Source organism: Nocardioides sp. NPDC058538 (assembly GCF_042719275.1).
Lineage (GTDB): Bacteria > Actinomycetota > Actinomycetes > Propionibacteriales > Nocardioidaceae > Nocardioides.
Genome location: NZ_JBHXNY010000005.1, coordinates 1 through 112,782 on the forward strand (window position 1 = coordinate 1; position 112,782 = coordinate 112,782).

Here is a 112,782-nt window from a genome sequence, read left to right on the forward strand (position 1 = left end):
GGGGGCCCGGGTCCCGGGGGCTCGGAGTTGCGTCGCCCCCCCCCCCCCCCCCCCGCGGGGGGGGCCCCCCCTCGGCGGGGTTCAGCTGACCAACCCACCTCATCAGCATCGCCTCAGGCGCGGGTGGGAGACTGCTGCTGTGCGTGTCATCGTCGTCGGAGCAGGGATCGCCGGACTGACCGCGGCCCGCGATCTGTGGCTGAAGGGCCACCGGGTCACGGTGCTGGAGGCCTCCGACCGGGTCGGCGGAAAGATCCGCGGGGAATCCGTGGCCGGACAGACGGTCGACGTAGGCGCCGAGGCGATGCTCAACCGCAGGCCGGAGGGTGTGTCCCTGGCCCGGGAGATCGGCCTCGACGTAGTCCACCCGACGGATGCAAAGTCGTCGATCTGGTCCCGCGGCGCGCTGCGGCCGATCCCGCGGTCGATCATGGGCGTACCTCTCGACCTGGCCGCGCTGGAATCGTCGGGTCTTCTCTCGGAGGAGACTCTGGAGGTCGTACGCCGCGAACCCACGCTCCCACCTGCGAAGACGGACGATGACATCTCGGTCGGTGACTTCATCGCGTCCCGTTTCGGAGACGAGACGGCAGACCTGCTGGCGGACCCGTTGCTCGCGGGTGTCTACGCCGGCCACGCCCGCGCGATCTCGGTGAAGGCCGCTGCGCCGCAGCTGTTCATGCTGGCCGAGAAGGGCTCGCTGCTGGAGGCCGCCGCGGCGCTCCCGAGCTCGACGGTCCCGGTCTTCGCCGGGATCGACGGTGGGATGTCCCGGTTGCCCGCGACCCTCGCCGAGGGCCTCGACATCCGGCTCGACACCCAGGTCGACACCGTCACCCGGACCCCGCAGGGCTTCTTGGTCGAGCACAGCCTGATCGAGACCGGCGGAGAGGTCGAGGCCGCCGACGCCGTGGTGGTCGCGACACCCGCTCCGGTCGCCGCGAGGCTGCTCCGCTCGACCGCCCCGGCGGTCGCGCGCGAGCTGTCCGCGATCGAGACCGCGAGCGTCGCGGTGGTGACCTTCGCCTTCCCCGACCTGCCGACGGAGCTGGCCGGCAGGTCCGGCTTCCTCGTCCCGCCCGTCGAGGACTGCGCGATCAAGGCCTCCACCTTCTCCTTCGCCAAGTGGGCCTGGGTGGGGGAGCGCGGCAACTACCTGCGCACTTCCATCGGGCGCCACGGCGAGCCGCCCTCGGACGACGACGACCGTCTGGTCGCCGACTCCCTGGCTGCCCTGGCCGAGATCGCCGGGATCACCGCGACGCCGACCGACGTGCACGTCCAGCGCTGGGCCGACGCGCTCCCGCAGTATCCCGTCGGCCACCTCGACCGGGTCGCCCGGATCCGGCAAGGTCTCCGCGGCGTCCCCGGGCTCGCGCTCGCCGGTGCCTCCTACGACGGGGTCGGGATCCCGGCCACGATCGCCTCGGCGCACCGCGCCGCCGCGGACATCGGCTGAAACCTCAGGCCGGCACCCACCGCAGCGTCGAGACACAGACGTCGAGAGCAAGCTTCCATGCCAAGAACTTCTCGTCGGTCGCCGTCATGTCCAGCGGCCGGGCGATCGTCGCGGTCAACTGAAGCCCACGACGCCGCTTCGAGCCGGGGACGGGGGTCATGTAGACGATCGTCGTCACGACCACGGGCTCGTCGCCCTGGGCGGTCTTGGTCGACTCGCGCTCGTACCTGATGAACCGCTTGTCGCCGAACAGCGGCTTGGCGCCATGGTCCCGGATGATCGCGGCGACGTGGGTGTCGAGGGTCCCGCCGCTGCCGGCGTGGAACATCGTCGCGACGATCGCGCCGGGAATGATGGCGAGGCTGTCGGTCTCGGCGGTGGCGGCGAAGTAGGCCTTGACCTGCTGCTGCTTCATGAGCGCGTACGCCTGATCGAGCTGCGTACGCATGGAGGCATGCAGCTCGGGCCGGTTGATGCTCATGAAGCGCTTCTTCAGTGCCGCGTCCATCGCGGCCCGGTCTGCCTCGCCCGGGGAGTGTCTCTCCCAGCCGGGGAGGAGCTTCAGCTCGAACTCCGGCTCCTTGGTGCCGCCGAGCAGCTCGCGTAGCGAGGACTGCGGGGCGGATGCTGTCTCAGACAAGGGATGAGTCCTCCCATACGTCGAACGGGTCGCTCAGCATGCCGGGGACCGGCTCTGCCGAGAACGGGGTGCCATCGGGGCGCACGACCTCGAGCTCGGCGAGGAAGAGCGGCATGTCCGCGATGGTGAGACCGAAGATCTCGGGTGCGCCCGCCTCGACCACGACCATCACGCTGATCTCCTGCGTCGAGAAGACGAAGATGCCGGTGAGGAACTCGACGGTCTCACCGTCGACCTCTCCGGTCCTGGACGCGAGACATCTCAGTCCGGGACCGAGTCCGGCCCCGGCGTACTCATCGACGTCGAAGCCCTGCTGCCGCCACTCCTCGGGCGAGGTCGGCTCGCCGCCCCCGAGCACGACCCGCACCCGGCTGAGGACGGGCGCGGGCAGCGGCCAGTGGAGCATCGAGGCCAGCGTCCCGGGGTGGAGGTCGCCGGCGAGGTGGTGGGTGAGCAGCGCACGCGCGTCGGGGTCGACCTCGTCGGTCCAGTCGCCGTCCCAGGTGTCGCGGAGCGCGGCGAGCACGTCCTCGACCCAGGTCTCCGCACCCGCGGCGTCGAGCTCGCCCGCGTTCGGGACCCAGATCCAACGCTCTGATGGCTGGGCGATCTCAGCTTGCCATGTCTCCGGCATCATGCCTCCGAGGGTTGTCTGCTCTGCTGGTCATGGGTGCGGCGCTCGTCCAGCCCCTGGCTCGTCGAGGTGGTGCCGTACCACTCGCCTGCCCACTTCCCCAGGCCGCTGAGCCCGTCGAAGCCGGCCCCGATCTTCTGGCCCCAGGTCCCTGTGCGTATCCCCCCGTAGATGGCCATCCCGGTGGCGATGTCGGAGCCGCTCATGATGCCCACGGGAATGTCCTTGGGGGGCTTGAACGGGTTGGCCATCCAAGCGGCCCTGGTCCGGGGGACCTCCCTGAAGCCGGTGGAGATGGAGAGCGCGGTCTTGAACTTGGCGCCGAACGTGACGTTCACGGGAGGTGGGTTCAGCGGTGCCGCTCGTTTCAGAGCGAAGTTTCCGTAGCCTCGTCCGGCCGCGCCGGCGGTTTTCCCGCCGGAGGCGGCACCCTTCCCCATCGCTGTCCAAGCCTTCCCGATCTGGCCGAGCTTTCCGAAGGGGAGCACCGCGAGAACCGCTAGGAGCACGTCTGTCACCTCGCACTTGCCGGCTGAGGCCTGGACGATCTTGCCGATCAGCACCAAGGCGCCGAGGGCGAATCCGATGACGGCGACGATCCCACCGAGGAAGAGCCCGGCGATCATGAAGACCATCGCGATGGCCTCGAGGATGTTGATCAGGAAGCCGAAGATCTCCCAGAAGCCGTCCTTGATGCTGCCGGCCATCTCGTTGCCGATGCCGTTGACCGCGAGGTCGTAGGCGTCTTCCCAGGTGTCGTACTGGGCATCCCAGCTCTCGGCGTCGTCGTGCCACTCGTTGTAAGCGGTCTCCTTGGCCTGGCCTTCCTCGTCGTCGGCCTCGCGGTCTCCCGGGAGCGCCTCGTAGGCGGCCCACTTGTCGGTGCACGAGTCGACCAACGGTCCCATCTTGGCCTGGAGCTCCCCGAGGCTCGTGCCGTACGCAGCGATCAGCGGTCCCACGGGCGTGTAGAGCTCACTGGCCTCCCGCAACGTCTCGTAGGAGGACCCGATCTTGTCCTGGAGCTCAGCGACGGCCTTGCCCTGCATCTGGCCGTCGGCCAGCTCACCGGTGGCGACCTGCTCGAGGACGGTGGCCGCCTCGGACATCTGCACGCCGAGCTCTTCGATCTTGTTCCCGCGAGCGACGATCACCGCCGAGTCGCCGGTCAGAGGTTGGATCTCCCGACCCTTGGGTGACTGATCCATGACTCACTCCATCCGTCTATTTCTGCTGGAACAGCAGAGCCGTCTCGCTGTCCCAGTTCTGGAACCCCTCGACGACGCCCTTGATGTGGTCTCGCACGTCGGAGAGCTCGTCCTTGAGGTCCTTGCGCTTCATGTCCCAGCGCTGTTCGAAGTCGTCGGCCTGGCCGCGCAGCTCGCCGCGGCGGAACGGGTTCCCGATGGCGCCTTCGAGCGCATCGGAGTTGCCGACGGCGTGGTCGAACTCGTCGATGATCGAATCCAGCTTCTTGACCGTCTGATCAAGGGTCTCGATCTTGACGGAGACGTCTGCCATGTCACCACGCCTTTCCGGTGTGCACAGGGCTCGCCGAGGAAACGCGAAAGCGCTCTCAGCCGCAGGAGAACTGGGGGATCGAGGTGGCGCACAACCCGAGACAACCTGGCGATGGACACCCGAGTGGAACGCTACAACACGGCTGGGCGCGGAGGGTTAACAAACTCCCAATCGATAGTTGAAAACTGTTGATGATCTCACCGCAGGAACGCGACGATCCCGGCAAGAGCCTCAGGTGCGGCCGGTGCGACTCCGGGGAGCGACATGAACCCGTGGAACGCGGTGTCGTAGTCGACGAGCGAGACCGGCGTCCCGGCGGCACGGAGCGCCTCCGCGTATCGCGTGCCGTGGTCGCGGATCGGGTCGTGCAGCGCCGTGATGATGTGCGCGGGCGGCAGGTCGGCGTGCGAGGGCGCGCGCAGGGGAGAGGCCTGCCAGGACTCATCGCCATAGCGCTCGCCCATGTAGAGGTGGCCGAACGTGCTCATCTGCGTCGAGGTGAGCACCGGCCCGTTGGCGTTGGCGGCCTCGGAGGGGAACTTCTCGTACATCTCCACCGCCGGGTAGATCAGCACCTGGGCCCGCACCGAGGGCCCGCCCGCGTCACGGGCCATCAAGGACACCACCGCGGCCAGGTTGCCGCCGGCGCTGTCGCCCATCACCGCGATCCGCGACGGGTCCCCACCCAGGTCGGCGGCATTCTTCGCGACCCATTCCAAGGCGGACCACGCGTCCTCGACGGCAGCCGGGAACGGATGCTCCGGCGCCAGCCGGTAGGACGGCGCGACCACGATCGACCCGGTCCCCACGGCCACGTGCGAGGAGACCCACGCGCTCTGCTCCGGCGTCCCGAGACACCAGCCGCCGCCGTGGTAGTTGATGACGACCGGCGCGGCCTCCCCGACACCAGGAGGCGTGTAGATCGCGAAACGGTGCCCGTCGACGTACGTCTCCTTGACCTCGACCTCCGCGGGACGGCCGAAGAGGAACGAGGTGACCGGCCCGGTGCGCAGCCCCTCGCGCTGGGCGCGCAGTGCGATCATCTCCTCGGCGTTCAGCGGGGTCTTGACCAGGCGCTCCTGGAGGAAGGCGAAGATGCGGGTACGCAGCGGCAGCATGCCCAACACCCTAGAGGCCGGACGTTGGAGCCCGGAGGGGATCGGCGAACGGCCGTAGCGCAAAATGGGGGCATGACCGACCCGCAGGCCGACATCAAGTCCAACGCAGCCAAGATCAACGAGCTCAACGACACCATCCGCTACACGATGTGGTCGGTCTTCTCCCTCGAGGAGACCCTCGGCGACGCCGACCGCAAGGCCGAGGCGGTCGAGGTCGAGGAGCTCTTCGCCGCCTTCGCCGGCGAGGACATCGTGGTGCGCGGCACCTACGACGTGGCCGGCCTGCGCGCCGACGCCGACGTGATGTTCTGGCTGCACGCGGAGTCCTCCGACAAGCTCCAGTCGGCCTACCACCGCCTGCGCCGCACCGCCTTCGGCGGCCGGCTCGTGCCGGTCTGGTCGCAGATGGCGCTGCACCGCCCCGCCGAGTTCAACCGGAGCCACCTGCCCGCGTTCCTCGCCGACGAGCGCACCCACGACTACGTCGCGGTCTACCCGTTCATCCGCTCCTACGAGTGGTATCTCCTCGACGACAAGGAGCGCCGCCGACTGCTCGCCGAGCACGGCCAGATGGCTCGCGACTACCCCGACGTGCGGGCCAACACGGTCCCGTCCTTCGCCCTCGGCGACTACGAGTGGATGCTGGCCTTCGAGGCCGACGACCTCTCCCGCATCGTCGACCTGATGCGCCACCTCCGCGGCTCCGAGACCCGCCGTCACGTACGCGAGGAGGTGCCCTTCTACACCGGCGCCCGCGTCGAGATCGGCGACCTCCTGGAGCGCCTTCCCTGACGCATCCCTGACCGGCCGGAACGGTCTCGGAAATTCGCTGTCCGGCCGCGTACGTCTCCACTAACCTTTCCCGTCGCGGTGGCCGTGCTCGGGTTCGTGTGCCGATCCCGTCACGTCTGCTGAGACATCCACGTGACCTTGGGAGGGCAGAGACGTGGGGATGACCATCCCTGGGGAGTTGGACTTCGTTCTCGACCTGCTCGGCTATGAATGGCCGAACGTCGACGAAGATGCGGTCCGCGACGCCGCGCAGCTGCTGCGCGGACTGGAGTCGGACCTGCGTAGCACGCTCGACGAGCTGGAGATCCGGGTCAACGAGCTCGGTGACGGTGCCATGGCACAGTCGGTGAATGCGCTGATCAGGGCATGGACAGAGAACCGTACGGCCAACATGGACGGGTTGCTCGACGCGCTGCCTGAGGTCGCGAACGGGATCGATCTGCTCGCCGATGCGATCGTCGGCCTGAAGGTCAAGGTGATCGCGGAGCTGACGATCACCGCGGCACAGATCGCGGCGGCAGCGGCGACCGCGGTGGTCACCGGTGGCCTCAGCGTGCTCGGCAACGCAGCGATCATCGCCGCTCGGAAGAAGGCGCTCGACATCGCCACCGACATCGCGATGGACGAGGTGATCGGCCAGGTCGCGAGCATGGTGATCGAGCCGCTGACCGGCACGATCACCGAGCTCGCCACGTCGATCGCAGAGGCGCCGATCGTGACCGACGGAGAGGCGACCGCGTCGACCAAGCTCAGCTACGACCTGATGGAGCAGATCGCCACGGCGCTCAGTGACTGCGGCGCCGATCAGTACGACCTGTGCGCGACCTTCGCCGCCGACGTGTCCGCCCTTCCCCTCTTCGCCTCTTAGGAGACAGCTATGGCCAAGCAGATCGGCGACGTCGCCAAGGAGGCCTTCGATAAGGCGGGCGAGGTCCTCACCGAGGTCGGGGACTCGCTCAAGAAGAACGCCGACGACGTCGCCGAGGACATCCGGAAGCAGGCGGAGGCTCGGCGCCAGCTGGACGGCAGGTTGGGCCCCGGCGAATGGAAGCCCGTCAATCGGAACCACAAGTTTCTCCAGCAGAAGCTCGGCGCCGAGTTCGAGCGCCAGGTGACCGGCAAGGACGACGGGCTGGAGTTCTCTCTGCGTGGATCGATGGACAACGAGGTCAAGTTCGACGGAATTCTCGACGGGAAGCTGATCGAGACCAAGCACGGTTATGGGTCGATGATCGACTCGTGGGGATATCCCAACGGTGCCAAGGAGAAGGATTGGCTGGATCAAGCCCTGCGCCAGGTGGACGCGGCGGGCGACACGCCAGTTGAGTGGGTCTTCTCGAACAAAGAGGCAATGGAAGCGGCGCGGACCCTTTTTGAAGACTTCGATCTGCCTATTTCGGTCAGGCACCAGGACTTCGTCAATCCGCCCAGTGAATGGGACGGTTGGAATGCGCCGAAGAGCAATGGATGAGTCTCATTTCGCCACGTTGGCGAGCGGGCGGCGGTCGAGGGTGACGGCCGATACGAAGAGGGAGCGGTGATACGGTCATGAGCGTGGATGAAGAGCTGATCGCGCGAGGTTTCTGGGGCCCGCGCCAGGAGACCCCTGAGCAGGTTGCCGGGGAGCTGGGTGCATTCCTTGCCGGCCTGGATGAGGTCTTCGGAGAGAAGATCTCGTGGTCCTCACCCGCGATGCCGGGAATGCCGCTGGGAGAGCCGGATAACGCCCTGAAGGCGATCTCCGACGCGTTTCGTGAGAATACGGACGCTCCGAATCTCGGAATCAGCCAGGCTTATCGGGGGCGCGGAAATGGAATCATGGTGGCTATCACCTTGATAGTCGGCGGATATACCGAGTCTGCAAAGGTGCGAAACAGCATCGTGGTGAAGTGGCGTGGCGCCGATGTCGCGAAATTCGCCGGCCCGGTTCTTCGTCAGCTCGTCTCTGCCTGGGACCCGGATTGGGCGGCGGTCACCTCGAGATCGCTCAACGAGGCTCTCGCCGACGTGCAGCCGGCCGGAAAGCCGGGGCCGAAGCTCGGATATCTGAACTACCTCTCCGCGGGAAGGGCGCAGGCCCTTCCTGGCGGCATGGACAAGCACCTCGAGAAGCTCGACAACGGTGGCGTCGTCATCGGGTCGGGTGAGGGCGATGGCTTCCTGTCCGTTGCGAAGGTCACCGAGTTCGCCAAGGTCCTCCGGCTCAGCGCGGCCTTCTCCCCGACGCCGACGGATCGCAGCAAGCTCTGATCCGGCTCAGCGGCCTCGCAGCCGCGCCAGCGCGCTCATCCCGTGGTAGATCACGACCGCGGCGATGGTGCCCAGCGCGATGCCGGTGAAGGTGAGATCGCCGAAGGTGAGGGTGAGGTTGCCGATGCCGATGACCAGGGCGACGGCGGCGGTGAACTGGTTGACCGGGTCGGCGAAGTCGACCCGGTTGTCCAGCCAGATCCGGATGCCGATCAGTCCGATCAGTCCGTAGAGCGCGACGGTGATCCCGCCGAGCACGCCGGCAGGGACGGTGTTCAGGAGCGCCCCGAACTTCGGAGACAGCGACAGCAGGATCGCCACCACGCCGGCGACCCAGTAGGCGGCGGTCGAGAAGACCCGGGTCGCGGTCATGACGCCGATGTTCTCGCCGTACGTCGTGGTCGCCGAGCCGCCGAAGCCCCCGGCGATGGTGGTGGCGAGGCCGTCGGCGAACAGGGCCCGGCCGGTCTCGCGGTTGATGGTGTCGTCGCCGGCGAGATGGGCGACGCTGCGTACGTGGCCGACGTTCTCGGCGACGAGGACGAGCACGACCGGCAGGAACATGGGCACCACCGACCAGGACACGGTCGGGGTGGAGAAGTCGGGGAGCCCGAACCAGGCGGCCTCCTGGAACGCGGAGGTGTCGATCTGGCCCATGACCAGCGCGGCGAGGTAGCCGACGACGACGCCGACCAGGATGGAGAGCCTGGCGATCAGGCCGCGGAAGGCGACAGCGACGACGAGCACGGTCGCCAGCGTGATCGCGGCGACCAGCACAGCACCGTTGTCGGGGTTGGCAGGGTCGCCACCGACCACGTTGTTGGTCGCGGCCGAGGCGAGGTTGAGGCCGATCAGCGCCACGATCGCACCGGTCACCACCGGCGGCATCAGCGCCTCGATCCACCCGGTGCCGGTGACCATCACGATCACGCCGACCAGCGCGAGCAGCGCACCGGTGACCAGGATGCCGAAGAGCGCAGCGCCCATCCCACCGCCGCCCATCGCGGCACCGATCGGCGCGATGAAGGCGAACGAGGAACCGAGGTAGCTGGGCAGCCGGTTGCGCGTGATGAGCAGGAACAGCAGCGTGCCGAGGCCGGAGAAGAACAGCGTCGTGGTCGGCGGGAACCCGGTCAGCAACGGCACCAGGAACGTGGCGCCGAACATCGCGACCACGTGCTGGCCGCCGAAGCCGATCGTCCGGGGCCAGCTCAACCGCTCCCCGGGCTTGACGATCGCCCCTTCGCGTACGTTCTTGCCGTCATCGTGCAGATTCCAGCCGAGTCGCATCTCGCACCCTCTTCAGCTCTCGTACGGCGCGGTTCGCCGCCTGCCGAACGATAGGGCCGATTCGCGCGAGGACGGAAGCCGGACGCTCCGTAGGGTTGGACACATGACGATCCGCATCGGAGTCCAGATCCAGCCCCAGCACGCCGACTACGCCCAGATCCGCGATGCCGCCCGCCGCGCGGAGGAGATCGGCGTCGACATCCTCTTCAACTGGGACCACTTCTACCCGCTCTACGGCGAGCCCGACGGCAAGCACTTCGAGGCCTGGACCATGCTCGCGGCCTGGGCCGAGCAGACCACCCGCGCCGAGATCGGCTGCCTGGTGACCTGCAACTCCTACCGCAACCCCGAGCTGCTCGCCGACATGGCCCGCACCGTCGACCACATCTCGGATGGCCGGCTGGTCTTCGGGATCGGTTCGGGCTGGTTCGAGAGGGACTACACCGAGTACGGCTACGACTTCGGCACCGCCGGCTCGCGCCTCGACGCGCTCGGCGAGGCGCTGCCGCGCATCGAGAAGCGCTGGTCCGAGCTCAACCCCGCACCCGTCCGAAAGATCCCGGTCATGATCGGTGGCGGCGGGGAGAAGAAGACCCTGAAGTACGTCGCGAAGCACGCCGACATCTGGCACTCCTTCTCCGACGTCGAGACCCTGGAGCGCAAGCGCGGCGTGCTCGCGGGCCATTGCGAGGCGATCGGCCGCGACGTGAACGAGATCGAGATCTCGACCGCGGCGGACAGCGCGGAGGCCGCCAAGCCGCTCTACGACGCCGGTGCCCGGCTGTTCACCTACGGCGTCGGCGGTCCCGACTACGACCTCAAGCCGCTCGAGGACCTCGTCGCCTGGCGGGACTCGGTCGGCGGGTGACTGTTCACCGAGTTACCTCGGTCTGCATTCAGCCCGCGACGACCGTCCCCGTTGTCGCCTGCAGGTCCGCGTACGCCTTCGAGAGCTGCTGCGTCATCGGCCCGCGCTCGATCGGCCGGCCGTCGAGGGAGACCACCGGGGTGAGCCCGCCCATGGTGCCGGTGACGAAGGCCTCGTCGGCGGTGTGGGCGTCGGTGAGCGAGAAGTCGCCGACGTCCACAGCCAGGCCCAGGTCGGCAGCGAGATCGAGCACTGTTGCCCGGGTGATCCCCTCGGGGCACGCCCGGGTCGTCGAGGTTCGCAGCACGCCGTCGCGTACGTGGAAGAAGTGGGTGGCGTTGGTCTCGGCGATGAAGCCGGCGTCGTCCAGCATCAGGGCATCGTCGGCGCCCGCGTTGTTGGCCTCGACCTTGGCCAGGATCGAGGGGATCAGGTTGTTGTGGTGGATCTTCGGGTCGAGCATGTCGGCGCGCGGGCGGCGCTGGGCCGCGGTGATCAGCGTGATCCCCGAGTCGTCGTAGACCGGCGACTTGAACTCGGCCAGCACGATCAGGGTCGGACCCGACTGGTTGAGTCGCGGGTCCATACCGGAGGTGACCTTCACCCCGCGCGAGAGCGTGAGCCGGATGTGGACGTCGTCGCGCATCTCGTTAGCGGCCAGGCACTCCCGGATCGCCTGAGTCATGAACTCGTCGGACGGGATGTCCGAGAAGGCCAGAGCTCGCGCCGAGCGTCGCAGCCGAAGAAGGTGCTCGGAGAGCTTGAAGATGCGTCCCCGGGTGAGCCGCAGGCCCTCCCAGACGCCGTCGCCGCCCTGGGCGAGCGAGTCGAACGGCGAGATCCGCGCCTCCAGGCGGTGGCTGAGCTCACCGTTGATCCAGACCTGGAGGTGGTCGTTGCGGGGGTCATAGGTCTGCAGCATCAGTCACCCTTCTTGATATCGGGGGCCATGACATAGGGGGCGAGGCGATCGTAGTAGGGCAGGCAGCGCTCCAGCAGCGGCGCCAGGCGCGCGGGCAGCGGGTCGGCGGCGCCGGGGGAGGAGGCGGCGAACCCGGTCGAGGCCCACACCCCTGAATACCAGTGCGGAGCCCACACCCCGTCGGAGTCGCGCCGGCCGGCCGGCCACGACAGCATCGCCTCGTCGAACTCGATCCCGAGCGCCTCGCACAGCGCAGTCAGGGAAGCCCGCGGCGAGGCCAGGATCGAGGCAGCGTCGATCACCGGCCCGCCGAACTCCTCGAAGAGCGCCACCTGCTGGGGCAGCCCGAGGTCCTCCAGCGTCGGCTCCTCGCGGACCTTGGCGTACGAGGTCAGCACCCGCTCCGGGTCCCGGACCAGGAACGCGTGCGAGAGTCCGGCGAAGGCGCCGTGGTCCATCTCCGGGAGCAGGTGATGGGTCATGTGCTTCTGGTACTGCACCGCCGAGTCGACCGGTCCGGACGTGATCGCCGTGGCCACGACCCGCCAGTCGTTCGGCTGGGTGGCGAGCACGTCGTCCCGGCCCGGATGATCGAGACCCGTGGCCGAGAGGTAGGCGGCGTACAGCGGCTCGTCGAGGACCGTGCAGTCCGGCCGGTTCTCGAACGAGCGCATCAACGCCGTGGAGAGATTTCTCGGCCCTGACCACATCGCGATCCGCATGGCGGCAGGCTACTGGTCTGCAGGCTCCAGCGAGATCGAGATCGAGTTGATGCAGAACCGGTCGCCGGTCGGGGTGCCGTAGCCGTCGGGGAAGACGTGGCCGAGGTGGGAGCCGCAGTTGGCGCAGCGGACCTCCACCCGGTCCATCCCGTGCGTCTTGTCCTCGATGTATTCGATCGTCTCGCTGATCGGCTGGTAGAACGACGGCCAGCCGCAGCCGGAGTGGAACTTGGTGTCGGACTCGAACAGCTTGGCCTTGCAGGCCTTGCACGAGTAGACGCCCTTGGTCTCGGTGTCGGTGTATTCACCCGTGAACGCCCGCTCGGTGCCCGCCTGGCGCAGCACCGCGTACTCCTCCGGCGACAGCTCTGCTCGCCACTCCTCGTCGGACTTCTCCACGTTGTAACCCATGGTTGAAATGGTACGTCTGGGGTGGGAGCGCCCCGCCATTGTCAGAGTCATTGCCAATGTCGAGTCGTCTACTATACTTAAGCCCACGACGCTTCTGGAGGAGGCCACCTTGACCGCCCTTGCCAAACAGCCCCTGCTGGACGCCATCCGCACCTACGCCGAGGACGACCTGCTCGCGCGGGTGCAGGTGCCCGAGACCGGCCGCGAGTTCCACCTGCTCCACCGCGACGACGAGGTCGAGATCTGGCTGATCGCCTGGTCGCCGGGCGCCAGCACCGGCTTCCACGACCACGGCACCGCGACCACCGCCTTCACCGTGCTCACCGGCAGCCTGGTCGAGCACAACTGGCTCGGTGGTCTGCAGATCGCCGATGTCGGCCCCGGCGACGCCCGGGCGCACGACGCCGGCCACGTCCATGACGTACGCAACGTCGGCTCGCGCCCGGCGATCAGCCTGCACGCGTACGCACCGAGGCTGGACGCGATGCACCACTACCACTTTCGCGGCGACCGGATCAGTCTGATCGGCGCCGAGCCCGGCCGCTCCTGAGGGCTGAGCCGCTGACCCTCAGAAGCCGGTGATGCAGTAGGGCAGCGGGCCACCGTCGGCCATCGCCGCCCAGGTCTCGATCGCCTCGGGCGAGCCGGTGATCCGGCCGGCGGCCGCCAGGGTGCGTACGTCGACGCCGCCGAGATACAGGGCGCCGAGGGTGTCCGCGGCGAGCTCCACGGTCGGGGCGGCGTCGGTCGGAGTGACCTCCGCGACGCCATCCCTCACCGCGACCCGCCAGGCCCCGGCAGCGTGTCCGAGCGGGTCGTCGACGCCGAGGACGACCTCACCGGTGGCGTACCAGGGTCGTGCCTGAAGCGCGGTCGGCACATCGAGGACGCGCATCCACAGCATGTCGTCGATCTCGGCGCTCTTGACCGCGAACGGCTCGGCGAGCGCCCAGTAGAGCGGGTCCTGCAGCGGCGCCCGGTGCCAGGCGACCCGCTCGACGAGGTCGATGTCGGCGAGGAACCGCCACAGCCGCAGGTAGGCCGCCGGGGTCAGCGCCACCAGGTCGACGACCCGCGCCATCCGCAGCCCGGAGTCGTTGCGCTCGTCGGCGGTCTTGTAGATGGCGTAGCCGTCGGGCGTGCCGGAGGCGTCCAGATGGAGCACGGCGCGCTGCTTCGACTCGCCCTTCGAATCGCCGCCGAAGTCGTAGGCGCTGGAGAGCCAGGGCTCGTAGAACTGCGGCCGGGTGACCGATCCACGGGTGCGCTCCTGGAAGGTGCCGTAGATCTCGGCGACCGTCTTCCAGGCGTCGGCCGGCTCGACCAGGGTCACCGACCCGTCATCGGAGGGCACCTCGGGGCGGTAGCGGAACTTCGCGGTCACGTCGACCTCGACCTGGCGCAGATGGGTGGCCGTGCCGAACCCGAAGCGGCCGTAGATCGAGCCCTCGGAGACGGTCAGCGCGGCCAGCGGCACGCCCGCGGCGACCGCGTCGGCCAGTGAGACCGTCATCAGCTTGCGCAGCAGGCCCTGGCGCCGGTGGGTCGGGGAGACGGTCACGTCGCTGATCAGCAGCGTCGGCAGGCTGGCGCCGCCGCCCACGTTGACCGGCGACGTCCAGGAGGAGAACGTCGCGACCGGGATCGTGGCCGAGGAGAACTCCGAGCCCTCGTTCCAGGCGCCCAGCAGCGTCACCGAGTCGGAGCGGACGTGGTCGCGCCAGACCTGGACACCGTCGTCGTTGCCTCGGGACTGGTGGAAGCCACGCCGCGTACCTTCGTACCATCCCTTCAACAGGGCCTCGTCCCCGTCGAGGGGGTCGAGGCTGCGGAAGACGAGGCCGGGGTGCTCGAGCGCGCTCATGGTAAGAACGTACGCCGCCGAGCACCCCGATCTCGACTGGTTATTCCTCCGCCGGGCCGGTGGCCGGCACCGGCCCAGCCATCGGTCCAGCCACCTGCCTCCGGCGTCGGGACAGGAGCCAGACGGGCGCGAGTAGGAGCAGGATGACCGGCGTCCACGGGATGATGGCGCCGAGAGCGACCGCGAGGACACGGGCAGAGTCGCCCAGGGCGTCCCAGCCGGCGCTCAGCCCGGCCAGGAACCCGGGGTCGTCGTCGGAGGAGCCGCCGGGACCGGCACGGTCGATGTTGACCGTGATGGTCGACAGCGAGGTCTGGTTCTCGAGGGCCGCCTGCTGGGCGAGCAGCGAGTTGAGGTCGGCCTCGCGTCGGGCGAGCTCGGACTCGATCGCGATGACGTCACCGATCGCCTCGGCATGGGAGAGGAGCGTACGGATCCGCTCGATGCTCGTCCGGGCGTTCTTCACCCGCACCTCGGTGTCGACGACCTCGGTGGTGACGTCGGTGGTCGTGGTGTTGGAGTCGACCAGGGTGGCGGTGTCCTCGAGGTCGGCCATCGCGTCGTCGAACGACTTCGACGGGATCCGCAGGACCATCCGGGCATAGCTGGGGCCGTCGTCGTCGCTGTCGCTGGTCTCCTGCTCGGTGACCTGGCCGGCGTACCTGTCGGAGATCTGCTGCACCTGCGTTCGGGTCTTTCCGACGTCCTTCGCGTCGAGCGCGACCGAGCCGGTGGAGATGATCGACGCCTTCGTGACGGCCTGCTTCGGGGCCGCCGCGTCTGCGTCTTCCGCGGCCATCTCCGGAGCTGCCGCCTTCCCGGCTGATTGATCGGCCAGCGACTCGACCGAGCCGGAGTCGGCGGAGGATCCTCCCGATCCGTCCGACCCGCCGCAGGCGCCGAGGGCGAAGATGCTGACGATGCTGATCACAAGGGCCGCACCCGAGATAGGCCTGACCTTTGCTGTTTTCATGCCCCTAGTACGCCCGGGGGCATGAAAACGGTGCGGGAGACGGCTGGTTTCTTCAGGCCATCTTTCGGACATCTCCTTCGGGTCATCTCCGGATCAGCTCGTCGCCGCAGCCGCCACGAGATCGAGAGTCTGGGCCACGATGCCTGCCCGCATGCCGGGCAGCGGTTCACCGCTGGCGTCCCCGTCGAGGATCGGTACGTGGATGTGACCCTGCTTGGTGTCGGCCCGGAGCGCGTCGCGGAGGGCGGTGGTGCGGTAGGCCGACTCGTTGGACAGGTAGTCACCACCGCCACCGGCGACCGCCGTGGAGCCCGGCGTCGGGTCCTCCCGGGTGACCGGTGCGGTCGATCCGGCCGGGATCTCGGTGATGATCCGGTTGATGTTCACCGGGAAGGTGCCGGGCACGGCCGTCTTCATCGCCTCGACCGGCAGCGTGGTCCGGGTCCACTGCGGCTGCGGGTCGGCATGCGGTACGTCCTCGGGAATCGGGATCGTCTCGTTGACGCTGACGCGGTCGTTGTCGGGGAAGGTGCCGCGATGGGCGCCGTTCCAGACCTCCAGGTCGAAACGGCCCGCGCGGCCCTGGCTGATGGTGACGGCGGTGTCCACGTCGCGCTTGCCGGGGACCAGGTGTGGCAGGAACGCGCGCTCGACGGTGCCCTGCGCGAACGGCTCCCACAGCACCGGGAACACCACGGTCTGGATCTCGACGGGACCCTTCGCCGTATGGACGACGCGCCCGTCCATCGCCAGCGCCGTCGCCCCGGAAGGGTTCGACTGGCGGATGTTGCGATCGAGGGTGAACGGGTCGAAGCCGGAGGCCAGCACCTGCCGTGACCGGCCGGACTCGCCGCGGGCGAAGGTGGTCGACTCGATCCCGCGCGAGCTCCGGTCGAAGGCTGCCAGCACCTTCGCCCGGGCGTCCTCGGACCAGGTCCGGTACGCAGGAGCGACTCGCGCGATCTCCAGCTCGCCCGCGAGTCGGGCCCAGTAGAGCGGCCGGTCGTCACTACGCGGCAGGTCGCCACCGGCGTCGCCGCGGCCCTGCACCCGGTCGACCGCGCGCTGCCACAGCGCCCGGCCCATGAGCCGAGCCGCAGCGGTGGCGGCCCGGCTGCTGCCCGCGCCGCAGACGACCGCTCTCACCGCACCGGCGACGTCGTCGAACCCGGAGCGGGCCAGGATGTCGGTCACCGCCGGGTCGCTGAGTCGGGTGTGCTCCACCCGGGTGTCCGGCGCGGCGGCGGTCCCACACCCCCGTTGGGCGCTTGCTGTCGCGGGGGCGCCGAGGAGCCCGAGCGTGAGGGCGGCGGCCAGGGCCGCGGCGGCACCGGTCAGTGCCGTGGTTCGAGTCGACATGTGGGGGTCCTCCGAGATCGTGGCGGTCGCCGTACGTTGGAGCGGATCATGCCGGTCTCGGGACGTACTGGCCAGTGGTTGCGGGAGGTTGTCCGGGCGATTTCGCTGGGAGAGGGGCCTGGGCCGGGCTAGGTTGGCGCCATGGCGAAGACACCGGCGGCACACGTGCAGGCAGGCGAGCGCGAGGTGCGGATCTCCAGCCCCGACCGGGTGATCTACGAGGCGACCGACCGCACCCCCGAGGTCACCAAGCTGATGGTCGCGGAGTTCTTCGCGACCGTCGGCGACCCGCTGATGCGGGCGCTGCGGGATCGCCCGACCGCTCTCGAGCGCTGGCCCGACGGCTGGCGCGAGGGCATGAAGCTGGCCACCGGGCCCACCACTGGGCCCAATTCTGGGGGAGAGGGTGACGGCTTCTACCAGAAGCGCACGCCCAAGGGTGCCCCCGACTATCTCGAGGAGGTCGAGATCACCTTCCCGAGCGGGCGTAAGGCGCGAGAGATCTGCCCCACCGAGCCGGCGATCCCCGTCTGGTGCGCCCAGATGGGCACGCTGACGTTCCACCCCTGGCCCGTCCGCAGCGCAGATGTCGACCACCCCGACGAGCTGCGCATCGACCTCGACCCCCAGCCGGGCACCGACTTCGCCGACGTGGTGCGGGTCGCCGACGTCGCCCGGGAGACTCTCGAGGAGCTCGGCCTGCGCGGTTTCGCGAAGACCAGCGGCAACCGTGGCGTACACATCTACGTACGCATCCGGCCGGAGTGGACCTTCGAGGATCTGCGTCACGCCGCGATCGGGTTCGGCCGTGAGCTGGAGCGTCGTGACGGGGGAGTGACCACCGCGTGGTGGAAGGAGGAGCGCGGGGAGCGCATCTTCGTCGACTTCAACCAGAACAACCGAGATCGGACCATCGCAAGCGCCTACTCGCTGCGCCCCAAGCCCGGTGCCCCGGTCTCCACGCCGCTCACCTGGGACGAGCTGGCCGACCTCAAGGACCCGCGCGAGCTCAACCTCTTCACCGTCCCCGACCTCCTCGCCGACGGCGACCGCTGGGCTCAGATCGACGACGAGGCGTACGACCTCACGCCTCTGCTCGAGCTCTGGGAGAAGCTGCCCGGAGGCGAGCTCAACTTCCCGCCGGACTACCCGAAGATGCCGGGGGAGCCGCCACGGGTGCAGCCGAGCAAGAAGGTCGCGTCCCACTGGGACGAGGAAGGCAATCGGATCGGCGACAAATAGCAGAAGTGCCCACTCAGCGCGGATCCCCCGATCGCACGAGCAGGCACTTCCTTGTCGCTGGATCCCCCCGGAACAGCGAACCCCAAGATACTAGAGGAATGTGGTCCACAACTGCCAGGTGAAGCCGGTAACAGAGCGGTAACCTTCGGTGTGTCGCGGGTCACTTCTGTTGATTCGGCTGTCATGGGGACGAAACGACTCACATGCCGCTGATTCCCTCGCCTTCGCCGGCCTGCTCGTCGAAGTTCTCGTGCTCGATCAGGTGCAGGACAGGCACGTGAAGGTGGCGTCGGGCCTGGTGGGTCCAGTCGACGTGGAAGAACTCGGCGACCACGTGCGGGCGGGTCATGATGATCGCCTCCCGGCCGTCGACGGCCGCGACCTTGGCGCGCAGCGCCTTGACCGGGTCCTGGACGAGCTCGCCGTGGGCGGACGCGCCTGAGGTCTTCAGGACCTTCAGGGTCTGCTCGAGCGCCTTCTCGGCCTCGTCCTTGGCCTCTTCGCGCACCGCGTCGAGGTCGATCTCGTTCATCATCATCGCCGAGCCGAGATATTCGGCCGCGCTGAGCGTGCCCATCGCTGACTCGATCCGTGCGGCGGCATCCTCCAAGGGCAGCAGCACATGGTAGACCGGGTCCTCGACTCCCTCGTGGAGGGAGTGGACCCGGGTCGCGTCGTCGAGGGTGATTGCCTGCTCGACAAGGAGAACGACGTCGTAGCTCATGGCTCCGACCCTAGCCGGATTTAACGGTGCTGTTGAGCAGGACCCCCGAGCACTTCGGACAGCTCGTACGCCACGGGTTCCTCGAGTTGCTCATAGCCGCACGATTCCGGGTCACGGTCGGGGCGCCAGCGCTTGAACTGGGCGGTGTGCCGGAACCGGCGTCCCTCCATGTGGTCGTAGCCCACTTCGAGCACCCGCTCCGGGCGCAGCGGGGTGAAGGAGAGGTCCTTCCCCTGCGACCAGCGGCTCTGGGTGCCGGGGGCCCGGTCGGGATTGGCCGTGAGCCACTCGCTCCAGCGGCCCCACGGGTGGTCCTCGATCGGGACGACGAGCTCCTGCAGTTCCTGCCACAGCTCGGCGCGTCGCGCGGCCGTGAAGGACGCCGAGACCCCGATGTGCTGCAGCTCCGGCCGGCCGGCCTCCCCGGGGGCGTACAGACCCAGCAGCAGGCTCCCGAGCAGCGGGTTCTCCGGTGTGGAGGTCTTGTGCTCGCGGTAGCCGGCGACGACCACATCAGCCGTACGCGAGTGCTTGATCTTCAGCATGGTCCGCTTGTCGGGGACGTAGGGGGCGTCCAGCGGCTTGGCCATCACCCCGTCCAATCCGGCGCCCTCGAACCGGGTGAACCAGTCCTGGGCGACTTCGGGGTCGGTCGTCGTCGTGCACAGATGGACGTTGTCCGAGGCCACGTCGGCGAAGACGTCCTCCAGTGCCGTCCGCCGCTCTGTCAGCGGTTCGTCGAGGAACGACCTCTCGCCCAGCGCGAGCAGATCGAAGGCCGCATACGCAGCGGGCGTCTCCTCCGCCAACAGGGTGATCCGCGACGCCGCCGGGTGGATCCGCTGCTGCAGCACCTCGAACTCCAGTCGGTCCCCGATCGCCACGAAGATCTCCCCGTCGAGCACGATCTTCTCCGGCAGCGCCTTCCGCAGCGCTTCGACCACCTCGGGGAAGTAGCGAGTCAGCGGCTTGGTGTTCCGCGACGCCAGCTCCACCTCGTCCCCGTCCTTGAACACGATGCACCGGAACCCGTCCCACTTGGGCTCTATCTGGACGTTCTCGAGCGTTGAGAGTTTCGACGCCGGTGCTGGTTTGGCGAGCATCGGAAGGAGGGGCGGCATCACCGGAAGGTCCACGTGGACACGATAGGTCAACCAGAGCCCAACAACCCCCGCAATTGCGTCTGGCTGGATCCGGCCCGACTACGCGCTCGTACGTCAGCGGAGTTGATCCGAGAGCCGAACGTCGGACTCGGGTCGCCAATGGCTGACCTGCATCTGGCCAGGGGCCGGCTCCCGCTCACCTGTTCCACGTCAGGGTGTGAGGATCCCAGGTCGCGCGGGGCATCGAACGAGTCAGAGCCGGGTCGATGAACGGAGCGACGAGCGCGGCGGCGTCGTCGGCGGTGAACTTCTCAGCGATGGGTACGCCCTTCGCGGTGTCTGGGTATGTGCGGTGCCAGTCGCGCGGGATGTGGAAGCGGTCGAAGGGATCGATGTTGCTGAGTGCTCGTTTGGCTTCGATCGAAGTGCTGAGGTCGGCGAGGTCGACGGTCTGGGTGTGTGCCAGGACGACGAGGTCGACGAGGTCTTTGACGCGGCTGCTGGCCTTGAGGCCGGGGTAGTTGGTGGCCATGGTTGCGCAGACCTTGTCGGCCCTTGAGCATCCACTCGGACTCCTCGCCCTGGGCGAAGACTCGGGAGAGGAACCGGTCGAAACGAGCCTGTCGGATCTGGGCGTCGACCTTGGCGGCGCTGACGCCGGGGCCGGCGGTCTTGGCGGTCTTCTTGGCGGCGTCCTTGATGGCGAGCTCCAGGGCTCTCCAGTCGCCGTAGGTCTCCGGTTCAGGCATGGTGCCAGCCTTCTGGTTCCGCGCCGGCGAGCTCGAAGAGATCCTTGACCAGAGACTGGCCGGTGGACCCTTGTCGAGCGGCGGCACGGTCTAGGTACGTCGCGAGTCTGTCAGGTGCGGTGAGTCGGTCGGTGCGTACGGCGTCTTGGACGGCGTCGGCGACAAGGGAGGTGTCGGTTCCGATCTCGACGAGGTCGGCGATGGTCCGCTCCACGCTCAGCGTCGGCAGACCGTGAACCGGGATCACCTCGTCTCGGGTCAGGGAACGGATGCGAAGACGTACGTCCGCGAGTCGAGTGCCCTTGCGTGCCGGCACGATGAAGTCGAAGCTGTCAGGCAGGAAATCACCGATCCCATGCACGAGAGCCGCGGTCGTGCCTGCAGCCACGGCCGCGGCAACACCGTCCGGAGTCCGAGGCGTCGTCGCGCCACCCAGTGCGAGCCAGGTCGCGTAGAGCGCCTCGTGATCCTGTCGAGGTGCTCCCGAGATCCGGTACACGCCTTGCGCGACCCTCTCGAGCGCGCCGGCCGAAGCCATCCGCGAGAGCTGCTTGCGGGACACCCCGGCGCTCTCGGCTTGGCTGGTCGTCAGAAGTCCCCAACGGCGCTCGGCGATGGCGCCGAGCTGAGCAAGCGTCGAGTCAGCCATGACAACGATTGTACCCATTACAGGGAACAAATGTTGTCAATCTGTCCTCAAGTGGCCACTCGTCGTCTTCTCGCCGCCCTGGGGTTGGGTGATCTATGCCAAGCGCAAGCGGTCCCACTTCGGCTCGAACGCATAGCCGCCGTCGGTCGGTACGCCCTTCGCGGGCTTCGGCAGGATCGGCGGCATCACAGGAAGGTCCACGTCGCTCAGCCTAAGGGCGCCGGGCGAAATTCGGGTCAGGTCGTCACGGCGGCGTAGCGCTGCAGGAACAGCGCCTCGGTCAGTGCCATGGACGAGATCTCGCGCGGATCCACGCTCTCGTTCGGCGCGTGGATCAGCGCCTGCGGCTCCTCCACACCCATCAGGATGATCTCGGCGTCGGGGTAGGTGTCGGTGAACACGTTGCACAACGGGATCGAGCCGCCCTGCCCGAGGCTCGCCATCGGCTTCTCGTACGCCTCGAGCATCGCCTTGCCCATCGCCTGGTAGGCCGGTCCGTCGGTGGTGGCCCGGAACGGCGAGCCGGTGGCTTCCACCTCGATGGCGACGTGAACACCCCAGGGCGCGGTCCGGTGGAGGTGCGCTTCGAGCGCCTTCTGTGCCACGTCCGGCGTGAGCCCGGGTGGGATGCGGAGGTTCAGCCGGGCCGCGGCCTTCGGCACGATCGCCGCCGCCGAGCCGACCACAGGTGGGCAGTCGATGCCGAGCACCGTGACCGCCGGCCGGGCCCACAACATGTCCGAGACCGAGCCGTCGCCGAGCAGCTGGACTCCGTCAAGCAGCCCGGCGTCGCTGCGGAACTGCTCGGGCGGGTACGGCTGGCCCTCCCAGCGTCGGGTGTTGTCGAGCCCCTCGACGGTGGTGTTGCCGGCTGCATCCCGCATGCTGGCCAGCATCGCGATCAGGGCGGCGAGGGCGTCCGGAGCCGCACCGCCGAACATGCCGGAGTGCACCTCCGAGGTCAGCGCCTCGACCGATACGACCACGTTGACCATGCCACGCAGGCTGACGGTTGCCGCCGGCTGGCCGACGGCCGCGTTTCCGGTGTCGCAGACCAGGATCGTGTCGGCGCGGAGCAGGTCCGCGTTGTCGACCACGAACGCCTCCAGCCCCCCGGTGCCCTGCTCCTCGGACCCTTCCACGACCAGCTTGAGGTTCACCGGTACGTCCTGTCCCAGGGCCCGGAGCGCCAGGAGGTGCATGAGGATGTTGCCCTTGCAGTCCGCCGTCCCGCGGCCGTACCAGCGCCCGTCCTTCTCGACCAGCTCGAACGGCGGTGTCTGCCAGGCGGCGTCGTCGAGGGGTGGTTGCACGTCGTAGTGGGCGTACAGCAGCACCGTAAGCGCATCCGGTCGTGTGCACTGCCGAGAGCCCACGACGGCGTTGCTGCCGTCTGCGGTCTCCGCCAGCCGGGCATCGTCGAATCCGAGAGCTGCGAAGTGGTCGAGCACCCATTGCGCGGCACGGTGGCACTCCTCGGGCGGGAACTGGCGCGGGTCGGCGACCGACTTGATGGCGACCAGCTCGGCCAGCTCCGCCCGCGCCTGGGGCATGAGCTCGGTGATGCGGCTCCTCAGATCCATGTCCTACTCACCCGCCACGTCATCGGTCTCGAGGCCGTCGACGAACTCGTTGAAGTCGTCCAGCTCGTCGGGGCAGTAGATCTCGATGATCAGCTTCTGGCCCTGGAAGACCCGGCTGTCGGCGACCACCGGGCGCGCCCCGGGGCCGGTCGCCCCGTTCGAGAGCTGCGACAGCAGGACGGCGCGACTCAGCGCGTCGTTCGGGTCCTCGCAGGTCGCCCCACCGTCATCTCCGAGGACCCGCACGATCTGGTCCCGGTCCGGGGTGCGAGCGCCCGCGTCCTCGAGGGCCGCGATCAGCTCGTCGGCCTTCTCCTCGGCGTTGCGGGTCTCCCGGGCGGAGCTGAAGGCGATCAGCCCCGCGACGACGAGGACGCCGAGGACGACCAGGGCGGTGATGTAGATCCAGCTGCGTTCGCGCGTGCTCTGCGTTTCCGTCGGGGTGCTCATGACGGGGTCACCTCCTGCGGCTCAGGCTGCTTCCACGACGGCTTGCGGAACCGGTAGAACAGGAACGGCACGAGGAGCCCGAGTCCGAGTGCGCCGCCGCCGACGATGGCGAAGTAGAGACCCGAGTTTCCGGCCGAGAACTGCGATGGCGGGATGAAGCCGACGAGCAGGGCCGCAAGAGAGGCCGCGAAGCCGATGCCGCACATCCCGACCAGCATCGGTGCGCGATAGCCGCGCGGATGATCCGGGTGTTTACGGCGCAGCTGGATCGCGGCCACGAACATCAGCAGGTACATGATCAGGTAGACCTGGGTGGTGATCACGGAGAAGACCCAGTACGCGCTGGACACGTCCGGGATCAGTGCGTAGGCCAGGCCGATCACGGTGGTGATCAGCCCCTGGACGACCAGGATGTTCTGCTGGACACCGTTCTTGTTGAGCTTCTGCAGGAAGGGCGGGAGATAGCCCTCTTGGCGCGAGATCAGCAGCAGGCCCTTCGAGGGCCCAGCCAGCCAGGTCAGCATGCCGCCGAGGGAGGCGGTGACCAGCATGATGCCCACGATCGGGGTCAGCCACTGCCAGCCGAAGTTCGCGAAGACCGCGTCGAAGGCCTGCATCACGCCGGCGGTGAGGGACAGCTCCTCCGCAGGCACGATCCAGCTGATCGCCAGGGCCGGGAGGATGAAGATCGCAAGGACCAGGCCCATGGCCAGGAACATCGACTTCGGGAACTCCTTGCCCGGGTTCTTCAGCGAGGACACGTGAACCGCGTTCATCTCCATGCCCGAGTAGGAGAGGAAGTTGTTGACGATGAGCACGAGGCTCGAGAGCCCGGCCCACACCGGGAAGATGTTCTCGGAGGTCATCGGGGCTGCGGACTCGTTGCCCTGCCCGAGGAAGACCATGCCGAGAAGGATCAGCACGACGCCGGGGATCAGGGTTCCGATGATCAGGCCGCCGCTGGCGAGACCCGCGACTCCCTTGGTGCCACGTGAGGAGATCCAGACACCGGACCAGTACACGACGATGATCACGCACGCGGTCCACACGCCACTGCTGGCCAGCTCCGGATTGAACACGTACGCGAGGGTGCTCGCCACGAACCCCAGCAGACTCGGGTAGTAGAAGATCGTCATGGCGAACTGGCACCACACCGCCAGGAAGCCCATCGGCTTGGAGATCCCCTCCGAGACCCACTTGTAGATGCCGCCTTCCCACCCCGAAGCGAGCTCCGCGGAGACCAGTGAGGTCGGCAGCAGGAACACGATGGCCGGGAGCAGGTACAAGAACACACAGGCCAGGCCGTAGACCGCCATCGTCGGCGCCGCACGCAGGCTGGCGACCGAGCTCGTGGTCATCATCGCCAGCGCCACCCACGAGATCCAGGCGGTGGGCGGAATCTTCGCCCGCGTCGCCAGGTCCGCTGCTGCGTCCCCTGCGCTCATGGTGACCACCGCAGCGGGGCGGGGATCCTGCGAGATCTGGACATCCTCATCACTCCTTGCGAAAAGCGACGGCAGCTGATGGCTCAGATTAGAAATGACGCTCGCGCGGCTGGATCATCCTCAACGGATGATTCGTGCCTGGGTCCCTGTGGTTATGGTCCGTACCAGGAGGACACGATGACCACGACGCAGTCACCAGTGCCGATCACGACCGAGGACTATGCGGCCCGGATGGCCCGTGCCGTCGCCGACGCGACTGAGGTGGGGCTGGACGGGCTCCTCGTGACGCCCGGTCCTGACCTGGTATGGCTCACCGGCTACCGGCCCACGGCCATCACCGAGAGGTTGACGGTGCTCGTGCTCGCTCCCGGCCAGCAGCCGACGCTGCTGGTGCCGACCCTGGAGCGGCCGGACGCCGAGAGTGCCGTGGGCGCACCGGGCCTCTCGATCGTCGACTGGGTGGACGGCGAGGATCCGTTCGCGCGCGCCAGCACCTTGATCCCCGCCCACGCGACGATGGGAATCGCCGACTCCGCCTGGGCGATGCACCTGCTCGGACTGCAGGACGCGCTGCCCGAGTCCTCCTACCGGTCGCTGACGCAGGCCCTCCCCATGCTGCGAGCGGTGAAGGATGCCAAGGAGCTCGCCCGGCTGGCTGCGGCTGGGGCCGCCGCGGACGCGGTCTACGAGCAGATCCTCGGAGTCCGGTTCGCCGGCCGGAAGGAGACGGAGGTGGCCGCCGACCTGGCCCGCCTGCTTCGGGAGTTCGGGCACGAGCAGGTCGACTTCACGGTGGTCGGCTCGGGCCCCAACGGCGCCAACCCTCACCACGAGGCCGGCGCCCGCACCATCGAGGTCGGCGATGCGATCGTCCTCGACTTCGGTGGCCTGATGTACGGCTACGGCTCGGACACCAGCCGCACGGTCTGCGTGGGCGAACCTTCCGCTCTTGTCCGCGAGGTCCACGAGGTCGTCCGTGCGGCGCAGCAGGCAGGAGTAGAAGCGGTCCGCCCAGGCGTTTCCTGCCAGGAGATCGACCGCGCCGCTCGAGAGGTGATCACGGACGCGGGGTACGGCGAGCGGTTCATCCACCGCACCGGGCACGGCATCGGCACCACGACGCACGAACCGCCGTACATGATCGAGGGCGAGGAGCAGTCGCTGGTGCCTGGGATGTGCTTCTCCGTCGAGCCCGGGATCTACCTCCCAGGGGAGTTCGGGGTCCGCATCGAGGACATCGTCACGGTCACCGTCGAGGGCGGCAGGCGTCTGAACAACACCGAGCGCGACCTGAAGGTCGTCAGCTGAGGCCTGATGTCACTGGGACATATCGCACTACTCGGTGGGCAGGAGCGCGGTAGACAGCATCACCCGTTGCTTCCCGGCGGCCTCGCCGGCGTACGGGGCGATGAGCTCGTTGAACCCTTGCTGGATCCGGGCGAGGTCCTCCTCGTCGACGTACAGCGCACCGGTGCCGAACCCGAGGTGGCTGCGGGTGACCTCGCCGAGGGCGAGTGAACCCTCGAACGTACGGAGCAGCTCGCCGATGAACGCGAGGAAGCCGGCTCGGATCTGCTCGTCGGAGAGCGTCGCCAGCTCGGCCTGCTCGACGTGAGCCATCCGCTCGCCCAGCGTGTAGGTGCGCTCGGTCGTGCCCCGCACCCGCCGCTCCGACGCCACGGCGAGGAGGCCGGCCTCGACGAGGGTGGCGACATGTCGGTACAGCGTTGCCTGGGGGACATCGGTCAACAGCTCCCGGAGCTGGGCGGTGGTCAGGTCGCGACCACCCACTGCCTGCAGAACCCGCAGTCGTACGGGGTGCGCGACGACCTCGGAGATATTGCCTTGCGACGGCATGTGACTCCCATTATTATCATTCTTAGAATGTTCCTGATCTGATCATATTCTAGGAGATGAGATGACCACTCTCAACGTCCAAGACGGCCTGCTGACGCTCACCTTTCCCGGCTGGGAGCGGCTGATGGCGGGCCGCGGGGGCTACTCCGTCGCCATCGGCGCCGTCGACTCGGTGGAGGTGCTGCCGGACTGGAGCTCTGAGGTCTTGGGTTGGCGTACCGGCCTGGTGATCTCCGGTCTACGCAAGCTGGGCACCTTTCGACACCCAGATGGCACCCGCAGGCTGGTCTCGATGACGCGTGGGCTGCCTCTGCTGCGGATCCGGTTGCGCGACCGGGAGGTCGGTGCTGGCTTCGACGAGCTGCTGGTCAGCGCTCCGCAGGCCGCCGAGCTGGCGTCGGAGCTCGACGCTCTGGCTCGGCCATGAGTGGTGCCGCGGCCGTGGGCGTAGAAGCGGTGGGGAGTGGGGTGCTGTCCGGCCCGACTCTGAAGGCCGAGGGTCTGGCCAAGTCCTTCGGGCCGGTGCCGGCGCTGACCCGGGTCGATCTGCTCGCCCGACCGGGACGGGTGACCGGCTTCATCGGGCCGAACGGCGCGGGCAAGAGCACGACCCTGCGCATCCTCACCGGACTTGTCCGTGCCGATCAGGGGACGGCGACGATCGATGAGGTGCCCTACACCGCGTTGAGCTGTCCGCCCCGAGTGCTGGGTGTCGTCGGCGACCTGGCCGGCGCCCATCCGGGGATGACCGCTCGGGGGCACCTGCAGACTCAGGCCGCCCTGATCGGTGTGCCCGGCGACCGGGTCGAGCAAGTGCTCGAGGAGACCGGCCTGCGCTCCGCGTCGCGTCGACGAGTCCGCGGCTTCTCGACCGGAATGCGCCAGCGGCTGGCGTTGGCGACGGCCCTGTTGGGGAAGCCATCCGGGCTGATCCTCGATGAGCCGACCAACGGGCTGGATCCCTCGGGCATCGTCTGGCTGCGACGTCTGGTGCGAGCCTTCGCCGATGCCGGCGGGACGGTGCTGGTTTCCAGTCATGTGCTCACCGAGCTGCAGCAGGTCATCGACGATCTGGTGCTCATCGAGGGTGGCCGCACGCTCTGGTCCGGTTCCTTGAGCGACTTCACCGGTGACCACGCCTCACTCGAGGAGGCCTACCTGAGCATGATCGAGGAGGAGATGGCATGCGACAGCTGAAGAACGCGATCCGAGGTGAGGTCGTGCGGCTGACCAGGACGCGGCTGCCCCTGTGGACGATGGTGGCTGCGGTGGCGTGCGGTGGCCTGCTCATAGGTCTTGTGGCCCTGACCGGGCCGGAGAACGCCACTCCGCCGATGCCTGGGTTGGACACTGCCGCAGGCGTGTCCGGAGTCTTGAGTCTCCTTGGCGTCGCCCTCTTCGTGCCTGCGCTGATCGGCACTGTGGCGATCACGGGCGAATACCGGCATCGGACCGTAGCCACCACCTTCCTCGCGGTGCCGAATCGCGGTCGGGTGCTGGTGGCCAAGCTGATCGCCTACGGGGGTCTTGGTCTGGCGTACGGAGTGGTCCTGACGCTGTCCGCGGTCGCCGGGATCCATGCAGGGACCTCCGCGCACGGGATCGAGCCGGGGCTCGGGCTCGACGCCATTCTCGGCACCACGGCGAGGTACGGCGCGGCCGCAGTCATCTACATGCTGCTGGGCGTCGGCATCGGAGCCGTCGCGCGGCACCAGCTTCTCGCGATCGGGATCACGCTGGGCTACTTCTACTTCATGGAGAACCTGATGATGATTCTCCCTGGAGTCAACATCGCCTATCCCTTCCTTCCCGGTGGAGCCACCGCCGCGCTCACCGGGTCGACCGCGCTGTTGGAGATGATCGCCGCCGAGGCGGGCGTGAGCGGCCCCGTCGTCCAGGCACCGTTGACAGGCGCGCTGGTGCTCCTCGGCTACGCCCTGGCCTCCTCGGCGCTGGCCGCTGCCGTATCCCTGCGTCGCGACGTCACCTGAGCCTGTTCGAGGTGCGGACGCTCGCCGTCAGGGCTCAGGCGTGGCCGCCCTGGACTTCCTTGGCGGCGGCCTTGATGTCATCCGCCTCGACCTTCTCGAGGGTGGACTCGACGATGGTCTCCGCCCGCTCGAGGGCCTTGCGGATCTTGATCTCGCCGGGGTCGGAAACCAGGGCGAGCAGGCCGGAGTGTCCTGGTGTGATCGCATTCTCGAGCTTCTGCTCGAGCTCGTGGTTGTGGTGGCGCTGCCGTAGCTTTCCGACGAGGGCTCCGGCCCCGCCGGCCACAGCGGCGCTGCCGAGGATCGAGGGCGGGAAGATCACGCCGAGCGCGACGCCGCCGACGACGCCCCACTTGAGTCCTGACTTCGTGCTGTGGTCGGTCGCCTTCTGGATCTCCAGCTTGCCCTCGGCCGAGCGCCTGACCACGATGACGCCCTCGATCTCGACGCTGCGGCCGTTCTCGGCCGACTTGAGGGCCTCGTACGCATCCCACGCCATGTCCGTGTCACTGAAGTCCGCGATGATGAGGGTGTAGGCGCCGTCGGACACGGAGGCCGCGTTCACCTCGACGTCGGGGTTGGTGGTCTCGTCTGCCATGACATCCGCTCCTTGGTGGTTGAGGTTCCACTCTCGAACGGTCATGGCACGGCGGCATCACCCGTAGCGGGTGGGGTGGGCGTGCAGCTAGGACGAGCCGATGATCACTGGCCTTGACGCGACCGGCGCCAGAACCCCCACGCCCACGTGAGGAGCAGGGCTCCCAGGATCGACCCGATCAACCCGGTCGGGTGGAGATCGAGGCCGTTGCCGGTCGCGAGGCTGAGTCCCAGGCCGCCGATGAAGGAGCCCAGGAGGCCGGTCACCGCCGCGGTGGTCCAGTCGATCTCCTTCATCGAACGACCGAGAATGAGCTGGGCCACGCCGCCTGCCACGATGCCGAACAGGATGATCGCGATGATGAGCATATTGGCAACCTACCGCATCCAACCGCTCTCATTCCGACGTTGAACAACACTTCTCGGTCATGGCGCCCTGGTCCGGACGGCGATGGGTAGCACGGCTTCGAGCAGGCCTCGACCAGGTCGACTTCACCTGCGAGATCAAGCTCCTCTTCGTCTCGTACGTCATCGACGACGGCAACTCGTCAGCGGGCGGGGCGCGGGGTCGGGCCACAGTTGGTCGAGCCGCCGGGGCCGCTGGGCGGAGGCGTGTCGAGACCAACGCGGTCTCTTCATGCTGGGGAAGGCTCGGTTGGCGACTGTTTTTCGGGTCAGGGTTCGCCGCCGACCCGGTCTTTGAGTGTTTCTCGACCGCGTCACCGGCCGCGACGCCGCCGGGGTGAAGCCCCGATCCGCAACATCGACCACGTCGAACGCCACGCCGACGGCGGCCAAACCAGCGCCGAGAACCTGCAGGGTCTGTGCGAGCGGTGCAACCAGGCCAAGGAAGCCCTCGGCTGGCGAGCCCGGCCTGGACCCGACGGCAGCATCATCACCACCACCCCCACGGGGCACGTCTACACCAGCCCACCACCGGATACCTGGGCTCAGCACCCCCCGCCACTGTCGCGAGCAGAGCTCATCCTGCGCAACGTACTCCTCGACCACGATGTCGCGGTATGACCCTGCCCGACCTCTGCCGGCGGGAGCCTGCCTGACTGCGAATCAGGGCCAGCGACGTGGGTTCGCCTCCCAAGGTCAGTCGGTGGGCGGTCGCTGCCACGTCCGGACGGCGATCGGTAGTCCTATCCCTCCGGGCCGTCGGTGTCGTAGATGGTTCGGATCCGCTCGTTCATGGCCGCTTCGAGGTGGTGGATCATCGCGGCTTCCGCGGCCGCGGGGTCACCGGAGCGGATCGCCTCGACCACGGCCGCGTGTTCGGTGAGCGTCTCGTGGCCGGTGGATCGCTCGAAGTGGAGCCGGAAGATGTGGAGATGGCCATGTGTGCGTTCCAGGGCGCGGCGTGCTTGTGGGCTGCCGGAGAGTTCGGCGACCAGGCTGTGGAACCGCTGGTCGTGCTCGGTGAGCCGGCGGTAGTCGTCGTAGCTGGTGCCGGCTGGCGCCGACGCTGACCCGAGCTCCTCGGCCAGCAGCGCGCGTCCGACGTCATCGATGCGTTCGGCGGCACGTGCGGCGGCCCACGGCTCGATGAGGCGTCGGAACGCGAAGAGATCGTCGAACTCCTCGCGGGTCAGCAGCGGTGCGGCGCGGTAGCCCTTGAGCGCTTCCTTGGTCGCCAGTCCTTCCGACTCCAGGCGGGTCAGTGCTTCGCGCACGGGCGTGGGGGAGACCCCGAGATCACGAGCCAGGCCATCGATCGACATCCGTTCTCCGGCCGCCACGACCTGGTCCATGACCAGCGCCTTGACCGCCTCGTAGACATCGTCCACCAGCGCCCGCCGCGGCTGCAGCCGATAGGACTCGGGTGTTCTGCCCGACTGCCGTCGGCCGAGCCGGTCCGGCGGCCCGGGAGTGCTGGTCATGGGTTTGTGTACCACGTCGTCTCCTGCGGCGCGAACCGCGGCTGAGTTCGAGAAGTTGAGAGAGAGGGGTTGATCTTTTCTGGTGATGTGCGCCACTGTGATAGCCATCACCTCAAATCCTATAGGATCTATGAAAATCGGAGAAGCGATGACCACTCAACGGCCCGCCCCACGGTCCGCGTTGCAGCAAGACCTTGCGCTCCCGCCCCCACCCGAGGGCCTCATGGGCCGTCGACCTTCCCCCGCCACCGTCTTGAAGTTCTTCGGTCCCGGGGCAGTCATCGCCTCGCTGACGATCGGCAGCGGCGAGTCGATCCTCGCCTCCCGCGAGGGTGCTGTCTTCGGGTACGCCGTGCTGTGGGCGCTGATCGCGGCGGTGATCGCCAAGGGAGCGATCGTCTACCAGTCCAACCGCTACATCGTGCTGACGGGCGAGCACCCGATGACCCGGTTCGCCCGGGTATTTCCCGGGCCTCGCGGCTGGTTCGCGGCCCTGCTCGCAGTGGTCTGCTTCCTCTCTTTCCCGGGCTGGTCCAGCGGCGTCTCGCGGGCGCTGGGCGACTACCTCTCCCAGCTCGGGGCAGGTCCCGCGCTGCCGTTGGCCTTCGCGGTGCTGGTGACCGCCGCCTTCGTCTCGTTCCTGGGCGGCTACGCACTGATGGAGCGGATCCAAGTGGTCATCGCCGGTGGCATGACGCTCCTGGTGGTGGTCGCGGTCTTCGTCGCTCAGCCCGACTGGCTCGGTGTGCTCGGCGGCTTCGTCCCCGGCGGACTGGAGTACCAAGGATTCGTTGCCTCGGCCTACCCCGAGATCGCTGAACGCTCGGTGTACATCGAGCTCGCCGTCTTCCTCGGCGGCATCGGCGGCGGCATGTACGACTACATCGGCTACACGGGCATGATGCGCGAGAAGCGCTGGGGCATGCTCGGCCACCGCGACATCGATGCCATCTCCGACTACTACGCAGCCTGCGAGCCGCGCTCGGTCGTCCCCCTGTCGACCAGCACCGAGAACCGCGAGCGTGCCCGAGCCTGGAGCCGAGCCCCGATGATCGACCTCTGCGCGGCGTTCATCGCTCTCTCCATCATCGGCGTCGCCTTCATCATCAACGGCGCGACCATTCTCGCCGCCGACGAGGTCGTGCCCGACGGCAACGACGTACTGAGCTACCAGAGCGCCTTCTTCGGAACCGTCGCGCCGATCTTCGAGTACTTCTATGTGATCGCGATCGTGATGGTCCTCTTCGGCACGGTCTACGCCATGTGGGAGGCCTACACCTGGACCGCGTACGAAAGCCTGGGCGCCCTCAGCGAGAAGGTCCGCGAGGCCGGTCAGCGCTCAATGCGGCCTTGGGTCTACGGCTGGACCTTGGTGGGAGCGAGCGCGATGCTCCTCACCGGCGCAAACTTCGTCTCCCTCATCACCCCGGCCTCGATCGTGGGCGGCATCATCGCCTCCGGCATCTACGGTTTCGGGCTGCTGTACGTCGACCGACGCATCATGCCGGCCGAGTTCCGGATGAGCGGCCTGCTGACCACGCTCGTCACGCTCGGCTCGGTGTTCCTTGCGGTCGCAGGCACCATCGCGCTGGCCGACTTCGCGGGTCTCCTCGAATCACGACCGTGACGACCGGCATGTCCGTGGAGAGGACCGACCAGTTGCCGGCGGTAGCCCCCCGTCCGCGGCCTCGAGTCCGGCACGGCATCCTGGCCGCTGGGCTCGCAATCGTCGCGCTCCTGCGCGCCGGTCAAGGCGACTGGTGGTGGACGCTCGTGTTCGCCGGTGGCGCCGCGACCGAGGTCGCCGCCTGGTTCTTGGAGCGCCGTCGAGCGCCGTCGGCGGTGCCCGTGTCCGTGTCCGGCCCGACCACGCCGCCCGATGCGGCGGTGCTGCTGAAGTCGCTCGAGGCGCATCGGCGGGCCAGCCGTACCTGGACGGCACTGACCGTCCTCGCGCTTGCCGTCGCCGGCTCCTTGCTGGCAGGAGCCCCGGCGCTCGCCACGGTCGTAGCCCTCCTCGGCGTCGCTGCCTTGGCGCTGCGCCGCCGCAGCCTGCGCACCTGCGCACAGATAGAGCGGCTGCTGGACGCAGCCGAGGACGGAGAACCGTGACGACCGCGACAACGACGGGTGAGCCCTGGCTCACCGACCTGGTCCTGCTGCCTGAGCCGGGCGACAACGTCGGCGTGGCGCTGCGGACACTCGCGTCGGGCACCCCGGTGCGGCTTCCCGACGGGCGAGTCCAGCGGTTGCCCCACACGGTCCTCGAGGGGCACCGGCTGGTCGTCGAGCCGGTCAGGAGCGGTGCACCGCTGCTGTCGTGGGGCACCCCTTTCGCCATCGCCGAGCAGGACCTGCTGACCGGGGACTATGTCTGCACCGCGAGCACCCTCGCGGCGCTGCGGCAGCGTGACGTGCAGGGACTCCCGACCGAGCCGACCGCACGCAACGTCGCGATGGACCCCTTCGTGCTCGACCCCGCCGAGCTGCGGTTCGGTGCGCAGGCCGTCAGTGACGACCGGCGTACGTTCCAGGGCTACCGGCGCGCCTCCGGGGGCTGGGGCACCCGCAACCACGTCGTGGTCGTCGCGGTGACCTCGCGCGGTTCATCGTTCGTCACCGAGCTCGCGCGCCGCTTCGAGGGTGAGCGCAGCGACACCTTCGACGGGGTCGTACCGGTCGCCCACACCGAGGCTGGTGAGGACGTCACCCCCAACAACGTGTCGATGGTGCTCTCGGTGTTGGCCGGCTTCCTCGTCCACCCCAACGTCGGGGCCGTGCTGCTGGTCGACGAGCCGGGGTCGGTCATCGACGCCGAGCGGGTCCGCGCCCAGGCCCACGAGCTCGGTCTCGGCGACCCGGTGGTGCCCTGGCAACGGTTGACACGTGAGGGCGCCTTCGCCGCCGACCTGGACCGGGCCACCGACGTTCTCCGGGGCTGGATCCCCCAGATCTCCGAGGTCCGTCGCGAGCCCGCTCCACTCTCCGAGCTGAGCGTGGCTCTGCAGTGCGGTGGCTCCGACGCCTTCTCCGGGATCTCGGCGAACCCCCTCGCCGGCGCGCTCGGCCGAGAAGTCGTGGCCCGGGGCGGCACTGCGGTGCTGGCGGAGACCGATGAGCTCATCGGTGCCGAGGGCTTCGTGCTGGAGAACGTGCGCGACGAGGAGACCGCACGGCGATTTCTGCGCAAGGTCGAGTCCTTCAAGGAACGGGTCGGGTGGCACGGCCAGACCGCCGAGGGCAACCCGTCAGGTGGCAACGTCTACCGCGGCCTCTACAACATCGTGCTCAAGTCGATCGGCGCCGCGCGTAAGCGCGACCGCGCGATGCGGCTGGACCACGTCGTCGACTACGGCGAGCCGATCCCGGGCACCGGCTTCGTCTTCATGGACAGCCCGGGCAACGACCTCGAGTCGGTGGCGGGGCAGGTTGCCAGTGGCTGCAATCTGGTCCTCTTCACCACCGGAAACGGCTCCATCACCAACTTCCCTTTCGTGCCGACGCTCAAGCTGGTGACCACCTCCGCGCGGTACGAGCTGCTCTCCTCCGAGATGGACATCGACGCCGGTCGCTACCTCACCGGCACCCCGATGGAGGAGCTCACCTCCGAGTACCTCGACCTCCTCGTCGAGGTTGCCTCCGGAAGGCCCTCAGCGGGCGAGCGAGCCGGCCACAGCCAGGTCTCGATCTGGCGCGAGTGGCGTCAGACGGGTCCCCGCGAGGGCGTCGCGGTGCCGCCCGACGGCCGACTCTCGCGTGAGCTCGAGGACTTCCCGGCGGATGACCGCGACGCCCTTCTCGAGGGGCTGCCACTGCCGGCCGTCGCACCTTCGGCGGCAGCACCGGACCTGTCGTACGCCGCGCACGGCACCGAGACCGGCGGGGTGCCGGAGCAGGTGGCGCTACTGCTCCCGACGAGCCTGTGCTCGGGACAGATCGCCGTCCGGCTCGCCCGGCAGGCCGAAGACGAGGGCTGGTTCGGCAACACCGTCGACCGGGTTGTCGCACTGCCTCACACCGAGGGATGCGGCGTGACCAGCGGCGCGGCGGAGGAGACCTTCGTGCGCACGATGCTCGGCCACCTCACGCATTCGCACGTACGGCTCGGGCTCCTGCTCGAGCACGGCTGCGAGAAGACCCACAACGACTACTTCCGTCACCGCCTGCTGAGCGCGGGTGCCGACCCCGACAGCTTCGGCTGGGCGAGCATCCAGCGCGACGGGGGCTTGGAGGCGGTGGGGGAGCGGGTGCGTACCTGGGCCCGTTCTGCCGCTGCCCACCTCGACCCGCCCGACGCGGTCTGTGCCGACCTCGGCGGCCTGAGCCTCGGCCTCGAGGCATTCGGTGACCTCACGCCGGTCGCCCGGGAGCTGCTGGCCACCGTCGGCGGGTGGGTGGTCGCTGCGGGCGGGTCGGTGTTGCTCGGAGACCGTGGCAGCCTGGTTCGCGACCCAGAGTTCCGTCGCCTCGTGTTCGGCAGCGACGCGCAGGTCGCCCCGACGCTCGCACACGGACAGCGGGCGGCAGTGCCGGGCTGGCACGTGATGCGGATGCCAGGCTCGGACTGGCTCGAGGTGGCTACCGGTCTGGCCTCAGGTGGGGCGCAGCTGCTGCTGGCCCACGCCGTCGGTGGCAGCCTCACCGCTCCGCGGCTGGTGCCGCTGGTCCAGGTCACGACCGACCCGGCGACCGGCGAGACCTTCGGCCCTGACCTCGACAACGTGCTGACCGGACCGGCCAGCGCTGCGGCGTACGACGTGGTGGTGCTGTTGCGCCAGGTCGCGTCCCGCGAGCGCGTCCCCGCCGCTGCGGCCCGCGGCGACGTCGGTTTCCAGGTCACCCGTGGGCTCCTGGGCACCTCGATGTAGTCCCTATCCGCACCGATCCGCGCACCACCACCACGACGAGAGGAACGACCTCCACCATGCACCTGCTCCGCTACGCGACGGCCGCTGGCGCGAACCGCGTCGGCGTCCGTGACGACGACGGCGTGCTTCGCCCGCTCACCGACCACGCCACCATGGCAGACCTTCTCACCCTGACCCGCGACCAGCTTCGCGAAGCCGTGACCCGGCCCGGTGGGCTGGGTGAGCCCGAGGACCCCGACACGGTGGCGCTGCTGCCCCCGCTGGACGGGCGCGGCGAGGTGTGGTGCGCCGGCGTCACCTACGAGCGCTCCCGCGGTGCGCGTGCGGAGGAGAGCGTCGAAGCCTCCGTCTACGATCGTGTGTACGCCGCGGAGCGCCCCGAACTGTTCCCCAAGTCGCCCGCGTGGCGGGTCGTGACCGACGACGAGCCGATCGGAATTCGAGAGGATTCCGGCCACGACGTGCCCGAACCGGAGCTGGCCCTGGTGGTCAACCGCCACGGCGAGATCGTCGGGCTGGGCATCTGTGACGACGTATCCTCCCGATCGATCGAGGGCGAGAACCCGATCTACATCCCGCAGGCGAAGATCTTCTCCGGCGGGTGTGCGGTCGCGGCCGCCGTGCGGCCGGCCTGGGAGGTCTCCGATCTCCACGACCTGACGATCACGATCGACGTCAGCCGGGACGGAACCACCGTGTTCGGTGGTTCCACGTCGACCTCGCACCTGGCCCGTCGGCTCGAGGACCTGGTGTCCTACCTCTGCCGTGCCCACGACTTCCCCGACGGGGTGGTGCTCGCCACCGGGACCGGCATCGTCCCCGAGCTCGACTTCGCCCTGCTCGCCGGAGACGTCGTCACCATTGACATCGAGCACGTCGGCCAGCTCCGCAACACCGTCCGCGTCGGCCGGGAGGCCTTCGAGTGCCTCGCGGAGACCCCCCAGACCCGACCCACCCTTGGTTTCCTCCAGGAGGCACGATGACGACCACTGCCCCCACCCAGGACCTCGACGACGTCCTCGCTGCAGCGGAGGCTGCCGCGGCGGCGATGGCCGCCAGCCCCCCCCGCCCAACGTGCGAGCTGGTTGCGTGCCGCGGCGGACGCCCTTGACGCCGCCCTCGACGACCTGGTCCCGGTTGCGATGGAGGAGTCCCATCTGCCGCGACCGCGCCTCACCGGTGAGGTGGGACGCACCAGCGGCCAGCTGCGGATGTTCGCGGCCGCCGTCGAGCGCGGCGGCGTCTCGGGTCTCGTGCTCGACGGTGCTGAACCCGACGCATCCCCTGTCCCGCGTCCCGACCTGCGCCGGATGTTGGTGCCGGTCGGTCCGGTCCTCGTATTCGCGGCCAGCAACTTCCCCTTCGCGTTCAGCGTCGGGGGCGGCGACACCGCCTCGGCGCTCGCGGCCGGCTGCCCGATGGTCGTCAAGGCCCATCCCGGCCATCCGCAGACCTCCCGCGACACCGCCCGGGTGCTGCGCGACGGACTCGTCGGTGCCGGCGCACCCGAGGGCGTCCTCGGACTCGTCGAGGGCGTCGACGACGGGGTCACCGCACTGCAGGACCGACGGATCCGGGCAGCCAGCTTCACCGGCTCGGTCGCCGGTGGCACCGCCCTCCACGAGATCGCAGCCTCCCGCCCGGACCCGATTCCCTTCCACGGTGAGCTCGGCAGCATCAACCCAGCGGTGGTGACCAGCGCTGCCGCGGCGGTCCGCGGGGCAGACCTGGTCACGGGCTTCATCAACTCCTTCACCCTGGGTGTCGGCCAGTTCTGCACCAAGCCGGGGCTGCTGTTCCTGCCGGTCGGCCACGGGCTCGAGGATGCGCTCGCAGAGGCGACCGGTGCCGGCACCGGACCGATGCTCCACGACGGCATCCGGGGCGCCTTCGACTCCGGCGTCGAGCGGCTTCGCAAGGTCGCCGGCGTCGACGTGCTCGCCGAAGGGGACGGGGATGCTGTCGATCCGCGGCCCACGTTGCTTCGCACCGACGTCGCGACCTTCCTCGCCGAGGCGAGCATCCTCGCCGAGGAGTGCTTCGGTCCCGTCTCCGTCGTCGTGGAGTACGACGGCACGAGCGAGCTGCTCGAGGCCCTCGACCGCATCGAGGGGTCGCTGACCTCCACCTTGCACGCAGAAGACGACGAGGTCGAGCGGCTCGGCGAGGTGGTGACCTCCTTGGCCGCCCGATCCGGCCGGCTGGTGTGGAACGGCTGGCCCACGGGTGTCGCGGTCTCATGGGCGATGCAGCACGGGGGTCCGTTCCCGAGCACCGTCGGCCCCGCGCACACCAGCGTCGGCGTGACCGCAGCGCGCCGCTTCCAGCGGCCGGTCTGCTATCAGGACACCCCGCAGGCCGCGCTGCCCCCGGAGCTGCGCGACGGCAACCCGCTCGGTCTCGAGCGCCGCGTCGACGGCGTGGTGACCACCTCATGACCGAGATGTTCGACGCCGATGGCAACAAACCGAAGGCTGCTGCGGTCGGGCCGCCGCCGAAGGGTCGACGCAGCCACGAGCACTGGTTCGGCGAGGAGGGGCGGCAGGGGTTCTTGCACCGCTCGTGGATGCGGAACCAGGGGTTCACCGACGAGGTCTTCGACGGACGACCGGTCATCGGCATCTGCAACACCTGGTCGGAGCTGACTCCCTGCAACGCGCACCTGCGCGAGCTCGCCGAGGCGGTCAAGCGGGGCGTTTGGCAGGCCGGTGGCTTTCCGCTCGAGTTCCCCGTGATGTCGCTGGGCGAGACCATGTTGCGTCCCACCGCGATGCTGTTCCGCAATCTGATGAGCATGGACGTCGAGGAGTCCCTGCGCGGCAACCCGGTCGATGGCACAGTGCTTCTCACCGGCTGCGACAAGACCACGCCAGCGGCGGTGATGGGCGCGGCCAGCGTAGATCTGCCGGCGCTCGTGGTCACCGGTGGTCCGATGCTCAACGGCAAGTTCCGCGGTTGCGACATCGGGTCCGGCACGGCGGTGTGGCAGTTCACGCAGGACGTCAACGCCGGCCGGATGTCGCCCGCTGACTACCTCGAGGCCGAGAAGGGGATGTCACGCTCGCGCGGTCATTGCATGACCATGGGTACCGCCTCCACGATGGCCAGCATCACCGAGGCGCTCGGCCTCCAGCTGACAGGGTCGGCGGCCGTCCCCGCCGTCGACTCCCGCCGCTTCGCGATCGCCCAGAGGGCCGGGCAACGCATCGTCGAGATGGTCCACGAGGACCTGCGGCCCAGCCACATCCTCACCCCCGAGGCCTTCGCCAACGCCGCTCGCGTCAACGCCGCGATCGGCGGCTCGACCAACGCCGTGATCCACCTGCTGGCCATCGCCGGGCGGGTCGGCGTCGACGTCACGCTCGACGATCTCGACCGGTGGGGTCGCGACGTGCCGTGGCTCGTCGACCTGCAGCCATCGGGCCGTTACCTGATGGAGGACTTCTTCTATGCCGGCGGAGTGCCCGCGGTGATGAACCTGATCAGTGAGCTGCTCGACAAGGACGCCATCACCGTCACCGGACGCACCATGGGGGAGAACATCGCCGGCGCGCGCGTCACTGAGAACACCGACGTGATCAGGCCCTTCGCGAACCCGATGGGCTTCGGCGCCGGTACAGCCGTGCTACGCGGCAACCTCGCTCCCGACGGGGCCGTGATCAAGCAGTCGGCCGCCACCGAGCGATTGCTGCGCCACCGCGGCCGGGCGCTGGTCTTCGCCAGCATCGAGGAGTACGACGCGGCCGTGACCGATCCCGACCTCGATGTCGACGCCGACACCGTGCTGGTGCTGCAGAACTCCGGTCCGCGTGGTTACCCGGGGATGCCGGAGGTCGGCAACCTGACGATCCCGCAGAAGCTGGCCGAGCAGGGCGTCGACGACATGGTCCGGATCTCCGACGCCCGGATGAGCGGTACGGCGTACGGCACGGTGGTGCTGCACGTCGCTCCCGAGGCAGCCGTCGGAGGCCCGCTGGCGCTGGTGCGCAGCGGCGACTGGATCGCCCTCGATGTGCCGGGCCGCTCGCTGGAGCTCGAGGTGGACGAGACCGAGCTCTCCCGGCGGAGGGCTGAGTGGGAGGCGGCGACCACCGGCGATCAGGCGCGTGTCCGCCGCGCCGAGCGTGGTTGGGCCCAGCTCTACGTCGACCACGTCACCCAGGCCGATCGCGGCTGCGACCTCGACTTCCTGGTCGGCGGTAGCGGCCACGACGTCGCGCGGCAGAGTCACTGAGCCGGCGCAGCGAGGAGTCGACATGAGTGACCATCCGGCCCACGGGGCGTTCGCGGCGGTGATCGGGCTGCGGCCGAACGTAGCCCTGCCCGACGTCGTGCCCGTTCAGCGACGAGTGCCCGTGCAGACGCAGGTCGATGACGTCCCGGCCGCCGTCCGGGAGGCCCTCGAGCCGCTGCGCTCCCGGATCAAGCCGCGAATGGGCGTGGCCGTGACTGCGGGCAGCCGCGGTATCCACGACATCGCCGACGTCATCACCGCCGCGGTGGCCTGGTTACGGGAGGCAGGGGCGGAGCCGTTCGTGGTCACGGCGATGGGTTCCCACGGCGGCGCCACCGCCGAAGGGCAGCGGGAGGTGCTGGTCGACCTCGGCATCGAGGAGGCTCGAGTCGGTGCCCCCGTGCTCACCGGCGTGGAGACCGTCGAGATCGGCCGACTGCCCGACGGCAGCCCCGTCCACCACGACGCCGTCGCGGCCGGGGCCGACGGCGTGCTCCTGATCAACCGGATCAAGCCGCACACCGACTTCCGGGGCCGCGCCGAGAGCGGGCTGGCGAAGATCGCGGCCATCGGTCTCGGCAACCATCGCGGTGCCACGTCCCTCCACGCCGGCGGGGTGGCCCAGCTGGGAGACGCGATCCTCGACGCCTTCGAGGTGATCCGCGGCCACGGTCATCTGCTCGGTGGCCTCGGCATCGTGGAGAACTCCGCCGAGCGCACCGCCGAGATCGTGCTCGTGCCGCCGGAGGAGATCGGTGGTGACGGTGAGAAGCGGCTGCTCGAGCGGGCGGCTGCGCTGCTGGGGCGACTGCCCTTCACCGAGCTCGACGTCCTCGTCGTCGACGAGACCGGCAAGGACAAGTCCGGCACCGGCATGGACACCAACGTGCTCGGTCGCACCTGGGTACCGCGCGTGCCGGAGCTCGACTCGCCGCAGATCACCGTGGTCACGGTCCACTCCCTCACGTCCGCATCTCACGGCAACGCTGCCGGCCTCGGCCTCGCCGACATCGTTCCGCTGCGGTTGCTCGAGCAGGTCGACGTGCGGGCGACGTACGTCAACTCGATCACGTCCGGCACCGGAGGGCTGCGCCGCTCCCGGTTTCCCATGACGCTCGCCGACGACGACGCCGTGCTGCGCGCGGCCGTCGCCATGTGCGGACGTCGCGATCCGGCCGAGGTCCGGCTCGCCCGGATCAGCGACACGCTGACCCCGGGCCGGCTGCTGGTGTCGCCCGCCCTGCTCGACGAGGTCGCCGCCGCCGACGACCTCGAGGTCGTCGGACCCGCTCAGCCCTTGGTCGACGACACGCTCTGCCTCACCCAGTTCCCACCCCAGGAGGATCCACAACCGTGACTGACCAGAAGCATCCCAGCGACCTGTCCCACGCCCACGGCGCGGTGTCGGGCCTCGGTTACCCCGCACTGAGGCCGGACCTGCCGGTGTCCCATGCTCGGTTCCCCGAGGGAGCGGCGTACCGCATCGAGATCCCCAGCTGCGAGGGGCCTGCCGTGATGCGCGCCGTCGTCGCCGAGTCTGCCGAGCTGGGGGTGAAGGTCGACCGGGTGTCCCAAGGCAGCGGAGTCATGATGCTGACTGACGACGAGATCACCGAGATGGTCGACCTCGGTGAAGAGGAGGACATCGAGGTCTGCCTGTTCCTCGGCCCCCGCGGCGCCTGGGGCACCGGCGGCCAGGCCAAGGTGTCTGCTGCGGTCGGCGGGACCGCGCGCGGCGGGGCGGAGGTGACGGCCTGCGTCGCGGATGCGCAGCGCGCCGTACGTCTCGGGGTTCGAAGCTTGCTGGTCGGCGACCTCGGCGTTCTGGCCCTGCTGGGCAGGATGAAGCGGGCAGGTGCCCTGCCCGAGGATCTGGTGCTCAAGACCTCGGTCCTGATGCCACTGACCAACGCCCCCACGGCTGTCGTCTATGAGCAGATGGGTGCCAACAGCCTCAACGTCTCGACCGATCTCGAACTCGCCACCCTGGCCGAGATCCGCGCGGCGGTGACGTCACCGATCGACGTCTACGTCGAGGTGCCCGACGACCAAGGTGGCAGCGTCCGCTTCTACGAGGTGCCCGACCTCGTGCGCCACTGCGCTCCGGTCTTCGTCAAGCTCGGGGTACGCAACGCCCCCAACATCTACCCCACCGGCCGGCACCACGAGGCGACCGCGATCGCGCTCGGCCGTGAACGGGTACACCGCGCCGCGCTCGTGCTGCGTCTGATGGAAGCCGAGGGACTGCGATGACCGCCATGTCCGGTCTCGACCACACCGTGCTCGACGAGCTCACCCGGGCGCTCACCGAGGCACCGGTCACCGACCCCGACATCCTCGACGGCCACCGTCACGACATGGCGTCGTTCTGCCCGGCCGGCGTCCCAGCCGCGCTGGTGCGGCCACGGACTGCTGCCGAGGTCTCCGCGGTGCTCCGCATCGCCTCGGCACACCGGATCCCGGTCGTGCCGCAAGGCGCGCGCACCGGTCTGTCCGGTGCCGCCAACGCCGTCGATGGGGCACTCCTGCTCTCGCTGGCCCGGATGGACGCCGTGCTCGAGGTCGACGTGATCGACCAGGTCGCCGTGGCGCAGCCCGGCGTCACCAACGCTGCCCTGTCGCGCGCCGTCGCGGAGGCCGGACTCTTCTACCCGCCGGATCCGTCGTCATGGGAGTCCTCGACCATCGGTGGCAACGTCGCCACCAACGCCGGTGGCCTGTGCTGCGTCAAGTACGGCGTCACCGGTGACTTCGTGCGCGGGCTCGAGGTGGTTCTCGCCGATGGGGAGGTCATCCGCACCGGTCGGCGCACGGTCAAGGGCGTTGCCGGATACGACCTCACCAGACTGCTCGTGGGATCCGAAGGCACCCTGGGGGTCATCACCGAGGTCACGCTCGGTCTGCGTCCCGCCCCCGAGCCGGTGCTCACCGCCGCCGCTACCTTCCCGGCTGCCGCCGGCGCGCTGGCAGCAGCCGCGGAGGTGATGGCCGCCGGCCTGCGACCCTCGTTGCTGGAACTGATCGACCAGGTCACACTCCGGGCGATCCAGGACCTGCGCGACTTCGGGTTCGAGCCCGACCTCGGCGCCATGCTGGTGGCGCAGTCCGACCGCGGCGGCGGGGCGGCCGATGACGTCGCCCGGATCGCCGAGATCTGCCGAAACCATGGTGCCCGCGACGTGGCAGTTGCCGAGAACGCCGAGGAGGGCGAGCTGCTGCTGGCTGCCCGGCGCTCCGTGAACGCGGCTCTCGAGCGGCTCGGCGCCACTTTGATCGACGACATCGCCGTCCCGCGCTCTCGACTCGGCGACCTGCTCGAGGGACTGCACGAGATCGCGTCCGAGCACGAGGTCCTCATCGCCTGCCCCGGCCACGTCGGCGACGGGAACATGCACCCCACCGTCGTCTTCGACCGCGCTGACCCCGACGCCGTCCGCCGAGCCGAGCTCGCGTTCGGCCAGGTGATGCAGTTGGGCCTGACGCTCGGCGGCACCATCACCGGCGAACACGGCGTAGGTCGGCTCAAGTCTGCTTGGCTGCGCGAGGAGGTCGGCAAGCGCAGCTGGGACCTACAGCGCCAGCTGCGGGCTGTCTTCGACCCCGCCGGCATTCTCAACCCCGGCGCGGTGACGGGATAGCCGGATGGTCATCCGGCGGTCTCCAGTGCAACGTGCTCCTCGACCACGATCCGGCCGCCTGAACCACCGGTCCGGGTTTCGACCGGCATGCAGCGTCAGTGCGCGGAGCAACGGCGCTGCCGTCTACAGTTGTCCCGTGCGTTTCGACGTACGTTCCCCGGTTGGTCTGCCGGCAGGGCCCGCCTGACTTTGAATCAGGACTAGCGACGTAGGTTCGACTCCTACCCGGGGAGCAGAAAGCCCGTCCTGACCTGCACATTGGCAGATCAGGACGGGCTTCATCCTTCCGGACGGCACACGAGAATGGCACACGTCGAGCCAGAATCGGTTCCGATCTCGGCTGCTCTGCGTCCTCGCAGGTGCGCGGCGACCCTGACCTGGCGCAGCGCCTCGAGGTCCCTTGAGGCGCGATAGGTTCCAATCATGGATATGAATGCCTATAGGCAAGCCGCGTTGCGCACCCGCTAAGGTCACCGACTGGTGACTCAATTGCACAGTTACATCGATGCATGGCGGCTCCACGACGTCGACGCGGTGCTGACCACGCTGACCGATGACTGCGTGGTGATCGAGTCCTATGGCCCGGTCTACCGGGGCCGGCCCCGCGTGGAGCAGTGGATGAACGCGTGGTTTGCAGCTGGCGGTCGCGTCGACGCCTGGGACATCACGACGCATGCCGCCGCCGGTGAGTTCCTGATGGCCGAATGGAGCTTCGAGTGCACCTGGCGGGGCCAGGCCGGCCGATTCGAGGGCTGCTCCATCGCGAGGCTCGACGGCGATCGCATCGCCTACCTCCGCGAGTACGCCACCAGTGGCCCGCTCTATGCCTGGACCGGTACCTGGCGCGATCAGCAATGAGCCGCTCTTGACCAGGCGATGATGTCGAACTGACGTCGCTAGGGAGCATCTCGAGTGTGAGTGCGGCTCATGCAGCGTGGCGGCGGAGGAAGGTGCGGAGGATGTCGTTGAACGCCCGCGGAGCCTCGAGGTTGCTGACGTGGCCGCAGCCGGGGATGACGGCGAGGGTGGCGCCCCGGATCTGGCGCTCGAACTCGTGGGCAACGGACAGGGGTGAGCGTGCGTCGAGGGCGCCCCAGATGAGCTGGGTGGGGACCTGGATCGTGCCGAGCACGCCGGTCAGATCGGCTTGGGCCATCGCGGTCAGGGCGTTCAGCATGCTGTGGCGGCGTACGTCGGCTCCCATCGCCTCCATCAGGGGGACGAACTTCGGCGGCGGAGGGCCGGCGAAGAGGCCTGGGAGGGTCGGGTCGAAGCTGCCCTCCGGCTGGTCCAGCAGGCCTGCGAGGCGGGCGTCGGCCTCGTCGGGTCCGAGGGAGCCGCGCCAGCCGGCGTAGCCGTCGGCGAGAACCAGGCTTCGAGCCACCGCAGGGTGGCGACGGTAGAGCTCGAGGATGACGGTGACTCCCCAGGAGAGCCCGACGAGGGAGCACGGAGAGATGTCCAGGGCGCGGATCAGCCCGGCAAGGTGGTCTGCGTAGTCGCTCAGCGCGAAACCTGCGGGCACGTCGCCGGAGCCGCCGGCGCCGGGTTCGTCCCACGCGATGACGGTGAACTCGTCCGAGAGGGCGTCGAGCTGTGGTGTCCAGGCGCGGCCGTCCTCGGCGCCGCCGTGGACGAAGACGACCGCGGGACCGTTCCCGGCGCGCCGGTAGGCGATGCGCAACCCGTCGATCTCGACGACATCCATGAACCGACCGTAGCGCGCTCGACGACGTCGTCGGCGGGACCTGAAACCCGGGTTCAGGTAGGGGAACCCCCGATGCTCTCGCCCCGCCGAGGTTCGTAGCGTCGAGAGTATGACAACTCTCGCGAGCCAGAAGGGACCGGTGGCGCCCGCGGCGCGGGCCGCAAGCCCTGCCGTCGTTGCCATCGCCGTGCTGATGGCATTGGGCTGTCTGGCGTTCGCCGGGGTGAACGTGGTCTTCGAGGCCACCGATCGTTTCGCCGAGGGCCGCTATGCCGAGTACGCCACTGGGCTCTCGGTCATGAACTGGACCGTCACGGGCCTGAAGGCGCTGGGTGCCGCGGTGGCTCTGCTGTCGGTGGCAGCACTCCCGGTCCGGTTCGTGACGCCATGGGCGATGTCGGTGCTTCTCTGGGGTGCCTTTGCGACGCTCGCGCTCGACGCGGTCGGCAGCACGGTGGAGGCCGGCGCGATCCTGCTGGGAACGAGCGGCGACCCGGCTGACCTCGGCCTACGGTCGGTCGCCTACCTCCTGGGATCGGTCGTGTCGGCCGCGGGATTCGGGGTGCTCGCCGTCTCCTACCTGCGGCGGTACGCCGTCTCCAAGGTCACCGTCCTCCTGGGCGTGCTCGGTGGCCCGGTCCTCCTCGGACTGCTGTTCCTCGGCCTTCCGGGACTGCTTGTCGTGCTCGGTGTCATGCCGCCCGCGTGACCCGCCGCTCCGCCATTGATGGCCACGCGCCGTTCATCTTCGTGTAAGGTCGCCGGGCTTCCTGTGCACACCCGCGTGTCGCGTTGGTGATTGCGGGGATGTGCAAGGTGGTATGGATACTGGCCTCACATCGAGGCCGTGGGGGAGCAGGGTGTAAAGTCGCCCAAACTAATCGACAAACACTTGGAGGAAGCGTGGGCATGGGACCGATCATCGGTTACGTACCTGGCGTGTTCGATCTCTTCCACATCGGTCACCTCAACATGCTGCGCCAAGCGCGAGAGCGCTGCGACACGTTGATCGCGGGTGTGGTCTCCGACGAGGTCTGCGAGACGACCAAGGGGATCATCCCGACCGTCCCGCTCGTCGAGAGGCTCGAGATCGTCGAGGCGATCGGGATCGTGGACGCTGTCTACGCCGAGCGCACCACCGACAAGGTCGACTCCTGGCGCGAGGTCGGGTTCACCCACCTCTTCAAGGGCGATGACTGGAAGGGCACCGAGAAGGGCGACGCGCTCGAGAAGAAGATGGCGTCGGTCGCTGTCGAGGTCGTCTACTTCCCCTACACGCTCCAGACCAGCAGCACCGCTCTGCGGAAGGCCATCGCGCGAGAGGATGCCCAGGTCTCGTGACCGGCAGTGCCCCCACTCCTGGCGGACAGTTCGAGATCTCCGACGAAGGGATCCTCGTCCGGGACTCCTCGACGCCGGTCCTGATCCTCTCCGTCGACGGCCAGTACGTCTGGTCCCTGACGCCCGAGCGCGACGGCCACCCGGTCGACGGAGGCACCATGGTGCCGTGGCCAACCGTGCTCACCCGGTTCCTGGACGGCGCTGCGACGATCACCATCGCCGACTACGAGGGCGAGGTGCTCTTCGAGGACAAGGTCGTGCTCGGCTCCGGTGAGGGCAACATCTCGATCGTCGACGGCAGCGGCAACCCGCTCAGCGTCGACAAGGTCGGCCACCTGACCCGCTCGTTCGAGGCCACCGACGAAAGCATCCGCGAAGAGATCCTCGACGGCACCCAGCGTGTCCTCGCCGACCTCCGTGACGTGGTCGGCGTCGAGGCGTACCTCAACTACGGCGCGCTCCTGGGCGCGATCCGCGAGGGCCGGATGCTCGGCCACGACTCCGACACCGACGTCTGCTACCTCTCCGAGCACACCGTCCCTGCCGAGATCATCTCCGAGTCGTACGCCATCGAGCGCACCATGCGCGAGCGCGGCTGGAGCGTCCTGCGGATGTCCGGCGGTGACATCAAGGTGCTGCACCAGGTCTCGGACGGCCGCAAGGTGCACATCGACATCTTCGTGGCGTTCTACGTGCCCGACAAGGACGGCGAGCCGGTCTTCTACCAGCTCGGCAACCGCTCCGGACGGCTGCGCCGCGAGGCGATCGTGCCGGTCTCGACGATCAACCTGCACGGCTATGACTTCCCGGCTCCCGCCGAGCCCGAGGAGATGCTGGCCTTCATCTACGGCCCGAAGTGGCGCACCCCGGACCCGTCGTTCAAGTACGCCGACCCGCCGGCCGGCGTACGTCGTCTGGACGGCTGGCTGCGCGGATTCCGCACCGACATGGGGTTCTGGACCGAGTTCCACAACACCCACGGCAAGGAGCTCGAGAGCAAGCAGTCGGCCTTCGGTGCGTGGGTCCTCAAGCAGCTGCCCGAGGACGCGAAGGTGGTCGACATCGGCGCCGGCGCGATCGGGCGTGACGGTCGCTTCTTCGCCCGCAAGGGACATCAGGTGCACTCGGTGGACTTCTCCCGTGCCGCGGTGGCCGCCGTACGCCGCAGGGCCGAGCGCCACAAGCTCCCGCTGGTCTCCGAGCAGCTCATCCTCGGCGAGCTGCGTTCGACGCTGACGCTGGGTGCGCGGCTGGCCCGCGACCCGCACCATCTCTACGCCCGAGACCTGGTCGGCTGCCTCGACGGCGCGGCCCGGAGCCAGCTCTGGACGCTGGCGAAGATGGCGCTTCGTCCCGGTGGCGGCAAGCTCTACCTCGAGTTCGCGGTCACCGGTGAGAACCTTCCCGAGCCGCAGCCCGAAGGCCTCGTACGCCGCGTAGACGCCGCCCTCGTCCAGGCCGAGATCGAGGCGGCCGGCGGTGTGGTCGAGCACCTCGGGATCAACGAAGGTCAGGACATGCTCGGCAACCCGCTGCCGGGCGTCGCGCGGCTGCGCGCCTCCTGGCCGTCTCCCAAAAATCTGACGCAGCACCGTGCAGAAGGAAACTGACATGTCCGACGAAATCGGCATCAAGAACATCGCCCGCGGCGCCCGCGACGCGGCCCGTACGCGTGCCTCGCTGGTGCGCCGCATCGAGGCGCTCGAGGCCGAGGTGCAGGAGCAGCGCCAGCTCAACCGGCGCGTCGCCGAGCTGACCGACGTGGTCGCCGAGCTGCTGATCCCGCTGCAGGACGCCGACAAGGAGAAGGCGGAGCAGGTCCTCGCCGCCTACCGGGCACGGATCTGATCCCTTCTGGTCTGACACCTTCCGGGTTCAGCCCAGCGCGTCGAGCGCCTGTCTGAGGTCGTCGAGCCGATGTCCGAGGCGGCGGCGGGCATCGCCGCCGAGGCTGATGTCACCGCCGGTGTCGAGCTCGGCCACGGCCTCCTCGACCGCCGCGAGCCGGGACCGGAGATCGGCGACCACGTCGACGTCGACCCGGCCGGGCTGGGCGGCTCGCTCGTCCAGGGACCGGCGCAGCAGGTCGGCCTGGGTGCTGAGCTTGCGGCTGGCGTGCCAGAGGTCGACGAAGACCTGCACCTTCGCCCGCAGCAGCCACGGGTCGAACGGCTTGGCGAGGAAGTCGGCGGCACCGGTCGCATATCCGCGATAGGCGAGGTGGGTGTCGAAGTCGTTCGCGGTCAGGAAGATGATCGGGACGTCCTTGGTCCGTTCGCGCGACTTGATCCGGGTGGCGGTCTCGAAGCCGTCCATCCCCGGCATCTGCGCGTCGAGCAGGATCAGTGCGAAGTCGTCGTGGAGCAGGGCGCGTAAGGCGTCCTCCCCGGATCCCGCGCGGACGAGGCGCTGGTTGAGCGAGCCGAGGATCGCCTCGAGCGCGACCAGGTTGGCGGCCCGGTCGTCGACCAACAGGATCTTCGCCGTCCCCGGCTGATGGCGATCACTCATGCCGCCGCCTCCGTAGCGAAAGGCAGAGCGTACGGAAGCGGCGGCCTGAGGCCTGCTGTCGCTCGCTGGACCTCGCTCATGACAGCCACAGCCGGAACAGCGAGAGCAGGTCGGCGACGTCGACCGGTTTGGTGATGTACTCCGAGGCGCCCGCGGCGAGGCTGTCCTCGCGGTCACCGGTCATCGCCTTCGCGGTCAGCGCGATCATCGGCAGGCTCTTGAACTGCGGGATGTCGCGGATCAGGCGCATCGCGGTCAGACCGTCCATGCCCGGCATCATGATGTCCATCAGCACCAGGTCGACGCCCGGCTCCCGCTGGAGCGCCTCGATCCCGGCCTCCCCGGACTCGGCGTAGATGACGTCGATGCCGTGCTGCTCGAGCGCGCTGGTGAGCGCGAAGACGTTGCGCACGTCGTCGTCGACGATCAGGATCCTCCGACCGACGAACTGGCCGTTCGGATCGGCCGGCTCGGGGACGTACGTTCCGGGGTGCTGCACCCCGGGGCGGCCCAGCAGCACGCTCACGTCGTCGATCGTCTCCTCGGTGGTTGCCGGCGTCTTGAGGGTCATCGCCTGGGTGTACCTGTCCAACCGGCTCTGCTGGGCCTTGGTCACCTCGCCGACCCTACTCAGCACGACGGGGATGTTCTTGGTGCGCTTGTGGGTGCGCATCCAGCGGAGCACGTCGAAGCCGCCGTCCGCCAGCGGAAGGTCCAGGACGACACAGTCCACGTCGCGGTCGGCCAGGACCGTCTGTGCCTCCTCGGGCGAGGTGCCGACGACGGTCTCGACCTCGTCGACCGAGCCGAACAGGGCCTCTACGACGGCACTCGTGCCGGGACCGGACTCGTCGCTGTCGCTGCTGAGGACCAGCAGGAGCTGGTCGGCTCCGGTGGCGGTCACATCCTCGTCCGAGGCCGGCGTCGGAGGCTGGGTGTCGATCGTCCCGGAGCTGATCCTGGGGACGTACAGGGTGAACGAGCTGCCGTGTCCGGGGTCGCTCTTGACCTGGATCTCGCCGCCGATGAGGTGGGCGACCTCGCGGCTGATCGACAGGCCGAGGCCGGTGCCGCCGAACTTGCGGCTGATCGTGCCGTCGGCCTGCTGGAACGCCTCGAAGATGACCTTCAGCTTCTCCGGCGGGATGCCGATGCCGGTGTCGACCACCGAGAACGCCAGCACCGCGTCGGCCTGCTGCAGGCTGGCTGTCGAGAAGCGCTCGCCGGAGGCGTTGCGGATCAGCAGCCGGACGCCGCCGCCGTCGGTGAACTTCACCGCGTTGGAGAGCAGGTTGCGCAGCACCTGCTGCAGACGGTGCTGGTCCGAGCGCAGCACGCGGGGTACGTCAGGGTCGACGCTGACGATGAAGTCGAGGTCCTTCTCGGCGGTCAGCGGCCGGAAGGTCGCCTCGACGTACTCGACGACCGAGGTGACCGCGACGTCGGTGACGTGGACGTCCATCTTCCCCGCCTCGACCTTGGACAGGTCGAGGATGTCGTTGATCAGCTGGAGGAGATCGGTGCCGGCACCGTGGATGGTGCGGGAGTACTCCACCTGGCGGGAGTTGAGGTTGCCGTCGACGTTGTCGGAGAGCAGCCGGGCCAGGATGAGCAGCGAGTTGAGCGGCGTACGCAGCTCGTGCGACATGTTGGCCAAGAACTCGGACTTGTAGCGGGACGAGAGGGCGAGCTGCTCGGCGCGCTCCTCCAGGCCACGCCGGGCGTCCTCGATCTCGAGGTTCTTGATCTCGATCGACTGGTTCTGGTCGGCGAGCTGGCGCGCCTTCTCCTCGAGGGCGGCGTTGGACTGCTGCAGCTCCACCTGCTGACGCTCGCCCTCGTCCTGCTTGTCCTGCAGCTCGGAGGCGAGCCGCTGAGACTCGACCAGCAGCTCCTCGGTGCGCGAGCTGGCCATGATCGCGTTGAGCGAGACTCCGATCGACTCGGCGAGCTGCTCGAGGAACTGCATGTGGACGGCGCTGAACGGCCGGAACGAGGCGAGCTCGACGACGCCGATCACCTTCTCCTCGAAGACCACCGGGAGCACCACGATCGATGTCGGGGCGGCCGACCCGTGTCCGGAGGAGATCCGCAGGAACTCGGCCGGCACGTCGCGCACGATGATCGGCTGACGGTCGTACGCCGCCTGCCCGATCAGGCCCTCGCCGACGGCGAAGACGTCAGGGACGTCGGGGCCAGGCTGGTAGCCGTAGGAGGCGATCCGGCGCAGGAACTTGGGGCCGCCGTGCTCGGAGGTCTGGTCGGTGAGGAAGATCGAGCCCTGCTGGGCGCCGACCAGGGGGGTGAGCTCGGAGACGATCAGCCGGGCGACCTCGAGGAGGTCCCGGCCGCCCTGCATGTGGCCGGTGAACCGGGCCAGGTTGGTCTTGAGCCAGTCCTGGTCCTCATTGGCCCTGGTGGTCTCCCGCAGCGAGTCGATCATCTCGTTGAGGTTGTCCTTCAGGTCGGCGACCTCACCCGCGGCCCCGACGGTGATCTGCCGGCTCAGGTCGCCCTGGGTCACGGCGGCGGAGACCTCGGCGATCGCGCGGAGCTGTGTGGTCAGCGTCGACGCGAGCTGGTTGACGTTCTCGGTGAGCCCGCGCCAGGTGCCGGAGACGTCGGCGACCTCGGCCTGGCCGCCGAGCTTGCCCTCGGTGCCGACCTCGCGGGCCACACGGGTGACCTCGTCGGCGAACGACCCGAGCTGGTCGACCATGGTGTTGATGGTCGACTTGAGCTCGAGGATCTCGCCGCGGGCGTCGACGGTGATCTTCTGGGTCAGGTCGCCACGGGCCACCGCGGTGGTGACCTGGGCGATGTTGCGGACCTGGGAGGTCAGGTTGGAGGCCATCGAGTTGACGGAATCGGTGAGGTCCTTCCAGGTGCCGGCCACGCCGCGTACGTGGGCCTGACCGCCCAGCGATCCCTCGGTGCCGACCTCGCGGGCGACACGGGTGACCTCGTCGGCGAAGGTACGCAGCGTGTCGACCATCGCGTTGAGGGTGCCGGCCAGGGCGGCGACCTCGCCGCGGGCCTCGATGGAGATCTTCTGCGAGAGGTCGCCCTGCGAGACCGCTTTGGAGACCTGGGCGATGCTGCGGACCTGGTTGGTCAGGTTGGAGGCCATCGAGTTCACCGAGACGGTCAGGTCGCGCCAGGTGCCGGCGACACCCGGCACCTGAGCCTGGCCACCGAGCGCGCCCTCGGTGCCGACCTCGCGGGCCACACGGGTGACCTCGTCGGCGAACGACCCGAGCTGGTCGACCATGGTGTTGATGGTCGACTTGAGCTCGAGGATCTCGCCGCGGGCGTCGACGGTGATCTTCTGGGTCAGGTCGCCACGGGCCACCGCGGTGGTGACCTGGGCGATGTTGCGGACCTGGGAGGTCAGGTTGGAGGCCATCGAGTTGACGGAGTCGGTGAGGTCCTTCCAGGTGCCTGAGACGTCGTGCACGTCGGCCTGGCCGCCGAGCTTGCCCTCGGTGCCTACCTCGCGGGCGACGCGGGTGACCTCGGCCGCGAAGGAGGAGAGCTGGTCGACCATGGTGTTGATGGTCGACTTGAGCTCGAGGATCTCGCCGCGGGCGTCGACGGTGATCTGCCGGCTCAGGTCGCCACGGGCCACCGCTGTCGTCACCTGGGCGATGTTTCGCACCTGGGCGGTCAGCGTGCCGGCCATGAAGTTCACCGAGTCGGTCAGGTCGCGCCAGGTGCCGGAGACGCCGGGCACCGCTGCCTGGCCGCCGAGCTGACCCTCGCCACCGACCTCGCGGGCGACGCGGGTCACCTCGTCGGCGAAGGCGGACAGCTGGTCGACCATGGTGTTGACGGTGGTCTTGAGCTCGGCGAGCTCGCCGCGTACGTCGACTGTGATCTTCTGGGACAGGTCGCCGCCGGCGACGGCGGTGGTGACCTGGGCGATGTTGCGGACCTGGTTGGTCAGGTTGGTCGCCATCGAGTTCACCGAGTCGGTGAGGTCCTTCCAGCGGCCGCCGACGCCCGGCACCTCGGCCTGGCCGCCCAGCATGCCCTCGGTGCCGACCTCGCGGGCCACACGCGTCACCTCGTCGGCGAACGCCGAGAGCTGGTCGACCATGGTGTTGACGGTGGTCTTGAGCTCGGCGAGCTCGCCGCGTACGTCGACTGTGATCTTCTGGGACAGGTCCCCGCCGGCCACCGCGGTGGTGACCTGGGCGATGTCGCGGACCTGGTTGGTCAGGTTGGACGCCATCGAGTTCACCGAGTCGGTGAGGTCCTTCCACCGGCCGGCGACGCCCGGCACCTCGGCCTGGCCGCCGAGGATGCCCTCGGTGCCGACCTCGCGGGCGACACGGGTGACCTCGTCGGCGAAGGTCTGCAGGGTGGCGGTCATCGAGTTGAGCGTCTCGGCGAGCTCGGCGACCTCACCGCGCGCGGTGACCGTGATCTGCTGCGACAGATCGCCGCGGGCGACGGCCTTGGCGACCGAGGAGATCCCACGCACCTGGGAGGTCAGGTTGGAGGCCATCGTGTTGACCGAGTCGGTCAGGTCGCGCCAGGTGCCGGAGACGCCACGGACGTCGGCCTGGCCGCCGAGGCGGCCCTCGGTGCCGACCTCGCGGGCGACACGGGTGACCTCGGCGGCGAACGAGGACAGCTGGCCGACCATCCGGTCGACGGTGTCCTTGAGCTGCGCCATCTCGCCGGAGACCTCGATGGTGACCGTGCGGGACAGGTCGCCGTTGGCGACAGCGGTGGTGACCTCGGCGATGTCGCGGACCTGGGCGGTCAGCCGCGAGGACATCGTGTTGACCGCGTCGACGAGGTCGCGCCAGGTCCCGGAGGCGTTCCGCACCCGGGCGCGGCCACCGAGCTTGCCCTCGGTGCCGACCTCGCGGGTGACCCTGGCGATCTCCTCGGTGATCGTGGCGAGCTGGGCGACCAGGCCGTTCACGCTCTTGGCGACCAGCAGCGGGTCGCCCTTGAGGGCGCGGCTGCCGTGGCGTACGTCCATCGTCTGGGTGAGGTCGCCCGCGGAGACGGCGGCTACGACCCGCGCGACATCGGCGGTGGGGCGGGCCAGGTCGGCGACCAGCTTGTTGGCGTCCTCGACGGCACCGGCCCAGGCGCCGCCGCCGATGCTCGGCCGGAGCCGTTCGTCGTGGTGGCCGTCGCGGCCGGCCTCGCGGCGCACGCGCGCGATCTCGCCGGTCAGGTGGTTCAGCCGTTCGGCGATCTCGTTGTGGATGGAGGCGAGGTCACCCAGGGGCCCGTCGACAGGCTCGAGTCGGCCGGTGAAGATGCCGTCTCGCATCGCGGTCATCGCGTCCTTGAGCTGGCGCAGCGCGACCGGATCGACCGACACCTGCTCGGGGAGCGTGGTGCCAGGCGGAGTGACCGGCGATGAGGGCATCTCGCCTCCTCTTGCGCTGAATTGCGCTTCTGCTGAAGTGTCGCACTCATCGGCTGGTCACGGCTGGCAAAAGGGTCGTTCCCCATCGATTCTGGTCATTCCTTGACCTACCTGTGGATACCTTGCCTGGATCAGTCCCTTTCCGAGCCCAAACGGGTGCAGAATCGGCGTTGGCCATGAGCACTGGAGTCAAGACGCTCTCGCGCACCTTTGAACCGGCACCCACGTCGGTCTCCGAAGCGCGCCGTTTCGCGCGGACGGTGCTGGCCGACTGGGGCCTCGAGGACCTCCTCGACGACGCCGTCCTGCTGACCAGCGAGCTGGTCACCAACGCGGTGACCCACGCCGGCACGCCCATGACCGTGGCGGTCGTACGCGAGGAGGACCGGCTCCGCATCGATGTGGTCGACCAGCACCCGACCCGAGTACTCCCGGTCGGGGCGAACGCCCGGCCCGGCGTCGGCGAGCACGGCCGCGGGCTGCTCATCACCTCGGCGCTGGCGACTGCCTGGGGGGTGGAGTACCGCCGCGACCACAAGCGGGTGTGGGCCGCGTTCGCGCTGGTGGAGACGACCCTCGACGCGGAAGCGCCCAACGGGGGAGTCCCGGAGGGCCGGGACGTACGCCGCCAGGAGAGCGTGGCCAAGACCGGGCAGGATCCGCTGGGGCTGAGTGGGCTCGCCCTCAACCAGCTCGCGCTCGGGGACATCCTCGACCTCGTCGTGGACCAGACCCGGGAGCGATTCGACGCTGACGCTGCGTACCTCTTGCTCGAGGACGAGATGGAGGACCGGTTCGTGGTGGCCGCGACCAGCGGAGCGGCGAAGCCGATCAAGGGGCGGAGCGTGGGCCGTGGCGAGGCCGGTGCGCCGAGCCTCAGGGCGTCGTTCCGTCCGCTGGCGATCGGCGACCTGCGGGCCACGCCCATCGAGCTGCTCAAGGGGCTCGGGCTGCGCTCGCTGGTGACCGCGCCGGTTGCCTTCGAGGGCCGGGTGATCGGCACCTTGACGGTCGCGAAGAAACAGCCGGGCAGCTTCGCCACCGAGGACGGCGTCGAGCTGCACCGGGTCGCTGACTGGGCGGCGCCGAGCGTCGACCGGGCATCCACGCGGGCTGCCGACAGTGAGCGCCGCGCCTGGCTGACGTTCCAGAGCGAGGCCAGCGTGATGCTGGCTTCGTCGCTGGACCTGGAGACGACGACCGCGATGACCGGGCAGATCGTGGTGCCGCGGCTGGCGACGTGGTGCGGCATCTACCTCAACGACGTCCGCGGGCATCCGCGGCTCCAGTTCGCCTGGCATGCCGACGAGTACCAGCTCGACGCGGTGCGGGACGCGTTGGAGGAGGCGGAGCCGGACGGTCCCGAGGCTCCGGCCGAGCCCGACGTCGAGGGCGAGGTTGCGATCCTTCCGCTGGAGGCACGCAACCGGATCATCGGCTGGCTCACCCTCGGTCGGCCGCCCGGTGAGCCGCTGCGTCGCGAGCGCCTGATGGTGGCGGAGGCGGTGTCCCGTAGGGCGGCCCTGGCCATCGACAACGCCCGCGCTCACACCGAGCTCCAGGAGATCGGCCGGTCCCTCCAGCGCAGCCTGCTGCCGGCGGTGCTGCCGGACATCCCGGGCGTCGACATCGGGGTGGGCTACGAGCCGACAGGGGAGTTCAACGACGCCGGCGGCGACTTCTACGACATCTTCGCGCTCGGCGCCGGGCGCTGGGGCTTCATGGTGGGCGACGTGTGCGGCGTCGGGCCGGAGGCGGCCGCGGTCGCCGGGATGTCGCGGCACACGGTGCGGGCACTGATGCGGGCCGGCATCCCGATCGCGCCGACCCTGGAGCGGCTCAACTCCGCGATCAGCGACGAGGGCCTGCGGGGCCGGTTCATCACGCTCGTGTGCGGCACGCTCGAGGTCACGGCCGCCTCCCGCTTCCGGGTCCGGCTCGTCTGTGCGGGCCACCCGCCGCCGTTCCTGGTCACCCGTGCCCGGCCCGGCGTCGCCGCCCGTCGGGTCGGCCGGTCGCAGGCGCTCCTCGGGGTGCTGGACGCGGTCGACTACATCGAGGACGAAGTGACGGTGGAGCGGGGTGACCGGCTCGTCGTCGTCACCGACGGTGTCCTCGAGCGGCGCGCCGGAGACACGATGTTCGAGGAGGCCGGGGTCGAGGCCGTGCTCGCCACGGGCATCGACACGGGAGCGCAGGTCGTCGCCGACCGGCTGCTGAGGGCGGTCGCCGACTTCTCCGCCGTGCCGCCCTCCGACGACATGGCCGTCCTCGTCCTCGATCTGGGCAATGGTGTCACCTAGGGGGCACTGAACTCCTCGTGACCGAGCACCGCGAGCAGCCGGATCTTCTCCTCCGCCTCGCTGCCGGGCACCGGCGTCAGCACCAGCAGCGCCTGGCCCTGGTCCTGGGTGGACAGCACCTGGCAGTCGACCTCGATGCGGCCGACCTGCGGATGCAGCAGCGTCTTGTGGTCCTCGTACCGGTGGGTGACCTCGTGCCGCTCCCACAGCTCGCGGAACTCCTCGGACCTGGCGAGCAGGAGGCGTACGAGCTCGCCGGCGCGTCCGCGCTCGCCGAGTGCCCCGTAGGCCATCCGCAGGCTCGCCACCAGGCCACGGCCGTGTCTTTCGTGGAAGTCCGGCGGGTAGACGCTCCGCGTCGAGTGATCGGTGAACCAGCGGTAGGCCTCGAAGCGGTCCCAGCCGGTCAGCGCCGGCCGGTCCCCGAAGATCGTGGTCGCCAGCCGGTTGGCGACCAGCGTCTCGCCGAGCGCGGACATGATCATCGCCGGAGTGTCCTCGAGCCGGTCCAGCACGCGCAGCAGCGCCGGGGCGACGTGGCCGTCATCGAACGTACGCCGCGGGGCGTTGTGTCCGGCCAGCCGGTAGAGGTGGTCGCGCTCGTCGACGGTCAGGCGCAGCGCCCGGGCGAGCGCGGAGAGCATCTGCTCGGAGGGCTGGGGGCCACGCTGCTGCTCGAGGCGTACGTAGTAGTCGGTCGACATCCCGGTCAGCGCGGCGACCTCCTCGCGGCGCAGGCCGGGCGTGCGCCGGCGCGGTCCGGTGACCAGGCCGACGTCCTGCGGGCGGAGCGCCTCGCGGCGGCGTCGGAGGAAGTCGGCGAGGGAGGCACGGTCCATGGCATCCATGATGCGGGTTGGGCTCGTACGCAACCAGGGACCGCCGATCCCACGATCACCAGGTCTCTCCCGCAGCCGGATCCGCCGCCGCAAGGTGGAGGCATGAACATCACCGGAAACACCATCTTCATCCCCGGAGCGACCTCCGGGATCGGCCTCGCCCTCGCCCTGCGACTGAAGGAGCGCGGCAACACCGTCATCATCGGCGGCCGGCGTACGTCGCTGCTCTCCGAGCTGGCCCAGGCGCACGGCTTCGAGACCGTCCGCATCGACACCGCCGACGCCGTCTCGATCGCGGAGGCGACCGCCGACGTGGTCAGCCGTTTCCCGGATCTGAACGTCCTCGTCGCGATGGCCGGGATCATGCGCCCCGAGGACTGGACCACGCGGGGCTTCCTCGCGGATGCCGAGGAGACTGTGGTGACCAACCTGCTCGGTCCGATCCGGCTCATCGACGCGCTGGTGCCGCAGCTGCGCGAGCGTCCCGGCGCCACGATCCTCACCGTCTCCTCGGGGCTGGCCCACACCCCGCTGCGGTTCACGCCCACCTACAACGCGACCAAGGCGGCGATCCACCAGCTCTCCGAGTCGGTCCGGATGCAGCTGGCGCCGATCGGGATCCAGGTCACCGAGCTCGTCCCGCCGGCGGTCCGGACGGCCTTGATGCCGGGCCACGAGAGCTCCGAGCACGCCATGCCGCTCGAGGCGTACGTCGACGAGGTGATGGCGCTTCTGGAGGCATCTCCCGAGGCACATGAGGTGCTCGTGGAGCAGGTGAAGCTGCTGCGCTACGCCGAGGTGCGCGGCGACTACGACCAGATCGTCGGGGTCCTCAACGCGGCCGAGGAACGGGTCCGCTGACCCCGGATCTTCGCTCGATCCGGGGGTCCTAGACTGAGCCAACATGAGCGAGCTCACCGTGATCGTGCTGGCCGCCGGCGGCGGCACCCGGATGAAGTCCAAGACTCCCAAGATGCTCCACCAGATCGCGGGCCGGAGTCTCGTGGGCCATGTCCTGGCCGCGGTCTCGGAGGCCGGGGCGTCCCGAGTCGTCGCGGTCGTGGGGCACCAGCGGGAGCTGGTCGAGCCCCACATCGCCGAGATCCTGCCCGAGGCCGTGGTCGCGGTCCAGACCGAGCAGCTCGGCACGGCGCACGCCGTGCGGGTGGCGGTCGAGGCCGGCGCGGTCTCCGACGGGACGGTTCTGGTGACGTACGGCGACACGCCCCTGCTGCGTGGTGAGTCCCTGCGCGCGCTGGTGGCCGACCACGAGGCCGCCGGCCGGGCCGCGACGATCTTGAGCGGGATCGTCCCGGAGCCCTTCGGCTACGGCCGGATCCTGCGCGCCAGTGGTGGGCCCAGTGCCGGGGTCATCGGGATCGTCGAGGAGAAGGACGCGTCCGACGAGGAGCGGGCGATCACCGAGATCAACTCGGGGATCATCGCCTTCGACGGCGGTTTCCTGGCCGAGGTGCTGCCGCGGATCGGTAACGACAACGCCAAGAAGGAGTTCTACCTCACCGACGCGATCGCGCTGGCGGTCTCGGACGGCCTGGGGGTGGACGCGTTCGTCCTCGACGACGTGAGCGAGGCCGAGGGTGCCAACGACCGGGCCCAGCTCGCCGCGCTCGGGAAGATCCTCAACGACAGGATCGTGACCCGGTGGATGAAGGACGGGGTCACGGTGATGGACCCGGCCACGACCTGGATCGACGCCGACGTCGAGCTCGCGCCCGACGTCACCATCCTGCCCGGCACCCAGCTCATCGGTGCCACCCGGATCGACGAGGACGCGGTGGTCGGTCCCGACTGCACGCTGAAGGACACCGAGGTCGGCCACGGCGCCCGGGTGGTGCGTACGCAGGCAGAGCTCGCCGTCATCGGACCCGGTGCCAACGTCGGGCCGTTCTCCTACCTGCGCCCGGGCACGGTGCTCGGCGACGAGGGCAAGATCGGCGGCTTCGTCGAGGTCAAGAACTCGACCATCGGACCCGGCGCCAAGGTGCCGCACCTGTCCTACGTCGGCGACGCGTCGATCGGCGAGGGCACCAACATCGGGGCCGGCACGATCTTCGCCAACTACGACGGCGTCAACAAGCACAAGACCCGGATCGGACGCCACGTGAAGTCGGGCTCAGGTGTGACCTTCGTCGCCCCGGTGGTCGTCGGAGACGGTGCGACGACCGGTGGTGAGGCCCTCATCCGGGAGGACGTCCCGCCCGGTGCGCTGGCAGTCTCCGCAGGTCAGCAGCGGATCATCGAGGGGTGGGCGCTGGCGAAGAGGGCAGGCACGGCGCAGGCGGCCGCGGCAGAGGAGGCACTCGAGTCGGGCGTACCCATCCTCGGTGAACCCCCGGCGACAGGCGAGTGACCCCCGGGGTTGGGTCCGGCAGCGAACTTGATGGAGAATCCAAGTGCAGTGACCCCGGGGGTAGGAGCCAGCAGATGACCAAGCGCACCACCGAGAAGCAGATGATGCTCTTCAGCGGCCGGGCTCACCCGGTCCTCGCCGAGGAGGTCGCCGATCTTCTGGGAACGAAGCTGACGCCCACCGCGGCCTACGACTTCGCCAACTCCGAGATCTACGTACGCTACGAGGAGTCGGTGCGCGGCTCGGACGCGTTCGTCATCCAGTCGCACACGGCGCCGATCAACCAGTGGCTCATGGAGCACCTGATCATGGTCGACGCGCTGAAGCGCGCCTCGGCCAAGCGGATCACTGTCGTGATGCCGTTCTGGGGTTACTCCCGCCAGGACAAGAAGCACCGCGGTCGCGAGCCGATCTCGGCTCGTCTGGTCGCCGACATGTTCAAGACCGCTGGTGCTGACCGGATCATCTCCGTCGATCTCCACGCCGACCAGCTCCAGGGCTACTTCGACGGTCCCGTCGACCACCTGATGGCGCTGCCGCTGCTGACCGACTACATCAAGGACAAGTACGGCAACCAGCCGCTCGCCGTCGTCTCTCCCGACGCCGGCCGGATCAAGGTCGCCGAGCGCTGGGCCGCGCGGCTCGGTGGGGCGCCCCTGGCGTTCATCCACAAGACCCGCGACATCAACCGGCCCAACGAGACCGTCGCCAACCGCGTCGTGGGTGAGGTCAAGGACCGCATCTGCATCCTCACCGACGACATGATCGACACCGGTGGCACGATCGTGAAGGCTGCTGACGCGCTCATGGCCGAGGGCGCCGCCGGCGTGATCATCTGCGCCACCCACGCGATCCTCTCCGACCCCGCCGTTGACCGGCTGAAGAACTCCACCGCCACCGAGGTCGTCATCACCAACACCCTCCCGGTGCCGGAGGAGAAGCAGTTCGACAAGCTCACCACGCTCTCCATCGCCCCCATGCTCGCCCGCGCGATCCGCGAGGTCTTCGAGGACGGCTCGGTGACCTCGATGTTCGACGGCCACGCCTGAGCCTGCTTCGTCGTGGCGGGCGACTTCGAGCTGACGACCGACGAGCTCCGGGTCGTCGCCCGCTATGTCGCGGAGACCGCTGCCGAGGTCCTGCCCCTGTTCGAGGCGGCCTGCCCCGACGACCCTCGACCGAGGCTGGCGCTGGATGCGGCCTGGGAGTTCGTCGGTGGTGCCAGACGTACGAAGCTGCAGCGGGTCACCTCCCTGGACGCTCATCGAGCGGCGGCCGAGGCCCCGACCGAGGCAGCCCGGCTGGCCGCCCGAAGCGCCGGTGACGCCGCCTCCGCCGCCTACCTCCATCCCCTCGCCTCCGCGGATCAGGTCGGGCACATCCTGCGTGCTGCGGCGAGTGTCGCGCGGATCGCGGAGATCGAGGCCCCGGGCGATCCCGGGGCTGCCCTGGTCTCCGTGGATCGGGCTGTCGCGCGGGCGGTTCCTGAGCTGATCGGGGTGCTCGTGCGGTATCCCGAGGTGCCGGTCGGAAGGAGTCGCGTCGCGGATCTCATGAGGATGCTCGACGCGCGCCTGCGCGGCGAGCTCAAGGGGCGGTGAATCGAGCCGCGATCTCGCCCGAGAGCGCGGCGTCGATCCGGGCCCTGAGCTCGTGGTGCATCTCGGGAAGATCCTCCACCCGGAACCAGCAGACGTCCATGGACTCGTCATCAGCCACGTACGCCTCACCGGAGACCCACGTGCAGCTGAACGTATGGTCCATGTAGACGGCCTGGTCGCCGTTGGGATAGGCCATCGGCGTCGTCGCCCCCACGGAGGCGAGCCGGTCGACCGAGATGTCCACCCCGGTCTCCTCCTTCGCCTCGCGCACCGCCGCTGTCGCCGGCTGCTCGCCCGGGTCGACGATTCCTGTGATCGGTGTCCACATCCGGTTGTCGGATCGCTGTACCAGGAGGATCTCGTCGCCTCTGCGCACCACTGCCGTCACACCGGGGAGCCAGAGCATGTCCGTCCCGATCTTGCGGCGGAGGTCGAGGATGAAGTCTGGGGTCGGCATGTGGTCACGGTATCCGGGGCCGGTTTGCGTGGGACTGTGGGCCGCCGACCCGTTTTCGAGGGTCTTCTCGACGAGCCCCGGAGTCAAGGCGATGTATCGAGCTTGTCGAGATGACGGCCTTCGGCCGCCGGCTTCGCCGGCCGCTATCGCGGTCCTTGACACCGGCGCCCGTCGAGAAAGATTTGGCTGGCTATCGGGGCGGTGGCCCGGGTGTGGCGCAGCGGATTCTTTCCTGGGGAGGGTGGGGCTTGTGGGGGTGGAGGGGTGGCCCTTCGGGCCACTTACCATCCACAGAAGCGATCCCGTTCGCTCACCGCGAAAGTGGCTCTTGACCTGCACCTATGGGTGGTTAGGTATCCGGTTGAGGCGTAGAATCATACCCATCACGACACACCTCTGAAGGGAGGGATCACGATGAGTGTCGAGCACGACGTCAACCACTGGGGCACCAACCCTAGTGATCCGGTCGACGCCGAACTCGCCGCCATCGAATCCTCCCTCGACAAGCTGCTGACCAGTGACCCGGCCTATTGGCGCACCGGTCAGAAGAAGGACCGCCTGGCCCGGCTGGAGAAGATCCACGCCAAACAAGCCGCCTTGAAGCTGCGGGTCCTCGCGTCCGCTGGTGACATCGCCGAGGAGATCGGCGCCAAGGACGCCTCCGGGTGGCTGCGGACCGAGCTGTTGGTCGACAAGGCGGTGGCTCGCTCCCAGATCAAACTCGCGGCCGGGGTGGCCAAGTACGACCTGGTCGCCGAAGGCCTGGCCGAGGGTGTGGTGTCCCAAGACAAGGCCCGGGTGATCACGAAGGCGCTCGATGCCATCGAGGCCGACCCGGCCGCCAGCACCGAAGACCTTGTGCTCGCGGAGAAGCTCTTGGTCGACTACGCCACCCGGTTGACGGCGAACGAGGTGCGGATCGTCGGCAAACGCATCCTGGCCGAGATCGACCCCGCCCGGTTCGAGGCCGCAGAAGCCCAAGCCCTGCAGCGGGAGGAAGAGCGCGCCCAACGGCGCACGTTCTTCTCCTCGCGTGCCAACGGCGACGGGACCGTGGATATCCACGCCCGGGTCTCGCGCGCGGTTGGGATGCGGTTGCGCACGATGTTGGACTCGCTGGCCCAGCCCCGGAAGTGGTCGGCGGAGGACAAGGGCCGCAAAGCGCCCTACGACCGACTCCTTGGTCAGGCGTTCGCCCGGGTGGTCGAGACCTACGACGTGGACCTCCTCCCCAGGCACGGTGGCCATGCCACCACGGTGTTCATCACCATGAGCCTCGACCAGCTCCGCGCCGACCTCGGCACCGCCGCCCTCGGCTACGACGGCGACCAGATCACCGCAGCCGAAGCCCGCCGGCTGGCCTGCAACGCCGACCTCGTCCCCGCCGTCCTCGGCACCAACTCCGAGGTATTGGACCTCGGCCGCACCGCCCGCCTGGCCCACCCGATCCAACACCGAGCATTGCGGCTCCGAGATCAAGGCTGCCAGGCGGAGGACTGCGACGCGCCCGCCGCCTGGACCGAGGCCCATCACCTCAAACCGTGGTCCGAAGGCGGCAAGACCGACATGGCCAACATGGTCCTGTTGTGTCCGAGTGACCATCGCCGCATCCACGACGCCAACAGCACCTACGAGCGGCTCCCGGACGGGCAGATCCGGTTCACCCGAAGAACCTGAACCGGCCACGGCCCCCAACCACCCCGCATTTCGCCGCTACTGTCTGCGGCTGCGGCAACCGATCGGTGCGCGCTTCCCCCACCCTGGTAGGACTGACGCTCGTCGAGCCGCGACCGGAGCCGAATCGTGCAGTCTTTGCGTCGAGCTGGTCTCTGCGTCGAGGCGATCGCCGCCCCCGAGCCGATCGCTAGCCCGTGCCGATGGCTGGACGAAGGTTCCCCGTGGATGCCGATGCTGCCCGCGCCACGGCTGGTTCCGCACACGCCAGTCCGTGGGGAGTCAACATCTCGGCAGGCCACCGTGCCCGCTGCCTCGTTGCGGCGCCGTCCCCGCCGAGGCGGCCAACGCGCCACACGCCCCGAGCGACGCGCGCTTGTGAAGCCCGCCGCCCTCACAAGGTGTCATCGTCTAGTAAAAGCCCCGAGACCCGGCCATCCCTAAGGGACATCGACACCAATTCCCAAGCCCGTACCCAACCCAGGGAATCCGCGCCAAACCCCGCCGCCGACCCGATAGCCAGCCATATTCTCGGGGTCGACCGGTGCCAAGGATCGCCGCAGGCGACCGGCGAAGCCGGCGGCCGCAGGCCGTCCTTGACTCCGGCCGAGACCGAGAACATCCTCCGTAACGGGTCGGCGGCCACCAACCAATGACGCAACGCCAACTCCGAGACGTACCTAGAAGTCGCTCAAGATCCCCGCGTCCCAACGCCCGATCAGCTCTGCCACGTGCTGCGGCTGCCGCGGAAGCCCGCGGCCACCAGCCCTCAGCTGACCGTCCGCCCCGTCAGAACATCCTGGTTCTGGGCAAGCCATGCATCCATCTCGTCCTCCCGCACAGCGGCCCACAACTCTCGCCCCTTGCGCCGGTCGAGATGGACGACACTCTGCTTCCCCTCGCGCCCCAGCCCGGCGACAGGAGCCGTGAAGAAGGTCAGGTCCGAGGAAGGCATCCGGGCGAGATCGAGGGCCAACCCACGAAGGTCTCCGCCGGAGAAGCCGGAGTCGACGGTGAGGTGGCGGGTGATGATGTCGAGGAGGTCGTAGGCCTTCTTGGGGTTCTTCGGGTCGACGCTCTGTCTCAGGCCACGGAGGATGGAGCGGAGCACGTACTGCTGGCGCTTCACCCGGTCCAGGTCGCCGCCGGGGAGGCCGTAGCGCTGGCGTACGTAGAGGAGGGCCTCTTCACCGCTGAGCAGGTGGGTGCCCTTGGTCCAGGTGCGGTGGCGTGCGGAGTCGTGGACGGTCTCAGGGATGTAGACCTCGACGCCGCCGAGGAGGTCGCCGATCTCCTCGAAGCCGGCCCAGTCGACCCAGGCGACGTGATCGATGCGTACGCCGGTGAGCTTCTCGACCGTCTGCACGCTGAGCCTCGGTCCACCCTGGGAGAAGGCGGCGTTGACCTTGGCCTTGCCGTGGCCGGGGACCCGTACCCAGGAGTCCCGTGGGATCGAGACGACCGAGGCGGAGCGGCGGTCGGCGCTGAGGTGGAGCAGCATCATCGTGTCGGCCCGCTGCTCACCCGGCGTCCACGACGCCGTGGCCTCGCTGCCGGTGGTGGCCTTGCCGCCGGTGCGCCCGTCGGTGCCGAGGAGCAGGATGTTCAGGGCGCCCGCAGCGTCGCCGGCCGCCTCAGGACGCTCCTCGAGCCCGGCGAAGACATCGACGGTCCGGACCTGACGGTCGAGCCGGTGGGCGAGGTACCAGCCGGTGCCGGTCACGACGCCGACGAGCACGACGAACGCGATTCCGACGCCGAGCCAGATGCGCGACTTCTTCATGGCCGTCCTCAGTGGTGGGGGTCGAGGGCGGATAGAGGCTAGTGGTCGCTACTCGCGGTCGTCGAAGTGGTCCTCCCAGGACCGCCGCAGGATCGTCGGTACATCGCCCGCCAGGGCCGCGCGCAGCGCATCGAGCTGCCCCTCATCGAGAGCGATCCGCGGGAAGGCACGGCCGACCTCGATGGCGAAGGCCTGACCACGGGTGGCCAGGGCCGGAGCCTCGGCGAGATAGGCGGTGACGTAGGGACGCAGCAGATGCGCGTGCTCGGCGATCCACATCCCCGATGCCAGCGCCCCGAAGCGACGGTTGTCGACGCCGGGGGCGAGCATCGCCTCCCAGGCGGCGTCCTTCGCACTGGTCGAGGGACGGGCGGCGAGGGCCCGAAGCGCCCCGAGGTCTCCCTCGGCGGTGCCGTCCCGGTCGCGCGCGGTCGCGATGAAGCGCGCGTCGGCCTCACCGAGCGAGGCGAGACGTACGATCGCCGCCCAGCGTGCGGTCGGCAGCAGCGGGATGCCGACTCCGACCTTGTCGGCGTCCAGCCAGCCGCGCAGCAGTTCGGCGTCCGCGCTGGTCGCGGCAAGGGCCGCGGCCCAGGCCAGGGCCCGCTGCTCGTCGTCGGCGGAAGCCGCCAGGCCCGCGGCGGAGGCGGCGGCGACCCGCGCGACCGCTCCAGCCGCGCGCGAGGCCGGCACCCGCTGCGGGATCACCACGGAACGGGTCTCGGCGAGCACCCCTTCGATGATGTCCGCCCGGGTCTCTGCGGGCAGGTGGGTCTCGACCAGATCGAGGTAGTCGTCGGCCGACAGGTCACGCGATCGCACTCGAAGAGCGGTGGCGGACCAGAGCACAGCACGTACGAGCGGGTCATCGAGCCGGGAGAGCCCGCCGGAGAGCGCCTCCCACGACCCCGGGTCGAGGTGGAGCGCGGCGAAGGTCTCACCGCCGGCGTTGGGGACCACGACGAGCCCGGCGTACTCCGGCAGCGGCACCGGCTCGGCGCCCAGCTCGACCCGTTTGCGTCCGACGAGTCGCAGCGAGGAGTCGTAGCCGGCGATCGTGAACGCGTGCGGCCGGCTCCCCTCGCGCTCCAGGACCGGGACGTCCCCGTCGCGCCGCACCGACACCGTGTCGAACCCCGGGCGCCGCAGCCAGGCGTCCACCCACCCGCGTACGTCCTTCCGCGAGCTCGCTGCGAGCGACTCGACGAAGTCGGCCAGGGTCGCGTTGGCGAACCGGAAGCGGGTCAGGTGGCGGTTGACCCCGGCCATGAACTCCTCGTCACCGAGCCAGAAGGCGAGCTGCACCAGGCAGGCTCCGCCCTTGGCGTAGGAGATGCCGTCGAAGATGGTGGCGGCGGTGTCCACGTCGGGTACGTCCACCGCCAGCGGAGCGACCGGATGGGTCGAGCGGCGCGCGTCGGAGCGGTAGCCCCACGGCTTGCTCCCGACCTCCACCTCGACCCGCAGGTCCGAGAAGCCGGCGCCGGCCTCCGCGACCCGGTAGCCCATGTAGTCGGCGAACGACTCCTGCAGCCAGGCATCCTCCCACCAGGTCATCGTCATCGAGTCGCCGAACCACATGTGCGACATCTCGTGGGCGATGATCACCGCGCGGATCGCTCGCTGGGTGTCGGTGATCGCGCCGCGCGGCAACAGCTCGTCGCGGTAGGTCACGCATCCCGGCATCTCCTGCGCGCCCCAGTTGAGCCCGGGCACGAAGACCTGGTCGTAGGAGTCGAAGGGATAGGGCTCGTCGATGAGGTCGGCGTAGTGGGCGAAGCACGCCTCGGACGTACGCCGCAGCTCGTCCGCGTCCCGGTCCAGCTCGGTCGCCAGCGACCGCCGGGCATGCCAGCCGAAGTCCAGGCTCTCCCCGGAATCGAGCGTGTACGTCCATCGCACCGAGTGCCAGGGTCCGGCGGCGACGACCAGCAGTGCCGGCGGGATCGGGGGAGTGGCGGCGAAGACCCAACGGCCGGCGTCGTGCGAGACGACGGCGCCGTTGGCGAGGACGGTGTCGGCCGGATCGGCGGTGACCGCGACCGCGAACGACGCCTTGAGATCGTTCTGGTCGAAGCAGGCGAAGACCTTCGAGGCGTTGTCCATGCCCAGGTAGGCCGAGACATAGCGCGATCCGTCGACGGGGTCCGTGAACGTGTGCATCCCGTCGCCGTCGGTCGTATAGGGCAGGGTCGCGGTCACCTCCACCTCGTTGACCGCCCCGTCGGACAGGCCGGGCAGACCCAACCGCCGGCCGTCGTACGCCGCCTCGACCGCCTCCCCGTTGACGACCAGCGACACCGCGAGGGCGCCCTTCAGATCCAGGAACGTCTCGGCGACCGTGGAACGGAACCGGACCCGGGTGTGGCTCCGGAAGGTCTCGGGACCGGTGAGGTCGAGATCGAGCGAGTAGGAGACGGAGCTGAGCACGCCGGCCCGTGTGCGGGCCTCGTCGAGTGTGAGGGACACGACCTCCAACGTACGTCCTCGCAGGTCAGGACGCGCGCGCATTTCGTGGTGAGCGTGATCCGGGGATAGTCTGTGGCAGTTGCCTCGGCGAGGGAGCGCATCGCGCTCCGTGATCGACAAGGTGGACGTCTCTTCGCAGAGACGCCGTGCCTTCGTCGCACGGCCTTCGTTGGACCAGCCGGGCGCCATTGACGTCAGCACCACTCATCGAGGAGTTCAACGCATGTCCAGCGAGAAGATCGTCGCCGAGAAGCGCACCGAGTTCGGCAAGGGTGCCGCTCGCCGCATCCGCCGTGAGAACAAGATTCCGGCGGTCGTCTACGGCCACGGCGCCGACCCGATCCACCTGAGCCTGCCGGGCCACGCCACCATGATGGCGCTGAAGAACCACGGTGCGAACGCGCTGCTGGAGCTCGACATCGAGGGCAAGATCCAGCTCGCCATGACCAAGCAGGTCCAGGTCGACGACGTCCGCCGGGTCATCGAGCACGTCGACTTCGTCGCCGTCCGCGCCGGCGAGAAGGTCACCGTCGACATCACCGTCCACGTCGTGGGCGACGCGATCTCCGGCACCATGGTCGTCACCGACGCCAACACCCTGACCGTCGAGACCGAGGCCACCCACGTGCCCGAGAGCATCGAGATCAGCGTCGAGGGCCTCGAGGCCGGCACCCAGATCCTCGCCGGCGCCGTCGAGCTGCCGAAGGGCACGACCCTGGTCACCGACCCGGAGACTCTGGTCGTCAACATCACCGAGGCCAAGACCAACGAGGAGCCCGCCGACGAGGCCGCCGAGGGCGAGACCGCTGAGTCCGCCGAGGCTGAGGCCACCAACGGCGAGTGACCGACCGGTGACCGATTCGGTGACCGACGGCGTCTGGCTGGTCGTCGGCCTGGGTAACCCCGGGCCGACGTACGCCAGGCACCGTCACAACATCGGCTATCTCGTCACCGACGAGCTGGCCAACCGGCTGGACGGCAAGTGGCGTGCCCACAAGTCCGGCCGTGCTGACGTCGTGGAAGGGCGGCTCCGGGGGGCGACCCCGGGGCTGCCCGGCCCACGCGTCGTGCTCGCCCGTTCCCGGACCTACATGAACGAGTCCGGCGGGCCGGTCAAGGCGCTCGCGACCTTCTACAAGGTCCAGCCCGACCATGTCATCGCCATCCACGACGAGCTCGACATCGCCTTCGACACGATGCGGGTCAAGCTGGGCGGTGGCGACAACGGCCACAACGGCCTCAAGTCGATGCGGTCCTCCCTGGGCACCGGCGACTTCCACCGGGTGCGCGTCGGCATCGGCCGCCCGCCCGGTCGCCAGGAGGTGCACGACTTCGTGCTCTCCAACTTCTCCACCACCGAGCGCAAGGTGTTGCCGTTCGTGGTCGACACCGCCGCCGACGCGATCGAGACGCTGATCAACGAGGGCCTGGAGAAGACCCAGCAGCGGTTCAACTCCTGAGGGTCAGCTCCTAGGCGGCCGCAGATACCGGTCGTACGCAGCGACCGCGGCAAGCTGGGAACCGACCTCGAACTTCCGCAGGATCGACTTCACCTGGGTCCGCACCGTCGTCTGGGCGACGCCGAAGCGTGCCGCGATCTCGGCGACGGTGGCCCCGTCGTAGAGGAGCTCGAGCACCTCGTACTCGCGCGCGGTCAGCGAGCGGACCAGGCGGTGCATGCGCTCGCGACCGTCCCGGAGCAGGTGCCACTGCGCGATGAGCCCCTCGGCCTCGCTCGGAGTGTGCCCGCGCCGTCCTTCGGCCGCGTCGCGCAGCGTGTCCTCGATCGTGTCCGAGCCGGTGTCGGCGGAGAGCACCGCGACCGCACCGGCCTCGAGGAGGGCACCCCAGAGGCCGCCGCGCGGGGCCGGGGTCAGCACGACGCCGGGCAGGCGCACGCTGCGGACCAGGTCACACAACTCGCCGAGATGGGTCCAGCCGTCGAGGTCGGTGACCACCAGCCAGGCCGAGGGATCTCCGACCAGCAGCTCCTCGGGGTCAGCGGAGATGGAGGCGGTCGCCGCGACCGTGATGCCGCGCTCGTCGAGTGCAACCGTCACGGCATCAAGGGTCATCGTCTCGTCGGCTGAGACAGCAACCCTGAGTCGTACGGTCGAGCCTGCCATGTCTGCCGCGCCGTTCGGTCGTCTCGGGGCCTCACCAGATCTCCCTGGGGGTATAGGTATTCTGGGCAACCTCAGGCGTAGATCCGAAACCTGTTCTACACAGCCCCAAGTTTGGGGATGACCTGGGACAACGTGTCCCGCAATGTAGTCTGTGGACGACCTCGAAATTCTATGACTCCTCAATTCTCGGTATTGGCCCGGAATGCGGTCACGTGGCGATACGGTGCTGATTACGTTGCCTTGTAAAGGTTTCGGTCACATCATTCAAATTGGGACGGCCCGACAAGCTCGGGCTGGGGGAGCAGGGCCTGGACACGGCCCTATTCGGGACTCATACCTCACTGGCCGACCCGTCCTGGGGAGCAGTATGTCTACGTCCATTTTCCAGCGGATCAACTCGGGTTGGTTAACCACCGCGTACGCAACGACCACCGCCGTCTTCATCGGTATCCAAAGCTTTCTGATCGCCGTCCTTCAGGGACCTTGGGTCTACTTCCATGCCCACGGAGCAGTCCTCTGGGCCATCCTCACGGCCATCGTCGTCACCACCTCGCTCGTCGCCGCAGCAGCGCTCCTGTTCGGTGGCGTGCGCATCTACCGGCGCGTGTGCGCGGCGGAGGCGAAGGCGGCCGACGAGATCTACCACGACCTGCTCAGCGCGCGTGAGGCCCAGCGTCTCCACCGGGCCCGGATGCACGAGGTGACCTCTACCCTCGCCGGCGTCCGCTCGGCCAGCGAGCTGCTGTGCAACTCCGACACGCTCGATCCGGAGCGTCGCGTCGCGATGATGACCATGATGGGCAGCGAGCTCAGGCGCCTGGAGCGCCTCGTCCGTGCCCAGCGTGGCGGCGCGGACACGATGCCGATCGACGTCGGCGTGATCGACGTCGACGCGGTGGTCCACAATCTCGCCCTGGCCCACGAGGCCAGCGGCACCACGGTCGTCCACGAGCCCGGCAACGCGCTCGCCGTGGGCAGCTCGGACGCGGCTGCGCGGATCATCAACATTCTTCTCGACAACGCGGCCAAGCACGGCTCCGGCGCTGTCGACGTCGCCGTCCGGCACGAGCCTGGCGAGTCCGGTCAGATGGTCGTGATCGAGGTCTCCGACGACGGCCCCGGGGTCGCCTCCGAGGTGCGCGAGCGGATCTTCGAGTGGGGCGTCCGGGGCCCGGACTCGGCCGGCCAGGGGATCGGGCTCAACGAGGCCCATACCGTCGCCGAGCGGATGGGTGGCTCGCTCCGCCTCGCCGCCGCGGACCGTACGACCTTCGTGGTCACTCTTCCCAGCGCCGTGATTCAGCGCCCCACCGCAGAAGCAGACAAGGAAGGCGCCTCCGATGACGTTGTCGCCGCGTAGTCAGTATCGAGTGGTCATCGTCGAGGACCATGTCCTCTTCGCCGAGTCGCTCGAGCTCGCCGTCTCGATGGAGGGATACGACGTACGCCGCATCCCGATGCCCAGCGAGCCCGTCTCCACCGCCACGATGGTCTCCGTCGTGCTTCGCAACAAGCCGAAGGTCGTGCTCCTCGACCTCGACCTGGGCCGCTACGGCGACGGCGTACGCCTCATCGAGCCGCTGGCCAAGGCCGGCGTCGACGTGGTCGTGGTGACCGGTGCGATCGAGGAGGCGCGCTGGGGCCAGGCGCTGCGCAACGGCGCCCGCACGGTGCTGTCCAAGTCCCGCCCGCTCGGCGAGATCCTCGGCACCGTCAGGCGGCTCTACCAGGGCGCCTGCGTGCTCGCGGTGAGCGACCGCGAGCGGCTGATCCGGGTCTGGTTCGAGCGCCAGCACGAGGTCTCCGAGCTGAGCCGCCGCATCGAGCTGCTCACCAAGCGCGAGTCCCAGGTGCTCGGCCATCTGATGCTCGGTCGCACCGTCCACGAGATCGCCGTCATCGGCGTCGTCTCCGAGGCGACCGTGCGCACCCAGGTGAAGTCCATCCTCGCCAAGCTCCAGGTCACCTCCCAGATCGCCGCCGTCGGACTGGCGCACCGCCTCGGTTGGCGCTCCCCGCAGTCGCTGGAGTGAGACGACTGGTCTGGACCAGTGGGTTCCGGTTCCCTCATTTGGTCTAACCGGACCCCCATTGGCCCCCAACGACCGCTTTCTTCCCGCATTGTTCTGGCATGAAGTAAGCGTTCGGGCGCCCAGCAGCTTTGGGGGAGATGGATGACGATAGAGCTGGCGTCGGTGGAGACAGTAGTCCCGCTCGACATCAACCGCCGGAGGGTGTCTGCCAAGGCACCCTCCCTTCGGTTGCAGGCCTCGATGGTCGACGGGCTCGCGCTGATGGTCCTCGCGCCGTTGATCGTGGGGCAGGAGATCGTCCCCGCGCTGGCGTGGGGTCTGGTCTGGGGACTGACCACCAGGATCACCGCGCCGAAGATCCTGCCCGGCGCCGAGCGTCTGCGGGCGACGGTCTCAGGGGTCTTCAAGGCGTTCATGGCGATGAGCATGTTCACCTGGTTGCTGGGTGCGGTGGTCGAGCTGCCGCAGGCGCAGCTGGTCGTGCAGACGATCCTCGGGCTGGTGACCGCTCTCGCGTTCCGGGTCGTGGGCTACATCTTCAGCTCCCGGCCGCGCACTCCGCTGCGCGTCGTCGTGGTCGAGGCGGCTCATGACCACGGTGTGATTCCGGAGTGGACCCACCGGCTCAGCGGCGGTCTGATGGAGGCGGCGGCGGTCTGCCGAGCTGACGGGCTCTCCGGCGCCATCGCCTCGGTCGCTCCCGACGCTGTGCTGGTCGTCCCCGGACCCGACCTGGCCGGCCGCGAGATCCAGCGGCTGGCCTGGACGAGCGAGTCCTTCGGCCTGCCGCTGCTGGTCAGCACCCGGATGCAGGACGTGACCCCGCAGCGTACGTCCTCGATGCGGCTGGGCTCGATGACCCTCCTCTACGTCGACGAGGCCCTGCGGGCGCGGCTCACGCGGGTGGCCAAGTACGTGTGGGAGTGGCTGGCCGCGGCGGCCGCCGTCGCCGTGCTCCTCCCGGTCTTCGCCGTGATGGCGGTCGTGATCAAGCTCGACTCCCCGGGCCCGGTCTTCTTCCGGCAGGTGCGCGTCGGCCGAGGCGGCAAGCAGTTCCGGATCTGGAAGTTCCGCACCATGGTCGTCGACGCCGAGTCGCTGCTGCGCACGCTCGACCACCGGCCGGGCCACGTCCTGTTCAAGCTGCGCGCTGACCCCCGGGTGACCCGGGTGGGGCGGGTGCTGCGGAAGTACTCCATCGACGAGCTGCCGCAACTTCTGAACATCGTGCTGGGCCAGATGTCGCTGGTCGGGCCCCGGCCGGGCCTGCCGAGCGAGGTGGCGATGTACGATCGGGATTCTCATCGCCGACTTGCGGTTGCACCGGGTCTGACCGGGCTGTGGCAGGTCTCGGGGCGTTCGGACCTCTCCTGGGAGGACACGGTCCGCCTGGACCTGGACTATGTGGACAACTGGACGCTGTTGCGGGACTTCGGAATCGTCGTCCGTACAGTCAAAGCTGTTGTGCGTGGCTCTGGCGCCTACTAGTGAGTGTCGCCTAAACTCCCAGGCCGTTGTGTGAGCAACCCGACACGTACGAACAACTGGATCCTCGACGGGAACGTCCCCCATGCAAACCTCCCCCCACCCCATGATTGCCGGCCGTTATGAGCTGCACCGCCTGATCGGGCGAGGCGGCATGGGCGAGGTATGGCAGGCCATGGACCTCACCCTGCAGCGCTGGGTCGCGGTCAAGGTCGTGAGGACGTCGGCCGACCCGACGATGATCGAGCGGTTCCGCCGTGAGTCGCTCTCCACCGCGGCCGCGAGCCACTCCGGCACCGTGCAGGTCCACGACGCCGGGATCGAACGCACCGGCAACGGGCCGATGGCCTTCCTCGTCATGGAGCTCCTGACCGGCCCCGACCTCGGCGAACGCCTGCGCTCGCACGGCCCGCTCATCCCCCGGGAGGCGGGTGAGGTCATCGTCCAGGCGGCGCGTACGCTCGCCGCGGTCCACGCCCAGGGGATCGTCCACCGCGACCTCAAGCCGTCCAACCTCGTCTACGACGGCGACCGCAGGATCAGGATCGTCGACTTCGGGATCGCCCAGCTCGCCCGGCTGGGCGACCAGCGGCTGACCTCCACCCACGACGTGGTCGGAAGCCTCGGCTACCTCTCGCCCGAGCGTGGCTCGGGTGGCGAGGTCGGTCCGCCGAGCGACATCTACTCCCTGGGCTGCGTCTTCTTCGAGATGCTCACCGGCCGCACCCCCTACTCCGGCGGCGCCCCGGCGACCATGGTCTACCAGCACGCCACCGCACCGATCCCGCGGGTCAGCGGTGTGGTCCAGGTGCCGAAGATCATCGACGACCTGGTCGCGATGATGATGGCCAAGGACCCCGAGCAGCGACCGAGCGCACACGACGTCGTCGCGGTGCTCACCGGCTCGGGCCCGCTGCCGGTCTTCGACGTGCAGGTGCCCAGGCAGCGTCCGGTGCACGCGTCGGGTCCGATCAGCACATCCGGTGCCTACGAGGCTTTCGGCGGGAGCGGCTCGTTCCCTGCAGGCAGGACCGGGTCGACCGGTGCGACCGGCTCTTCGGGGGCGTTCGCGAAGATCGGGGCCAGTGGGTCGTTCCCGACCGGCGGGTCCCGGGTGGCGAAGCGCTCCGGCGCCAACCGGACCTTGAGCATCCTGCTGGCGGTGGCCCTGGTCGGTGTCGCTGTGGGCGGCCTGGCGACGTTCGCCTCCTTCCGCAGCGCATCGGAGACCGGCCGGGCGGCCGCGATCAGCGAGGCGCTCCCCGAGACCATCGAGCTCGCTGTCGACGTGATCTTCGAACGGGACGCGCTGCAGCCCGTCGCGCAGGCACCGGTCAACGTACGCTCCACCTACCTGCACACGACCGACCTCGCGGTCGAGGAGTGGCGGACGGCGGCGGCCGAGATCGACGTCGACGGTGACGCCGAGCTGCGGAGACTCCACCACGACATCACCGAGGTGCTCGACGACTTCGAGCTCTACCGGGTCGAGATGCAGGAAGGCGACCGAGCCAGTCAGGACGCCGCTCGCGAGGTCTACACCGCACTGGCCAGCAACCTGCTGATGCTCGCGGGGCAGGTGCCGGAGCTGGAGGACGGCCAGACCGGCGACCAGGTGCGCAACCTCAGCAGGCTGACGGGGGCGGCGGAGGCGTTCAGCATCGAGCGCGAGCTCATGGTCGTCGCGCTCTCCGAGAACGAGATCGGTACGAAGTCGGTCAAGGAGCTCGCCGACGCGGAGGCGGCCTGGGTGAAGGCGTCCTCGGCGTTCTACTCGGGCGCCTCGCCCGAGCTCCAGGCTGAGCTCGACCGGGTCTCCGACGGCACCTTCGACAAGGGCTCGGGCGCGATGATGGTGCAGCGTACGGTCCGCGATGTCGCCGCCAAGGGCAGCATCGAAGGTGTCGCCACCGAGCTGCGGGCGGCGTCGAAGGGCGAGCCGATCGTCCGCACGTGGTCCGACGGCGCCGTCGAATACATCCAGAGTCTTCTCCAGGTGATCCTGAAGTCGGCCGAGACCATGGCCAACGACGTCACCGACGTGCACGAGCGTGCCGAGACCGGGCTGGTCCTGCGCGCGGTGCTGACCGGGGTGGCGCTGGTCGCCGCGATCGGGCTCGGGCTGGGTCTTTATCGGACTCGGCGGTCGGCTGGATAGAGTGCCGCGGGTGACCTTCGTTCCTGGTGTGCCTACGACCGAGATCCTCGCCTCCGATCACCTGCTGGCCGCCTGGCTGGCCGAGACCGCCGGCCGCCGGCTGCTCGAGGTGCGTGCCACCTCCGGCCTGGAGGGCAAGGAGCTCAAGGACGCCGGTGACCTGGCGGCCCATGAGCTGCTGATGGAGCTCGTCGCCGAGTACCGCCCGGAGGACGCGGTCCTCTCCGAGGAGGGCAAGGACTCCAAGGAGCGGCTCACCAAGGATCGGGTGTGGATCATCGATCCGCTCGACGGGACCCGCGAGTTCTCCGAGCCGCCGCGCGACGACTGGGCGGTGCACGTGGCGCTGTGGGCCTCCTCCAACGACGGCGAGCTGATCGCCGGTGCCGTCGCACAGCCGGCGCTTGCCGACGCGTCCGTGCAGAGCACGTTCCACACCGGTGCCGCTCCGGTCGTGCCGCCCTCGACCTCGGCCCGTCCCCGGATCGCCGTCTCCCGCAGCCGCCCGCCGGCGTTCGTGGAGGCGCTGGCCGAGGAGCTCGGCGCCGAGCTGGTGCCGATGGGATCGGCCGGGGTGAAGATGATGTCGGTCGTGCGTGACATCTCCGACGCGTACGTCCACGCGGGTGGGCAGTACGAGTGGGACTCCGCCGCCCCTGTGGCCGTCGCCGCCGCCGCCGGGCTGTTCACCTCCCGCATCGACGGCTCGCCGCTGCGCTACAACCAGGACGATGTGTATCTGCCTGACGTCATCGTTTGTCGGCCTGAGCTGTCGGAGCAGATCCTGTCGTTCATCAAGCGGCATGGGGTGTGAGGTTTGGCCATTTCGCTGACCGCGAGCGTTTCCTCATTGGTTGGGGTGGGCCGCCGACCCTCTCTTTGAGGGTCTTCTCGCCAGACCCCGGAGTCAAGGACGGCCTGCGGCCGCCGGCTTCGCCGGTCGCCTTCGGCGATCCTTGACACCGGGGCCCGTCGAGAAAGATCTGGCTGGCTATCGGGGCGGCGGCCCCAGAGTGGCCGCGGGGAACCGCCCCGGGCGAGGGGAAGGCTTCTACGGGCGAACGAAAATTCGTTCGCCCCACCAAGCAAGGCTCCTCCAGCGGAAAGGAAATTCCTTCCGCCAACCGACCCCACACCCCGGCGGAGGCGACTCACGGGGCGAACGAAAATTCGTTCGCCCCACCGAGCAGAGACTCCTCCAGCGGAAAGAAAATTCTTTCCACCAGCCGACCTCACACCCCGGCGGAGACCGACTCGCGCGGCGAACGAAAGTTCGTTCGCCAACCGCCCACTTGCCCGCACGGCGAAACGTTCAGCCGATTCCCAGGGCCCCTACCCAACCCAACATCTCGGCGGCAAACACCAACCACAAACAACACCGACCCGCCGGCGTCAAAAGCAAAGACTCAAGAGTCGAGCAGCAGCTCCTCGAGCGACTCCAGGCTCTGCCGCGCGTACCCCTTCCACATCCACCCGAACACAGGCATCGCGAACGACGCCGCTCGGGACGTGGGAGTGACGTCCCAGGACCAGGTGACCCGGGTGCCGGTGCCGGCCGGGGCGAAGGACCAGCGCCCGGCGACGTGGCCGACCAGGAGCTTGAGCGGGCCGGAGAGCGGCGTGATCTCGTAGGAGAACGTCGAGGGGCTGTCGATGCCGGTCAGGGTCTCGCGCATCGTCGCACCGTCGGCGAGGACGATCGTGCGGGTCTCGCCGGCGGCATCCCAGCCGCCGGCCTGGTCGCGGACCTCGGCGATCGGGGTGATCGCGGCGTACCGACGACCGAAGATCTGCGGCAGCGGGGCCGGGAGGACGCGGGCGAGGGCGGTCTCGTACGCGACCGGGATCGCTCGGGAGGATTCGAGGTGCAGTGCCTCTGGGTGCTGAGTCATGGGGACGAGCATGGCACCAAGGTGTTGCCGGTAGCGTGAGCGCGTGGTCGAGCAGATCGAGATCGAGACACCTGACGGCACCGCCGAGGCCTATCTGGCCCGGCCCGAGAGCACGCCGAAGGGTGGTGTGCTCGTCTACATGGATGCCATCGGCCTCCGGCCGCGGCTGGCCGAGATGGTCGAGCGGGTCGCCTCCTGGGGCTACCTCGTACTCGCACCGAACACGTTCTACCGCGACGGCAGCATGGCGGAGCTGGCGCCGACCGGCGACCTCCGCGATCCCGTCGCGAGGGACACATTCTTCGCCGGCGGCGCGATGGACCGGGTCCGTGGCCTCACCGTGGACCGGCTGGCGATCGACATCCCGGCGTACGTCGAAACCCTCCAGACGTACGTCACCGGCCCGCTCGCCACCCACGGCTACTGCATGGGCGCGCGGCTGGCGGTGCGGACCGCGGGGCAGTTCCCTGACGAGTTCGTCGCGGTCGGCGGCTTCCACGGCGGCGGGCTGGTCACGGCGGACGCCGCCTCGCCGCACACCTGCATCGCCGGGACGAGGGCGGAGTACTACTTCGGGCACGCCGACCACGACCGCTCCATGACGCCGGAGAACGTCGAGGACCTCAGCAGGGCCCTCGACGACGCCGGGGTGATCTACACCAACCTCATATACCCCGACGCCCCGCACGGCTACACGATGGCGGACACCTCCTCCTACCAGGAGGCGGGGACTCATCGGCACTTCACCGATCTCGAGGCGCTCTACGCCCGTACGATGGCGTGATGGCGAAACCGGTACTTGTCGTGATGGGAGTCTCGGGCTCAGGGAAGTCGACCATCGGGGCGGCGATCGCAGGGCGGCTGCGGGTGCCTTTCGAGGATGCCGACGATCTGCATCCGCAGGCGAACATCGAGAAGATGACCGCAGGGATCGCGCTCGACGACGATGACCGCTACCCCTGGCTCGAGGCGGTCGGGGAGTGGCTTGCCCGGCACGCCGAGCGCGGTGGCGTGATGGGCTGCTCGGCGCTGAAGCGGAAGTACCGTGACCAGCTCCGCCGGCACTACCCGGAGGTGACCTTCCTCCATCTGGAGGGCACCCGCGAGGTGATCGCGCGGCGCCAGGCGAGCCGACCCGGCCACTTCATGCCGGCCGCCCTCCTGGACAGCCAGTTCAAGACACTCGAGCCGCTCGAGCCGGACGAGGCCGGGACGGCGATCGCCGTGGACCAGCCGGTCGACGCGATCGTCGAGGAGTACGCAGCCCGGATCGGCGCCTGATCGGCACCGAGATGCGGCCGACACGCGCCCATCTCGGGTTGGGCACTGCGTGCCGGCCGCGGCCACACCCGGGTGAGGGACCAGCGGGCGGGCCCACCTTCGACCGTAGCCCAGGATCCGGCCCCACAACAGGGGGGCAACGACTATCGCAGCAGGTCAGCCCGTAAAAATCTGTCCGTAGAACACGTCCGGAACCTCGGACGCCTTTGAGGTGAACTCGGGGGACCGCTTCTCCAGGAACGCGGCGACTCCCTCCTTGCCGTCGCCTACCGAGGCGTAGAACATCGCCAGCGAGTCCGACAGGTGGGCCTCGAGCGGGTGGCGTGCGGAGACGTTGCGGGTGATCAGCTGGCGGACGAGCGCGGTGCCGACCGGCGACCGGTTCTGGGTGAACCTCCGTGCCAGCTCGAAAGCCGCGGGCAGCAGCTCGTCGGGCAGGTGGATGCTGCGGACGAGACCGCCGTCGAGGGCCTGGTCGGGGTCGAGGATCTCCGCGGTGTAGAGCCACTCCAGGGCCCGGGGAACGCCCACGACGCGCGGCAGGAAGTAGGACGAGCAGGCCTCGGGGACGATGCCGAGCTTGCCGAAGACGAAGCCGATCTTCGCCTTCGAGGAGGCCAGCCGCGCGTCCATCGCGCACAGCATCGTGGCGCCGATGCCGACCGCCGGGCCGTTGATCGCGGCGATCACCGGCTTGGGGAGTGCGTGGATCGCGAGGGTGACCTTGCCGCCCGTGTCGCGTACGCCCTCGGCGTACTCGGGGTGGTTGGCCGGGTCGGCGAGGTGCTCGGCGAGCCTCTCGGGAGTCGGGTGCAGCGACTCGTCGAGGCCGAACACGTTCCCGGAGGCGGAGAGGTCCATCCCGGCGCAGAACGCCCGCCCGGCGCCGGTCACGATGACCGCGCGCACCTCGTCGGCCATCGCGTCGGTGGTGAAGACCTCCTCCAGCTCGCGCGCCATCGTCACCGTGAACGAGTTGAGCGCGTCGGGGCGGTTGAGGGTCAGGAGCGCGATGCCATCGGCGTCCACGTCGAAGGTCAGGGTCTCGTAAGCCATGGGTCACAGTCTGCACCGGTGGTCGAACTTGTCGAGACCCGAGTGTCCGGTGGTCGAGCTTGTCGAGACCCCCGTCGTGTATCCGGTCGACCGCGGATGGGCGGGTCTGAGTACTGTCGAAAGTCGGTACGTCCGGAGCGATGCCGCAACTACCGTGGTGGGCGTGAGTCTGCTGCGACGACCCGGCCTGTCGGCTCGGTCAGTTCTCGTCCTGCCGATCCTGTCGGGCCTCCTGGTCGTGGCGGTCGCCGCCGAGCACCTCTACATGAGCGACGCGGGCCACCCGCAGTGGTCGGGCTGGTCCGCGCTGGTGGGAGTCCTCGGTGTCACGCTCGCGATGTGGGTCCGGCAGAGGCAGCCTGCCGTCGCGGTAGCGCTCGTGTGCGCGCTGGTCGGCGGCACGGTGGTGGCCAACGACGGGTGGGTCCTGATCAGCTATATCGGCTTCGCGGCCGTGGTGAGCTTCCTCGTCGGCAGACGGGCCGACCGGGTGTGGCCGTCGGCGGTCGTGGCGGGTGTGGCGGTGGTGGCCCTGACCGTCCTGGACGCCGTCGTCAACGGCGGCGGAGTGCGGGTCGCGATGGCCGGCAACATGATCATCTTCATGGCGCTGCCGTGGCTCAGCGGCCGCTACCTGCGCCAGGTCGCCCACAACCATTCGACCGAGATCGAGCAGGCCCAGCTCGCCGAGCGCGCCCGGATCGCCCAGGAGATGCACGACTCGCTGGGCCACGAGCTCAGCCTGATCGCGCTGCGCGCCGGTGCGCTCGAGGTGGCTCCGGGGCTCACCGACTCCAACCAGAAGGCGGCCGGCGCCATCCGCGCGGCCGCCGCCGGGGCCACCGAGCGGCTCGGCGAGATCGTCGGCGTCCTCCGCCCCGCCGCAGAGGAGGCGCCGCTGACCCCGGCCGCGGCCGGGATCGACGGCCTGGTCGAGCGTGCGCGTGAGTCGGGGATGGACGTACGCCTGGCCGGATCGCTCGACGATGGCGAAGGGGTGCGGGACGTCGCCGCCCATCGCATCGTGCAGGAGGCGCTGACCAACGCGGCCCGGCACGCTCCCGGGGCGCCGGTGACGGTCTCGGTGGAGGCCGGGGCCGACGGCGTACGCCTCTCGGTGACGAACAGCCGCGCGACCCTCCCTCCGCGCGTCGGGGCCACCACCGGCCTCGGCCTGGCCGGGCTGGAGGAGGCGGCGCGCGCCGCCGGAGGCACGCTGCGCCACGGTCCCACCGCGGGCGGAGGCTTCGAGGTGGTCGCCGACCTGCCCGCCCGCAGTGACCGACCCGGCGACCGGCGAGAGGTGGCCCTGTGATCCGTGTGCTGCTGGCCGACGACGAGGCGATGGTGCGGGCCGGCGTACGCGCGATCCTGGAGACCGACGAGCGGATCGAGGTGGTCGCCGAGGCCGCCGACGGGCGCGAGGCGGTCGAGGCGGCCCAGCGCCACCGGCCCGACGTCGCGCTGCTCGATGTCAGGATGCCGCGGATGGACGGTCTGGCGGCGGGGGCGGAGATCGCCCGGACCGCTCCGGAGACCGCGCGCGTCATGCTGACCACCTTCTCCGAGGACGCCTACATCGCCCGGGCCCTCGGCGACGGGGCGAGCGGGTTCCTGCTGAAGTCCGGCGACCCCCGCGAGCTGCTCGCGGGCGTGCACGCGGTCGCCGACGGCGCCGCCTTCCTCTCCCCACGGGTCGCCCAGCGCGTCATCGCCGAGCTCGGCGCCGGGGCCGGTGACCGGATGTCGCGGGCCGCGGACGCGCGGGCCAAGGTGGCCGCTCTCACCGACCGTGAGCGTGACGTGATGGCGCTGGTCGGCGCCGGGCTCTCCAACGCCGAGATCGGTCGGCGGCTCCACCTCGTGGAGGGGACCGTGAAGGCCTATCTGAGCAGCGCGTTCGGTCGTCTCGGCGTACGCAACCGGGTGCAGGCAGCGGTCCTCGCCCACGAGGCAGGGCTCGTGAGCGAGGACCGCTAGGCGGCGCAGGCCCTCAGGCGTCGCGCCGGCGGAACACCAGGTAGCCAGCCAGAAGGGTGGCCACGGACCAGGCGGCGAAGAGCCCGAGCCCGCCGTTGCGGCCGTAGGGGAGTCCGTCGGAGAGCCCGAAGAGGGTCGCGATCCCGATGCCGAGATACTCCGTGCCCGCCGTTCCCGGCAGGTAGTAGGAAACGTCGGTCATCAGGTCCATCCCGCTCATCATCAGCACCATCGGCAGCAGGAACAGCACCAGGAACGCCACGACCAGCGCCCCGGCGGTGCTGCGCAGACCGACGGCGAGCCCGATGGCCAGCGCGACGACCACGCCCATGTAGACGCTGATCTTGCCGGCCACCGTGGCTACCGCGGAGACGTCGAAGACCCCGTAGTCGCCCGCCGTCAGGTAGCCGAGACCGGCACCCAGGACGGCGAGGAGCGCTCCGGCGACCAGTGCGACGACCTCCACGACGACCAGCTTCGCGATCAGCACCCGGCCGCGCCGGGGCTCGCACTGCAGGGTCGTACGCATGCTGCCGGAGGCATACTCCGAGGTCACCGTCAGCAGGGCCAGCGCGATCAGCGCGAACTGGGTGAACAGCAGCCCGGCGGTGGCGACCTCCTCCACGTGGAGCAGCTGGTCGGCGTGGGACAGGTTCGGGTTGGGCTCGGCGGCGTCGAAGCCCAGCGGCACCGAGTAGAGCGCCATCAGTGCGGCCGCGCCGATCAGGCACCACCAGGTCGAGCGGACCGACCAGAGCTTGGTCCATTCGGACGAGATCGTGGCCAGGAACGGGCTCAGCATCAGGCCACCTCGCTTCCCGTGTACTCGACGCTCCCGGCGGTCAGCCGGAAGTACGCCTCTTCGAGCGACCTGTGCCCGGCGACGAACGACTCCAGCGAGGAGTCCGCGAGCAGCCGCCCGCGGCCCAGCACGACCAGATGGTCGGCGGTCTGCTGCATCTCGCTCATCAGATGGCTGGAGACGAGGACCGTACGCCCCTCCGCGGCGAGCGACCTGAGCAGCTTCCGGATCCACATCACCCCGTCGGGATCGAGCCCGTTGACCGGCTCGTCGAAGAGCATCACCCGCGGGTCGCCGAGCAGCACGCCCGCGATCCCGAGCCGCTGGCTCATCCCGAGCGAGAGGCTCGCGGCCCGCCGCCGGGCGACCCCGGCCAGGCCGACCCGCTCGAGCACCTCGTCCACCCGGGCCACCGGGATCGAGTTGCTCCGCGCCATCGCCACCAGATGCGTACGCACCCGGCGACCGGGGTGCACCGCCTTGGCGTCCAGCAGCGCACCGACCTCGCGCAGCGGGCGCCGCAGCGAGGCGTACGGACGGCCATCGATCGTCGCCGTGCCCGACGTCGGCCGGTCCAGGCCGAGGATCATCCGCATGGTGGTGGACTTCCCGGCGCCGTTGGGGCCGAGGAAGCCGGTGACCCGGCCGGGCTGTATCTGCAGGGTGAGATCGTCGACCGCGGTGGTCGCGCCGTATCTCTTGGTCAGGTGGTCCAAAGTGATCATGCGTCGAAACTAGGGATCCGCGCCTTCGGGCACAGTGGACGAAAAGCAGCCGTCCCTACCGACGAAAGTCAGTAGGGACGGCTCGGGGTGGAACGAGCTACTCGGGCAGACCAGTCGCTGTGCAGATGTCCGCCGGGATCTGGTCGACGGTGTCCGCCTTGATGTGGCCGAACATCGTCAGCGCGTCCTCCTTGCGCCAGTTGACCGCGAAGTCCTTGATCGGGACACCACAGGTCATCGCGGAGCCACCCGCGAGCGCCTTGAACGCCCACAGGAACTTCGCGCCGCCGATGACGCTCATGCCCTCGCCGACCTTGAGTCCTTCGGCGCCCTCGCCCATCTCGGCGAGCTTGGCCGGGTTCAGCAGGGTGCCCAGGCTGGTGGCCTTCTTGCCGATCGCGGAGATGACCTCGGTCTGGTTGGCGCCACGACCCAGGTCGCCGTCCTCGGCGGCATAGCGGGACCGCGAGTAGGCGAGCGCGGTGACGCCATCGGCCTCCTGGCAACCCTTCTCGACGTCCAGGCCGGCCTTGGGGTCCTTCATGTCCTTCTTCGGACAGATCTCGATGCCGCCCACGCCGTCGACGAGCCGGGCCAGACCGCCCATGCCGATCTCGACATAGCCGTCGATGCGTACGCCGGTGTTCTGCTCGATCGTCTGCACCAGCAGCTCGGGGCCGCCATAGGCGAAGGCCGCGTTGATCTTGGTGGTGCCGTGACCCGGGATCGGCACGATGGAGTCGCGGGGGAGGGTCACCACGATCGTCTTGCCGGCACCGGTGTGCAGCAGCTTGATGGTGTCGGTGCGGCTGCCCGCAGCGTCACCGGTGGAGAGCTTCTTCTTCTCCTCGGCCGTCAGGCCCTCGCGGGAGTCGCTGGCGACGATGAGGTACGTCGTGCCGGGCTGGTCCGCGGGCCGCTCGCCGGCGGTCGGCTCGTAGGGGACCTTGTCGACCTTGTTCCAGGCGCTGATGCCGATCCAGGCGACCGCGCCGACCAGGATCAGGATCGGGATCATCACGATGGCGACGAACTTGCGGAACGGGTGGCGCTTCTTGGGCTTGGGCTGGCGGCCCCCGCGACCGCCGCCGTAGCCGTCGCCCGGACCCCCATAGCCGCCGTTGCCACCGTTGCCGCCGTACTCGCTCGGCTGGCTCCAGTCCTGGTTGTAGCCCTGGTTGTATCCCTGATTGCCATAACCGCCCTGTTGGCCAGGTGTCGGCGCGATCTGCCCCGGCTGGGGCAGCGGCCGGTCATAGCCGCCACGCGGCGGCGCCTGGGGCGGCGAGCCGCCGGGAGGGCGCCGGACGGTGGGCATGACGTTGGTGGGCTCGGGCCCCGAAGGCTGAGCTTGCTGGCCGTTGCCGTACGCCCAGCCGTACTGCTGCGACCGGGGATCGTTGGGGCTGCCAGGGTTGCGGGGGTTTGGCATGCGCTCAAACGTACCGTGCCAGGCCGCTAAAGTTAGTCGGCGCGTCGCACCACCGTGTTACTCGTGTGACTGGTGATACTGGCGGTGCAAACTCATCACTCGAGGGACCCCAGATGGCTGAGCAGAACTACCGGCCCCAGCGTACGGCCGCCGAGCGCGCCTCCCGCGTGCGGTTCCGTCGCGCCATGGCGCTGCTGCTGATCACGCTGCTCCTGCCAGGGTCCGCCCAGCTCGTCGCCGGCAACCGCCGCGTCGGCCGGATCGCGATCTGGACCGTCATCGGTCTCGCGGTCACCGCCGGGCTGGTCTTCGGGATCTCCCTGCTGTGGCACGGCCTGATCTTCCGGCTCGGTACGACGCCGTGGCTGCTGGGCCTTTTCCGCATCGGGCTCATCGCCGGCGCCATCGCCTGGGCCGCCCTCTTCATCGACGCCTGGCGCCTGGGCCGCCCGCTCGAGCTCGACCTCAAGCAGCGCCGCATCGTGGTCGCGATCAACGGCGCGCTGGCCTTCTCCGTGGCCGCGACCCTGATCTTCGGCGCCCACCTGGTCGGCGTCCACAAGGGCATGGTCGAGGCGATCTTCGCCGGTGCCGAGGCCGCCGAGGCCCACAACGGCCGCTTCAACGTCCTGCTCGCCGGCGCGGACTCCGACGGCGGCAAGACCCGCTGGGGCCTGCGTCCCGACTCGCTCACGGTCGCCTCCATCGACGCCGTGACCGGACGTACGGTGCTCATCGGCCTGCCCCGCAACATGCAGAACTTCACCTTCGACGACGGCTCGCCGATGGACGAGGAGTTCCCGCGCGGCTTCGACTGCGACGGCTGCTACCTCAACGGCGTGAGCACCTGGGCCGGTGAGCACAAGGAGCTCTACAAGGGCGAGAATGATCCCGGGATGGCCGCCACCGTGGACGCCGTCGAGGGCATCACCGACCTGCAGATCAGCTACTACGCGATCGTCGACCTCAACGGCTTCGAGGAGATCGTGGACGCCATCGGGGGAGTCACCCTGAAGGTCCGCCAGCCGATCCCGGTCGGCCTCCCGTCCGACAAGTTCTACACCCACATCCAGCCCGGCACGAAGAAGCTCGATGGCTGGGAGACCCTCTGGTACGCCCGGGCCCGCCACGACTCCGACGACTACTCCCGGATGGCCCGCCAGAAGTGCGTCCTGAACGCGATCCTGCAGCAGACCAGCCCCGCTGACGTCGTACGCCACTACCAGGACGTCGCGAAGGCGACCGGCTCCACGATCACCACGAGCGTGCCGCCGAGCGAGATCGAGCGGTTCTCGGCGCTGGCGCTGAAGGCGAAGTCGCAGAAGATCTCGACGCTCTCGCTGGTGCCGCCGCTGGTCAACACCGCCGACCCGGACATGTCCGACATCCACGCCGAGGTGCGCAAGGCGGTGAAGAAGGCCACCCCGAAGAAGGAGGAGGCCTTCAATCAGCAGAGCGAGTCGCCCGGTGACGACGGCGAGACGAAGGCGCCCGCCTCCACGGACAAGCCCAAAGCCTCCGGCGATGACAAGGGCGGTCCCGTCACTGGCGGCTCCCTGGGCTCGCGCAACAAGGGTTACCAGGCCAACGAGACCGACGACCTCGCCTCCGCGTGCTGAGGCCCGCCGTCGGTCGAGCCGCGAGGCCGCCCGCGGCCGAGCGTGTCGAGACCAACACAGTCCTGTCGAGTGCCGATCCGACCGTGTTGGTCTCGACACGCCTCCGCCTTGCGGCTCCGGCGGCTCGACCAGCGGGGAGCGGCCCGAGCCTGTTGAACAACGCGTTAACGGGGCGTCACAGCGACTCGCTGATTCCCGGGATACCCCGCGGTCGCGGCTAGTCTGGATCCGTGCCAGGGAGCAATCGTGTCACCGCGGTGGTGGTGACCTTCAACCGTCTCGAGCTGCTGCAGCGACTGCTGGAGCGGCTCGACGTGGTCGACGGCCTCGACGAGGTGATCGTCATCGACAACGCTTCCACCGACGGTACGTCGCAGTGGCTCGCCGAGCTCGACGGTGCCGAGGAGCCGGGTCAGCGCCAGGTGCCGGTGATCGCCCGCACCCTGCAGCGCAACAGCGGCGGCGCCGGTGGCTTCCACGACGGCCTGGAGCTGGCGATCGAGCGCGGTGCCGACCTGGTCTGGCTGATGGACGACGACGGCCTGCCCGACACCGACTGCCTCGGGCTGCTGCTCAAGCAGACCGACCTCGACTTCTGGGGGCCGCTCGTCGTCGACGAGGGCGACCCCGGCCGCCTGGTGTTCCCGATCCGGCTTCCGGGCCGCTCCAAGGTCGTGCACCAGCTCGCCGACGTCGAGGCGGCCGCCACCGACGGCCTGATCAAGGACATCGTGATCCCGTTCAACGGGGTCCTGGTCACCCGCGACCTGGTGGAGCGGATCGGCTACCCCCGAGCGGAATACTTCATCTGGGGCGACGACCACGAATACCGTCTCCGGGCCGAGAAGGCCGGGGCGCGGATCGCGACCGTTGTCGGCGCTCAGGTGCGCCATCCCTCCGTCGGAGATCTCGGCACGCCGATGGCGTGGGGGAGGGCGACGTACAACCACACGCCGAGCGACCTGAAGCACTACTGCATGGCGCGCAACAACCTGCTGAATCTGCGCGACTACCGAGGGTGGCCCTTCGCTTTGGCTTTCGTCGCGAAGACTCTATGGTTCTACCTGCTCACCAAGCCGCAGCCGAGCCGGATCTGGCTGTCGGTGCAGGCGTGGTGGGCCGCTATCCGGGGGGACTTCAGTGGACACGAGAGGTTCCTTCGTTGAGCACCACCCGTGAGACGGTCGCGATCGTCGTCGTCACCTACAACCGCGCCGACATGCTGCGCGGGCTGCTCGACGGGCTCACCAAGCTCGACGAGCCCGCTGATGCGGTGATCGTCGTCAACAACGCCTCCACCGACCACACCGCGCAGGTCCTGGCCGAGGCGATCACGCCCAACCTCCAGGTCATCGACAGCCCGGAGAACCTCGGTGGCGCCGGCGGCTTCCACCTCGGCACCAAGGCCGCGGTCGAGCAGGGCTGGGACCGTCTCTACCTGATCGACGACGACGTCGTCCCGGCCCACGACTGCCTCGAGATGCTGCTCGCCCAGGACGAGGACTGCCTCTTCTCCGTGCGTGAGGACAAGAACGGCAAGCTGATCGAGCTGGCCGCGCTGAAGTTCGACCTGCGCAACCCGCTCGCGATCAAGCCCAAGACCGCCTCGGTCATGGACGCCTACCCGACCCGCGATGCGCTTCCGGAGCGGGTCGCGGTGGAGAACGTCGCTTTCGAGGGCTTCATGATCCGCCGCACCGTCCTGGAGGAGATCGGGCTTCCCGATCCGTCCTACTTCATCTTCTACGACGACGTGGATCTCGCGATCCGCGCCCGCCGCGCCGGCCGCACCATCTGGGCCGTACGCGACGCGGTGCTCGTTCGACAGCTCGACTTCAGCCAGCAGCACGACCTGGCCGGCTGGAAGGGCTTCTACATGTACCGCAACCTCTTCGTCGTCCACTTCCGCTACGGCGAGAACGTCCTCGTACGTCTCAAGCCCTGGCTCATCACCGCGGCCGTGGTTCTCCTCAGCCCGCTGCGAGGCGGCAAGCACGAAGCCGTCAACGTGATCAAGGCCCTGCGCGCCGCGCGGGGTATGCGAACCCTGCCCAAACCTTGACCCTCACCTCCTCCTGACCGACCCCTTACCCACAGAGACCTAGACTGAGCGATCGTGTCCTTCCCTGAAACCACTCCTGACCTCGTCATCGTCGGCTCCGGCCTCTTCGGCCTGACCATCGCCGAGCGCGCCGCCACCGAGCTGGACAAGAAGGTGCTCATCATCGAGCGCCGTCCGCACATCGGTGGAAACGCCTACTCCGAGTTCGACGAGGAGACCGGCATCGAGGTGCACAAGTACGGCACCCACCTCTTCCACACCTCCAACGAGAAGGTGTGGAACTACGTGCGCAAGTTCACCGAGTTCACCGACTACAAGCACAAGGTGTTCGGGAAGTACAAGGGGCAGGTCTACTCCCTGCCGATGAACCTCGCGCTGATCAACTCCTTCTTCGGGAAGTCGCACACCCCCGACGAGGCGCGCGCGCTGATCGCGGAGCAGGCCTCCGAGTTCAACACCGAGGACGCCAAGAACCTCGAGGAGAAGGCGATCTCGCTGATCGGCCGCCCGCTCTACGAAGCCTTCATCAAGGGCTACACGGCCAAGCAGTGGGAGAAGGACCCGACGGAGCTGTCGCCCGACATCATCACGCGCCTCCCGGTCCGCTACACCTTCGACAACCGCTACTTCAACGACAAGTACGAGGGGCTCCCGGTCGACGGCTACACCGCGTGGCTGCAGCGGATGGCCGACCACCCCAACATCGAGGTCAAGCTCGACACCGACTTCTTCACCGTGGTCGACGACTTCAAGGGCAAGGTCCCGATCGTCTACACCGGCCCGGTCGACGAATACTTCGACTTCTCCGCGGGCAAGCTCTCCTGGCGCACCGTGGACCTCGAGTCCGAGACCCTCGAGGTGGACGACTACCAGGGCACCGGCGTGGTGAACGCCAACGACCCCGAGGTCCCGTTCACCCGTGAGCTGGAGTTCAAGCACCTCCACCCCGAGCGTGCCGACCGCTACAAGCCCGGCAAGACGATCGTGGTGAAGGAGTACAGCCGCTTCGCCCAGGAGGGCGACGAGCCGTACTACCCGATCAACACCGCCGACAACCGCGAGAAGATCCTGGTCTACCGCGACCTGGCCAAGAAGGAGCCGATGGTGCTCTTCGGCGGCCGCCTCGGCACGTACAAGTACCTGGACATGCACATGGCGATCGCGTCCGCGCTCACCATGTTCGAGAACAAGCTCCGTCCCCACTTCGAGGACGGCACCCCGCTCACCTCCGGAGGCGTTGACGAATGAGCGTGACCCGACTGCTCCAGCGGCAGATCCTGCCCCTGGACCGTGACTCCGACGTACTCCCGCTCTACGTCGACAACCAGGCTGCCATCCTCGATGCCGACAAGTACGAGGTCGGCTCCGACAAGACGGCCCAGGCGCTGAACAACGCCCAGATCCGCCAGTCGATCAACGACGGCACCCAGATCCACCCCGATCAGATCGAGTCGCGTACGGCACTGCGGATCCTGAAGAGCGAGCGGCTCTCGCTCGGCACCTACTTCAACGCGTTCCCGGCCAGCTACTGGCGCCGGCACACCGTGGTCGACAGCGTGAAGCTGACCGTCGCGCTCCAGGGCCGCGGCGCGAGCGTCATCGTCTACAAGTCGATGGCCAACGGCCGCTCGCAGCGCGTCGACGCGGCTGACACCGGCACCAACCCCGAGGGGACCTTCACCTTCGACCTGCCGCTGAAGCCGTTCGTCGACGGCGGCTGGTACTGGTACGACGTCGTCGCCTCCGACGAGGACGCCGTCATCACCTCGGCCGAGTGGACCGCGGAGGTTCCCGACGACCGTGCCGAGCACGGCACCGTCGACATCTGCGTCACCACCATGAACAAGCCCGACTTCTGCGCCAAGCTGCTCGCGCAGATGGGTGAGGACGAGCAGCTGCGCCCCTACCTCGACACCGTCTTCGTGATGGAGCAGGGCACCAAGAAGGTCGCCGACGACGTCGAGTTCCCCGCGGCCGAGAAGGCCCTGGGCGACCTCCTGCACATCATCGAGCAGGGCAACCTGGGCGGCTCCGGCGGCTATGCGCGTGGTCAGCTCGAGTCGGTGCGCAAGGGCACCGCGACGTACGCCCTGATGATGGACGACGACGTCGTCTGCGAGCCTGAGGGCATCATCCGCGCGATCACCTTCGGTGACCTCGCCAAGCGGCCGACCATCGTCGGTGGCCACATGTTCTCGCTCTACGCCAAGTCGCGCCTGCACTCCTACGGCGAGATCGTCCAGCCGTGGCGCTTCTGGTGGCAGTCGGCTCCCGGCGTCTACGGCGACTGGGACTTCGGTGCCCGCAACCTGCGCTCGACCCGCTGGCTGCACAAGCGCGTCGACGTGGACTTCAACGGCTGGTTCATGTGCCTGATCCCGCGCAAGGTGATCGAGGAGATCGGGCTCTCGCTGCCGGTCTTCATCAAGTGGGACGACTCCGAGTACGGCCTGCGCGCCAAGGCAGCCGGCTTCCCGACCGTGTCGTTCCCCGGTGCGGCCGTGTGGCACGTCCCGTGGACCGACAAGAACGACGCCCTCGACTGGCAGTCCTACTTCCACCAGCGCAACCGCTTCGTCGCCGCGCTGCTGCACTCGATCTACGACGACGGCGGCCGCATGGTCACCGAGTCGTTCTCTCACCAGATCAAGCACCTGGTCTCGATGCAGTACTCGACGGTCATGCTGCGCCACCAGGCGCTGCTCGATGTGCTCGCCGGCCCCGAGAAGCTCCACGAGACCCTCGCGACCCAGCTTCCCGCCGTACGCGAGATGGTCAAGGACTACCCGGACGCGCAGCTCAAGGCCGACCGTGAGGAGTTCCCGCCCGTGCGCCGCCACAAGCCGCCGCGCAAGGGCAAGGAGGACACCGAGGTCCCGACCAACCGCGAGGTCAAGCTGGCCGCGCTCAAGGCGCCGATCCGGCAGATCATGAAGCCGCGCAAGCTCTCCACGGAGTTCCCCGAGGCCGAGCTCGCCGCGATGGACAACCAGTGGTACCGGATCACCAAGTACGACAGCGCCATCGTGTCGATGAACGACCAGCAGGGTGCTGCCTTCTACCGCCGCGACAAGAAGCTCTTCAACCAGATGCTGAGGGACACCGTCAAGGTGCACCGCCGGCTCAAGCGCCAGTGGCCCAAGCTGGCCGAGGAGTACCGCTCCAAGCTGGGCGACTTCACCTCGCCCGAGGCGTGGGAGAAGACGTTCGAGCCGTGGCTGGTCGCTGAGGAGAAGGGGTCCGATGGCAACCGGAGTTGATGAACGCCCCGTACGGATCGTCGACGCGCCGCTGGCACCCCCGGCGGAGAACCTCGGTCTGCTCTCGGTCTTCAAGCGCCGCTACCTCCTCAAGCTGCTCGTGCAGCGTGAGATCAGCGGTCGCTACTCCAACTCGATCCTCGGCGTCTTCTGGTCCTACATCAACCCGTTGACGCAGTTCCTCGTCTACTGGATCTTCATGGGCAAGATCATGGGCGCGGACAAGGGGATGGACAACTACCCGGTCCACCTGTTCGCCGGGCTCGTCATCGTCCACTTCTTCACCGAGACCTTCGGGGCAGGGACGCGGTCCCTGCTCGGCAACAAGGGACTGCTGAAGAAGATGGCGATGCCGAAGGAGATGTTCCCGGTCGCCTCCATGCTGGTCTCGCTCTACCACCTCGTGCCGGCGACTCTGATCCTCATCGTCGTCTGTCTGTTCAGCGGATGGACGCCGACCTGGGAGACGGTTCCCTCCTTCCTGCTCGCGCTCGGCATCGTGATGGCGCTGGGCACCGCTCTTGCCCTGGTCTTCAGCCTGGCCAACGTCTTCTTCCGGGACTTCGGCAGCGCGGTCAACATCCTGACCAACTACATCCGTTTCGGCGTCCCGATGATGTACCCGTTCTCGATGATCGAGGGCGCCCTCGGGGACAAGGCCTGGATCTACCTGCTCAACCCGATCGCGGACGCCGTGCTGCTCTTCCAGCAGGCTTTCTGGGTCGGGGTGACCCCGAATCCCGAGGAGACCGCCGCCAAGCACCTGCCCGAGAATCTGTGGATGTGGGGTCTGGGTGCGTTCGGTGTCTCGCTGGTCCTGCTGGTGATCGCCCAGGTGGTCTTCAGCAAGTACGAGAACAAGATTCCGGAGCGTCTGACATGACCGCCGACTCGATCGTGGTGGACGGAGTCACCAAGAACTTCACGCTCCGCTACCACCGCAGCATCAAGGACATCACCGTCGCCAAGATGAAGGGACGGGCGGTCTCCAACACCTTCAAGGCGCTGGACGACGTCACCTTCACGATCAAGCAGGGCGAGTCGGTGGGCCTGATGGGCCTCAACGGCTCGGGCAAGTCGACCCTGCTGAAGCTGATCAGCGGCGTGATGCGCCCCGACCAGGGTGTCGTGAAGACGCGTGGACAGATCGCCGGCCTGATCGCGACGGGTGCGGGCTTCCACCCGCAGCTGTCCGGGCGGGAGAACATCTTCCTCAACGCGGCGATCTACGGGCTCTCCGCCGAGGAGACCGCCGAGATCTACGACGACGTGGTGAACTTCGCCGAGCTCGGCGATCACCTCAACTCCCCGGTGGGCAACTACTCCTCGGGGCAGTACTCGCGCCTGGGGTTCTCGGTCGCCGTCCACATCGACTCCGACATCTTCCTCGCCGACGAGGTCCTCGCCGTCGGTGACAAGCCCTTCAAGAAGAAGTGCATGGAGAAGATGGAGGAGATCCGCGACAGCGGCCGCACCGTGGTCTACGTCAGCCACGCCGCCGGTTCGGTCAAGCGGATGTGCGACCGCGTCATCTGCCTGGAGAAGGGCCGCCTGGTCTTCGACGGCGACGTCGACGAGGGCATCGAGTACCTCCACTACGGTGAGGACGACTCCAAGGGCTCGGTGGCGCAGAGGAGGCTCGACGCTGCCGACAGTGCGCTCGGAGCGGAAGTCTGAGCGGAGCTCAGGGCGAGAGCCCGCGGAGAATTACAGATCTGTAGTTCCCCGCGGGCTCTTCCCACGTCTGTGGCTGGTGTGAAAGATGTTCCCTGGTGTTACGGAAACCAGGGGGGGATCCATACGTGCATTCGCAGGCCGGAGAAGAGCAGTCGAGCGACGTCGAGCGCGCTCGGTCGCGCTACGTCGCCTCGACCCAGCAGCTGCTCGTGCTCGGGTTCGTCCTGGCCGCGCTGGTCCCGGCGAGCACCGTCGTCGACCTGAAGGTGGTCCGACCCGGCGAGGTTCCCGTCTCCGGGAGCCAGGTGGCGGTGCCGTCAGCGGCGCAGGTGCCTTCCGATCCGGTCGACGCCCACGTCGAGGAGATCTCGCTGACCGCGCCGTCCGGGCACGGCGTGGCCGGACGGATCACCGCTGAGGCCAAGAAGGCCACTTCTGCGGGCGACGCGGTGACCGTCACCAGCCTCCCGCAGCCGGTGGACGGCTTCGGGACCGTCGGACTCACCTGGGCGCCCGGCGCGGTCGTCCCGGAGGAGGCGGTCGGGGCCGACGTACGCACGCTGGAGGACGGGACGTGGAGCGACTGGCAGGCGTTGGACGTCCACGTCGACGACCATGCTCCTGACCCGGGCTCGGCAGAGGCCGACGGGTCGAGGCCCGGCACCATGGAGGCGATCGTCGGCGAGGTCGACCAGGTGCAGACCCGGCTGCGGCTGACCGGTGCCCGGGTGCCCGCCGACCTCAGGCTGGCGGTGATCACGCCCGGCGAGGCGGACGAGAGCCGCAGCGAGTCGCCCGAGATCGAGACCGGGGCCGATGATGCGCCGGAGCCGGCCGAGGCGGTCGAGGGCACCCGGAGCGCCGAGGAGGGGGAGGCGGCGACGCTGTCTGCGGCTGCGTACACCTCCAAGCCCAGCATCTACAGCCGTCGCCAGTGGGGTGCCGACGAGAGCGTGCGCGAGGCCGGCCCGCCCGACTACCACGAGGTCCGCGGTGGGTTCGTGCATCACACCGTCAACACGAACTCCTACACGAAGGCGCAGGTGCCGGGGATCATCCGGAGCATCTACGCCTACCACGTGCGGAGCCGGGGCTGGCGCGACATCGGCTACAACTTCCTGGTCGACAAGTTCGGCCGGATCTGGGAGGGCCGCTACGGCGGCGTCGACCGCCCCGTCGTGGGTGCTCACACCTCGGGTTACAACAGCTACGGCTTCGGCGCCTCCGCGATCGGCAACTTCGACAACGTCGCACCTCCGACGGCGCTGGTGAACGCCTTCGGGACGCTGTTCGCGTGGAAGCTGTCGCTGCACGGTGTCCGCGGCAACAAGGGTTCCACCCGGATCGGCGACCGCACCTTCTCGCACGCGATCATGGGGCATCGCGACGCCGGCTCGACCGCGTGCCCGGGCCGCTACCTCTACGCCAAGCTGAGCACGATCCGCTCGCAGGCGGGCTCGAAGCAGGCGAGCTGGGCCGCGCGCGAGCTGCAGTCGCAGATCAGCGGCCGCGGCTACCCGGACCTGATCGCCCGGCGCGCTGCCGACAAGCGGATCGTCGTGATCCGCACCGACGGCAACGCCCGCTTCGGTACGCCGCGGGCGACGAACCTGATCGGCGGCACCTCGGCCACCTTGATGAACGCCGGTGACTGGGACCGCGACGGCGACGGCGACATCCTGATCCGCCACACCGACGGCACGATCCGGGTCAACCGCGGCAACGGCACCGAGACGTTCGCCTCCGGCGTCATCATCGGGCGCGGCTTCCAGTCCGTCTCGGTCATCGACGTGGTCAGCGACATCACCGGCGACGGCTGGCCCGACCTCGTGGGCAAGCACTCCACCGGCGAGATCCGGGTCTGGCCCGGGCGCGGCACCAGCGCCCTGGGCGCGTCCTACCGGATGCGCAGCGCAGTGAGCGGCTCGACCCAGGTCATCGGCGCCGGCCGCTTCTACGCCGACGACGGCTCGCCCGAGGTCGTCTTCAGGGTCTCGAGCAAGCTGCTGATCTTCCGCACCAACGGCCCCGGTGGCCTGACCACCTACTCCGACCCCGGGATCGACACCAGCGTCTTCGACTTCATCCTCGCGACCAAGGATCTGCGCGGCGCCGCCACCGGCGGAGACCTGCTGCTGCGTCGCAAGTCCGACGGCATGTGGTTCGCCTACGAGCACAACCAGAGCGGCGGCTGGGACCGGAAGTCCCAGATGGGGGTCGTGCGGGGCTACGACCAGTTCGGCTGAGCGCGCTCGGACTCGGCCAGGGCCGCCAGCCGATCCTCGGCAGCGTTGGTGACCAGCACCAGCGAGCCGCCGCCGGCGAGCAGCGAGGCGAGGAGCTCGGCGCCGGCCGGTGAGGCCGAGGGGACGGTGGAGAGCAGCCGTACGGCCTTCCCATCGCCTCCGAACAGGTCCGCGTGGCTGGTCTCGACGCCGGCCCATGAGGCGGCCGCGTCGTCCGCGGCGGGCGGGTCCCAGGGGGTGAAGGCATCCGGCTGCCCCCAGACCTCGATGCCGACGTCGTGCACGCCCTGGGGGAGCGGGTCGGCGAAACGTACGCCGAAGGGCAGCAGCGAGCACGCCAGCGTCGGCCGCTTCGCGGCGTCATCCGCCCAGGCGGGCAGCGTCTCGGGGCCGCAGACGACGGCGTCAGGGCCAGAGGAATCGGAACCGTCGGAGTCGGTCACCACGAGCCCGGTGTTCCAGGCGGCGCCCAGGAACACGGTGGCCAGCCAGTGGGTGGGCAGGTCGATCCGGATGCTGTCCCCGCGCTCGAGCCCGTGCTCGTCGAGGAGGAGGCCGGAGGCCTTGGCCACCCAGTTGGCATACGTCGTGGTGGAGAGCTCCTGGCGCTCGCCGCTCCCCTCGTCGTAGAAGGTCACGAACGGACCGCCGGGGTTGGTCCGCAAGGCTCGGGCGAGGGTCTCGGGGAAGCTGCTCACGTCGAAACTCTAAGGTGTGCGGCATGAGCGAGCGCCAGCGAGCGACCAGTGGGTCCATCATGCCGCCACTTCCGCACTCTTCGACTTGCCCTACGGAGGTGGCGGCATGACGTTCTGGGCAGTGATCCCCGCTGGTGGTGCCGGCACACGGCTGTGGCCGCTCTCGCGGTCCTCGGAGCCGAAGTTCCTGCGCGACCTCACCGGCCACGGACGTACCCTCCTGCAGGAGACCTACGACCGCCTCGAGCCCGTCTCCGACGGCATCATGGTGGTGACCGGCGCAGTCCACGAGCGGGCCGTGTGCGAGCAGCTGCCCGAGGTGCCGCACGACGCCATCCTGGCCGAGCCGAGCGGGCGCGACTCGATGGCGGCGATCGGCCTGGCCGCGGCCTTCCTGGAGCGGCGCGACCCGGAGGCCGTGATGGGCTCCTTCGCGGCCGACCACGTGATCCGCAACGTCGACAACTTCCACGAGACCGTACGCAGCGCCGCGGCGATCGCCGCGGACGGCTGGCTGGTGACGATCGGGATCTCGCCGACCTTCGCCTCGACCGCGTTCGGCTACATCGCCGAGGGCAAGCCGCTGGACGGCCACCACGGGGCGTACCTGGTCGACGAATTCGTCGAGAAGCCGTCGGCAGAGGTCGCGGCCGGCTATCTCGCAACCGGCCGCTACCGCTGGAACGCCGGGATGTTCGTCGTCCGTCCCACCGTCCTCCTCGACCTGCTCGCGGAGTCGGACCCCGGCTTCACCGACCGGCTGCGAGCCATCGCCGCCGAGCCGTCACGGCTCGAGGAGCTGTGGGAGACGCTGCCGAAGATCGCGGTCGACCACGCGGTCGCCGAGCCCGCTGCCGCCGCCGGCAAGGTCGCCACGGTGCCCGCGGACCTCGGCTGGGACGACATCGGCGACTTCGACTCGCTGGCGACGCTGCTCCAGGCCGCCGCCACCGCCTCGCCCGAGGGCCCGACGATCCTCGGTGACGCCTCGCTCGTCCACGCCCTCGACTCCACCGGTCTGGTCGTGCCCCACTCCGGCCGCATGGTCGCCCTCATCGGCCTCGAGGACATCGTCGTCGTCGACACCGACGATGCCGTCCTGGTCACCACCCGCACCCACGCCCAGCAGGTCAAGAAGATCGTCGCCGCCCTCAAGGACTCCGACCGCACCGACCTCACCTGACACGCTGGTCTCGACACGCCTCCGCCTAGCGGCTCCGGCGGCTCGACCGGCGGGGAACGCGAAACGGCCGCCTCCCCGAGGGGAGACGGCCGTTCGTACGTCCTGGAGGGGACTAGATCACATCGCCTGGGCCTCGGGGCTGGAGGTGTAGGGGTACTGAGTCATGAAGTCCTTGATGGCCTCGCCGGAGACGCCCTCGCAGTACTGGAAGACGCCCTTCTGGGTGGACGCCTCGGTCGGGTTGGCCGGGTCGGCGGACCAGTGCGTCATCGCGATGTGGGTGCCCGAGGGGAACTCGGTCTTCTTGTCGCCGGCGACCGCGGTCTCCTTGGCGTCGGCAGCGGTCCACGGAGCCGCGATGAACTTGTAGCGGAAGTTGGAGGTGCCGGCGAACTTGTCACCGATCGCGCGCAGCTCGTCCAGCTCGTCCTTGGAGACGGTGTCGTCGTACCACACGATCGTGTAGCCGTGCTCGAGGTTGTGCACCAGAGCCTCGAGGTCGGGACGGTCCTCGGGGGTGTAGAACTTGCGCGACATGTCGGCCGGCGCGACGTTGGCCTCGTTCCAGTGCGGACCGAAGGCCGGGGGAGCAGTCGTGTAGGTCTGCTCGGTGCCGGTGGCGATGTGGTTCTGGTTCCCGTCGGCCGCCATCTCGGTGACCTTCTGGCAGCCGGCCGCCTTGGCGCTCTTCCCGATGTCCGGCAGAGCGACGTCCTTGTACTCGCTGTCCTTGATGAAGCCGCTGATCGGCGTCCATGCGGCAGCGCCGACGATCACGACGGCGAAGGCGATGCAGACACCGATGATCGCCCAGCCTCGGACGCGCTCGGCGCGGCCCTGCTTCTTGCGGATGTCGTTGATGACCGCACGGCGGTCTTTGTTGAGCGACTTGTTGGCCACGGTTCGGCGTACCTCGGGTCTTTTGTCGGGACGCGCAGATTCTAGGTGGTCAGTGGTAGCAGAAGGGAAGTTGCCCCGTGATTATTCTCCTCGCGCTCGCATCGCCAACCGTGGGCGAACGCCAGCGCGGCGATCACCGCGGGGTCCGCGCCGACCACTCGGAGCCCGTCCTGGTGCGGGACCGGAGCGGTCCCGGTCACCTCGCTGACTGCCGCGGAGAGCTCCTCGACGCTCGCCGGTGCACCGAACGGCGCCTGGTCCTCGGCGGCACCCTTCAGGGCGCGTACGACTGCCTCCCTGGCCCCGAAGCCGAAGAAGTCCGACCCCTCGGGGCGGATGAGCGCACTCGCTCCCGGCCCGTCGTCACCCGGCTCGCGGACGAGGTCCGCCCGGCCGCGCAGGACCGCGAACGGTCGCGCGCCCAGCTTGCCCTGGGAGATCTCGGCCGCCGAGGCGATCTCGTCGACGACGGCGGGGGCGGTGACGACGAGATCGTTGCCGTAGGCGTCGACCTGGCCGGCGAAGCTCTCCAGCACCTCGAGGCCGGCGGCGCCGATGGCGATGTCGGTCTGCCCGTCGCGCCAGGCGCGTCCGGCGGTGTCGGTGATGATCACCCCGACGTTCGCGCCGGTGCGGTCGCGGAACGTGGCGCGCAGGGCACGCGCGGAGGCGTCGGGGTCCAGGGGGAGCAGCACGATGTAACCGGCCTCGACGTTGGAGGCGTCGATCCCGGCCGCAGCCATCGTCAGCCCGAGGCGGCTGCGCACGATCTGGGTCGGCCCGCGTCGGGCCACCACCCGCGTCGTCTCGCCGGGGAGCGCGTCGTCCCGGTTGCCCTCCCGCACCTGACCCTCGGCCTTGGAGACGACCTTCGAGGTGACCACGACGATGTCGCCGTCGACCAGCGGGGACGCCAGGCCGGAGTCGAGTGCAGTGAGGAGCAGGGCGGCGAGGTCGTCGCCCTTACGCACCTCGGGTACGCCGTCGGGGGCGGTGACGGTGATGCCCTGCCCACTCATCGGCCCAGCCGTGTGCCCCGTCATCGGGTGACCAGCTCGACCGCGGCGGCGGCGATGTCGGCGGTCGCATCCTCGGAGGACATCCACAGCGGTACGGCGGCCGCGTTCAGTCCCGACTCGGTGAGCGAGGGGACCGCGGCGGCGTCGGCGGTGTCGACCAGCCAGCCGTCGAGGACCCCGCCCGAGCCCCGCGTCCCATAATGCAGACCGACTCCGGCCGCGGTCGCGTCGACGCCGATGGCGGCGAGCATCTGCTCGGCCATGCCGCGTACGTGATGACCGCTGATGATCGGCGAGATCCCCACCACGGGGGCCGAGGTGGCGACCAGTCCCTCCCGGATTCCGGGTACGCCGAGGATGGTTCCGATCGAGACGACCGGGTTGGACGGGGGCACGATCACCAGGTCGGACTTCAGCAGCGCGTCCATGACGCCGGGGCCCGGTTTCGACTCGTCCTGCCCCACGAAGATCAGCTTTTCGACGGGAACGCCGGCCCGGAGGCGTACCCAGTATTCCTGGAAGTGAACGACCGAGAGTCCACTGGGTGAATTCTCGTCCTTGATCGCCACATGGGTCTCGACGCGGTCGTCGGTCATCGGCAGCAGCTGCACGCGGTCGCCCCATACAGGCTTCAGCCAGCGTTCGCACAACGCCGTAGTGACCTGCGACAACGGAAAGCCGGCCTCGAGCATCTGGGTGCGTACGAGATGGGTGGCGATATCGCGGTCGCCGAGCCCGAACCAGGTGCCGGGGACCTCGTAGGACTCGAGTTCCTCCTTGATCGACCACGTCTCGGCCTTGCGGCCCCAGCCGCGCTCATGGTCGAATCCGTTGCCGAGGGTGTACATCACCGTGTCGAGGTCGGGACAGACCTTGACGCCGTGCATCCACAGATCGTCGGCGGTATTGGCGATCACGGTGACCCGGGCATCTTCCTCAATGCCCGGGACACGGCCGGCAGAGATGCCGTGGAGGAGCCCGGAGATGAACTTCGAACCACCATGGCCGCCGGAGAGAACGGTGATGTCACGCATGGCCCTAGCCTCTCAGACGGGGGCCAGCAACCCTGCTCCAGCCGGTGAAGAAAGCCTGTGTTAAAGCAGCCCTAGCAGATTTGAGGGTTGACTTGTGGCACCGACAGGCATGTAATTTCATCAGTGTGATTCGAAATTGAAACGGGGACCGATAGCGGTGGCGACAGCGCTTGAAAATCTCGGGAAGATTTCGGCAGGGAACTGCATCAAAGTGACGGCCCAGGTCGTAACAAGAGGCAGTTCCCGAAAAAACGGGGGGATCGGTTACCTGCCGATGGCGTGAGGTGACTGGCCCGAGATGGGGTCACGGTCCCGAAAACAAGCTGAATAGGGTCGAAAGGTCGGAAAGACGATGAGAGAGCTGTTTCTCCTCGAGCCGGACACCGACGAAGGGGGCTGGCAGGAGCGCGCCCTGTGCGCGCAGACGGATCCGGAGGCGTTCTTCCCTGAAAAGGGTGGATCGACTCGGGAGGCCAAGAAGGTCTGCCAGACCTGCGAGGTGCGCCAGGACTGCCTTGAGTCTGCTCTGGGCAACGACGAGCGCTTCGGAATCTGGGGTGGACTCTCCGAGCGAGAGCGCCGCAAGCTGAAGAAGCGCGCAGTTTGAGCCTGTGACCTCGCGACGAAGGAGCGAGGTCGCAACGCGAAAAGATCGAGCGTGACGACTGAGCGAGGTCGAACGGCGAGCTTGCTCGTCCGTTCGCGCCGAGCGAGGGAGTAAGGCGCCCGAAGGGCGCCAGCGCAACGCCTGAGCTTGCGAAGGCGTGAAGCGGGTCAAGATCTACGAAGGCCGCAACCAAGCACGAGCCAGCAAGGCCCGGACCATCACGGTCCGGGCCTGCTGTCTTGTTTTGCCGATTGCTCCGCAATCCACGTCGCAGGGCTCCTGGGACGCCGATCATGCCCACGGGGATATCGCCGATCGCTCGACAGGTCCATTCGGTCTATCACCGGATGGGCACTAGGGTTGCCGATCGTGCATGCGTCGGTCGCCCTCGTCCTCGTCTCTCATAACGGCGCCGGCTGGCTTCCGACCGTCATCGACGGGATCAGGAACCAGCAGGCTCCGGTGAGCTTTGCCGTCACGATCGACACCGGCTCGACCGACAGGTCGGTCGAGATCCTGGAGGAGACCTTCGCCCAGGTGGTCAAGCTCCCGGCGTCGACGACGTTCGCGGACGCGGCCAACGAGGCGCTCGCCATCCTCCACCAGGCGGCGCAGCCGCCAGAATGGATCTGGTTCCTCCACGACGACTCCACCCCCGACCCGCACGCGCTCTCGACCCTGCTCGACGCCGCCGCGGAATACCCGGAGGCCGACATCCTCGGCCCCAAGATCCGGGAGTGGCCCTCGCTGCGCCGGATGCTCGAGCTCGGTGTCTCGATCTCGGTCACCGGAGCTCGGGAGACCGGCCTGGAGCGGGGCGAGTACGACCAGGGCCAGCACGACGAGGTACGCCGCGTCCTGGCCGTCAACACCGCCGGCATGCTGATCCGCCGCGAGGTCCTCGAATACCTGGGCGGCTTCGACAAGCACCTCCCGGTCCTCGGCACCGACATGGACCTCGGCTGGCGGGCCGCGAACGCCGGCTTCACGACCATCGCCGTCCCGGACGCGGTCGTCTTCCACGTGGAGGCGGCCCACCGCGGCGTACGCAAGACGCAGCTGACCGGTCGCCGGATCCACTATCAGGAGCGCCGGGCCGCGCTCTACACCCTGCTGGTCAACGGCCGGCCGGGGACGCTGGCGCTGTGGATGGTCAGGTTCTTCTTCCAGACCCTGTGGCGGATGCTCGGCTTCATCCTGGTGCGCGATCCCGGGACCGCGCTCGACGACCTGGCCGCGCTGGGCTGGATCTATGGCCACACCGGCCAGATCATGCTCGCCAAGCGGCGTCGCCGGAAGCAGGCGCACGCCGACAAGGACGTGGTCAAGGCACTGCTGCCGCCGCCCTGGCTGCCCTACCGCCACGGTCTCGACTTCGTCTCCGACGTCGCCACCGCGGTCACCCTGCAGGCCTCCGACATCGCCGAGCGGCGCCAGATGGCGCAGGCCGAGGCCGACCCGGCCTCCTTCGCCGCCAAGCGGCAGGCCGATCGGGCACAGCTGGAGGAGGACGAGATCCCCGCCGAGACCGGATGGCTGGTGCGTCTGTTCACCAACCCGGTCGCGGTGCTCCTGGTCGTCGTCGGCATCCTCGGCGTCATCGGGGCACGCGCGGCGCTCGGCGGCGTGGCCGGCAGCGGCCTCGGGCCGACACCCCAGAACGTGGGCGACTGGTGGCAGCTGCAGTTCGAGTCGTGGCACGCGATCTCGCAGGGCACCGGTGTGCCCGCGCCGCCGCACGTCTTCCCGCTGGCGGTGCTCGCGACGTTCCTCGGCGGCAACCCGAGCCTGGCGGTCACCGCCGTCATGCTGCTCAGCTTCCCGATCGCGCTCGGCGGTGCGTGGCGGCTGCTGCGGGTCGCGGGCCGGCTGATCAGCCACCTCGGCGCCCCTCGCTGGTTGCTGCTGTGGGGCGCGACGGCGTACGCCCTGGTTCCCTATGTCAGCGGTGCCTTCGGTGACGGCCGGATCGGTGCGGTCGTGGTCGGAGCGCTGCTGCCCTGGCTCGCCCACGCCGCGCTCGGGTTCAGCGACCCCGTCGCCGACCGCCGATGGCGCGCCGGATGGCGCACCGGCCTGCTGCTGACCGTCATCACCGCCTTCGCGCCGATGGCCTTCCTGGTCGCGGCCGTCTTCGCGGCGGTCATCTTCATCGTCGCCCGCCGCCTGATGCCCGCCGTGCTCAGCGACCGCGACCAGTGGGGTCCGCCCACCGCGGCCATCGCGACACCGGTCGGGCTGCTGCTTCCGTGGTGGCTGCCGGCGCTCTTCTCCGGCGGCTGGGCCGCTCTGCTGCTCGACCCGGGCCGGCTGCCGGCCCCGGCCGCCGGCGGGTTCGACCTGCTCGTGGGCCGCCTGACCGGCCTCGACGGTGCCGACCTCGGCGCCCCGTGGTGGCTGGGCCTGGCGCTGCCGCTGCTCGCCGTGCTCGCGCTGATCCCGAGCCGCACCCGGATCCCGGTCATGGTCTGCTGGATCGGCGCGGTCGCGACCGCGGTCGTCACGATGCTGCTGTCCTGGATCCCGATCCCGCTCGACGCCGGCATCGCCCGGGTCGGCTGGGGTTTCCCGCTGGTCGCCATCCAGGGCTTCGCGGTGGTCGCGGCGGTGCTGGGTGCCCAGGGCGCCATCCTCGACGGCCTCAGCGGGCTGCGGAAGGTCATGGTCGGCGCGGCCGCTGCGGCCGCGGCGGTCGGCGTCGTCGGCAGCCTCGGCTGGTTCGTCTACGCCGGCACCGGAGACCTCACCGACAACACCCGGGCCCTCGGCCACATCGGGGTGCCCTCCTACATGCTCGACCCGACCTCGACCACGCTCGGCCCGGAGGACGGCGTCCTCGTCCTTCGCGGTTCGGTCGACGACGGCATCCGCTACGCCGTCCTGCGCAACGACGGGATCACCCTCGGTGAGGACGAGATCGCGCAGGTCGCCGGTGGCTCCGAGGAGCTCACCGGAGTCGTACGCCGCCTCGCCGCCGACCCCGACGACGCGGTGATCGGTGATCTGGCTGCCCAGGGCGTGGCCTACATCGTGATGCCCGGGCCGGCCGACTCCTCGGTCGCCGAGGGGATCGACGCCTCCGGGTCGGTGACCCAGGCGAGCACCGTCGAGCGCTCGACGCGTGCCTGGCTGCTCGACTCCGAGCCGAGCGACCCGGGCGTGACCAAGTCACAGTCCATCATCCGTACGATCCTGTTGGTCCTGGCCGGGATCGGGCTGTTCGTGGTCCTGGTCCTGTGCCTGCCGACGCTGATCCAGAGGAGGGAGTCGGCATGAGTCACTCACGAGACCCCTACGACCGCTCGCAGGAGCCGCAGACCGACGACGTCTACGGCCAGGAGCCGTGGATGCTGGACCCGTTCGCCGACCCCTACACGGGGCAGACGGCCCAGACGCCGCCGGAGGGCTACACCCCGGAGCAGCTCTACGCCCAGGAGCCCTACGTGCCTGGCCCGGAGACGGGACAGATGCTTGCCCAGACGGGCTACCCGCCGCGGTACGAAGGCGACTATCAGACCGGCGAGTTCCAGGGCGGCTACGAGCCGGAGTTCGAGGCCTGGCCGACCGCCGACGAGATGCGGGCGACGGAGCCGGAGCCGGAGGATGAGCGTGCCAAGGGCGGCGGACGGATGGCTGCTGCCGCTGCGGCAGCAGCGGCCGCGCGACCCCGGCTGCGCCGCGTACGCAGGCAGCGCGGTCGCCGCCTCGACAACACCGTGCTCGTGGCGCTGGGCCTGGTCGGCGCGATGGCCGTGGCGCTGCTGCTCAACCGACCCCACCAGTGGGAGCAGCCGAAGCTGGCCGCCGACAGCAGCGCGCCGACGGCGGCCACCGTGGTGTGTCCCGGCAAGCCGAAGTCCGGCGCCGACCAGGTCGCCGTCACCAACGCTGCCGAGGGGTCCGGCAAGGTCACGCTGAACGGCCCGGGTGCGGGCAACGGCGCGGAGACGACCGTGGGGGCCGGCAAGGTCACCAGCGCGTCGGTCAAGCCCGGCTCGGTCGTGGTCAAGGCGGGCAAGGAGGTCGCTCCCGGGCTGGTCGCCGGACGTTCGACGACCAAGCCGCTCGCAGCGACGGGCTGCCTGCCTCCGCAGGCGGAGGCGTGGTTCCCCGGCATCGGTGCGGGCGCCACCCACAACTCGATCCTCGAGCTCACCAACCCCAACAGCGGCGCGGCCACGGTCGACATCTCGCTCTACGACGAGAAGGGCGTGGTGGCGGTCCCCGAGGACCTCCGCGGCGTCGCGATCCCCGGCAACACCACCCGCACCTTCGACCTGCTGCACGTGATCCCGCGCAAGGGCGAGCTCTCCCTGAAGACCACGGTCGTACGTGGCCAGGCCGGGGTGATGGTCCGCGACCGTGCCGTCGCACTTGAGACGCAGGGTGGCAGCGAGGACTACTTCCCGGGCCAGTCGACTCCGGCCGAGACCAACCTGCTGGTCGGCTACCCCAACAAGTCCGCGAGCCGCACGCTCACCGTCACCAACCCGGGCGATGCCCAGGTGAGCGCCGAGCTGCGCCTGCTCACCCCGAAGAACGTGCTCACCCCGGAGGGTGCTCCGGAGATCAGCGTGCCGCCCAACGGGCAGACGCAGGTCGACCTGACCAAGCTGCTCGGCAAGGACAGCGCCGGTGACGCGTACGGCGTCGAGATCGTCGCCACCGGCCCGGTCGCCACCGCGATGCGCTCGGTCGACCGCGGCGACGTCGCGATCACCACGGCCACCGAGACGATCTCGGAGCCGACTGCGGTGGTCGTCCCGGCCGGCGGCGACGTCGGCAAGAAGCGGGTCGTGATCTCCGGCCCGGTCGCCAAGACCGGGGCCAGCGGCACGGTCAAGGTGGTTCCGATGACCGCAAAGGGCAAGGCACTCAAGGCCAAGTCCGTCGAGATCGGCCCAGGCCTGGGTGCCGAGGTCGAGGTGCCCGCGGAGGCAGCGCTGATCCAGCTCGTGCCCGCGGGTGTCGAGGTCAACGCGGCCGTGGTGATGAGCGGCGACGGCGACGCTGTCGTTCCGTTCCGTCCGCTGCGCTCTGAGGTACGCACCGCCGGGGTCGCTCCTGGGCTGCCGCTTCCGTTGGAGCCCTAGCACTGCCTTCGGGTCGGTGTTGCCTCGTGGTTGGGGTTTGCCGCCGACCCTTTCGGGGAGGGTGTTCTCAACGGATCCCGGAGTAAAGGACGGCCTTCGGCCGCCGGCTTTCGCCGGTCGCCTTCGGCGATCCTTGACACCGGGATCCGTTGAGAATTTTGGCTGGTTATCGGGTCGGCGGCAGGGGTTTGGTGCGGGGGTTTGGGTTGGGCGGGGGCTTGGGATCTCGGGGGTTCGGGCCGAGCGGTGGAAGGAATTTTCTTTCCGCGGGGACCAGCTCGGCAGACGGGCCTGGGAGGCGAACGAATTTTCGTTCGCCGCAGAGGCCGCCTTGGCCAAGGGTGGGGTTGGCGGATGGAAGAAATTTTTCTTCCATGCGGAGACCCCATGTCTGGCGTAGGCGTGGAACGGTCACCTTCCGTGGGTGAGTGTGCTGTGGCCACACTCGGGCCGCCGCCCCGATAGCCAGCCAAGTCTTTCTCGATCTGGTCCGGAGTCCAGGACCGCCGAAGGCGGCCGGCGAAGCCGGCGCCCGAAGGGCGTCCTTGACGCCGGTCCATATCGAGAGACCCTCAAAGAACGGGTCGGCGGCCCAGACCAGCCACAAAATCTCGGTATCAAAGCGCGCCGGTACGAGAAAGACTCGCCCTCAGGGCTGATAGCGCGGATCCACGTCCTCGGCGGCGATCCCGAGCAGGTCCGCGATCTGCTCGACCACGACCATGAGCACCATCGCCTCGACCTCGGCGCGGGTGTGGCAGCGGTGCACGATCGGCCGCCGGTAGATCACCAGCCGCGCGGGTTTCGCGCCCGAGCCACGCTCGAGCGACCCGAGCGGGATGTGGTCCTCGACGGTCCACTCCTTGGGGATGTCCGGCGACTCCTCGACGGCGTACTCGATCAGGCCGAGCCGTGACTGCCAGCGACCGTCGATCTCGGTGACGATGGCGAGCGCGATGTCGTCGAAGCGCTCGCGGCGGGTGCGCAGGACCGGCACCTTCGGGTCGGTGGGGACCGCCATCGGGCCGCGAGTCCCACGGCCATGCCGATCCCTGTGCCTGGTCATGTACGCGAGCCTAACTGCGCGGCTGGCCTCAGGGGAGTACGGTTCACCCGTGACTGCTCGTCGTTGTTCGCGTACCGCCTGCCAGCGTCAAGCCGTCTGCACGCTCACGTATGTGTACGCCGACCAGACGGCCGTTCTCGGCCCGTTGGCGACCTATGCCGAGCCGCACGCCTACGACCTGTGCGAGGAGCACGCCGAGAGGCTCTCCGCGCCCAGGGGCTGGGAGGTCGTCAGGCTGGCCCGTGAGCCCGTCGACCCGCAGCCCAAGGGAGATGACCTGCTGGCGCTGGCCGATGCCGTCCGTGAGGCTGCCAGGCCGCCGGCTCCGTCCCCACGAGGTCCTGTCGGTGCCCCCGCGCAGGACGACCCCGACGAGGCGGGAGCGAATGACGGCCAGCCCCGCCCTGGTGGCACCCGCCGCGGGCACCTCCGCGTGCTGACGTCGGAGTAGGACGACTAGAGTTCCGGACATGCCGGAGAGAGTCGACCCCGACATCGCCAACGCCGTCTTCAAGGCGTACGACGTCCGTGGCACCGTCCCTGACCAGATCGACGAGAACCTCGCCCGACTCGCCGGGCGGGCCTTCGTGCACGTCGTCGGCGCTGCGCGGACTGCCTCGGGCTCCGCTTCGGCGGGTGGCGGGGAGATCGTCGTCGGCCACGACATGCGCCCCAGCTCCCCGGCGCTCTCGGGAGCCTTCGCCGACGGTGCGACGGAGGCCGGTGCCGACGTGACGATGATCGGGCTGGCGTCGACCGACGAGCTCTACTTCGCCTCCGGTCACCTCGGCCTGCCGGGCGCGATGTTCACCGCCAGCCACAACCCGGCTCAGTACAACGGCATCAAGCTGTGCCGGGCCAACGCGGTCCCCGTCGGCGCCGAGACCGGGCTTGACGAGATCCGCGACCTGGTCATCTCCGGTGAGGCCCCGATCGCCGACGTCGCGGGCAGCATCAGCGAGACCGATGTGCTGGAGGCGTACGCCGCGCACCTGCTCGGCCTGGCCCCGGTCAAGGGCCGCCGGCTCACCATCGTCGCCGACGCCGGCAACGGCATGGCCGGCCACACCGCGCCCGCGGTCTTCGGCCGCCTGGGCGCCGAGGCCGTCGAGCTGATCCCGATGTACTTCGAGCTCGACGGCACCTTCCCCAACCACGAGGCCAACCCGCTCGACTCGACCACGCTGGTCGACCTGCAGGCCAAGGTGCGCGAGACCGGCGCCGACGCCGGCCTGGCCTTCGACGGCGATGCCGACCGCTGCTTCCTGGTCGACGAGAAGGGCGAGGTGGTCAGCCCGAGCGCGATCACCGCGCTGATCGCCGAGCGTGCTCTGGCCGAGGAGCCGGGCGCGACGATCATCCACAACCTGATCACCTCCCGCGCGGTTCCGGAGATCGTGAGCGAGCTCGGCGGCACCCCGGTACGCACCCGCGTCGGCCACTCCTACATCAAGGCCGTGATGGCCGAGTCCGAGGCGGCCTTCGGCGGGGAGCACAGCGGCCACTTCTACTTCCGCGACTTCTGGCGCGCCGACTCCGGCATGCTCGCCGCGCTGCACGTCCTCGCCGCCCTCGCCGAGACCGACAAGCCGCTGAGCGATCTGCTGGCTGCCTACGCTCGCTATCCGATGAGCGGCGAGATCAACTCCACCGTCCCCGACCAGGCCGCCACCGTGGCCGAGATCGAGAAGGCGTACGCAGAGCGCGACGGCGTCACCGTCGACAGACTCGACGGCCTGACCCTCTCCCACGCCGACTGGTCGTTCAACGTACGCGCCTCCAACACCGAGCCGCTGCTGCGGCTCAACGTGGAGGGCAAGGACACACCCACCATGGAGCGCGTGCGCGACGAGGCGCTCGCGATCATCCGAAAGGACAACGCAACATGACTGGCGCACCGACCCCTCTGGGCCTGAGCGAGAAGCTGCTCGAGATCATCGTCTGCCCGCAGTGCCACGGCGACCTCCTGCCTGTCGAGGCCACTGTGCCCGGCCAGGATGGTGAGCTGGTCTGCCAGGGGGAGTGCGGGCTGGCCTACCCGGTCCGCGACGGCATCCCTGTCCTGCTCATCGACGAGGCCCGTCCGACCAAGGGCGAGTGAGGCCGCGATGACCTGGTTCGACGAGTCCAGGCTGGACGACGAGCGGGCGCTGGCCGGGATCGACCTGCTGCTGCGATCGCTGGCCGAGTCCGGAGCCCGGGTCCGCCGGGAGGCTGCGGGTGCCGCAGAGCCCCTGCAGGAGGCCGTACGCCGCGCCGCGGAGAGCGGCCGACCCCGGGCCGTCGTCGCGGCGGGCCCCGACTCGCGCCTGCTGCGCGCCGTCCTCGAGCCGTTCTGCCCGGTGCCGTTCGTCGCCTGGCCGGCCCCTGGCCTGCCGGGCTGGGCGGGGAGTCTCGACCTCGTGGTGGTGCTGGCCCCGACCGGTTCCGACCCGGGTGAGGCCTCGGCCGCCGCCGAGGCCGTCCGCCGTGGAGCCCAGCTGGTCGTGGCCGCTCCGGAGAAGTCGCTGGTCGCCCAGCACGCCGAGGGCCGCGACAGCACTCTGCTCCCGGTCGAGGGCGGCGACACGCTCGCGATGGCGATCCTGATGCTCACCTACCTCAACTCGGTCGGTCTCGGCCCGGAGGCCGACGCGGACAAGGTGGCCGACGCGCTCGACGACGTCGCCACCGCGTGCTCGCCGCATCGCGACATCTCGGTCAACCCGGGCAAGATCCTGGCGATCTCGCTGGCCGACTCGCTCCCGGTCGTGTGGGGTGGCTCCGTCCTGGCCGCTCGCGCGGCCCGTCGAGTCGCCGAGAACCTGCGCCGCGCCAGCGGCCGCGGTGCCATCGCCGGTGACGCCGACGACCTGCTCCCGGTCCTCGAGGCGGCGCGGCCGCGCAACGTCTTCGACGACCCCTTCGCCGAGGAGGAGGCGTCCGTTCGTCCCGTTCTGGTCATCCTCGACGACGGCGCGACAGACCCGATCATGGTCGAGCAGCGACGCTTGCTCACCGAGGCGGCGGACACGCGCGGCGTACGGGTGGAGGTCGTCGAGGCGAACGCCAGCACGGAGGTCGCCCGCTACGCGTCCCTGCTTCTCCAGGGCACATATTCCGCGGAGTATCTCCGTTTAGGCCTGGTTAACGACGGTTGATTCCGACAGCGCCGAGGCGTCGTGGTCCCGCTCTCCGGGGTCTTCGGGGAAAGGGCGCCTGACGCACGGGTGTCTGTGTTTGATTCCGTTCACCCGGGCCGGCTTCTCGAAGGTGAACGATGTGAGTGATCTGTGTCACGCACTGCGGTGAAGGTTCGGTCACGGATCGTGATAGATCGTGACGACGATGGACGAAAACCTGGACGCGGGGGAGCAGACAGGTGTTTGATGCAACATCGTCCGGCCACTCCTGGCCAGCACGTCTCGGATTCTCGGCGCCGACGTGACGGGCATGCCCCACCATCCCGAAAACACAGGACTTCCGCATGAATCACATCAAGTTCGTCGTCGCCGGCGCCCTGGCCCTCCTAGGGGTCCTGGTCATCGGCGGCTACTTCGCCGACCCCGCCCCCAAGGCGACCGACCAGGAGAGTGCTGCCGCCGGCGGCACTCTGCGGATCGGTGTAGACGGCACCGAGCCCGCCTTCTACAAGGTCGACGGCGTGACCAAAGGCTTCGACTACGAGATGGCGCTCGGCGTCGCCGAGGGTCTGGGTGCCAAGCCGGAGTTCGTGGTGATGGACTTCAGCGACCTCTTCACCGCGCTGGAGGCCGGCGAGATCGACATGATCGGCGCCCAGGTCACCGAGACCGCGGAGCGGAAGCAGGACTTCGACTTCACCGCGCCCTACTTCGTCACGTACCTCTCCTTCCTCACCCCGGAGGACTCGCTCATCAAGAAGCGCGAGGACATCGACGGCAAGAACATCGCGGTCGTCGAGGGCACCATCCACGAGCGCTACCTCGACGAGCAGTACGAGAACGTCAACGTCATCAAGGCCAAGGACGAGGACTCCGCGGTCAAGGCGATCGAGACCGGCGAGGCCGACGCGTTCTTCTACGACGCGCCGTATACCGGTCCGATCATCAGCCGGGCGCCGATCGCCCTGAAGGAGGCGATCGTCTACCCGGCGGACGACGCTCCGATCGGTTTCGTCATGCAGAAGGGTGACGAGCGCAAGGAGACGATCGACGGGGTCCTCGAGGAGATGATCCTCGATGGGAAGTGGCTGAAGATCAAGAAGGAGTACTTCAAGGAGTACCCGCTCTCGGAGGTCTTCAAGGACAAGGGCGCCTGAGCCTGACCCGGCTCGCCCCACTTTGGGGCGTCTGAAGTCCAGTAGCCTACGATGCCCGCTGGCCTGGTTCAGCCAGGTCGCAGTGTCTCGGCGCACCCCTCCCCCCAACCAGGACGTCGTATGAAATCCCTGAAGTTCATCCTTGCGGGCGCGGTCACCCTTCTGGTGATCCTGATCGTGGTCTCCAACACGGTTGAGACGACCGGCCCATCCTCCGCCAGGCGCAGCAGCGCCGCCGATGACGGCCAGCTCAAGATCGGCGTGCTGGACAGCGCGCCGATCTACTACACCCAAGGGTCCACCGCGAAGGGCTTCGACTACGAGGTGGCCCTCGGCGTCACCGAGTCGCTCGGCATCAAGCCGTCGTTCATCCCGATGGACTTCGCCGACCTGTTCACCGCGCTCGACGAAGGCAAGATCGACATGATCGCCTCTCAGGTCAGCGTGACCGAGGAGCGCGAGGAGGCGTACGACTTCTCGCACCCCTACTTCGTCACCTACCTGTCCTTCACGACCCCGAAGAACTCCCCGATCAAGAAGCTCAAGGACGTCAACGGCACCAGGGTCGCCATCGTGGACGGCACCGCGCAGGAGAGCATCCTCAAGGCACGCTTCCCCAAGGCCGAGATCGTGAAGCGGAAGAACGAGGCGGCCGCGCTCGAGGCTGTCGCCGCGGGCAAGGCGGACTCGTTCTTCTACGACGCGCCCTTCACCGAGGGGCTGATCAAGAGCGCCCCGATCCCGATGGAGGAGCGGATCGTCTTTCCGTCCGACAAGG

Annotated in this window: 102 protein-coding genes, 1 tRNA gene and 1 pseudogene (1 of these 104 only partly in view); 63 read left to right on the forward strand and 41 right to left on the reverse strand. The window is 69.0% G+C overall.

The genetic code is table 11. The features are described 5' to 3' along the window. Positions 1-139: 139 nt before the first annotated feature. Positions 140-1,459, forward strand: a complete 1,320-nt coding sequence (gene hemG, locus ACFWQC_RS06030; protein ID WP_378674498.1) for a protoporphyrinogen oxidase — start codon at positions 140-142, stop codon at positions 1,457-1,459. A gap of 4 nt (positions 1,460-1,463) precedes the next feature. Here hemG and ACFWQC_RS06035 read toward each other — a convergent pair whose 3' ends face one another. The 5 genes from ACFWQC_RS06035 to ACFWQC_RS06055 form a co-directional block, all read right to left on the reverse strand. Further along, positions 1,464-2,099, reverse strand: coding sequence for a protein TPRXL (locus ACFWQC_RS06035; RefSeq protein WP_378674501.1), 636 nt, complete (start codon positions 2,097-2,099; stop codon positions 1,464-1,466). Then, on the reverse strand, positions 2,092-2,736 hold the full coding sequence (locus ACFWQC_RS06040; RefSeq protein ID WP_378674504.1) for a hypothetical protein: 645 nt from the start codon (positions 2,734-2,736) through the stop codon (positions 2,092-2,094). Before ACFWQC_RS06040 ends, ACFWQC_RS06035 begins: the two co-directional genes overlap by 8 nt. Continuing rightward, positions 2,733-3,941, reverse strand: coding sequence for a hypothetical protein (locus ACFWQC_RS06045; protein WP_378674506.1), 1,209 nt, complete (start codon positions 3,939-3,941; stop codon positions 2,733-2,735). The genes ACFWQC_RS06040 and ACFWQC_RS06045 overlap by 4 nt, the downstream gene beginning before the upstream one ends. Before the next feature lie 16 nt (positions 3,942-3,957). Next, positions 3,958-4,254: a flagellar protein FlgN gene (locus ACFWQC_RS06050; protein WP_378674509.1), complete on the reverse strand. Its 297-nt coding sequence runs from the start codon at positions 4,252-4,254 to the stop codon at positions 3,958-3,960. Between the two features lie 197 nt (positions 4,255-4,451). Further along, positions 4,452-5,372, reverse strand: coding sequence for an alpha/beta hydrolase (locus tag ACFWQC_RS06055; RefSeq protein WP_378674512.1), 921 nt, complete (start codon positions 5,370-5,372; stop codon positions 4,452-4,454). 72 nt (positions 5,373-5,444) lie between these two features. Between ACFWQC_RS06055 and hemQ the strand changes: the two genes are divergently transcribed. The 4 genes from hemQ to ACFWQC_RS06075 all read left to right on the forward strand — a co-directional run bounded on the left by hemQ (position 5,445) and on the right by ACFWQC_RS06075 (position 8,414). Beyond that, positions 5,445-6,164: a hydrogen peroxide-dependent heme synthase gene (hemQ, locus tag ACFWQC_RS06060; RefSeq protein WP_350660553.1), complete on the forward strand. Its 720-nt coding sequence runs from the start codon at positions 5,445-5,447 to the stop codon at positions 6,162-6,164. Positions 6,165-6,324: 160 nt separating this feature from the next. Further along, a complete protein-coding gene (locus tag ACFWQC_RS06065) occupies positions 6,325-7,032 on the forward strand; it encodes a hypothetical protein (protein WP_378674515.1) in 708 nt (235 codons plus the stop codon). A 9-nt stretch (positions 7,033-7,041) separates the two neighbouring features. Next, positions 7,042-7,635, forward strand: coding sequence for a hypothetical protein (locus ACFWQC_RS06070; RefSeq protein WP_378674518.1), 594 nt, complete (start codon positions 7,042-7,044; stop codon positions 7,633-7,635). An 83-nt stretch (positions 7,636-7,718) separates the two neighbouring features. Further along, a complete protein-coding gene (locus ACFWQC_RS06075) occupies positions 7,719-8,414 on the forward strand; it encodes a hypothetical protein (protein ID WP_378674521.1) in 696 nt (231 codons plus the stop codon). A gap of 6 nt (positions 8,415-8,420) precedes the next feature. On the opposite strand, the gene ACFWQC_RS06080 is transcribed toward ACFWQC_RS06075, so the two are convergent. Next, a complete protein-coding gene (locus ACFWQC_RS06080) occupies positions 8,421-9,704 on the reverse strand; it encodes a uracil-xanthine permease family protein (protein WP_378674524.1) in 1,284 nt (427 codons plus the stop codon). A gap of 103 nt (positions 9,705-9,807) precedes the next feature. On the opposite strand from ACFWQC_RS06080, the gene ACFWQC_RS06085 reads away from it, so the two are divergent. Next, positions 9,808-10,572: an LLM class F420-dependent oxidoreductase gene (locus ACFWQC_RS06085; RefSeq protein WP_378674527.1), complete on the forward strand. Its 765-nt coding sequence runs from the start codon at positions 9,808-9,810 to the stop codon at positions 10,570-10,572. A gap of 28 nt (positions 10,573-10,600) precedes the next feature. On the opposite strand, the gene ACFWQC_RS06090 is transcribed toward ACFWQC_RS06085, so the two are convergent. Genes ACFWQC_RS06090 through msrB form a run of 3 tightly spaced genes read right to left on the reverse strand, consistent with a single transcriptional unit; the run spans position 10,601 to position 12,627 of the window. Further along, the gene (locus tag ACFWQC_RS06090; protein WP_378674530.1) at positions 10,601-11,494 is read right to left on the reverse strand and encodes an aminotransferase class IV; all 894 of its coding nucleotides are present in this window, start codon (positions 11,492-11,494) and stop codon (positions 10,601-10,603) included. Next, the gene (locus tag ACFWQC_RS06095) at positions 11,494-12,216 is read right to left on the reverse strand and encodes an HAD family hydrolase (protein ID WP_378674533.1); all 723 of its coding nucleotides are present in this window, start codon (positions 12,214-12,216) and stop codon (positions 11,494-11,496) included. Before ACFWQC_RS06095 ends, ACFWQC_RS06090 begins: the two co-directional genes overlap by 1 nt. A 9-nt stretch (positions 12,217-12,225) precedes the next feature. After that, positions 12,226-12,627 (reverse strand): peptide-methionine (R)-S-oxide reductase MsrB, encoded by a 402-nt coding sequence (msrB, locus tag ACFWQC_RS06100; protein WP_378674536.1) that lies wholly within the window; start codon positions 12,625-12,627, stop codon positions 12,226-12,228. A 109-nt stretch (positions 12,628-12,736) separates the two neighbouring features. On the opposite strand from msrB, the gene ACFWQC_RS06105 reads away from it, so the two are divergent. Continuing rightward, the gene (locus tag ACFWQC_RS06105) at positions 12,737-13,177 is read left to right on the forward strand and encodes a cysteine dioxygenase (RefSeq protein ID WP_378674539.1); all 441 of its coding nucleotides are present in this window, start codon (positions 12,737-12,739) and stop codon (positions 13,175-13,177) included. 18 nt (positions 13,178-13,195) lie between these two features. On the opposite strand, the gene ACFWQC_RS06110 is transcribed toward ACFWQC_RS06105, so the two are convergent. From ACFWQC_RS06110 to ACFWQC_RS06120, 3 genes are all read right to left on the reverse strand, one after another. Then, a complete protein-coding gene (locus ACFWQC_RS06110) occupies positions 13,196-14,491 on the reverse strand; it encodes a GNAT family N-acetyltransferase (protein ID WP_378674542.1) in 1,296 nt (431 codons plus the stop codon). A 40-nt stretch (positions 14,492-14,531) separates the two neighbouring features. After that, entirely contained in the window at positions 14,532-15,422 is an 891-nt protein-coding gene (locus ACFWQC_RS06115) for a DUF4349 domain-containing protein (RefSeq protein ID WP_378674545.1), read from the reverse strand. 135 nt (positions 15,423-15,557) lie between these two features. Next, on the reverse strand, positions 15,558-16,823 hold the full coding sequence (locus tag ACFWQC_RS06120) for a hypothetical protein (RefSeq protein ID WP_378674548.1): 1,266 nt from the start codon (positions 16,821-16,823) through the stop codon (positions 15,558-15,560). A gap of 141 nt (positions 16,824-16,964) precedes the next feature. Here ACFWQC_RS06120 and ACFWQC_RS06125 point away from each other — a divergent pair, with 141 nt between their 5' ends. Then, the gene (locus ACFWQC_RS06125) at positions 16,965-18,065 is read left to right on the forward strand and encodes a DNA polymerase domain-containing protein (protein ID WP_378674551.1); all 1,101 of its coding nucleotides are present in this window, start codon (positions 16,965-16,967) and stop codon (positions 18,063-18,065) included. Between the two features lie 199 nt (positions 18,066-18,264). On the opposite strand, the gene ACFWQC_RS06130 is transcribed toward ACFWQC_RS06125, so the two are convergent. The 7 genes from ACFWQC_RS06130 to ACFWQC_RS06160 form a co-directional block, all read right to left on the reverse strand. After that, the gene (locus tag ACFWQC_RS06130) at positions 18,265-18,789 is read right to left on the reverse strand and encodes a hypothetical protein (protein WP_355017819.1); all 525 of its coding nucleotides are present in this window, start codon (positions 18,787-18,789) and stop codon (positions 18,265-18,267) included. Between the two features lie 20 nt (positions 18,790-18,809). Then, entirely contained in the window at positions 18,810-19,925 is a 1,116-nt protein-coding gene (locus tag ACFWQC_RS06135) for an ATP-dependent DNA ligase (protein WP_378674554.1), read from the reverse strand. A gap of 163 nt (positions 19,926-20,088) precedes the next feature. Continuing rightward, the gene (locus ACFWQC_RS06140; protein WP_378674557.1) at positions 20,089-20,424 is read right to left on the reverse strand and encodes a hypothetical protein; all 336 of its coding nucleotides are present in this window, start codon (positions 20,422-20,424) and stop codon (positions 20,089-20,091) included. Positions 20,425-20,633: 209 nt separating this feature from the next. After that, complete coding sequence (locus ACFWQC_RS06145; RefSeq protein WP_378674560.1) at positions 20,634-21,290, reverse strand: type IV toxin-antitoxin system AbiEi family antitoxin domain-containing protein; 657 nt, start codon at positions 21,288-21,290, stop codon at positions 20,634-20,636. A 236-nt stretch (positions 21,291-21,526) separates the two neighbouring features. Then, positions 21,527-22,873: a dipeptidase gene (locus tag ACFWQC_RS06150; protein WP_378674563.1), complete on the reverse strand. Its 1,347-nt coding sequence runs from the start codon at positions 22,871-22,873 to the stop codon at positions 21,527-21,529. A 3-nt stretch (positions 22,874-22,876) separates the two neighbouring features. Then, a complete protein-coding gene (locus ACFWQC_RS06155; protein WP_378674567.1) occupies positions 22,877-23,323 on the reverse strand; it encodes a hypothetical protein in 447 nt (148 codons plus the stop codon). Then, positions 23,320-24,768: an APC family permease gene (locus ACFWQC_RS06160; RefSeq protein WP_378674570.1), complete on the reverse strand. Its 1,449-nt coding sequence runs from the start codon at positions 24,766-24,768 to the stop codon at positions 23,320-23,322. Before ACFWQC_RS06160 ends, ACFWQC_RS06155 begins: the two co-directional genes overlap by 4 nt. A 177-nt stretch (positions 24,769-24,945) precedes the next feature. Between ACFWQC_RS06160 and ACFWQC_RS06165 the strand changes: the two genes are divergently transcribed. Further along, a complete protein-coding gene (locus ACFWQC_RS06165) occupies positions 24,946-26,076 on the forward strand; it encodes an aminopeptidase P family protein (RefSeq protein ID WP_378674573.1) in 1,131 nt (376 codons plus the stop codon). Between the two features lie 27 nt (positions 26,077-26,103). On the opposite strand, the gene ACFWQC_RS06170 is transcribed toward ACFWQC_RS06165, so the two are convergent. After that, complete coding sequence (locus ACFWQC_RS06170; protein WP_378674576.1) at positions 26,104-26,625, reverse strand: helix-turn-helix domain-containing protein; 522 nt, start codon at positions 26,623-26,625, stop codon at positions 26,104-26,106. Positions 26,626-26,686: 61 nt separating this feature from the next. Between ACFWQC_RS06170 and ACFWQC_RS06175 the strand changes: the two genes are divergently transcribed. The 3 genes from ACFWQC_RS06175 to ACFWQC_RS06185 are packed head-to-tail and all read left to right on the forward strand — an operon-like array spanning position 26,687 to position 28,616. Continuing rightward, on the forward strand, positions 26,687-27,052 hold the full coding sequence (locus ACFWQC_RS06175; RefSeq protein WP_378674579.1) for a hypothetical protein: 366 nt from the start codon (positions 26,687-26,689) through the stop codon (positions 27,050-27,052). Continuing rightward, entirely contained in the window at positions 27,049-27,822 is a 774-nt protein-coding gene (locus ACFWQC_RS06180; RefSeq protein ID WP_378674582.1) for an ABC transporter ATP-binding protein, read from the forward strand. The genes ACFWQC_RS06175 and ACFWQC_RS06180 overlap by 4 nt, the downstream gene beginning before the upstream one ends. Continuing rightward, positions 27,810-28,616: an ABC transporter permease gene (locus ACFWQC_RS06185; RefSeq protein WP_378674585.1), complete on the forward strand. Its 807-nt coding sequence runs from the start codon at positions 27,810-27,812 to the stop codon at positions 28,614-28,616. Before ACFWQC_RS06180 ends, ACFWQC_RS06185 begins: the two co-directional genes overlap by 13 nt. A gap of 34 nt (positions 28,617-28,650) precedes the next feature. Here the strand turns inward: ACFWQC_RS06185 and ACFWQC_RS06190 are convergent, their stop codons facing one another. Together ACFWQC_RS06190 and ACFWQC_RS06195 are read right to left on the reverse strand one after the other, a co-directional pair. After that, complete coding sequence (locus ACFWQC_RS06190) at positions 28,651-29,214, reverse strand: DUF1269 domain-containing protein (RefSeq protein WP_378674588.1); 564 nt, start codon at positions 29,212-29,214, stop codon at positions 28,651-28,653. 104 nt (positions 29,215-29,318) lie between these two features. Next, entirely contained in the window at positions 29,319-29,582 is a 264-nt protein-coding gene (locus ACFWQC_RS06195) for a GlsB/YeaQ/YmgE family stress response membrane protein (protein WP_378674591.1), read from the reverse strand. 330 nt (positions 29,583-29,912) lie between these two features. On the opposite strand from ACFWQC_RS06195, the gene ACFWQC_RS06200 reads away from it, so the two are divergent. After that, entirely contained in the window at positions 29,913-30,239 is a 327-nt protein-coding gene (locus ACFWQC_RS06200) for an HNH endonuclease (RefSeq protein ID WP_378674594.1), read from the forward strand. Between the two features lie 122 nt (positions 30,240-30,361). Here ACFWQC_RS06200 and ACFWQC_RS06205 read toward each other — a convergent pair whose 3' ends face one another. After that, a complete protein-coding gene (locus ACFWQC_RS06205; protein WP_378674597.1) occupies positions 30,362-31,099 on the reverse strand; it encodes a GntR family transcriptional regulator in 738 nt (245 codons plus the stop codon). Positions 31,100-31,322: 223 nt separating this feature from the next. On the opposite strand from ACFWQC_RS06205, the gene ACFWQC_RS06210 reads away from it, so the two are divergent. The 11 genes from ACFWQC_RS06210 (at position 31,323) to ACFWQC_RS06260 (ending at position 44,697) form a co-directional block, all read left to right on the forward strand. Then, complete coding sequence (locus ACFWQC_RS06210; protein WP_378674600.1) at positions 31,323-32,726, forward strand: Nramp family divalent metal transporter; 1,404 nt, start codon at positions 31,323-31,325, stop codon at positions 32,724-32,726. Positions 32,727-32,734: 8 nt separating this feature from the next. Next, positions 32,735-33,211: a hypothetical protein gene (locus ACFWQC_RS06215; RefSeq protein WP_378674603.1), complete on the forward strand. Its 477-nt coding sequence runs from the start codon at positions 32,735-32,737 to the stop codon at positions 33,209-33,211. Next, positions 33,208-35,967 carry a UxaA family hydrolase gene (locus tag ACFWQC_RS06220; protein WP_378674606.1) on the forward strand — a complete coding sequence of 920 codons (2,760 nt, stop codon included), beginning with the start codon at positions 33,208-33,210 and terminating at the stop codon, positions 35,965-35,967. Before ACFWQC_RS06215 ends, ACFWQC_RS06220 begins: the two co-directional genes overlap by 4 nt. Positions 35,968-36,023: 56 nt before the next feature. After that, positions 36,024-36,950: a fumarylacetoacetate hydrolase family protein gene (locus tag ACFWQC_RS06225; protein WP_378674610.1), complete on the forward strand. Its 927-nt coding sequence runs from the start codon at positions 36,024-36,026 to the stop codon at positions 36,948-36,950. A gap of 102 nt (positions 36,951-37,052) precedes the next feature. Beyond that, complete coding sequence (locus ACFWQC_RS06230; protein ID WP_378674613.1) at positions 37,053-38,405, forward strand: aldehyde dehydrogenase (NADP(+)); 1,353 nt, start codon at positions 37,053-37,055, stop codon at positions 38,403-38,405. Beyond that, positions 38,402-40,201: an IlvD/Edd family dehydratase gene (locus tag ACFWQC_RS06235; protein WP_378674616.1), complete on the forward strand. Its 1,800-nt coding sequence runs from the start codon at positions 38,402-38,404 to the stop codon at positions 40,199-40,201. Before ACFWQC_RS06230 ends, ACFWQC_RS06235 begins: the two co-directional genes overlap by 4 nt. A 22-nt stretch (positions 40,202-40,223) precedes the next feature. Next, the gene (locus tag ACFWQC_RS06240; RefSeq protein WP_378674619.1) at positions 40,224-41,558 is read left to right on the forward strand and encodes a DUF2088 domain-containing protein; all 1,335 of its coding nucleotides are present in this window, start codon (positions 40,224-40,226) and stop codon (positions 41,556-41,558) included. Then, positions 41,555-42,454 (forward strand): U32 family peptidase, encoded by a 900-nt coding sequence (locus tag ACFWQC_RS06245; protein ID WP_378674622.1) that lies wholly within the window; start codon positions 41,555-41,557, stop codon positions 42,452-42,454. Before ACFWQC_RS06240 ends, ACFWQC_RS06245 begins: the two co-directional genes overlap by 4 nt. Next, positions 42,451-43,839: an FAD-binding oxidoreductase gene (locus ACFWQC_RS06250; RefSeq protein ID WP_378674625.1), complete on the forward strand. Its 1,389-nt coding sequence runs from the start codon at positions 42,451-42,453 to the stop codon at positions 43,837-43,839. The genes ACFWQC_RS06245 and ACFWQC_RS06250 overlap by 4 nt, the downstream gene beginning before the upstream one ends. 154 nt (positions 43,840-43,993) lie before the next feature. Continuing rightward, positions 43,994-44,072: transfer RNA gene (locus tag ACFWQC_RS06255), tRNA-Gln, on the forward strand. Positions 44,073-44,328: 256 nt separating this feature from the next. Next, positions 44,329-44,697 carry a nuclear transport factor 2 family protein gene (locus ACFWQC_RS06260; protein WP_378674629.1) on the forward strand — a complete coding sequence of 123 codons (369 nt, stop codon included), beginning with the start codon at positions 44,329-44,331 and terminating at the stop codon, positions 44,695-44,697. A gap of 67 nt (positions 44,698-44,764) precedes the next feature. Here the strand turns inward: ACFWQC_RS06260 and ACFWQC_RS06265 are convergent, their stop codons facing one another. Continuing rightward, positions 44,765-45,547, reverse strand: a complete 783-nt coding sequence (locus tag ACFWQC_RS06265; RefSeq protein WP_378674632.1) for an alpha/beta fold hydrolase — start codon at positions 45,545-45,547, stop codon at positions 44,765-44,767. 109 nt (positions 45,548-45,656) lie between these two features. Here ACFWQC_RS06265 and ACFWQC_RS06270 point away from each other — a divergent pair, with 109 nt between their 5' ends. The 4 genes from ACFWQC_RS06270 (at position 45,657) to ACFWQC_RS06285 (ending at position 48,736) form a co-directional block, all read left to right on the forward strand. Continuing rightward, complete coding sequence (locus ACFWQC_RS06270; protein ID WP_378674635.1) at positions 45,657-46,256, forward strand: hypothetical protein; 600 nt, start codon at positions 45,657-45,659, stop codon at positions 46,254-46,256. Positions 46,257-46,456: 200 nt separating this feature from the next. Continuing rightward, positions 46,457-46,888 (forward strand): adenylyltransferase/cytidyltransferase family protein, encoded by a 432-nt coding sequence (locus ACFWQC_RS06275; RefSeq protein WP_378674638.1) that lies wholly within the window; start codon positions 46,457-46,459, stop codon positions 46,886-46,888. Continuing rightward, positions 46,885-48,498: a class I SAM-dependent methyltransferase gene (locus ACFWQC_RS06280; protein WP_378674641.1), complete on the forward strand. Its 1,614-nt coding sequence runs from the start codon at positions 46,885-46,887 to the stop codon at positions 48,496-48,498. Before ACFWQC_RS06275 ends, ACFWQC_RS06280 begins: the two co-directional genes overlap by 4 nt. Before the next feature lies 1 nt (position 48,499). Further along, positions 48,500-48,736, forward strand: coding sequence for a DUF6752 domain-containing protein (locus tag ACFWQC_RS06285; protein WP_378674644.1), 237 nt, complete (start codon positions 48,500-48,502; stop codon positions 48,734-48,736). Between the two features lie 27 nt (positions 48,737-48,763). Here the strand turns inward: ACFWQC_RS06285 and ACFWQC_RS06290 are convergent, their stop codons facing one another. Both ACFWQC_RS06290 and ACFWQC_RS06295 read right to left on the reverse strand, forming a co-directional pair. Continuing rightward, positions 48,764-49,399 (reverse strand): two-component system response regulator, encoded by a 636-nt coding sequence (locus tag ACFWQC_RS06290; protein ID WP_378674647.1) that lies wholly within the window; start codon positions 49,397-49,399, stop codon positions 48,764-48,766. Between the two features lie 76 nt (positions 49,400-49,475). After that, positions 49,476-54,794, reverse strand: coding sequence for a HAMP domain-containing protein (locus ACFWQC_RS06295; RefSeq protein WP_378674650.1), 5,319 nt, complete (start codon positions 54,792-54,794; stop codon positions 49,476-49,478). A 176-nt stretch (positions 54,795-54,970) separates the two neighbouring features. On the opposite strand from ACFWQC_RS06295, the gene ACFWQC_RS06300 reads away from it, so the two are divergent. After that, on the forward strand, positions 54,971-57,097 hold the full coding sequence (locus ACFWQC_RS06300; RefSeq protein ID WP_378674653.1) for a SpoIIE family protein phosphatase: 2,127 nt from the start codon (positions 54,971-54,973) through the stop codon (positions 57,095-57,097). On the opposite strand, the gene ACFWQC_RS06305 is transcribed toward ACFWQC_RS06300, so the two are convergent. Then, a complete protein-coding gene (locus tag ACFWQC_RS06305; protein WP_378674656.1) occupies positions 57,094-57,936 on the reverse strand; it encodes a helix-turn-helix transcriptional regulator in 843 nt (280 codons plus the stop codon). The genes ACFWQC_RS06300 and ACFWQC_RS06305 overlap by 4 nt on opposite strands. A gap of 102 nt (positions 57,937-58,038) precedes the next feature. Here ACFWQC_RS06305 and ACFWQC_RS06310 point away from each other — a divergent pair, with 102 nt between their 5' ends. From ACFWQC_RS06310 to ACFWQC_RS06325, 4 genes are all read left to right on the forward strand, one after another. Then, positions 58,039-58,797, forward strand: coding sequence for an SDR family oxidoreductase (locus ACFWQC_RS06310; protein WP_378674659.1), 759 nt, complete (start codon positions 58,039-58,041; stop codon positions 58,795-58,797). Between the two features lie 43 nt (positions 58,798-58,840). Next, positions 58,841-60,307 (forward strand): bifunctional UDP-N-acetylglucosamine diphosphorylase/glucosamine-1-phosphate N-acetyltransferase GlmU, encoded by a 1,467-nt coding sequence (gene glmU / locus ACFWQC_RS06315; RefSeq protein ID WP_378674662.1) that lies wholly within the window; start codon positions 58,841-58,843, stop codon positions 60,305-60,307. A gap of 74 nt (positions 60,308-60,381) precedes the next feature. After that, complete coding sequence (locus ACFWQC_RS06320) at positions 60,382-61,356, forward strand: ribose-phosphate diphosphokinase (protein ID WP_378674665.1); 975 nt, start codon at positions 60,382-60,384, stop codon at positions 61,354-61,356. Between the two features lie 12 nt (positions 61,357-61,368). Further along, a complete protein-coding gene (locus tag ACFWQC_RS06325; RefSeq protein WP_378674668.1) occupies positions 61,369-61,908 on the forward strand; it encodes a putative immunity protein in 540 nt (179 codons plus the stop codon). On the opposite strand, the gene ACFWQC_RS06330 is transcribed toward ACFWQC_RS06325, so the two are convergent. Continuing rightward, on the reverse strand, positions 61,895-62,365 hold the full coding sequence (locus ACFWQC_RS06330; protein ID WP_378674671.1) for an NUDIX domain-containing protein: 471 nt from the start codon (positions 62,363-62,365) through the stop codon (positions 61,895-61,897). The genes ACFWQC_RS06325 and ACFWQC_RS06330 overlap by 14 nt on opposite strands. Before the next feature lie 414 nt (positions 62,366-62,779). Between ACFWQC_RS06330 and ACFWQC_RS06335 the strand changes: the two genes are divergently transcribed. After that, a complete protein-coding gene (locus ACFWQC_RS06335) occupies positions 62,780-64,042 on the forward strand; it encodes a DUF222 domain-containing protein (RefSeq protein ID WP_378674674.1) in 1,263 nt (420 codons plus the stop codon). Between the two features lie 766 nt (positions 64,043-64,808). Here ACFWQC_RS06335 and ACFWQC_RS06340 read toward each other — a convergent pair. Beyond that, positions 64,809-65,822: an LCP family protein gene (locus tag ACFWQC_RS06340; protein WP_378674677.1), complete on the reverse strand. Its 1,014-nt coding sequence runs from the start codon at positions 65,820-65,822 to the stop codon at positions 64,809-64,811. 48 nt (positions 65,823-65,870) lie between these two features. Continuing rightward, the gene (gene pepN / locus ACFWQC_RS06345; protein ID WP_378674680.1) at positions 65,871-68,291 is read right to left on the reverse strand and encodes an aminopeptidase N; all 2,421 of its coding nucleotides are present in this window, start codon (positions 68,289-68,291) and stop codon (positions 65,871-65,873) included. 223 nt (positions 68,292-68,514) lie between these two features. Here pepN and ACFWQC_RS06350 point away from each other — a divergent pair, with 223 nt between their 5' ends. Together ACFWQC_RS06350 and pth are read left to right on the forward strand one after the other, a co-directional pair. After that, positions 68,515-69,135 carry a 50S ribosomal protein L25/general stress protein Ctc gene (locus ACFWQC_RS06350; protein WP_378674683.1) on the forward strand — a complete coding sequence of 207 codons (621 nt, stop codon included), beginning with the start codon at positions 68,515-68,517 and terminating at the stop codon, positions 69,133-69,135. A gap of 7 nt (positions 69,136-69,142) precedes the next feature. Further along, a complete protein-coding gene (pth, locus tag ACFWQC_RS06355; protein WP_378674686.1) occupies positions 69,143-69,751 on the forward strand; it encodes an aminoacyl-tRNA hydrolase in 609 nt (202 codons plus the stop codon). A 3-nt stretch (positions 69,752-69,754) separates the two neighbouring features. Here the strand turns inward: pth and ACFWQC_RS06360 are convergent, their stop codons facing one another. Continuing rightward, the gene (locus tag ACFWQC_RS06360) at positions 69,755-70,351 is read right to left on the reverse strand and encodes a LuxR C-terminal-related transcriptional regulator (protein WP_378674689.1); all 597 of its coding nucleotides are present in this window, start codon (positions 70,349-70,351) and stop codon (positions 69,755-69,757) included. 433 nt (positions 70,352-70,784) lie between these two features. Between ACFWQC_RS06360 and ACFWQC_RS06365 the strand changes: the two genes are divergently transcribed. From ACFWQC_RS06365 to ACFWQC_RS06385, 5 genes are all read left to right on the forward strand, one after another. Beyond that, the gene (locus ACFWQC_RS06365; RefSeq protein WP_378674691.1) at positions 70,785-71,777 is read left to right on the forward strand and encodes a sensor histidine kinase; all 993 of its coding nucleotides are present in this window, start codon (positions 70,785-70,787) and stop codon (positions 71,775-71,777) included. Then, positions 71,758-72,450, forward strand: a complete 693-nt coding sequence (locus ACFWQC_RS06370) for a response regulator transcription factor (RefSeq protein ID WP_091052720.1) — start codon at positions 71,758-71,760, stop codon at positions 72,448-72,450. The genes ACFWQC_RS06365 and ACFWQC_RS06370 overlap by 20 nt, the downstream gene beginning before the upstream one ends. A 141-nt stretch (positions 72,451-72,591) precedes the next feature. After that, positions 72,592-73,938 carry an exopolysaccharide biosynthesis polyprenyl glycosylphosphotransferase gene (locus ACFWQC_RS06375; protein WP_378674695.1) on the forward strand — a complete coding sequence of 449 codons (1,347 nt, stop codon included), beginning with the start codon at positions 72,592-72,594 and terminating at the stop codon, positions 73,936-73,938. An 82-nt stretch (positions 73,939-74,020) separates the two neighbouring features. Beyond that, entirely contained in the window at positions 74,021-76,093 is a 2,073-nt protein-coding gene (locus ACFWQC_RS06380; protein ID WP_378674697.1) for a protein kinase, read from the forward strand. A 10-nt stretch (positions 76,094-76,103) separates the two neighbouring features. Further along, positions 76,104-76,907: a 3'(2'),5'-bisphosphate nucleotidase CysQ gene (locus ACFWQC_RS06385; RefSeq protein ID WP_378674700.1), complete on the forward strand. Its 804-nt coding sequence runs from the start codon at positions 76,104-76,106 to the stop codon at positions 76,905-76,907. Positions 76,908-77,499: 592 nt separating this feature from the next. Here the strand turns inward: ACFWQC_RS06385 and ACFWQC_RS06390 are convergent. Next, positions 77,500-77,985, reverse strand: a complete 486-nt coding sequence (locus ACFWQC_RS06390; protein WP_378674703.1) for an SRPBCC family protein — start codon at positions 77,983-77,985, stop codon at positions 77,500-77,502. A 43-nt stretch (positions 77,986-78,028) separates the two neighbouring features. Between ACFWQC_RS06390 and ACFWQC_RS06395 the strand changes: the two genes are divergently transcribed. Continuing rightward, positions 78,029-78,769, forward strand: a complete 741-nt coding sequence (locus ACFWQC_RS06395) for a dienelactone hydrolase family protein (RefSeq protein ID WP_378674706.1) — start codon at positions 78,029-78,031, stop codon at positions 78,767-78,769. Further along, positions 78,769-79,266, forward strand: coding sequence for a gluconokinase (locus tag ACFWQC_RS06400; protein ID WP_378674709.1), 498 nt, complete (start codon positions 78,769-78,771; stop codon positions 79,264-79,266). The genes ACFWQC_RS06395 and ACFWQC_RS06400 overlap by 1 nt, the downstream gene beginning before the upstream one ends. Positions 79,267-79,422: 156 nt before the next feature. Here ACFWQC_RS06400 and ACFWQC_RS06405 read toward each other — a convergent pair whose 3' ends face one another. Next, complete coding sequence (locus ACFWQC_RS06405) at positions 79,423-80,322, reverse strand: crotonase/enoyl-CoA hydratase family protein (protein ID WP_378674712.1); 900 nt, start codon at positions 80,320-80,322, stop codon at positions 79,423-79,425. A gap of 163 nt (positions 80,323-80,485) precedes the next feature. Here ACFWQC_RS06405 and ACFWQC_RS06410 point away from each other — a divergent pair, with 163 nt between their 5' ends. Together ACFWQC_RS06410 and ACFWQC_RS06415 are read left to right on the forward strand one after the other, a co-directional pair. Continuing rightward, positions 80,486-81,637 (forward strand): sensor histidine kinase, encoded by a 1,152-nt coding sequence (locus tag ACFWQC_RS06410; protein WP_378674715.1) that lies wholly within the window; start codon positions 80,486-80,488, stop codon positions 81,635-81,637. After that, positions 81,634-82,302 carry a response regulator transcription factor gene (locus ACFWQC_RS06415; RefSeq protein ID WP_350659343.1) on the forward strand — a complete coding sequence of 223 codons (669 nt, stop codon included), beginning with the start codon at positions 81,634-81,636 and terminating at the stop codon, positions 82,300-82,302. The genes ACFWQC_RS06410 and ACFWQC_RS06415 overlap by 4 nt, the downstream gene beginning before the upstream one ends. Before the next feature lie 13 nt (positions 82,303-82,315). Here ACFWQC_RS06415 and ACFWQC_RS06420 read toward each other — a convergent pair whose 3' ends face one another. The 3 genes and pseudogenes from ACFWQC_RS06420 to ACFWQC_RS06430 form a co-directional block, all read right to left on the reverse strand. Beyond that, entirely contained in the window at positions 82,316-83,104 is a 789-nt protein-coding gene (locus ACFWQC_RS06420) for an ABC transporter permease subunit (RefSeq protein ID WP_378674719.1), read from the reverse strand. Between the two features lie 74 nt (positions 83,105-83,178). After that, positions 83,179-83,829 (reverse strand): annotated as a pseudogene (locus ACFWQC_RS06425) (ABC transporter ATP-binding protein); the annotation flags it as partial. A 97-nt stretch (positions 83,830-83,926) separates the two neighbouring features. Continuing rightward, complete coding sequence (locus ACFWQC_RS06430) at positions 83,927-85,261, reverse strand: LCP family protein (protein WP_378674722.1); 1,335 nt, start codon at positions 85,259-85,261, stop codon at positions 83,927-83,929. A 113-nt stretch (positions 85,262-85,374) separates the two neighbouring features. On the opposite strand from ACFWQC_RS06430, the gene ACFWQC_RS06435 reads away from it, so the two are divergent. The 8 genes from ACFWQC_RS06435 (at position 85,375) to ACFWQC_RS06470 (ending at position 96,125) form a co-directional block, all read left to right on the forward strand. Further along, complete coding sequence (locus tag ACFWQC_RS06435) at positions 85,375-86,880, forward strand: LCP family protein (protein WP_378674725.1); 1,506 nt, start codon at positions 85,375-85,377, stop codon at positions 86,878-86,880. Between the two features lie 230 nt (positions 86,881-87,110). Beyond that, positions 87,111-88,046, forward strand: a complete 936-nt coding sequence (locus tag ACFWQC_RS06440) for a glycosyltransferase (RefSeq protein ID WP_378674728.1) — start codon at positions 87,111-87,113, stop codon at positions 88,044-88,046. Then, positions 88,043-88,942: a glycosyltransferase gene (locus ACFWQC_RS06445; protein WP_378674731.1), complete on the forward strand. Its 900-nt coding sequence runs from the start codon at positions 88,043-88,045 to the stop codon at positions 88,940-88,942. The genes ACFWQC_RS06440 and ACFWQC_RS06445 overlap by 4 nt, the downstream gene beginning before the upstream one ends. Positions 88,943-88,996: 54 nt before the next feature. Next, a complete protein-coding gene (gene glf, locus ACFWQC_RS06450; RefSeq protein ID WP_378674734.1) occupies positions 88,997-90,190 on the forward strand; it encodes a UDP-galactopyranose mutase in 1,194 nt (397 codons plus the stop codon). Continuing rightward, the gene (locus ACFWQC_RS06455) at positions 90,187-92,202 is read left to right on the forward strand and encodes a glycosyltransferase (protein ID WP_378674737.1); all 2,016 of its coding nucleotides are present in this window, start codon (positions 90,187-90,189) and stop codon (positions 92,200-92,202) included. The genes glf and ACFWQC_RS06455 overlap by 4 nt, the downstream gene beginning before the upstream one ends. After that, positions 92,186-93,085, forward strand: a complete 900-nt coding sequence (locus ACFWQC_RS06460) for an ABC transporter permease (RefSeq protein ID WP_378674740.1) — start codon at positions 92,186-92,188, stop codon at positions 93,083-93,085. Before ACFWQC_RS06455 ends, ACFWQC_RS06460 begins: the two co-directional genes overlap by 17 nt. Continuing rightward, complete coding sequence (locus tag ACFWQC_RS06465; protein WP_355017874.1) at positions 93,082-93,879, forward strand: ABC transporter ATP-binding protein; 798 nt, start codon at positions 93,082-93,084, stop codon at positions 93,877-93,879. Before ACFWQC_RS06460 ends, ACFWQC_RS06465 begins: the two co-directional genes overlap by 4 nt. A 125-nt stretch (positions 93,880-94,004) precedes the next feature. After that, positions 94,005-96,125 (forward strand): N-acetylmuramoyl-L-alanine amidase, encoded by a 2,121-nt coding sequence (locus ACFWQC_RS06470; protein WP_378674742.1) that lies wholly within the window; start codon positions 94,005-94,007, stop codon positions 96,123-96,125. On the opposite strand, the gene ACFWQC_RS06475 is transcribed toward ACFWQC_RS06470, so the two are convergent. Further along, positions 96,107-96,823: a TIGR03089 family protein gene (locus ACFWQC_RS06475; protein ID WP_378674745.1), complete on the reverse strand. Its 717-nt coding sequence runs from the start codon at positions 96,821-96,823 to the stop codon at positions 96,107-96,109. The two genes, ACFWQC_RS06470 and ACFWQC_RS06475, sit on opposite strands and share 19 nt — an antisense overlap. Before the next feature lie 106 nt (positions 96,824-96,929). On the opposite strand from ACFWQC_RS06475, the gene ACFWQC_RS06480 reads away from it, so the two are divergent. Next, positions 96,930-98,006, forward strand: a complete 1,077-nt coding sequence (locus tag ACFWQC_RS06480) for a mannose-1-phosphate guanylyltransferase (RefSeq protein ID WP_378674748.1) — start codon at positions 96,930-96,932, stop codon at positions 98,004-98,006. Positions 98,007-98,123: 117 nt separating this feature from the next. Here the strand turns inward: ACFWQC_RS06480 and ACFWQC_RS06485 are convergent, their stop codons facing one another. Genes ACFWQC_RS06485 through cofD form a run of 3 tightly spaced genes read right to left on the reverse strand, consistent with a single transcriptional unit; the run spans position 98,124 to position 100,959 of the window. Next, complete coding sequence (locus ACFWQC_RS06485) at positions 98,124-98,906, reverse strand: DUF3105 domain-containing protein (protein ID WP_378674750.1); 783 nt, start codon at positions 98,904-98,906, stop codon at positions 98,124-98,126. 41 nt (positions 98,907-98,947) lie between these two features. Continuing rightward, positions 98,948-99,925: a coenzyme F420-0:L-glutamate ligase gene (locus ACFWQC_RS06490; protein WP_378674752.1), complete on the reverse strand. Its 978-nt coding sequence runs from the start codon at positions 99,923-99,925 to the stop codon at positions 98,948-98,950. Between the two features lie 20 nt (positions 99,926-99,945). Beyond that, positions 99,946-100,959 (reverse strand): 2-phospho-L-lactate transferase, encoded by a 1,014-nt coding sequence (gene cofD / locus ACFWQC_RS06495; protein ID WP_378674754.1) that lies wholly within the window; start codon positions 100,957-100,959, stop codon positions 99,946-99,948. Between the two features lie 352 nt (positions 100,960-101,311). Here cofD and ACFWQC_RS06500 point away from each other — a divergent pair, with 352 nt between their 5' ends. The 3 genes from ACFWQC_RS06500 (at position 101,312) to ACFWQC_RS06510 (ending at position 106,659) form a co-directional block, all read left to right on the forward strand. Next, entirely contained in the window at positions 101,312-101,566 is a 255-nt protein-coding gene (locus ACFWQC_RS06500; protein ID WP_008361238.1) for a WhiB family transcriptional regulator, read from the forward strand. Positions 101,567-101,935: 369 nt separating this feature from the next. Continuing rightward, positions 101,936-104,842: a glycosyltransferase gene (locus tag ACFWQC_RS06505; protein ID WP_378674759.1), complete on the forward strand. Its 2,907-nt coding sequence runs from the start codon at positions 101,936-101,938 to the stop codon at positions 104,840-104,842. After that, complete coding sequence (locus ACFWQC_RS06510; protein WP_378674761.1) at positions 104,839-106,659, forward strand: DUF5719 family protein; 1,821 nt, start codon at positions 104,839-104,841, stop codon at positions 106,657-106,659. The genes ACFWQC_RS06505 and ACFWQC_RS06510 overlap by 4 nt, the downstream gene beginning before the upstream one ends. A 649-nt stretch (positions 106,660-107,308) precedes the next feature. On the opposite strand, the gene ACFWQC_RS06515 is transcribed toward ACFWQC_RS06510, so the two are convergent. Further along, positions 107,309-107,725, reverse strand: a complete 417-nt coding sequence (locus tag ACFWQC_RS06515) for a metallopeptidase family protein (RefSeq protein WP_378674763.1) — start codon at positions 107,723-107,725, stop codon at positions 107,309-107,311. On the opposite strand from ACFWQC_RS06515, the gene ACFWQC_RS06520 reads away from it, so the two are divergent. From ACFWQC_RS06520 to ACFWQC_RS06545, 6 genes are all read left to right on the forward strand, one after another. Beyond that, a complete protein-coding gene (locus tag ACFWQC_RS06520; RefSeq protein ID WP_378674765.1) occupies positions 107,724-108,176 on the forward strand; it encodes a DUF3499 domain-containing protein in 453 nt (150 codons plus the stop codon). The genes ACFWQC_RS06515 and ACFWQC_RS06520 overlap by 2 nt on opposite strands. Before the next feature lie 19 nt (positions 108,177-108,195). Beyond that, positions 108,196-109,614, forward strand: a complete 1,419-nt coding sequence (locus tag ACFWQC_RS06525) for a phosphomannomutase/phosphoglucomutase (RefSeq protein WP_378674767.1) — start codon at positions 108,196-108,198, stop codon at positions 109,612-109,614. Between the two features lie 17 nt (positions 109,615-109,631). Further along, complete coding sequence (locus ACFWQC_RS06530; RefSeq protein WP_378675072.1) at positions 109,632-109,826, forward strand: Trm112 family protein; 195 nt, start codon at positions 109,632-109,634, stop codon at positions 109,824-109,826. Positions 109,827-109,833: 7 nt separating this feature from the next. Next, the gene (locus ACFWQC_RS06535; protein ID WP_378674770.1) at positions 109,834-110,865 is read left to right on the forward strand and encodes an SIS domain-containing protein; all 1,032 of its coding nucleotides are present in this window, start codon (positions 109,834-109,836) and stop codon (positions 110,863-110,865) included. 326 nt (positions 110,866-111,191) lie between these two features. Next, positions 111,192-112,004: a substrate-binding periplasmic protein gene (locus ACFWQC_RS06540; protein WP_378674773.1), complete on the forward strand. Its 813-nt coding sequence runs from the start codon at positions 111,192-111,194 to the stop codon at positions 112,002-112,004. A 120-nt stretch (positions 112,005-112,124) separates the two neighbouring features. After that, a protein-coding gene (locus ACFWQC_RS06545; RefSeq protein ID WP_378674775.1) for a substrate-binding periplasmic protein crosses the window boundary here: on the forward strand, positions 112,125-112,782 show its 5' portion. Its footprint extends 161 nt past the window's final position; only the first 658 of its 819 coding nucleotides appear in the window; it begins with the start codon at positions 112,125-112,127; its stop codon lies beyond the right edge, outside the window.

Bases quoted from the DNA above. Each gene is read 5' to 3' on its own strand.
- ACFWQC_RS06525 (WP_378674767.1), top strand. From the start codon at position 108,196: ATGCCGGAGAGAGTCGACCCCGACATCGCCAACGCCGTCTTCAAGGCG.
- ACFWQC_RS06305 (WP_378674656.1), bottom strand. From the start codon at position 57,936: ATGGACCGTGCCTCCCTCGCCGACTTCCTCCGACGCCGCCGCGAGGCG.
- ACFWQC_RS06365 (WP_378674691.1), top strand. From the start codon at position 70,785: ATGTCTACGTCCATTTTCCAGCGGATCAACTCGGGTTGGTTAACCACC.
- ACFWQC_RS06375 (WP_378674695.1), top strand. From the start codon at position 72,592: ATGACGATAGAGCTGGCGTCGGTGGAGACAGTAGTCCCGCTCGACATC.
- ACFWQC_RS06110 (WP_378674542.1), bottom strand. From the start codon at position 14,491: ATGAGCGCGCTCGAGCACCCCGGCCTCGTCTTCCGCAGCCTCGACCCC.
- ACFWQC_RS06510 (WP_378674761.1), top strand. From the start codon at position 104,839: ATGAGTCACTCACGAGACCCCTACGACCGCTCGCAGGAGCCGCAGACC.
- ACFWQC_RS06310 (WP_378674659.1), top strand. From the start codon at position 58,039: ATGAACATCACCGGAAACACCATCTTCATCCCCGGAGCGACCTCCGGG.
- ACFWQC_RS06140 (WP_378674557.1), bottom strand. From the start codon at position 20,424: ATGGCCACCAACTACCCCGGCCTCAAGGCCAGCAGCCGCGTCAAAGAC.
- ACFWQC_RS06400 (WP_378674709.1), top strand. From the start codon at position 78,769: ATGGCGAAACCGGTACTTGTCGTGATGGGAGTCTCGGGCTCAGGGAAG.
- ACFWQC_RS06490 (WP_378674752.1), bottom strand. From the start codon at position 99,925: ATGAGTGGGCAGGGCATCACCGTCACCGCCCCCGACGGCGTACCCGAG.
- ACFWQC_RS06480 (WP_378674748.1), top strand. From the start codon at position 96,930: ATGACGTTCTGGGCAGTGATCCCCGCTGGTGGTGCCGGCACACGGCTG.
- ACFWQC_RS06120 (WP_378674548.1), bottom strand. From the start codon at position 16,823: ATGTCGACTCGAACCACGGCACTGACCGGTGCCGCCGCGGCCCTGGCC.
- ACFWQC_RS06130 (WP_355017819.1), bottom strand. From the start codon at position 18,789: ATGAGCTACGACGTCGTTCTCCTTGTCGAGCAGGCAATCACCCTCGAC.
- ACFWQC_RS06515 (WP_378674763.1), bottom strand. From the start codon at position 107,725: ATGACCAGGCACAGGGATCGGCATGGCCGTGGGACTCGCGGCCCGATG.
- ACFWQC_RS06295 (WP_378674650.1), bottom strand. From the start codon at position 54,794: ATGCCCTCATCGCCGGTCACTCCGCCTGGCACCACGCTCCCCGAGCAG.
- ACFWQC_RS06215 (WP_378674603.1), top strand. From the start codon at position 32,735: ATGTCCGTGGAGAGGACCGACCAGTTGCCGGCGGTAGCCCCCCGTCCG.
- cofD (WP_378674754.1), bottom strand. From the start codon at position 100,959: ATGCGTGACATCACCGTTCTCTCCGGCGGCCATGGTGGTTCGAAGTTC.
- ACFWQC_RS06250 (WP_378674625.1), top strand. From the start codon at position 42,451: ATGACCGCCATGTCCGGTCTCGACCACACCGTGCTCGACGAGCTCACC.
- ACFWQC_RS06125 (WP_378674551.1), top strand. From the start codon at position 16,965: ATGGCGAAGACACCGGCGGCACACGTGCAGGCAGGCGAGCGCGAGGTG.
- hemQ (WP_350660553.1), top strand. From the start codon at position 5,445: ATGACCGACCCGCAGGCCGACATCAAGTCCAACGCAGCCAAGATCAAC.
- ACFWQC_RS06070 (WP_378674518.1), top strand. From the start codon at position 7,042: ATGGCCAAGCAGATCGGCGACGTCGCCAAGGAGGCCTTCGATAAGGCG.
- ACFWQC_RS06205 (WP_378674597.1), bottom strand. From the start codon at position 31,099: ATGACCAGCACTCCCGGGCCGCCGGACCGGCTCGGCCGACGGCAGTCG.
- ACFWQC_RS06405 (WP_378674712.1), bottom strand. From the start codon at position 80,322: ATGGCTTACGAGACCCTGACCTTCGACGTGGACGCCGATGGCATCGCG.
- ACFWQC_RS06180 (WP_378674582.1), top strand. From the start codon at position 27,049: ATGAGTGGTGCCGCGGCCGTGGGCGTAGAAGCGGTGGGGAGTGGGGTG.
- ACFWQC_RS06430 (WP_378674722.1), bottom strand. From the start codon at position 85,261: ATGCCAAACCCCCGCAACCCTGGCAGCCCCAACGATCCCCGGTCGCAG.
- ACFWQC_RS06420 (WP_378674719.1), bottom strand. From the start codon at position 83,104: ATGCTGAGCCCGTTCCTGGCCACGATCTCGTCCGAATGGACCAAGCTC.
- ACFWQC_RS06090 (WP_378674530.1), bottom strand. From the start codon at position 11,494: ATGCTGCAGACCTATGACCCCCGCAACGACCACCTCCAGGTCTGGATC.
- ACFWQC_RS06185 (WP_378674585.1), top strand. From the start codon at position 27,810: ATGCGACAGCTGAAGAACGCGATCCGAGGTGAGGTCGTGCGGCTGACC.
- ACFWQC_RS06500 (WP_008361238.1), top strand. From the start codon at position 101,312: ATGAGAGAGCTGTTTCTCCTCGAGCCGGACACCGACGAAGGGGGCTGG.
- ACFWQC_RS06460 (WP_378674740.1), top strand. From the start codon at position 92,186: ATGGCAACCGGAGTTGATGAACGCCCCGTACGGATCGTCGACGCGCCG.
- ACFWQC_RS06040 (WP_378674504.1), bottom strand. From the start codon at position 2,736: ATGATGCCGGAGACATGGCAAGCTGAGATCGCCCAGCCATCAGAGCGT.
- ACFWQC_RS06370 (WP_091052720.1), top strand. From the start codon at position 71,758: ATGACGTTGTCGCCGCGTAGTCAGTATCGAGTGGTCATCGTCGAGGAC.
- ACFWQC_RS06265 (WP_378674632.1), bottom strand. From the start codon at position 45,547: ATGGATGTCGTCGAGATCGACGGGTTGCGCATCGCCTACCGGCGCGCC.
- ACFWQC_RS06435 (WP_378674725.1), top strand. From the start codon at position 85,375: ATGGCTGAGCAGAACTACCGGCCCCAGCGTACGGCCGCCGAGCGCGCC.
- ACFWQC_RS06225 (WP_378674610.1), top strand. From the start codon at position 36,024: ATGCACCTGCTCCGCTACGCGACGGCCGCTGGCGCGAACCGCGTCGGC.
- ACFWQC_RS06160 (WP_378674570.1), bottom strand. From the start codon at position 24,768: ATGAGCGCAGGGGACGCAGCAGCGGACCTGGCGACGCGGGCGAAGATT.
- ACFWQC_RS06195 (WP_378674591.1), bottom strand. From the start codon at position 29,582: ATGCTCATCATCGCGATCATCCTGTTCGGCATCGTGGCAGGCGGCGTG.
- ACFWQC_RS06350 (WP_378674683.1), top strand. From the start codon at position 68,515: ATGTCCAGCGAGAAGATCGTCGCCGAGAAGCGCACCGAGTTCGGCAAG.
- ACFWQC_RS06340 (WP_378674677.1), bottom strand. From the start codon at position 65,822: ATGAAGAAGTCGCGCATCTGGCTCGGCGTCGGAATCGCGTTCGTCGTG.
- ACFWQC_RS06455 (WP_378674737.1), top strand. From the start codon at position 90,187: ATGAGCGTGACCCGACTGCTCCAGCGGCAGATCCTGCCCCTGGACCGT.
- ACFWQC_RS06080 (WP_378674524.1), bottom strand. From the start codon at position 9,704: ATGCGACTCGGCTGGAATCTGCACGATGACGGCAAGAACGTACGCGAA.
- ACFWQC_RS06050 (WP_378674509.1), bottom strand. From the start codon at position 4,254: ATGGCAGACGTCTCCGTCAAGATCGAGACCCTTGATCAGACGGTCAAG.
- ACFWQC_RS06335 (WP_378674674.1), top strand. From the start codon at position 62,780: ATGAGTGTCGAGCACGACGTCAACCACTGGGGCACCAACCCTAGTGAT.
- ACFWQC_RS06190 (WP_378674588.1), bottom strand. From the start codon at position 29,214: ATGGCAGACGAGACCACCAACCCCGACGTCGAGGTGAACGCGGCCTCC.
- ACFWQC_RS06540 (WP_378674773.1), top strand. From the start codon at position 111,192: ATGAATCACATCAAGTTCGTCGTCGCCGGCGCCCTGGCCCTCCTAGGG.
- ACFWQC_RS06155 (WP_378674567.1), bottom strand. From the start codon at position 23,323: ATGAGCACCCCGACGGAAACGCAGAGCACGCGCGAACGCAGCTGGATC.
- ACFWQC_RS06290 (WP_378674647.1), bottom strand. From the start codon at position 49,399: ATGAGTGATCGCCATCAGCCGGGGACGGCGAAGATCCTGTTGGTCGAC.
- ACFWQC_RS06270 (WP_378674635.1), top strand. From the start codon at position 45,657: ATGACAACTCTCGCGAGCCAGAAGGGACCGGTGGCGCCCGCGGCGCGG.
- ACFWQC_RS06175 (WP_378674579.1), top strand. From the start codon at position 26,687: ATGACCACTCTCAACGTCCAAGACGGCCTGCTGACGCTCACCTTTCCC.
- ACFWQC_RS06055 (WP_378674512.1), bottom strand. From the start codon at position 5,372: ATGCTGCCGCTGCGTACCCGCATCTTCGCCTTCCTCCAGGAGCGCCTG.
- ACFWQC_RS06380 (WP_378674697.1), top strand. From the start codon at position 74,021: ATGCAAACCTCCCCCCACCCCATGATTGCCGGCCGTTATGAGCTGCAC.
- ACFWQC_RS06165 (WP_378674573.1), top strand. From the start codon at position 24,946: ATGACCACGACGCAGTCACCAGTGCCGATCACGACCGAGGACTATGCG.
- ACFWQC_RS06235 (WP_378674616.1), top strand. From the start codon at position 38,402: ATGACCGAGATGTTCGACGCCGATGGCAACAAACCGAAGGCTGCTGCG.
- ACFWQC_RS06045 (WP_378674506.1), bottom strand. From the start codon at position 3,941: ATGGATCAGTCACCCAAGGGTCGGGAGATCCAACCTCTGACCGGCGAC.
- ACFWQC_RS06150 (WP_378674563.1), bottom strand. From the start codon at position 22,873: ATGGATCTGAGGAGCCGCATCACCGAGCTCATGCCCCAGGCGCGGGCG.
- ACFWQC_RS06300 (WP_378674653.1), top strand. From the start codon at position 54,971: ATGAGCACTGGAGTCAAGACGCTCTCGCGCACCTTTGAACCGGCACCC.
- ACFWQC_RS06145 (WP_378674560.1), bottom strand. From the start codon at position 21,290: ATGGCTGACTCGACGCTTGCTCAGCTCGGCGCCATCGCCGAGCGCCGT.
- ACFWQC_RS06210 (WP_378674600.1), top strand. From the start codon at position 31,323: ATGGGCCGTCGACCTTCCCCCGCCACCGTCTTGAAGTTCTTCGGTCCC.
- ACFWQC_RS06240 (WP_378674619.1), top strand. From the start codon at position 40,224: ATGAGTGACCATCCGGCCCACGGGGCGTTCGCGGCGGTGATCGGGCTG.
- ACFWQC_RS06320 (WP_378674665.1), top strand. From the start codon at position 60,382: ATGACCAAGCGCACCACCGAGAAGCAGATGATGCTCTTCAGCGGCCGG.
- glmU (WP_378674662.1), top strand. From the start codon at position 58,841: ATGAGCGAGCTCACCGTGATCGTGCTGGCCGCCGGCGGCGGCACCCGG.
- ACFWQC_RS06330 (WP_378674671.1), bottom strand. From the start codon at position 62,365: ATGCCGACCCCAGACTTCATCCTCGACCTCCGCCGCAAGATCGGGACG.
- ACFWQC_RS06390 (WP_378674703.1), bottom strand. From the start codon at position 77,985: ATGACTCAGCACCCAGAGGCACTGCACCTCGAATCCTCCCGAGCGATC.
- ACFWQC_RS06170 (WP_378674576.1), bottom strand. From the start codon at position 26,625: ATGCCGTCGCAAGGCAATATCTCCGAGGTCGTCGCGCACCCCGTACGA.
- msrB (WP_378674536.1), bottom strand. From the start codon at position 12,627: ATGGGTTACAACGTGGAGAAGTCCGACGAGGAGTGGCGAGCAGAGCTG.
- ACFWQC_RS06535 (WP_378674770.1), top strand. From the start codon at position 109,834: ATGACCTGGTTCGACGAGTCCAGGCTGGACGACGAGCGGGCGCTGGCC.
- ACFWQC_RS06520 (WP_378674765.1), top strand. From the start codon at position 107,724: ATGTACGCGAGCCTAACTGCGCGGCTGGCCTCAGGGGAGTACGGTTCA.
- ACFWQC_RS06275 (WP_378674638.1), top strand. From the start codon at position 46,457: ATGGGACCGATCATCGGTTACGTACCTGGCGTGTTCGATCTCTTCCAC.
- ACFWQC_RS06065 (WP_378674515.1), top strand. From the start codon at position 6,325: ATGACCATCCCTGGGGAGTTGGACTTCGTTCTCGACCTGCTCGGCTAT.
- ACFWQC_RS06285 (WP_378674644.1), top strand. From the start codon at position 48,500: ATGTCCGACGAAATCGGCATCAAGAACATCGCCCGCGGCGCCCGCGAC.
- ACFWQC_RS06085 (WP_378674527.1), top strand. From the start codon at position 9,808: ATGACGATCCGCATCGGAGTCCAGATCCAGCCCCAGCACGCCGACTAC.
- ACFWQC_RS06465 (WP_355017874.1), top strand. From the start codon at position 93,082: ATGACCGCCGACTCGATCGTGGTGGACGGAGTCACCAAGAACTTCACG.
- ACFWQC_RS06095 (WP_378674533.1), bottom strand. From the start codon at position 12,216: ATGCGGATCGCGATGTGGTCAGGGCCGAGAAATCTCTCCACGGCGTTG.